Source organism: Vibrio variabilis (genome assembly GCF_003263785.1).
GTDB classification, from domain to species: Bacteria; Pseudomonadota; Gammaproteobacteria; order Enterobacterales; family Vibrionaceae; genus Vibrio; species Vibrio variabilis.
The window spans coordinates 57672-173014 of the sequence record NZ_JYJK01000130.1 but is presented as its reverse complement, the minus strand read 5'-3'; the positions used below and the strand labels follow the sequence as shown (position 1 = coordinate 173014).

Below are 115343 nucleotides of genomic sequence, written 5' to 3'. Positions count from 1 at the left end.
TTGTTCGAATCTTATCCAGTGAGCGACAAAGAAGTGGTAATTGTTCAAATTTACACATCCATAAGTTTGCTCAAGTTGGGGATATGTGGAAAAATCAAGGTAATGAAAATTTAATTGAGGTTGGCCAGTGATAGATGGCGATGGTTACCGACTTAATGTTGGTATTGTAATCTGTAACAACCATGGTCAGGTCTTCTGGGCTAAACGATACGGACAACACTCATGCAATTTCCTCAGGGCGGTATTGACGAAGGTGAATCCGCCGAAGAAGCCATGTATCGAGAACTGTACGAAGAGGTGGGATTGACTAAAAACGATGTTAAAGTCGTTGCGGTCAGTCGCCACTGGCTAAGATATAAGTTACCTAAGCGTTTGGTGCGCTGGGATTCGAAACCAGTCTGTATCGGGCAAAAACAGAAATGGTTTTTACTGCGCTTGGACTGCGATGAGTCCAAGATCAATATGCAGCGCGGTAATACCCCTGAGTTTGATGGTTGGCGTTGGGTAAGTTACTGGTACCCAGTTAGACAAGTGGTTTCGTTCAAGCGTGATGTCTACCGCCGTGCGATGAAAGAGTTTGCGTCGCTAGCAATGCCGTTTAAAGAACGAAAATTTAAAGGCAAAAGAAAGCATCGAAGAGGGTAAGTATGCTATCGCAACTAAGGGATATAGTTGAGCACGTCTCAAAAGTAGAAGACGTGCATGCAGCCCTCGAGATGTTAGTGCAGCAAACGTGTTCAGCGATGAACACCGAGTGCTGCACCATTTATCTTGCCAACGACGATAAGCAGCGCCTTGAGCTCATGGCGACCCAAGGGCTTACCTTTCAAGGTGATACGATTCATATAGGCTTCAATGAAGGTTTGGTCGGCTTAGTTAAGCGTACCGCCGAGCCTATCAACCTGGCTGAGGCCGCCAAGCACTCCGCATTTAAGTTTTTCCCTGAACTGGGGGAAGACGTCTACCACTCCTTTCTAGGCACGCCTATTATCCATCGTAAGCAAGTGCTCGGTGTGTTGGTCGTGCAGCAAAAAAGCTCCCGTCAGTTTAGTGAAATGGAAGAGTCTTTTTTGGTCACACTGTCTGCGCAGATTGCGGTATTGATTGCTCACGCGATTGCCCAGGGGCATGGTTTTTTTGAAGACAATGCCGCACCTGTTATCAAGGGCATTGGCGCCTCTTCTGGTGTTGCGATCGGCCCAATTTGGTGGGACAACACTCAGCCAGATCTCAGTGACGTATTTCCTGCGTCTACGCTCGATGTGGCGCGTGAGCAAGAAATGCTTTCAGTTGCGATTGAACATGCATTGACGGACTTTAAGCGCATGCGTAAAAAGCTCGATTTGGAGCTCAATAAAGACGCGCTGGCGATATTTGATCTGTTTACTCACCTGCTCAACGATCCGATGCTGAGAAACGACCTCAAAGCGCAGATCCAAAAAGGAGACAAGGCGGATTGGGCGCTACGCCAAGTCGTTGAGAGCTACGCTAACCGCTTTGCAAAAATGTCCGATGTGTATTTACGTGAGCGGGCGCAAGACATTAAAGAACTGGGTCAGCGACTGCTGTTCTTCCTTCATGACACCGAGTACCCCATTCACGAGTTTAACGAGCCCGTGATTTTAGTAGTTCGAGAGCTGACGGCTTCCATTTTAGCCTCTATTCCAAAAGAGCAATTGCTTGCGGTTGTGTCGCTGGAAGGCGCCGCTAACTCGCACGCGGCCATTTTGTCCAGAGCCATGGGTATTCCAGCGGTTATGGGGGTGAATACCAATCCGGAGCTGCTTAGTGGCAAGCTCGGTATTGTGGACGGTTACAGCGGTGAAATATTTCCAAACCCTAGCCAAGAGTTGTTATTGGAATACCGTGAGCTGGTCAGTGAAGAGTCAGAACTGTCACAAATGGTGGAGTCGACGGCCGATCTTGAAGCCGCCACTAAAGATGGTCAGCGTATTCAAGTTATGCTCAATGCGGGTCTTAGCGCTGATACCAGTATTTCTATCAACAAAAACGTTGATGGTGTTGGCTTATACCGAACGGAAATTTCATTCTTATTGCAGCAGCAGTTTCCATCGGAAGAAGAGCAGCTTCATCAATATCGCTCAGTGCTAAGCGCTTACTCGAATAAGCGAGTTGTCATGCGTACACTGGATATTGGTGGTGATAAAGCATTGCCGTATCTGCCCATCGATGAGGACAATCCATTTTTGGGTTGGCGTGGGATCCGTTTTACCCTCGATCATCCTGATATCTTTTTGATTCAGTTACGTGCGATGCTACGTGCCAGTATTGGCATCGACAATCTGAGCATCTTGCTGCCGATGGTCTCTTCGGTTCAGGAATTTGATGACGCGGCCACCCTGATAGAACAAGCTTATCAGGAAGTGCATGATGCGTATCCAGAAGTGAAAAAGCCACAAATCGGTGTGATGATTGAAGTCCCATCGATGCTGTATATTTTGCCGTTTATGGCTGAGCGAGTTGATTTTGTTTCCGTGGGCACCAATGACTTAACTCAATATTTGTTGGCGGTTGACCGCAATAATGCGCAAGTGGCCGACATCTATGAAACGTTGCATCCCTCGGTGCTTGCGGCAATGAAGCATATTTTTGCGACTTGCCGAGCTTATGACTTGCCGGTGTGTATCTGTGGCGAGTTGGCAGGTGACCCTATTGGCGCGCTTTTACTCGTTGGCTTAGGTTACGATACCTTGAGTATGAACACCTCTAACGTGGCAAAAGTGAAGTACTTGCTTGCGCAGAGTTCGCTCGATGAGCTTAAGCAACTTGCTGACAAAGCGCTGATGCAACCCTACGGAAAAACTATCTACAATCAAATGCGCGATTTCTTTGAGGCCAAAGGTCTTGCAGGCTTTATCCGTGCAGGTAAATTTTAACTCTTATATTTTGGTCTTGTTGTGAATTACGAATTGATATTGCTGTTGCTACTGCTTGGTGCCGTGGTAGGAACTATGTCGGGCTTGCTGGGGATTGGTGGCGGTCTGATTGTTGTACCTGCGCTGGCGTTTTTGCTGCCTAAATTTGGCATTGGTAGTGAGCTTGTTATGCACATCGCGCTGGCGACCTCGTTGGCTTCGATCATTATTGCCTCTGGCTCATCGGCGATAAATCACCTAAAGCTAGGCAATGTTGATTTGTTTGTGATTAAGTGGCTTATGCCGGGCGTGGTCATCGGCGGATTCGCTGGCTCTTACATCGCAGAGTGGATCCCTTCGCATTACCTCCCAAAAGTATTTGCTTTTATCGTGTTGATGTTAGCGATTCAAATGTTCTTATCGATCAAATCTCAAGCGGTACGGAATCTGCCATCTCCTTTGATCACCACGTGTTGCGGTGCGGGAATTGGCATGGTGTCGAGTCTTGCGGGCATCGGTGGAGGCTCGATGTCGGTGCCTTTTTTGAGTAAACATGGCGTTGAAATGCGTCGTGCGGTGGGTTCTTCTTCGGTTTGCGGTTGTGTGATTGCACTGGCAGGCATGTTAGGCTTCGTGTTTCATGGTGCAAAGGTTGAAGGGTTGCCCGAGTTCAGTATCGGTTATGTTTACCTACCTGCTTTGTTTGCGATTGCTGCCACTTCAATGGTGACGACGCGATTTGGTGCCAAGTTGGCGACGACGATGCCAACACCGAAACTTAAAAAGATTTTTGCAGTCTTTCTATTGTTTGTGGCATTTTCTATGATGTTTTAGCCCCATTATTTAATAACTTTAAGTGAGCGTTTTATGTCTCAGGGATATATCCAGTTTCCAAATATTGACCCTGTTCTGTTTGAGTTAGGTCCACTATCTGTCCGTTGGTACGGTTTGATGTACTTGATCGGTTTTGCTTTCGCTTTGTGGCTTGCAAACCGCCGCGCAGATAAGGCGGGGTCAGGTTGGACTCGAGAGCAAGTGTCGGATCTTCTGTTTGCCGGCTTTCTTGGGGTGGTTATCGGTGGTCGTGTCGGCTACGTATTGTTTTACGGCTTTGAAGAATTGCTACAAGACCCGCTTTATCTATTCAAAGTGTGGACGGGTGGCATGTCATTCCATGGTGGGTTGCTGGGTGTGATCACCGCGATGTTCTGGTATGCACGTAAAAACGGTCGTACCTTCTTCAATGTTGCTGATTTTATTGCGCCATTAGTGCCGTTTGGCTTAGGTATGGGACGTCTTGGCAACTTCATGAATAGTGAACTGTGGGGACGAGTAACGGATGTGCCATGGGCGATCATCTTCCCAAATGGCGGTCCATTACCACGCCATCCATCTCAGTTGTATGAGTTTGCACTAGAAGGTGTGGTTTTATTCCTTATCTTGAACTGGTTTATTCGCAAACCTCGCCCAGAAGGCTCAGTCTCTGGCCTGTTCTTGCTTGGTTATGGAACCTTTAGATTTATGGTAGAGTACGTGCGCGAGCCTGATGCTCACCTAGGTTTGTTTGGTGGATTTATCTCAATGGGTCAAATCCTTTCATTGCCAATGGTGATCATTGGCGGTTTGATGGTCGCGTGGGCTTATAAAGTCAACGGTGCAACCGCTCCAAAAGTATCGAAGTAATAGGAATTGTCGTGAAGCAGTATTTAGACTTATGTCAGCGAATCGTTGACGAGGGTGTTTGGGTTGAGAACGAGCGCACAGGTAAACGTTGTTTAACCGTGATTAATGCCGATCTGACTTACGATGTTGCTGGTAATGCCTTTCCATTGGTCACAACTCGCAAGAGCTTTTGGAAAGCAGCCGTCGCTGAGCTACTTGGCTACATCCGCGGCTATGACAATGCGGAAGATTTTCGTAAGTTGGGCACCAAAACATGGGATGCCAATGCAAATCTCAATGAAGCATGGCTAAATAATCCTTATCGTAAAGGTGAAGATGATATGGGACGTGTGTACGGTGTTCAGGGGCGAGCGTGGGCTAAACCGGACGGTGGCCATATCGACCAGCTTCGCAAGATTGTTGATGACCTTTCAAAGGGGGTTGATGATCGTGGTGAAATTCTTAATTTCTACAACCCAGGTGAATTTCACATGGGGTGCCTACGTCCATGTATGTACAGCCACCACTTCTCTCTACTGGGCGATACCCTATATCTAAACAGCACTCAGCGCTCCTGTGATGTGCCGCTTGGACTTAATTTTAATATGGTTCAGGTGTATGTGTTCTTAGCCATTATGGCGCAAATTACGGGCAAGAAGCCGGGTCAGGCTTACCACAAGATCGTCAATGCACACATTTATGAAGACCAGCTTGAGCTAATGCGTGATGTGCAGCTTAAACGTGAGCCTTTGGCCGCGCCAGAGTTCCGCATTAACCCTAAAATTAAGTCACTAGAAGACTTAGAAACTTGGGTAACGCTGGATGATTTTGAAGTGATAGGTTACGAGAGTCACGAGCCGATTCGTTATCCGTTCTCAGTGTAGCGTTTCGCGTAAGGAATCGAACAAAAACGCCGAGCAGGTCAGTCTGCTCGGCGTTTTTTGTGACCAGATAGTCGCTTTGCTACGGAGTAATAGCTTCGTTACCAGCTAATGGCTTCACGTTCGGTAAAGAAGCCTGCAGTTGGACCATCATCTTCTAGTGTCGCTAACCAGATCGCTGTGTCGGCACCTTCACGTGGCGTTTTCAGCTTCACGTTGTCCCCATATTCGGGAAGCTCGTCTAGGTTCATGCCAGAATCGACCCAGCCAGGGCAGTAGGAATTCACCTTAATCCCAAATGACTCAAGCTCTTTGGCAAACAGGACAGTATTGGCATTGACGCCAATTTTTGAAGACTGGTAGGCTGCGCAGACATCGTCTCTCCATGGAGAGTGCATATTGGCGAGCTGAGAAAGTTGCGCTGCTTGACTCGAGACATTGACCACGCGTGCCCCAGTGGATTTTTTCAGCAGCGGGGTCAAGGCTCGTGTAAGTAAGAATGGCCCAATCTGATTGACTTCAATCACTCGTCGATAGGTATCTTCATCGATCAGCGATGGATGCTTGCCAAAATCCGCTAAGATCGAAGCGTTGTTGACCAACACATCCAAACGACCAAATTCATCGTCTATCTTATTGGCGATAGCTGGAAACATAGAAGACATCGCAAGATCGATTTTGACGTGCGACGCGAGATAGCCTTTGTGGCGGAATTCATTGGCGAGGGCGCTGCAAGATTGGATGTCCGCCATGATCACGTGAAAACCTTGTTCCATGAGCATTTCAGATGTGGCGAGACCGATCCCTTGAAACGCACCGGTAACGAGTGCGATTTTGTGCATACTGGACCTTTTCGTCGAGTTTATTGACTGCAGTCTATCGCTGGGAAGAAAAGGATGGCAGTAACACAGGGGGATGTTACCTCTAAGTAACTGCCAAAATGTGAAGGTAAAACGTTAGTCGTAGTAGTACTCTTCAGCAATTTCTTCGTCGATGATCTCTTCTTCGACAATTTCTTCCTCTACCACTTCCTCAGCCACGATTTCGTCTTCTACTGCCACGTCAGTAACCACTTCACATGCTTCTTCATCGTAAGCACCATCTACGGTACCCACAACCGCACCTGTACCGCCACCGATCGCAGCTCCGGCCGCTGCGCCGCGACCACCATCAACAATGCCACCGACAACCGCGCCTGTAATTGCACCATCTACGGCGCCATCGATAGCACCTTCTGCGGTTTGGTCACAGTAGTAAGCAAAGCTAGGTGAGGCGATCAGTGCGCTGAGAAGTAGAATTTTTGTTTTCATGACAGAGTCCTATACATAGTGATTGCGTAATAGAGTAAACAAGGAGCTAAACTTCGGTAAGTTGGTCAGCGTCAATCTTGGGTCAGTTTCTAGTTGGGGTATTGTTGAGCTGTATTGACGGCTAGCCTTAGTGGGTAATGTGTCAATAATAGGATGCAAAGACTCACAGTAGGTTGTCACTTGCGAAGCGTTAAGCGGTTGACTCATAATAAAATGACGAAGACAAAGGAGAGCAAAAATGCGAGCGTATGTATGGATATTGGCAGCATTGCTAGTGGGCTGCAGTAGCGGACCTGATGAGATCAAAGTTGCCGATGAAAAGCTATTAGTGAGCTATCAGGATGCGAGCCCTGATGCTACGCCTTTTAAAGGCCAACCTGCTCGTTGGGGGGAGTCGTGGCAAAGCTTACCAATCCATCTGCAAGTAGTAGTGAGCTACAAATCAGTTATTTTGAACTGGATGCGAAGGGGCGACCTGATGAGACCCGTCAGGGAAGTAGCCGTTTTGTTGTCAAAGTAGAGCGATTTTTAGATCCGAAGATCTTTGTACTCGGTAAGCCGATGACGTTTGTCGGCACGATTGAAGGCCAAACGGATATTAAAGTGGGTGAGCAGACCCTTTCTGTCCCAGTGCTAAAGGCATCAAACTACTACCTTTGGACGGAAGATAAACGCATTAAAACCTACTATGTCGGCGACCCGTACTATAACTACTACTATGATCGCTATTATTACTGGGACTACGTCGACGAAGCCGATCTTATCGAGCATTACGATGCGTACGATGCTTATGACGCCTACGATTATGGTGACTTCTAAACAACAAAAACGCTCAGCAGGTGCTGAGCGTTTTTTTATTGTTGCCATAAAGTGGCGCTAGTGAGCTTATCGTTAAGCGGTCAGCGCTAGAATAGAGCCCGGGATAACCACAAAGATAGACACTAGGTAACCCGCAACAACGGCCTTGTTCTTGATAGCCATATCAGAGATAAAGTCGGCGCCTTTTACTGGCAGTTCACGCAGGAACGGAATACCGAAGATAAATACCGTTGCCATAATGTTGAACACTAAGTGTACCAAAGCAATCTGCAGAGCAAACACAGCGTACTCACCAGATACCGCAGTTGCAGCGAGTAGACCCGTAATACAAGTACCAATGTTCGCACCTAGCGTAAATGGGTACACGTCACGAACTTTAAGAGCACCAGTACCTACTAGTGGAACCATTAAGCTGGTGGTGGTAGATGAAGACTGAACCAGTACAGTCACGATAGAGCCAGATACGATACCGTGAATTGGACCACGACCAATTGCGTTCTTCAGAATCTCACGAGCACGGCCAACCATTAGGCTCTTCATGAGCTTACCCATCACAGTGATGGCAACGAAGATAGTTGCGATACCAAGCACGATAAGTAGTACACCACCAGTCACACCACCAAATGCACTTAGCGGCTCTTGAATCGCGCTCACTACTGGTTTGGTGATTGGTTTGATGAAGTTAAGCCCCTTCATGCTCATGTCGCCTGTTGCCATCATAGGCGATACCAGCCAGCTAGAGATCTTGTCTAGCACGCCGAACATCATTTCCAGTGGCAGGAAGATAGCCACAGCAAGCAAGTTGAAGAAGTCGTGAATCGTTGCACTTGCAAAAGCGCGCTTAAATTCGGTGTTACAACGAACGTGACCCAAGCTTACTAGGGTATTGGTTACCGTAGTACCAATGTTAGCACCCATGATCATTGGGATTGCTGTTGTAACAGGTAGGCCACCGGCTACCAGACCAACAATAATAGACGTAACGGTACTAGAAGATTGGATAAGTGCCGTAGCAACAAGACCAATCATCAAGCCTGCAACTGGGTGAGAAGCAAACTCGAACAGCACTTTTGCGTGCTCGCCAGTCGCCATTTTGAAGCCACTACCTACCATAGAAACAGCAAGTAGCAATAAGTAAAGCATGAATGCCAAGTTAGCCCAGCGCAGCCAACGCGTCGTAGTCGACATAGGAGTCGTCGCTGTAGTTGCTTGGTTCATCATAGTTTTCTCCGTTTGGCCTTGGTTAATCTATCTGCGGCCTGTTGTTGAATCTGACGCGATAGTAGAACTCGAATATTACAGAAATATGACGAAACTATTTCTATGTGATTTAAGTGCGATCATCGGTTGATTTTTGTGCTGTAAATTTGCATTTACGCATTTAACTTATTGATATCAAAGGGAGTGATTCTTTTTGAGAAAAAGAGATTAATCTGACACTATTGATGAATTAAATCGATTTATATTGACCACTTTGTCATTTATATGACAGTAGTGTGGCGAATGTGACAGTGCTTGTTTCGTAAAAAAGATGGGTAATTTGTTTTTGACATCGGTTATATCGAATATTGTTGATGTGGCGAGATTTTGCTATAAAAGAGAGTCACTCAATTTAGGCGATTTAGCATGTCTCATCTCAACTACAACCATTTGTACTACTTCTGGATGGTGTGCAAACAAGGTTCCGTTACCAAAGCGGCCGATGCGCTGTTTTTGACTCCACAAACGGTCACCGGTCAAATCAAAGCGCTGGAAGAGCGTATGGATGGCAAACTGACGAAGCGAAATGGTCGAAGTGTTGAACCCACTGAGCTTGGACAACTGGTCTATAAATACGCCGATCGAATGTTTGGACTGAGTTATGAGATGCTGGACATCGTTAACTACAGCCAGCGCTCCAATCTATTGTTTGATGTTGGTGTCGCGGATGCACTGTCTAAACGTCTCGTCAGTAAGATTTTGATGACGACCATCCCTGAAGATAACAACATCCATCTTCGCTGCTTTGAATCAACACACGAAATGCTGCTAGAGCAACTGGCTCAGCATAAGCTGGATATGATTCTGTCTGATTGTCCAGTGGACTCCAGCCAGAGTCCGGGGTTGTTCAGTAAAAAACTGGGCGAAAGTCGTATGAGCTTCTTTACTTCAGGGCATTTGGAGAATGTGCGTTTTCCTGAAGTGCTGGAACAGACCCGGCTTCTTATCCCAGGTAGCCGTACATCCATGGGTCGTAAAGTGATCCAATGGTTTGACCAACAGGGGATCCAGCCGAATATTTTGGGTGAGTTTGACGATGTTGCGTTGATGAAGGCCTTCTCTATGTACAAAGACGATGTCATCTTCCTCGCACCGAGTATCTACATGTCGGAAATAAAAGATAAGCGTAACTTGCAGTTGATTGGAGATATTGAAGACATTAAAGAAGAGTATTACGTAATCTTCGCAGAGCGAATGATCCAACATCCAGCGGTAAAAAGTGTCTGTGAAGCCGATTTTACTGATCTGCTTGCGTTTTAAGTTTAGAGTTAGTTATCAATTTACTTATTTCAACAACAGTTAATTAAACAAAGCGTTAGCATGCGCGGGCTAACCATGTAAAATGTGTCGGAAATGGCCAGTGTTGTGATTTTCTGTGACAAAGACTGGCACATTGGCAATGATATCACCAAATGAATAGAGGTAGATTATGAACTTGCAGGATATGGAGAAAAACGCATCACAAGCGGTAGTACTCTTAAAAGCGATGGCTAATGAGAGACGCCTGCAAATTCTGTGCATGCTACACAATACAGAGTTGTCGGTCGGTGAGTTGTGCGCGCGTTTGGAATTGAGCCAATCAGCATTGTCGCAACATTTAGCTTGGTTGCGCCGCGATGGGTTGGTTTCCACGCGTAAAGAGGCACAAACGGTGTTTTACACCTTGAGCAGCAGCGAAGTTCGCCAGTTGATTGAAACGTTGCATGGCATGTACTGCAGCGACAAGTAAGTGATGACGTTCGCTATTTTGTGGTAGCGAGTGTTTTCTTGTTAATAGAGAAAACGGTCAATACAGAAAATACGGATACAAAAAAACCGGCCTTAGCCGGTTTTTTTAACACAATACAAAGTCTAAATTATAGAGCTTTGATTGCAGCAGAGAAGCGTGACTTGTGACGAGCAGCTTTATTCTTATGAATAAGGCCTTTAGTCGCCATGCGGTCAAGGATTGGAGTAACTTCTGCAAATGCTGAAGTTGCTGCTTCTTTGTCGCCAGCTTCGATAGCTGCGATTGTTTTCTTCATGTAAGTGCGCATCATAGAACGACGGCTAGCGTTGTGCTGGCGACGTTTCTCAGCTTGGATAGCGCGCTTCTTAGCAGATTTACTGTTTGCCAAGGGTCTAACTCCCAAAAACTTAGTTCGGTGACAATTTAAGGGCGAGGAATATCCCTCATTTGCGCTCAATTGTCAAATGATTTGTGCAAAAACCCGACGATATAAAACAATTTTTGATATCTGTGGGCTATCGCGGTTAAGATGGCGGGGATTCTAACAGTATTTTTCGACCAATGCTAATACTAATCCTCTCTTCAATAACAAAGGCTATTGAAACCGATAAATAGCAAAAGCATTGGCTAGGTCATTCAGAGGTTATCGTGAGTAAACGCCTTCTTAAGTCAGGCATGATAGTGAGTGCCATGACGCTGGTGTCTCGAGTATTGGGACTGGTTCGTGATGTGGTGGTGGCGAATCTAATGGGGCAGGGGCGAGCGCTGATGTCTTCTTCTTTGCCAATAAAATCCCCAACTTTCTTAGACGCCTTTTTGCAGAGGGCGCATTCTCTCAGGCATTTGTTCCTGTACTGACCGAATATCATGCCTCTGGTGATAAAGACAAAACTCGGGATTTAATCGCTAAAGCGTCCGGTACGTTGGGGGTGATTGTCACTATTGTGACGTTACTCGGCATCCTAGGCTCGAGTGTTGTTACCGCTTTATTTGGTTTTGGTTGGTTTCTCGATTGGCTCAATGATGGCCCTGCAGCACCGAAATTTGAACTCGCCAGTGTGATGCTTAAAATCACCTTCCCGTATCTTTGGTTCATCACCTTTGTCGCCTTGTCCGGGGCTATTCTTAATACGCTAGGCAAGTTTGCGGTTTCTTCTTTTACCCCTGTTTTTCTTAATGTGATGATCATTGCCTGTGCGTGGTTCCTTTCACCAAACCTGGCACAGCCGGAAATTGGCTTAGCAATCGGTGTGTTTTTAGGTGGCTTTGTCCAGTTTGCGTTCCAAATTCCCTTCCTTATTAAAGAGGGGTATTGGTTAAACCTAAATGGGGCTGGCGCGATCCTGGGGTGACTAAGATCCGCACCCTGATGATCCCTGCGCTGTTTGGTGTATCGGTAAGCCAAATAAACCTGCTGTTCGACACCTTTATTGCCAGTTTCCTAGCCACAGGTTCAATCAGTTGGCTTTATTATTCAGACCGCCTTCTCGAGTTCCCGCTTGGTTTGTTTGGTATTGCCATTGCTACCGTGATTTTACCGGCGCTGTCACGTAAGCATGTAGACGCCCATAGTGAAGGTTTTGCTCACACCATGGATTGGGGCGTACGCATGGTCATTCTGCTCGGCTTGCCTGCTATGTTGGGACTCATGGTACTCGCAAAACCTATGCTGATGGTGCTATTTATGCGTGGTGAGTTTACGCCTCATGATGTTGAGCAGGCGTCTTTATCCTTATTAGCTTATGCATCCGGCCTACTTAACTTTATGTTGATCAAGGTACTCGCACCAGGCTATTACTCGCGTCAAGATACGAAGACACCAGTGAAATATGGCATTATTGCTATGGCGTCCAACATGGTCTTCAATGCGATCTTTGCTTACTTTTACGGGTATGTTGGTCTGGCAATGGCAACAGCGTTGTCTGCCTTTATTAATATGGCGCTGCTTTATCGTGGACTTCATCGTCAAAATGTCTATCGCATTACCAAGAAAACCATTGGCTTTGTCGTTCGTCTAGTGATGGCGGTAGCGCCATGGTGGCAGTATTGATGTGGCAGCTACAAGACATGCAGCAGTGGCTGAGCTGGGGCTTATCTGAGCGTATTGTTAGCTTGACGGTACTGATTGGTCTTGGAGGGCTGACATACTTGGCGGCACTGCTGATTTTGGGAATTCGCCCGAAAGACGTAAAAGCAGCGACAGATTAACAATGATTGGTTATAATCCGTCAGTTTCACACTCGTAACATTTACTTAAGCAGGTGGTTTAGTCGTTTCATGGAACTCATTCGAGGCATACATAACCTTAAAAATCAGCACCATGGCTGCGTTTTAACCATCGGCAACTTTGACGGTGTCCACCTTGGACATCAACGTGTACTGAGCCAGGTAAAACAGAGGGCGTCACAGCTTGGTTTACCTGCGGTTGTGATGACTTTTGAACCACAACCGATGGAGCTGTTTGCGAAAGATAAAGCGCCAGCGCGTTTGACTCGATTACGTGATAAGTACGAACTGCTTGAGAAAATGGAACTGGATCGCCTGTTATGCGTGAACTTTAATCAGCGATTTGCCAGCTTAACTGCGGAGTCTTTTATTCGAGACTTGTTGGTAGGTAAATTGGGTGTTAAGTTCCTTGTCATCGGCGATGACTTCCGCTTTGGTAAAGGGCGTGAAGGTAACTTCGAGATGCTTCAAAAAGCGGGCCAGGAGTTCGGTTTTGAGGTGGTGAATACGGCAAGTTTTTGTGTTGAAGAGACTCGAGTCAGTTCAACGGCCATTCGTCAGGCTCTTGCTAATGACGAACTCGACGCAAGCGCAGAAATGTTGGGACGTCACTATACTTTGTCGGGGCGTGTTGCCCATGGTCAAAAGTTAGCGCGTGGCTTTGGGTTTCCAACCGCCAATATTTCACTCAAGCGTTATGTCGTGCCTGTTCGCGGCGTTTATGCGGTGCAGGTGTTTGGTGTTGATGATAAGCCGCTACCAGGCATTGCCAATATAGGTAAAAAGCCAACGGTTGCGGGGACAACGCCCGATCTTGAAGTGCATATCTTTGACTACGAGGGCAACCTCTATGGTCAACAAATTGAAGTGGCACTGCTTCATAAAATCCGTGATGAGAAAAAGTTCGAGTCACTGGAGCTGCTTAAGCAGCAAATAGAATTGGATGCTGATGTAGCAAGGGTGTGGCTACGTCAGTTTAAGGGTTAGCGGAAGATTCCACCGCTAACATAATGTCTAACTTTCGCCCAATACAACGGAATTAAGAATCGATGAGTGAGTATAAAGATACCCTGAACCTACCTGAAACAGGGTTTCCAATGCGCGGCAACCTGGCCAATCGTGAGCCAGAAATGCTTAAGCGTTGGTACAAAGAAGATCTTTACGGTGAGATCCGTAAAGCTAAAAAAGGCAAAAAATCCTTCGTGCTACACGATGGCCCTCCATATGCGAATGGTGACATTCACATTGGTCACGCTCTAAACAAGATTCTTAAAGACATTATTATTAAATCCAAAACACTTTCAGGTTTTGACGCACCATACATTCCAGGTTGGGATTGCCACGGTCTACCTATCGAACTGATGGTAGAGAAGAAAGTGGGTAAGCCAGGCCAAAAAGTGACTGCGGCTGAGTTCCGTGAGAAATGTCGCCAATACGCGGCAGGTCAGGTTGAAGGTCAAAAAGAGAGCTTCAAGCGTCTAGGTATTCTTGGTGAGTGGGACAAGCCTTACCGAACGATGGACTTTGCAACTGAAGCAAACATCATTCGTGCACTAGGTAAGATCGCTGATAACGGCCACCTGCTAAAAGGCTTTAAGCCAGTTCACTGGTGTACAGACTGTGGTTCTGCACTTGCTGAAGCAGAAGTTGAGTACAAAGATAAAGTGTCTCCTTCTATCGACGTACGCTTTAAAGCGGCCGACGAAGCTGCGCTAGTATCTAAGTTCGCGCTAAGCGAAGGTCATGAAGGTCAAGGTGACATCTCAATCGTTATCTGGACCACAACGCCATGGACACTGCCTGCTAACCGCGCAGTATGTCTACGCGACGACCTTGAGTACGTGCTAATCCAAACAGAAGGCGACAACCCAGAGCGTATCATCGTGGCTTCTGAGCTAGCGAAAGACGTGATGGATCGTGCTGGTATCGAGCACTTCCACAACCTTGGTTTTGCGAAAGGTGCCGATCTAGAGCTTTCTCAGTTTAACCACCCATTCTACGATTTCACTGTTCCGGCGATCCTAGGCGATCACGTAACGACTGAATCAGGTACTGGTGTGGTTCACACAGCACCTGGCCACGGTCAAGAAGACTTCGCGGTTGGTCAAAAATACGATCTAGAAGTGGCTAACCCGGTAGGTTCTAACGGTGTTTACTTGCCAGATACTGAGCTATTTGCAGGTCAGCACGTGTTTAAAGCCAACGATGCGGTTGTAGAAGTACTGAAAGAAAAAGGTGCGCTACTTCATCATCACGCTTACGAGCACAGCTACCCACACTGCTGGCGACATAAGACTCCAATCATCTTCCGTGCAACACCTCAGTGGTTCGTATCTATGGATCAAGCGGGTCTACGTGCGAAAGCACTAGAGTCAATCAAGGGTGTTGAGTGGATGCCTGAGTGGGGTCAAAGCCGTATCGAAGGTATGATTGAAGGTCGCCCTGAGTGGTGTATCTCTCGTCAGCGTACTTGGGGTGTGCCAATCGCTCTGTTCGTTCACAAAGAGACAGCAGAACTTCATCCAAACTCGCTAGAGCTGATTGAAAAAGTGGCTCAGCTAGTGGAAGAGAAGGGCATTCAAGCTTGGTGGGATGTAGAAATTGCAGACCTACTTGGCGACGACGCTGATCAGTACGAGAAAGTTCTGGATACACTCGACGTTTGGTTTGATTCGGGTGTGACGCACTACTCGGTTGTTGATTCTCGTGAAGAATTCAATGGCAACAGTGCAGACCTATACCTAGAAGGTTCTGACCAACACCGTGGTTGGTTCCAGTCTTCGCTGATTTCATCTATCGCGATGAAAGACGAAGCGCCATACAAGCAAGTGCTAACGCACGGCTTCGTGGTAGATGGTCACGGCCGTAAGATGTCTAAGTCAATCGGTAACGTAGTTGCGCCAAAAGATGTGACTAACAAGCTAGGTGCAGACATTCTGCGTCTATGGGTTGCATCGACTGACTACACGGGTGAAGTTGCGGTTTCTGATGAAATCCTAAAACGCTCTGCAGATGCTTACCGTCGTATCCGTAACACGGCTCGCTTCTTCCTAGCAAACCTAAACGGTTTCAACCCAGAAACAGACCTAGTACCAGCAGAAGAGATGGTGGCACTGGATCGCTGGGCGGTAGGTCGCGCGCTAGCAGCTCAAGAAGAGATCGTAAAAGCATACGAAGAGTACAACACGCACGGCGTGACTCAGCGTCTAATGCAGTTCTGCTCTATCGAAATGGGCTCGTTCTACCTAGACGTGATTAAAGACCGTCAGTACACAGCGAAACTGGGCGGTCACGCACAGCGCAGCTGTCAGACTGCACTTTACTACATCGTTGAAGCACTTGTTCGTTGGATGGCACCTATCATGTCGTTCACTGCTGACGAAATCTGGAACGAAATGCCAGGTCAACGTGAGAAGTTTGTGTTCGCGGGTGAGTGGTTCGAAGGTCTGTTCGGTCTTGCTGAAGGCGAAGAGCTAAATAACGAATTCTGGGCTGAAATCCAAACGGTTCGTGATGCAGTAAACAAACAGCTAGAAGCGGCGCGTAGCGAGAAAACCATCGGTGGTGCACTACAGGCTGAAATCACTCTGTTTGCCGATGATGCGCTAACGGCGAAACTTAGCAAACTAGAAGACGAGCTACGTTTTGTATTGCTAACGTCTGCAGCAGCGGTCAAACCAATGTCTGAGAAGACAGATGCAGCGAAATCGACAGACTAGAAGGTCTATTCGTTGAAGTAGCAGCTACTGAAAACGAGAAGTGTGACCGTTGTTGGCACCACACTCCGGACGTAGGTACTATCGCGGGTCACGAGAAGATTTGTGGTCGCTGCGTATCGAACGTAGATGGTGAAGGCGAAGTTCGTAAGTTCGCTTAATGGTAAGCTAACCGGAACTTTTGAAAGATTTAACAGCCCCAGTTTTTACTGGGGTTGTTTTTATCAGCTAACTGATTGAACATATAATTCATTAAGTGTTTGCTACCCAAGGTAGCGAGAAAGGAAACAGATGAGCGAAACGGCAATCACATTTCGACAATCAGGTGTACGCTGGCTTTGGCTAGCGGTGGTGATTTTTATTGCTGATATCAGCATCAAGCTCGTGGTCATGGATAACATGGGTTACGGTTGGGCAAATCGAATTGAAATCTTGCCATTCTTCAATTTGCTCTACGTCCATAACTATGGTGCGGCATTTAGCTTCTTAAGTGACCAAGCAGGTTGGCAGCGCTGGCTGTTCACCGGTATCGCGTTTGTCGTCACTGGCATGCTAACGTACTGGATGAGCAAGCTTCCGGCAAAAGAGAAGTGGAACAACATTGCTTATGCGATGATCATCGGCGGCGCAGTAGGTAACGTTTTTGACCGTGTGGTTCATGGCTTTGTTGTCGACTACTTAGACTTCTACTGGGGCAATTATCATTGGCCCGCTTTCAACCTCGCAGACATGGCGATCTGTATTGGTGCGGCGATGATTATTATCGATAGCTTTCGCAGTAAAGAGCAAAAGTAGCGCAGATAACGAATAACCTTAAGCGCTGTGCGTTGATATGCACGGCGCTTTTTTATATAACAAGCTAAATGATAAAGAGCTGCTGTGCGTATCAATCAACACAGACTCAATAACACAAGGAAGCCGTAACGTGAGCATCATTTCCCAAGATAGCGCTGTCACCCTACATTTTACTATTAAGCTGAGCGATGGCTCGGTTGCAGACAGCACCCATAATATGGGTAAGCCTGCCAAATTTATTATTGGTGACGGTAGCTTAAGTGATAATTTTGAAAAATGCTTGGTGGGTTTGACGTCGGGTGACAACAAAGCCATTGAGTTAAAAGCCGTAGATGCGTTTGGTATGCCCAATCCAGACAATGTTCACCACATGGATCGCGCAAAGTTTGTGGGTGACTCTGAGGTTGAAGTCGGTACAATAATGGCCTTCTCTGGTCCTGATGGTATGGAGATCCCTGGTATCATTACGGATATTGCGGGCGATTCGGTAACGGTTGATTTTAATCACCCGTTAGCAGGGCAAGATGTCACCTTTGAAGTTGAAATTCTCGAAGTAGAATAAACCACTCAGATAAATACGATAAGTAATAGCGGCTTTTCAATGAGTAATGAAATGAAAATTAAACTAGCTAACCCGCGTGGCTTTTGTGCGGGTGTAGACCGAGCGATCAGCATTGTTGAGCGCGCGCTTGAGATGTATCAGCCGCCAATCTATGTTCGTCATGAGGTGGTACACAACCGCTTTGTGGTTGAAGGCCTTAAGCAACGTGGTGCGATATTTGTTGAGGAACTGAGTGAAGTGCCTGATGACAATATTGTGATCTTTTCAGCTCACGGTGTGTCTCAAGCGGTTCGCAAAGAAGCGAAAGCGCGTGAACTGACGGTATTTGATGCCACTTGTCCGCTGGTAACCAAAGTCCATATGGAAGTGGCTCGCGCGAGTCGCCGCAATATGGAAGTCGTGCTTATCGGTCACGCGGGTCACCCTGAAGTAGAAGGGACAATGGGTCAGTACTCAAGTGAGACTGGCGGCATGTACCTTGTTGAGCGTCCAGAAGACGTTCTAACGCTTGAAGTTAAAGATCCAACGAATCTTCATTACGTGAGTCAAACCACGCTTTCTGTGGATGAAACCGCTGATGTGATTGATAAGCTTCGTGAAGTGTTCCCTGATATCCAAGGCCCTCGTAAAGACGATATCTGCTACGCCACGCAGAACCGCCAAGATGCGGTTCGTGAGCTGGCAGGTGACGTTGATGTCATGGTTGTCGTAGGCTCGACAAACTCTTCGAATTCAACGCGTCTTAAAGAGCTGGCTGAAAAACTGGGCACACCAGCATACCTGACGGACACGCCTGATCTGATTGAAGCTGAGTGGTTTGAAGGAAAAGGTTTGGTTGGTGTCACTGCCGGCGCGTCAGCACCAGAAGAGCTAGTTAATCAAATCATCGATAGAATCAAAGCGCTGGGCGCTGATGATGTTGAGGAAGTGTTAGGCCGAGAAGAGAACATGTTCTTTGAAGTGCCAAGAGAGCTTCAAGTTAAAGTGGTTGATTAACCCTCACTCACTGTAACTCCGATTGTTTAAATAAAAATGCCGCGTTTGAAACGCGGCGTTTTTGATCGTCACTTAGTATTGAGTTTTAAAGTTACTTGGTTTGCTGGGACAGCAGGGCTTCTGTGGTAGCTAATCGCCAGGTGTTTCCCTTATCGGAGCTGACCAGCAATACAGGGTGGTGCTGAAATTGCTGACTGTAACGACTTGGACTGCCGGCCAGCATTTCGTTGGGCCAGCGGCGATAATGCTCGCTAACCACATGAATGCAATCCTTGGCATTAGACAGCAGCGCGCACTCTTGTTGGCTCGATTTGGAAACACGCAGCGCTTGGTTAAACCAAGTATCATCGTTGAAGTTTTGGATCTCATAGGTATATAACAGGTATAGGTTCCCACGTTTATCCTGATGCAGTTTTTGAGTGTAGTTTGAATACTGCTGCCAGTTTGGCATCACAATGACCCCTTTGTCTTGCCAATGGTATTGACCATTTGCTTGTGACGTACCAGTTATCCACTCAAGTCGATAGCCACTCGGAGCATCGGTCGCTGGCGCAGTGTTGCGCATCGCCAACACAATGCTGTCATCGCTTTGGATAGCGGCGTGGACGTAGGTATAGCGTCCCAAAGGCTGACCAACATAATTGACCTTGTCATCCACTGAAGTATCTTCTGGGTAGCGACCAACGGGCGTCTCTCGTCCGTAAGAAAATTTATCGTTTGCTGCTACGTTGCCCCATAAATTATCGCCATTGTTCCATTCACTGTTGGTGACGGGCGCTAATGAGTAGCGATGCCAGATCTGGTGGTTGTGAGCGCCAGAAATAAAGTGCAATCGTTTTTGGCTGTCGAGCAAAAGGATAGGTTGATTGTGCCCATCTGGTGTTGCCTCAGAGGTCGAACCGCTCCAACCCATGAACAGAACGTCAGCTTGCTCAGTACCAAGCTGATAGCGAACATAGTATTGCCCCGTGTTGTAATCAAGACGATTCAGCGCACTCTCATCGTAGCTAATGGCTGCGATATGTAAGGTGTTGCCTTCCCAGATGACGGGCTTGCTACCTCGGTACAGACCTAGGCGAATTGGTAGTGATAGTGTCTCTTCTTGCCAGTCGAGTTCACCATTGCCAATGTCGATTAAGCGAGAGATGGCGTATTCGCTATTGCTATTCGATGTGCGGATAAATAGCGGTGGCTGGCTGCCATTCCCCACCATTTCCGTTTGTGCCAACCAGTTCTTTTTATAGCCCACCCAAGTTTGGGTTTGTGCCTGATAGCGGATAGCACCGTGATCGAGTTTAAAGAACACATCGCCATTATCTTGAAAATACACTTGTTCAATATAACGATAGCGATAACCATCTAGCCCATCGGCATTTTGCCTAAACCCAAATTCTTGCTCCATCGCTCTCAGTGATGTGCTGATCCATTCGCCGTTTGGCGTCAGTCTTACTAAGTATGAGTCACAGTCGGTACATGGATTGGCGTCGCTATATAAAGATGAATAGACACGGTCGTCGTACGTCAGTGCGTGTAACGGCTTATTAGTTTTCTCTAGAGTCACTGGGTCTTGATGGTAGCCAGGTTGACCGTCGCCGACATTGAACTGGTTCATGTTGTTGACGATCATCCATGGTAGGTTGTTGGCATCAAAATAGGGACGACCAGGGATGAATCTTGGGTTGTAACCGTAGCGTTCTCGCTCACCATCGAAAATATTCGCGTACTGAACCGAAGATGAGGCATCAGAATTTGTTGTGAACTGAGATTCAGGCTCCGTCGTTTCAGCACAATTGTGATCGTATTGAGAGCGAGTCCAGTCTCGGTTGAGATCGGTGAAGCTTTGTTGCCAATCTACAGTACAACGATTGGCACTTGGCGGCTGAGAAGGCGTGCTTCCCCCGCTATTTGAAGAATCACAGCCAAAGAACAAAACACTGGCGCATAGCATCAAAGAGGATGTAAAAAGAGTGGAACGAGACATGTGATATGACACTTATATGAACAAACGTAAAAAATGATTTCCATAGAGAAAATGGACTTTACTCGTGGGCGTATTTTGGTATCCTACGCCGCGCTACCAGTAGGGTAGTTTTTTCGGAGATAACTATGAACAATACCGACCATCCTCCTAGTATGAAAGGAGAAAAGTAGCCTCGCGTCGGTAATTGCGATCTTCGTTCCTACCGCTGAGGTAGGTGTGTTTCCCTTCTATAACATCCTGATATTTTTCTCCTTTCTTCTATTTAGTTACTCTATAAGTGTGCTTGTTTCATGGCAGTTTTGCTGTGTTTAACTGTGCGCATGGAGAGCTGACGTTTTGATGGTCGTTACCAATGCTAATCGGGAGATTCGCCATGACGGTAATGAGCAATACATATATTGAAAATGCAGCACCTCGCTTCTCTGAAGAGGAGATCAGTGCTGCAACGAAAGCATTTCTGCAATACGATACAGATCAGCAGCTAAACCTACTAACGGTCATGCCGATCGATGAAGCGGTAGGTGTGCTGCAACACTGTGCCTTGGGGCAAGTTCAGTACTTAATTGAAGAGCTTGATTTACAGGGGCACGATAAGCGAGCAAGACTCTATGCACACCATTTGGGGTTGATCCACTCAGAAGCGGAGACCACAGGTGGCTATTTGACGACGGGTGTACTCGAGCACGTCAAGCAGCGCATAGGGTGGATTGTTACCTTAGCACTGCTAGGCATCGTTTCTGGTCTTATCATTGCACAGTATGAAGATACTTTAAGCCAACTCGTGCTACTGGCCGTTTACATGCCGGTGATTGCTGCCGCTGGTGGTAATACGGGTACGCAGGCCGCAACTCTGGTGATACGTGCACTAGCAACCGGTGAGCTTCGCAAGAGGCAGTGGTTAGAGGTACTCTGGAAGGAGAGCCGTGTGGCGGTATGCTTGGCTGCCGCAGTAGCACTGGTGATGGTTGGACGTATTCTAGTCTTTGGCGATGCGAATTCTGCAGGCGGTTTTGATATTAACCTTATCGCGATGGCGATAGCAGTCGCACTGTTTATTCAGGTCACGGTATCAACGACCTTGGGTGGCGTGCTGCCTATCATCGCTCGTGTGTTTAAACTCGACCCTGCAGTACTGGTGAGCCCAGTACTGGCATCAATTGTAGATATCTCAGGTATGTGGATTTACTTTACAGTGGTGAATCACTTCCTAGGATTATCTTAACTAACCACAATCTACTAAGTCGATATTCAGATGTTAAAGCGCAGCTATGGCTGCGCTTTATTGTTTGAGCGCTCCAATGAATAGCTGTAATCGACGACTTGGCGATAGTAGGCTTTTTCAAACTGTGTTAACGGTGACTCAACAGGTTTGTTGGTGGTTGCTTTCTTTGGATGATAGTCAGTCACAAATTGGATAAACAAACTTTCACGCTCACCTCTGCTACCAAGACCAAATCCCATCATGTTATAGGTGCCAAACAGAGATCCACTTTTTGCTACTAGCGCGCCTTTAATCGGTGCCTTTCGCATACTTGAACGATATTTTAATGTGCCGTTGTTGCCAGAGACTGGCATGAGCCGAGCAAGCTTGAGCGTGCTGTCGTTGTTGTGGATGTAGCTAAGTACTTCACGCATTTGACTGGCGGTGACACGGTTGTTACGCGACAGCCCCGAGCCATCTTCCAGTACTGCCAGATCAAGGTTAATACCAGCCTTTTGTTTAACAATGGCTTTTATCGCTTCGGTGCCATTATTAAAGGATCCAGATTCGTTAAAATAGTGGGCTCCAAGGGTCTTGGTGATGTTATCAGCATACAGGTTATTAGAGTCTTGCAGCATCACTGCGAGCAGGTCGTTTAGCGGCCGAGAACGCTGAACAAATAGCGGCTTTTGTCCTTTTATGTTGGGGGTTCCTACTTTGACGTCACCAGATAGAGTCACGCCGATACGCTGAAGCTCTGATTTGATGACATCGACGGTAAATTGCTCAGGCGACGAAATGGCAAACTTGAGCGGTATTGGCGACTTTCGCTCGACCGCGCAGCCACTTAGCGAGTATTGATTGTTAGGGTTCACTTCTAGTTGCAGATCACAATGGCTTTGCTCTTGGTAGTCCTTTGAGACGCTCTTTGCTGAAGTCGACGCACTGATAGGTTGATGTGAAGGCACATTGATACGCGTCGTACCATTTTTATTGGTGTATAACGCGCCTTGAACACAGTTGCCATCAAGCGTAATCGCAGAGGCCGGTGCACTATAGCAAACCCCAAGAATATCCCAAGGCCAGCCGACTCCGCGCTGATAACCCGTAAAAACGCTGTCATCCAACCAAATATTGTTAAATCGCGCTCCTACCTCTGATTTGGCTTGTTTTAGCATAGTCGTGAGAGAGGCTCGGCTGAATGTAGGGTCACCTGAGTACTTGATAATGAGGTCATTGCCCGAGGTATAGAGTGTCGTCTCAAAGCGAAAACTATCAGGCAGTGCCAGTTTGGCTGCCAAGGCTGTGACAACTTTTAGTGTGCTAGCTGGGGGAAAAAATTGCTCAGTATTGTACTCAACTAGTGCCTGTTGCGGAGCCGACAGTGGCGCAATGAGCTGCGCGCTACGGCTTCCATAAGGGAGATGTTTGGTTGCATCGGCACTACCTGCAAACGTCGAAGTGGAGAAAATAAGTAGGCAGGTGAGTGATAGTTTGGCTGTCATAGCGAATTCATCAGGATGGGCTTAATTTTTAATGTAGGCTAACAACCAATTAAGTCGAGATAAAGCGTTAAATTTTCGCAAAAAAGTGGAAATAAATCGACGCTGCTTTTTGTAGAGATAATGACACAAGGTTGCTCACATTTTCATACCATCACCGATGTTGTTTACCTTGCGAAATCAAAGCTAACTAGGCTATATTGTTGCGTTGCTCAAAAAGAACAACTCTGATTGTTATCAGAAAGAGCACCACAGCCAGTGCCAGCAATAAGTGCTCGCTTGTTGCCTCAGAATCCGAATAACGGTGATTTGTATCCACGGATTGATTACACTAGGCTTAATCCAGTTTATTTTTCAAATTGTACTCAGGCATGCTTGAGTAGGATTTTATTGTCCAAAGGATGCTTTGGAAAAGAGGTTGTTATAATGGAAAAGGTTCCAATGACTGTACGTGGCGAACAACAGCTACGTGAAGAGCTAGATCGTCTACTTAAACTTCGTCCACAGATTTCTGAAGCAATTGCAGAAGCGCGTGAACTTGGCGACCTAAAAGAGAACGCAGAATATCACGCGGCTCGTGAAGAGCAGGGCATCTGTGAAGCGCAAATTCGTGATATCGAGTACAAGCTATCTGTCGCGCAAGTGATTGACGTGACTAAGCTAGATAACACGGGCAAGATCATCTTTGGCTCTACGGTAACTCTGATTGATATCGATACGGATGCTGAGCAGACTTACCAAATCGTGGGTGATGACGAAGCGGATATTAAATCTGGTCGTATCTCAGTAAGCTCACCAATCGCTCGTGGCCTTATCGGTAAAATGGAAGGTGACGAAGTGACTATCGTGACCCCTGGCGGTCAAAAAGACTTCGAAATTGACAAGGTTGCTTACGTTTAAGCACTGTTGTTGACCGAAAAGTTGAAAGAAAGTCGTCAAATTGGCGGCTTTTTTTACATTTGCATGTTGGTGTCATTACAAGGAATTGGCGAATACTTGTTGTCAGAAAAATGAAAAGGCCGCCTAAGCGACCTTTCCCACTTTGAAACAAATTGTTTCTATAAAAATCAACAGCTGAGCAAATTACTTGCGCGGCAGTTCGATCTTCTTTTGCTCTGACTGACGGTAAAGAACAAGAGTCTTACCGATAACCTGAACTTTCTCTGCTTTTGTTTCGCGCACAATAGCGTCGATAATCAGCAGTTTAGTTTCACGGTCTTCTGACGCCACTTTCACTTTAATCAGTTCGTGGTGGTCAAGAGCGATTTCGATTTCCGCTAGTACAGCCTCTGTTAGTCCATTTGCGCCCATAAGCACAACGGGTTTCAGTGCGTGTGCTAGGCCTTTTAGGTGCTGTTTTTGTTTGGTGCTTAGGTTCATAACGCGGCCAAATTTATTTACTATTAGGGTTGAAAAGTCGTATTTTAACGCCATCTAATGACGAAGACTATACTTTATTCTAAGGGCATGCCCTTATTGAGTTGGAAATTGAATGAGTAAGCAAAAACATTCGGCCAGTTCGGGTCGTTGGCTAAAAGAGCATTTTGATGATAAATATGCCAATGAGGCCAGAAGAAAAGGCTATCGTTCACGTGCTATCTTTAAGATTGAAGAGATTCAAAACAAGGATAAGCTACTGAAACCTGGGATGACTGTGGTTGACCTTGGTGCTGCTCCTGGTGGGTGGTCTCAGTACGCTGCTAAAGTCGTTGGCGACGAGGGACAAGTGATTGCTTGTGACTTGCTGCCGATGGATCCTATCTCTGGTGTAAGCTTCCTTCAGGGCGATTTTCGTGAAGAAGCGGTGCTTGATGCACTACTAGAAAGAATCCAACCGGATATGGTCGACGTAGTAATGTCAGATATGGCTCCTAACATGGCAGGAAACTTATCTGTCGATCAACCTAGAGCTATGTATCTTGTTGAACTAGCATTAGATATGTGTCATCAAACTTTAGCCCCTGGCGGCAGTTTCGTAGTGAAAGTGTTCCAAGGTGAAGGGTTTGACGAATACGTAAAACAGGTGCGTGAAGCCTTCAAAGTGGTGAAGATTCGCAAGCCGGACTCATCTAGAGCTCGCTCTCGTGAGGTGTTTATTGTAGCTAATGGCTTCAAAGGCTGAACATTAGTTTACAAAGACAAAATTAACAATGTAGCTACAGCCTAAAAACTGTAGTACCCTACCTTTAATTACAATTAGTTATCGAGAGGCTGACACCTTGAGTGACATGGCAAAGAATTTAATTTTGTGGTTAGTCATCGCCGTTGTGTTGATGTCGGTATTCCAAAGCTTCGGACCGGGGGAAAGTAACGGTCGAGCGGTAGATTACACCACGTTCGTACAGGAAGTTGGCAATGGCCAGATTCAGGAAGCTCAATTCAAAGACAGCGAGATAACCTTTACTCGCCGTGGTGGTGGCAGTCGCTTTGTGACTTACATGCCAGTTTATGATCAAAAACTTCTTGATGACCTAATTAACCAAAACGTGAAAGTTTCGGGTACGCCACCGGAAGAGCAGAGCCTGCTTGGCACTATCTTCATCTCGTGGTTCCCAATGATTCTTCTTATCGGTGTCTGGATCTTCTTTATGCGCCAGATGCAGGGCGGCGGTGGCAAAGGCGCCATGTCGTTTGGTAAGAGTAAAGCTCGCATGATGAGCGAAGAACAGATTAAGACCACGTTTGCTGACGTTGCAGGTTGTGACGAGGCAAAAGAGGATGTTAAAGAACTCGTAGACTACCTACGTGATCCAAGCCGATTCCAGAAACTGGGCGGTAAGATCCCAACGGGTGTTCTCATGGTGGGGCCTCCTGGTACAGGTAAAACGTTACTTGCTAAAGCCATTGCTGGTGAAGCGAAAGTACCGTTCTTTACTATCTCAGGTTCTGACTTTGTAGAAATGTTCGTGGGTGTTGGTGCATCTCGTGTACGCGACATGTTCGAACAAGCGAAGAAAGCGGCACCTTGTATTATCTTCATCGATGAAATCGATGCGGTAGGTCGTCAGCGTGGCGCTGGTGTAGGTGGTGGTCACGATGAGCGTGAGCAAACCCTTAACCAAATGCTCGTAGAGATGGATGGTTTTGAAGGTAACGAAGGTATTATCGTTATTGCAGCAACTAACCGTCCTGACGTACTTGACCCTGCACTACTTCGTCCTGGTCGTTTTGACCGTCAAGTTGTGGTTGGTCTACCTGATGTACGTGGCCGTGAGCAAATCTTGAAAGTACATATGCGTAAAGTGCCTCTAGCATCTGATGTTGAGCCATCTTTGATCGCACGTGGTACACCAGGCTTCTCTGGTGCAGACCTTGCTAACCTAGTGAACGAAGCAGCGCTATTTGCCGCTCGTGGTAACAAGCGCAACGTGTCTATGGTTGAGTTTGAACTAGCGAAAGACAAGATCATGATGGGTGCAGAGCGCCGCTCAATGGTGCTTTCTGAAGAGACAAAAGAGTCAACGGCATACCACGAAGCGGGTCACGCCATTGTTGGCCGCTTGGTGCCTGAACATGATCCTGTGTACAAGGTATCTATCATTCCACGTGGTCGTGCACTGGGTGTGACTATGTACCTACCTGAGCAAGACCGTGTGAGCATGTCGCGTCAGCACCTTGAGTCGATGATCTCAAGTCTGTACGGCGGTCGTCTAGCCGAAGAACTTATCTACGGCAAAGACAAGGTATCGACGGGTGCATCAAACGATATCGAACGTGCGACTGATATCGCTCGTAAGATGGTGACGCAATGGGGTTTCTCTGAAAAACTGGGTCCTCTACTGTACGCAGAAGATGAAGGTGAAGTATTCCTAGGTCGTAGCGTGACTCAGACTAAACACGTGTCTGGAGAAACAGCGAAATTGATTGATGAAGAAGTTCGTCATATCATTGATCGCAACTATGACCGTGCGAAGCAAATCCTAGAAGAGAACATGGATATCATGCACGCTATGAAAGATGCGCTTGTGAAATACGAGACCATCGATGCAGGTCAAATTGATGACCTGATGGAGCGTAAAACGGATATTCGTGAGCCAGCGGGTTGGGCAGACCAAGCTGCAGCTCAGCAAGAAAAGGCAGAGGCGAAGCCTGCGCCTAAAGCTGAAGAACCGAAAGCAGAAGAGCCAGCAGCGCCAGCCGCTGACTCGGAAACCAAGGCTGAAAATGTGTCTTCTGAGCCAACTAAGAAAGATTCAGAATAATCACTTCTGATTAAGCCCCGAGCCTTGCTCGGGGCTTTTGTCGTTTAAAGTAGTTATGATTTTACAAGCAAACCAGAAAACTCTCTCTCTCGATACGCCACAAGTGATGGGTATCGTCAATGTCACCCCTGATTCTTTTTCTGATGGTGGCAAATTCAATTCAGTAGATGCTGCGCTTGAGCAGGTTGAAGCGATGGTTGCCGCGGGTGTGACGATTGTTGATATCGGTGGTGAGTCAACACGCCCAGGAGCACCTGATGTTGAGCTCCAAGAAGAACTAGCACGCGTCATTCCCGTAATTAAAGCGATACGAGATAAGTATGATGTGTGGATTTCTATCGACACCAGTAAAGCCGAAATCATGCGCCAAGCCTTAGAAGCAGGCGCTGATATTATCAATGACGTTCGTGCACTACAGGAGCCCGGTGCTTTGGAAGTGGCTGCTGAGGCAGGTGTGCCCATTTGCTTGATGCATATGCAGGGGCAACCTCGAACCATGCAGATGAATCCAACCTATGAAGATCTCTTAGAGGATGTGGCACAATTCCTACAGGAACGAATCGCAGCATGTGAAGCGGTCGGTATTTCACGTGATAAACTCATCCTCGATCCTGGCTTCGGATTTGGCAAAACGCTGGAACACAATTATCATCTGCTGGCGCATTTGGATAAGTTCCATCAATTTGGACTACCCGTGCTTGCGGGTATGTCTCGTAAGTCAATGATTTTTAAATTACTTGATAAAGCACCTGCCGATTGTCTCGCTGGGAGCTTGGCTTGCGCTACCCTTGCTGCAGCGAAAGGGGCACAAATCATCCGTGTTCATGATGCGGCTGAGACAGTCGAGGCGATGAAGATCGTCCAAATGATGCAATCAAATTTATAAAAACGAATAAGGAAATAAAATGTCACAACGACGTTATTTTGGTACCGATGGTGTTCGAGGCAAAGTGGGTCAGTACCCAATCACACCAGATTTTGTACTTAAACTAGGCTGGGCTGCGGGTCGAGTGCTTGCAAAGCAAGGCACTAAGAAAGTGATCATTGGTAAAGATACGCGTATCTCTGGCTACATGCTGGAATCGGCGCTTGAAGCAGGTCTTTCTGCAGCGGGTCTTAAAGCGATCTTTACCGGTCCGCTGCCAACACCGGCTGTGGCATACCTTACCCAGACGTTCCGCGCGGAAGCAGGTATCGTGATTTCTGCATCGCATAACCCTTACTATGACAACGGCATTAAGTTCTTCTCATCGGAGGGCACAAAGCTGCCGGACGCGATTGAGCTTGCTATTGAAGAAGAGTTGGATAAAGACATCGAGTGTGTCGAGTCTTCTGAGCTTGGTAAAGCGAGCCGTCTGAACGATGCTGCTGGTCGCTATATCGAGTTTTGTAAGAGTACTTTCCCGCATGATTTAAGCCTTGCAGGCCTAAAGATTGTTATCGACTGTGCGCATGGTGCAACCTACAAAATTGCGCCTTCGGTATTTAAAGAGCTGGGTGCAGACGTTGTTGCAATGGGTGTTGACCCTGACGGTACTAACATCAACGCAGAAGTGGGTGCGACAGATGTGCGTGCTCTACAAGCAAAAGTGGTTGAAGAGAATGCCGCGCTTGGTCTTGCTTTTGATGGCGACGGCGACCGCATCATCATGGTTGACCACTTAGGTAATAAAGTGGATGGCGACCAAATCGCTTACATTATTGCACGTGATGCGCTTCGCCGTGGTGAGCTAAAAGGTGGTGTTGTTGGCACCTTAATGACCAACCTTGGTATGGAAAATGGCCTTAAACAGCTCGGTATTCCATTTGTTCGTGCCGCCGTTGGTGACCGCTACGTAATGGAGCAGTTACTTGAGCGTGACTGGCGTATTGGCGCTGAAAACTCAGGTCACGTTATTCTACTCGACAAAGTAACGACAGGTGATGCGATCGTCGCTGCACTGCAAGTGCTTGCGTCCGTGGTTGGTGCGAAGATGTCACTCAATGAGCTAGCCAGTGGTATGACGCTATATCCACAAGTGCTGATCAATGTTCGCTTCAGTGGCGATGCAAATCCGCTAGAAGCAGAAGCCGTCAAGCAGGCGGTTGCGAAAGCGGAAGCCGATCTTGGCGATAAAGGTCGTGTACTGCTTCGCAAATCGGGCACTGAGCCACTGCTGCGTGTTATGGTTGAAGGCGAAGATGACGCGCTAGTCAATCAGTCAGCGCAGTACATTGCTGATATCGTAAAAGAAAACTGCTAAGTCTCGACGCATTAGCATGAGCAAGAATCAAATTTATGTTCTTTTGGTTCTTGCTTATTTTTTATATGATTACTCGCTTATTCTTATCGGTAATTGTTCTTTTGCCCTTTTTTTGAGCGTTCAGTTGCTCGGCGAAAGATTTTTGTCATTTTTCTCTTGTCAGTCAGTGCGGCATTCGCTAGTATTGCCACCGCCTTCACTTAGGAGGCCATAGCCAGGTTTTCAATGCGTACAGCAAGGAAAGCAGCGCTGGCTCAACAATTAGGAACATAGGTGGACACATGATTCAAGTTCTACTTGTGATTTACCTGTTGGCTGCGCTTGGTGTTATTGGCCTAGTGTTGATTCAACAAGGTAAAGGCGCAGATATGGGAGCCTCATTCGGTGCTGGCGCTTCAAACACAGTGTTTGGTGCTAGTGGCTCAGGAAACTTCCTAACCCGAATGACTGCAATTTTTGCAATCGTATTTTTTGTTATCAGCTTAGTACTTGGCAACATGTACACTCACAAAGGTGAGTCTCAATGGGTTGACCCTACTCAAGGTCAAGTGATTGAGCAAGCAGCTGATACAGCGAGTGATGTCCCAGCTGAAAACAGCGACGAGATCCCTCAATAAGTCGATTGATTCTAACGAATTAAGAAGCTTAGATGCCGAGATGGTGAAATTGGTAGACACGCTAGCATGAGGTGCTAGTGCCTTTGGTGTGAGGGTTCGAGTCCCTCTCTCGGCACCATTATTTATAAACTTGTAATACAGGTGGTTGAGCGTATAATGCTCAGCACGTCGGACGCGGGGTGGAGCAGCTTGGTAGCTCGTCGGGCTCATAACCCGAAGGTCGTCGGTTCAAATCCGGCCCCCGCAACCAATACTTTCTAAGTGTTGATGGATTGCAAGTTTAGCAGTGTGAAAAAATCACTGCACATCGAGAGAACACCAACTATCTTTTTAGGGTGTTACTTTTTCTCGATGATCAGGGTCCAGCAACAAAAAACCCCGACTTTCGGGGTTTTTTGTTATTTGCGCTTTTTAAAAGGCAGCAAATACAAGTGCTTGGAATTTAAATTGGGCTATATGCCCTTTTTTTGTTTCTGGAGTGGTTAAATGACTGGTTTAGAAAGACAACTTACAGAATTGCTCGAAGCGCCTGTAGAGGCAATTGGCTACGAGCTTGTTGGTTTAGAGTTCATCCGTGCTGGTGAGCATTCTACCCTTCGAATCTATATCGACCATGAAAATGGTATTACTGTTGATGCTTGCGCAGAAGTAAGTCATCAGGTAAGTGCAGTAATGGATGTCGAAGACCCAATTACGGTGGCTTATAACCTAGAGGTGTCTTCACCAGGCCTAGAAAGACCACTTTTCAAAGCAGCACATTACCAACAGTTTATTGGTCACGAGGTCAGCATCGTGTTGAAAATGGCTGTCGGCAACCGTCGTAAGTGGAAAGGTGTCATCCAATCTATTGATGGCGAGACAGTGACCATCCTTGCCGATGGTAACGAAGAAGAAATGGCGCTAAGCAACATTTCCAAAGCTAACCTTATCCCTAAATTTTAGGTCCCTAATAATAAAAGCTTAGAGGCTAGATAAATGAGTAAAGAAATTTTAGCGGTAGTAGAAGCAGTTTCTAACGAGAAAGCTGTTCCTCGTGAGCGTATTTTTGAAGCGCTAGAGATTGCACTAGCAACCTCTTCTAAGAAAAAACACGAAATCGAAATCGATGTACGTGTTGCCATTGACCGCAAAACAGGTGAATTCGAAACCTTCCGCCGCTGGATGGCAGTAGAAGAAGTTGAATTCCCAACGAAAGAAATTTCTATCGAAGCGGCACAATACGACGACGAGTCTATCCAATTGGGTGACTTTGTTGAAGAGCAGATCGAGTCAGTAACGTTTGACCGCATCACCACGCAAACAGCTAAGCAAGTTATCGTACAGAAAGTACGTGAAGCTGAGCGCGCGCAAATCGTTGAGCAGTTCATCGACAACGAAGGCGACCTAGTGACAGGTGTGGTTAAGAAAGTTAACCGTGACACCATCATCCTAGACCTTGGTAACAACGCTGAAGCCGTTATCCTACGCGATGACCAGCTTCCTCGTGAAAACTTCCGTCCAGGTGACCGTGTACGTGGTCTTCTATACAAAGTGGCTCCAGAAGCTCGCGGCTTCCAGCTATTCATTACTCGTTCTAAGCCAGAAATGCTAGCTGAGCTATTCCGTGTGGAAGTGCCAGAGATTGCTGAAGAGCTTATCGAGCTGAAAGGCGCAGCACGTGATCCAGGTTCTCGCGCGAAGATCGCAGTGAAAACAAACGACAAGCGTATCGACCCTGTTGGTGCGTGTGTGGGTATGCGTGGTGCACGTGTACAAGCGGTTTCTGGTGAGCTTGGCGGCGAGCGTATCGATATCGTTCTTTGGGACGATAACCCAGCTCAGTTCGTTATCAACGCAATGGCGCCAGCAGACGTGGCTTCTATCATCGTTGATGAAGATGCACATTCTATGGACATCGCAGTTGAAGCTGACAACCTAGCGCAAGCTATCGGTCGTAGCGGTCAAAACGTACGTCTAGCTTCTCAACTAACGGGTTGGGAACTGAACGTTATGACGGTTGCAGACCTTCAGAAGAAACACCAAGAAGAAGCATCGGCTTCTATCGAAAACTTTATGAAGCACCTAGACATCGAGCAAGACTTCGCGGAAATGCTTGTTGAGGAAGGCTTCTCAACTCTAGAAGAAGTGGCATATGTGCCAGTTAACGAGCTTCTAGAAATCGACGGCCTAAACGAAGAGCTTGTAGAAGAGCTTCGTAGCCGTGCAAAAGATGCCCTAACGACACTTGCTCTTGCTCAGGAAGAGTCATTCGAAGGTGTTGAGCCAGCTGAAGACCTACTAGCACTAGAAGGTCTAGAGCGTGAGATGGCATTTAAACTGGCTGCAAAAGGTGTAGCTACTCTTGAAGACCTTGCAGACCAAGGTGTCGATGAGCTAGAGGGCATTGAAGGGCTAACAGAAGAGCGCGCAGGTGAGCTAATCATGGCTGCACGTAACATCTGTTGGTTCGGCGACGAAGAATAATAATCAGCAAGGAGGTAGTTGCATGACAAAACTTACGGTTAAAGCACTTAGCGAAGAGATTGGTACGCCAGTTGAACGCCTAATTGAACAACTTGCTGATGCTGGTCTGAAAAAATCAGAAAGCGATCAGGTGAATGACGAAGAGAAGCAAACGCTTCTTACTCACCTTAAGAAAGAACATGGTGATACATCTGGTGAGTCAGAGCCTACTCGTCTTACGCTGCAGCGTAAAACTCGTAGCACTCTGTCTGTTTCTGCCGGTGGCGGTAAGAGCAAAGATGTACAAGTAGAAGTGCGCAAGAAGCGCACTTATGTAAAACGCAGTGCGATCGACGAGCAAGCAAAACGTGAAGCTGAGGAAGCAGCAAATCGTGAGGCGGAAGAGCGTGCCCAACGTGAAGCCGAAGAGCTAGCCAAACGTGAAGCTGCAGAGAAAGCACAGCGTGAAGCAGAAGAAAAAGCTCAGCGCGAAGCCGAAGAAAAACGTCTAGCAGAGGAAAAAGCTAAACGTGAGGCGGAGCAATCTGAAGCAAACACTGCTAAGCGCGCAGAAGCGGAAAAGGCTAAGAAAGAAATGAACGCAAAGAATGCTGAAGCGAAGAAAGAAGCGGACGAGCTAAAACGTCGTCAAGAAGAAGAGGCGCAACGTAAGGCGGAAGCTGAAGCGGCTCGTCTAGCTGAAGAAGCTCGCAAACTAGCGGAAGAAAACGAAGCTCGTTGGACTGCTGAAGAGAAGAAACCAAAAGAAGAGGGTGACTACCACACCACCACTTCTAAATACGCTCGTGAAGCAGAAGATGCTCAAGACCGTAAAGAAGAAAAAAGCACCTCGCCGTCGTAAGAAGAAGGCGAGCCCACAAGAAGACAACCGCGGCGGTCGTGGCGGTCGTAACCAACGTGGTAAGAAAGGCAAACTAGCTAAGCCTACGTCTATGCAGCACGGCTTCGATAAGACCGCTCAAGTTGCTAAGCAAGACGTTGTGATCGGCGAAACTATCGTTGTTTCTGAGCTAGCGAGCAAAATGTCTGTTAAAGCAACAGAAGTTATCAAGGTGATGATGAAGATGGGCGCAATGGCGACTATCAACCAAGTTATCGACCAAGAAACTGCACAGCTTGTTGCTGAAGAAATGGGCCACAAAGTTGTTCTACGTAAAGAGAACGAACTGGAAGAAGCAGTACTGTCTGACCGTGATGAAACATCAGAAGCAGTTTCTCGTGCTCCTGTTGTAACTATCATGGGTCACGTTGACCACGGTAAGACATCGACACTTGACTACATCCGTCGCACTCACGTTGCTTCAGGCGAAGCGGGTGGTATTACCCAGCACATTGGTGCATACCACGTAGAAACTGACAACGGCATGATCACTTTCCTTGATACTCCTGGACACGCGGCGTTTACCGCAATGCGTGCTCGTGGTGCTCAAGCGACAGATATCGTTGTTCTAGTTGTAGCTGCAGACGATGGTGTAATGCCACAAACAATCGAAGCGATCCAACACGCGAAAGCGGCTGGCGTACCTCTGATTGTTGCCGTGAACAAGATCGATAAAGAAGACGCGAACCCAGACAACGTTAAGAACGAGCTGGCGCAGTACGATGTTATCCCTGAAGAGTGGGGCGGTGAGAACATGTTCGTTCACATCTCTGCGAAACAAGGTACTAACATCGATGGTCTTCTAGAAGCTATCCTACTTCAATCAGAAGTACTTGAGCTAACAGCGGTTGCTGACGGCATGGCATCTGGTGTGGTTGTTGAATCATTCCTAGATAAAGGCCGTGGTCCAGTGGCAACAGTTCTAGTTCAATCTGGTACGCTACGTAAAGGCGACATCGTACTTTGTGGTCAAGAATACGGCCGTGTACGTGCGATGCGTGACGAACTAGGTAAAGAAGTGACTGAAGCTGGCCCATCTATCCCAGTTGAGATCCTAGGTCTATCTGGTGTTCCATCATCAGGTGACGAAGCAACCGTTGTACGTGATGAGCGTAAAGCACGTGAAGTAGCGAACTACCGTCAAGGTAAATTCCGTGAAGTTAAGCTAGCACGTCAGCAAAAAGCGAAACTAGAGAACATGTTCTCTAACATGGCTGCTGGTGATGTTGCTGAACTAAACGTAGTACTAAAAGCGGACGTACAGGGTTCTGTAGAAGCAATCTCTGACTCTCTACTGAAACTGTCTACTGATGAAGTTAAAGTGAACATTGTTGGTTCTGGTGTTGGTGGTATTACAGAAACTGATGCAGTACTTGCAGCTGCGTCTAACGCTATCATCCTAGGCTTTAACGTACGTGCTGATGCATCTGCTCGCCGTGCTGTTGAAACTGAAAACCTAGACCTACGCTACTACTCGATCATCTACCAGTTGATTGACGAAGTGAAACAAGCAATGGGCGGTATGCTTGCTCCTGAGTTCAAGCAAGAAATCATCGGCCTTGCAGAAGTACGTGACGTATTTAAGTCTCCAAAACTTGGCGCAATCGCGGGTTGTATGGTGACAGAAGGTACTATCAAGCGTAACAACCCTATCCGCGTACTGCGTGATAACGTTGTAATCTACGAAGGTGAGCTAGAATCTCTACGCCGCTTCAAAGATGACGTTCAAGAAGTTAAGAACGGTTACGAGTGTGGTATCGGCGTTAAGAACTACAACGATGTTCGCGTTGGCGACCAAATCGAAGTATTCGAAATCGTTGAAATCAAACGTACTCTAGACTAATTGACAAAATCGCTACTCAGTTTCTAAATTGAGTATTGATGGTTGTTGAATACGCCATGGGGGCTGGTTGATACCATCCCCCATTCTTTCTATAGTGAGAAAAGAAATGTCAAAAGAATTTAGCCGCACACAACGTGTTGCGCAGCAACTACAAAAAGAGCTTGCTCTTATCCTTCAACGCGAAGTTCGTGATTCTCGCCTAGGTATGGTGACGATTTCAGACGTAGAAGTGTCTCGTGACCTCGCATACGCGAAAGTATTCGTGACTTTCCTATGTGTGGGTGAGCAGACTCCAGAATCGAGCTTAGCAGCACTTCGTGAACATGAAGCGCACATTCGTATGATGCTAGGTAAACGCATTCGCCTACGCCTAACACCAGAAGTACGTTTCCACTACGACAACACGCTTGTTGAAGGTATGCGTATGTCTAATCTAGTGAGCGAAGTGGTGAACGAAGACAAGCGCAAGCAAGATGAAGCTGGTCGCAGCGAAGAAAACGGCGCTGAGGGAGAAGAGCAGTAATGGCTAGACGTCGCAAGGGACGTCCAGTCAACGGCGTTATCCTTCTAGATAAACCTACCGGTATCTCATCGAATGACGCGCTGCAAAAAGTAAAGCGTATCTACTTCGCTGAGAAAGCCGGCCACACGGGTGCTCTTGACCCGCTAGCAACGGGCATGCTGCCAATCTGCTTGGGCGAAGCCACTAAGTTCTCGCAATTCCTATTAGATTCAGACAAGCGCTACCGCGTGATCGCAAAACTTGGTGAGCGCACCAATACCTCTGACTCTGATGGCGAAGTGGTTGAAACTCGTGATATCAACGTAACTCCAGAGTTTCTTGACGAGTGCATCGACAAGTTCCGTGGTGAGTCAGATCAAGTGCCGTCAATGTTCTCAGCACTGAAGTATCAAGGTAAGCCACTTTATGAGTACGCTCGCCAAGGTATCGAAGTGCCGCGTGAAGCACGTAAGATCACTGTGTATGAAATCGTCCTACACCGCTTTGAAGGTGATGAAGTGGAGATGGAAGTACACTGCTCGAAGGGCACGTACATCCGAACTATCGTTGATGATCTCGGTGAAATGCTAGGCTGTGGTGCTCACGTGACTATGCTACGTCGTACGGCGGTTGCTAAGTACCTTATGAGAACATGGTGACTCTTGAGCAGCTTAACGAGCTATTTGAGCAGGCAAAGCGCGAAGAGCGTCAGCCGCGTGAGTTGCTTGACCCACTGCTGATGCCAATGGACAGTGCAGTACAAGATCTTCAAGAAGTGAATGTATCACCTGAGCTGGGTGACTTGCTTCAGCATGGTCAGCCTGTGCAGGTTTCAGGCTTGCCAGTCGATGCGCCAGTACGCATGACCATGGGTGAAGAGCGTTTGTTTATTGGCGTTGGTGCTATGAATGACGATGGTAAGCTGGCGCCTAAGCGACTCGTTGTTTTCCGTGAGGAAGAAAGTGCTCAATAGAGCGACGAATACTCCTTGCTCTAGCTAGAATTATTCCCTATAATTCGCGCTTCGCGTAGCGGCTGAATCAGAGATTGGCTGCTACAACTTTTAAACTTACTCTTATTAGGAGAGAATTATGTCTCTGAATGCAGAAACTAAAGCAGCAATCGTTGCAGAATACGCACAAGGCGAAGGCGACACTGGTTCACCAGAAGTTCAAGTAGCTCTACTTACAGCTTCTATCAACCACCTACAAGGTCACTTCAAAGCACACAAAGGCGATCACCACAGCCGTCGTGGTCTTCTACGTATGGTTTCTCGTCGTCGTAAGCTTCTAGATTACCTAAAAGGTAAAAACCTAGCTCGCTACCAAGACCTAATCAAACGTCTAGGCCTACGTCGCTAATCAGCGTCTGCATAGAAAGTTTGTTAAAAGGGGCTATATGCCCCTTTTTTGTTAGCTAAATTCTTTAGTTAATGGCAAAACTTCCACTAAGTAGTTTATACTACGTCCCGTCTAAACAGAGTTGTTTAAAGCAACTCCGTTTAGCCACAATCTGCTCAGTACATTACAGTCCATTTTGTCGACCGCAGGGTCGCGACTATTCCAAGCACATTTGCTCGCTTTTAGCGGCATAGAACTCGCTGCTTAGAGATAAGTTTGTTTGAACTAGTCGCGATTTGTAATGCATTGAGCGCACAATCAAATGATCTGGACTCGCTCCAGAAAAAAGGAAATACAATGTTCGAAAAACCAGTTGTTAAGTCGTTCCAATACGGCAACCACACTGTGACGCTAGAAACAGGCGTTATCGCACGTCAAGCTACTGCAGCTGTAATGGTAACAATGGACGATACAGCAGTATTCGTTTCTGTTGTTGGTAAAAAAGAAGCGGTAGAAGGTCAAGACTTCTTCCCACTAACAGTAAACTACCAAGAGCGCACTTACGCGGCAGGTAAAATCCCAGGTGGTTTCTTCAAGCGTGAAGGTCGTCCTTCTGAAGGCGAAACACTGACTGCACGTCTAATCGACCGTCCAATTCGTCCACTATTCCCAGACGCATTCAAAAACGAAGTTCAGGTTATCGCAACGGTTGTTTCTGTTAACCCGAATGTACAGCCAGACATTCCAACAATGATTGGTACGTCTGCAGCACTTGCTATCTCTGGTATCCCGTTCAACGGTCCTATCGGTGCAGCACGCGTTGGTCACATCGACGGTCAGCTTGTTCTTAACCCAAGCAACACTGAGCTAGAAACATCTAAGCTTGATCTTGTTGTTGCGGGTACTGAATCTGCAGTACTAATGGTTGAATCAGAAGCTGATAACCTAACTGAAGAAGAAATGCTATCTGCAGTTGTGTTCGGTCACGACCAACAGCAAACTGTCATCACTGCAATCAACGAGTTTGCAGCTGAAGTTGCTACTCCTGCTTGGGATTGGGTTGCTCCAGAAGAGAACACGGCTCTTAACGAGCGTATCGCAGAGCTAGCTGAAGCTAAGCTAGTTGAAGCGTACCAAATCACTGAAAAGATGGCTCGTTACGATCGCATTCACGCGATTGCAGCAGAAGTGAACGATGTTCTTCTTGCTGAAGATCCAGAAGCGAACACGAAAGAAATCCACACTATCTTCCACGATCTAGAGAAGACAGTTGTACGTCGTAGCATCATCGCGGGTAACCCACGTATCGATGGTCGTGAAAAAGACATGGTTCGTGCACTGGATGTACGCACTGGCGTTCTTCCACGTACTCACGGTTCTTCACTGTTCACTCGTGGTGAGACTCAGGCGCTAGTAACTGCGACGCTTGGTACGCAGCGTGATGCTCAAATCATTGATGAGCTAACTGGTGAGCGTAAAGATCACTTCCTACTACACTACAACTTCCCTCCATACTGTGTTGGCGAAACGGGTTTTGTAGGTTCTCCTAAGCGTCGTGAAATCGGTCACGGTAAACTGGCTAAGCGCGGTATCGCAGCAGTAATGCCTTCTGTTGAAGAATTCCCATACACAGTGCGTGTTGTATCGGAAATCACTGAATCTAACGGTTCATCTTCAATGGCTTCTGTATGTGGTACGTCTCTAGCACTTATGGATGCTGGTGTACCAATCAAGTCTTCTGTTGCGGGTATCGCAATGGGTCTTGTTAAAGAAGGCGACGACTTCGTTGTTCTTTCTGACATCCTTGGTGACGAAGACCACCTAGGTGACATGGACTTTAAAGTAGCAGGTACTAACACTGGTATCACTGCACTTCAAATGGACATCAAGATCGAAGGTATCACTAAAGAGATCATGCAAATTGCTCTTAACCAAGCGCAAGGTGCACGTAAGCACATCCTTTCTGTCATGGATGAAGCGATCTCTGGTGCTCGTGAAGAGATCTCTGAGTTGCTCCGCGTATCCACACAATGAAGATCAGTGCAGACAAGATCAAAGACGTTATCGGTAAAGGTGGCGCGGTTATCCGTCAGCTAACTGAAGAGACTGGTACGACTATCGAGATCGAAGACGACGGTACTATCAAGATCGCGGCGACTGACGGTGACCAAGCGAAAGATGCGATTGCTCGTATCGAAGCTATCACTGCAGAAGTTGAAGTGGGTAAGATCTACACGGGTAAAGTTGCTCGTCTAGCTGACTTCGGTGCATTCGTCACGGTTCTTCCAGGTAAAGATGGTCTAGTACACATCTCTCAAATCGCTCAAGAGCGTGTTGAGAAAGTGACTGACTACCTGAAAGAAGGCCAAGAGGTTCAAGTTAAAGTACTTGAAATCGACCGCCAAGGCCGTGTACGTCTGAGCATGAAAGAAGCGGTAGAACAGCCAGCTGAAGCTGCGAATGAAAAAGCGGCACCTGACGCAGAATAATTCGCATTTCTAGACCATTGCGTCTAAAAGCATGCTATAAAGAGGGGGCAATCGCCCCTTTTTTAGTGCGCGAAGGAAATTACCTGCTATACCCATTAAGCAGCATGGCAAAAAAATTAAATAAAAGCCGTCGGTTACGCTTAGCGATAGCAGGCATTAAGGAGAAGAATATAGTGAAGTGGTTTCGAATCTTAGGATTGAGTTTAGTGGCCGTCGTGACGGGTTGTGCATCCAACTCATCAACGCAAGATCAGCAGTGGCTAAATCCACCAATGGCAGTGCCTTTGCAAGCCAATGTTCAATATGAAGTACAGGTTGCAAGGCTGACTCAGTTACTTCAGCGCAGCGATCTCGAAAACGATGTGCGCGCTAAAATGCACTTTGAGCGTGGCTCTTATTTCAATAGCCTAGGTATGCGCGATTTGGCGCAGCTTGATTTCAACCAATCACTGCAATTAAACCCAGCTCAGCCTGTGGTATTCAACCAAGTTGGTCAATACTTCACTCAGATCGGTGATTTTGACTCAGCCTATGAAGCGTTTGATTCAAGCTTAGAGCTCGATCCAGCCAACTCTTACGCACTTCGTAACCGTTCGATCGCACTGTATTACGGCGACCGCATTCCTCTAGCAATTGAAGGAATGACGCGCTACTACCAAGAGAACCCATCGGATCCGTACCGAGCGCTGTGGCTTTACATCATTTCTCGCGAGGCGAGCCCATCGGAAGCGGCAATTACTTTAAACAAGCAGTACCTTGCTCGTAATAACGACTGGGGCTGGATTTTGGTTGCCTTGATGCTTGACCAAGTGTCAGAGGAGCAAGCATTCCAAGCGATCCTAGCGAGCAGCCGAGACAACAATGTGCTGGCAGAGCGTCTGACTGAGGTGTACTTCTACCTTGCTAAGCGTCATCAAATCGACGGTGACTACCCAACAGCAGTTTCGCTCTACAAGCTGGCTATCGCACAAAATGTGTATGATTTCGCCGAGCATAAGTACGCATTCCTAGAGCTGACCAAAATCTTTGAAATTGTTCGAGCTCAGCAAGCAGAAGAAGCGAAGAAACAACAAGAAGAACAATCGAGCGCAGAACCAAGCGACGCCTAGTTTCTCTCAATAAATCTAAGACATTAAAACACCAGCGATATGCTGGTGTTTTTTTATGCGTTGCAGTTTATCTCCAATAGCCCTAATATAGTTAGCTAGGCTAATTAATAGGTGGTATGAATGTCTATAGAGGTCAATTTAGAGAGAGTGGAACGCCTAACGGCTAAGGTTTGGCGCAGTTACTGTAAAGAAGATCCACTGTCTCACCTTAGCTTTAATGAATATGACTATCTCAAAACCGTTCAAGCCTCTGAGGAACCGATTAGGCTCACTGACTTGGCTCGAGAGTTAGAGGTGTCCAAGCCGTCAGCCACCAATATGATCAAACGGTTGGAGAAGAAGGGACTGGTGGAGCGTTTAGCGTGTCCAGAAGACGCTCGTGCTAAACGGGTGGTTTTGACAGAGAAGGCACGTATCCCTCTAGCGTCAGAGTTGGAAATTTATAGCGTGGTTGCTGATAAATTAAAGGCGAACCTTACAGACAGCGAGTTTACCTCCCTCAACCAGCTTCTGACTAAAGCGCTAATTGCTGCTCGTTCTTAATCAACAGTAAGACTCTGAAGAGTCGCTTGAAAACAAATAATCGTAGTAACGTCGTGATGAATCAAAAATCAATTTACCAACAGTTTTGGCGTTATGCCGTACCTACCGTAGCCGCTATGCTGGTCAACGGTTTATACCAAGTGGTAGACGGCATCTTTATTGGGCAGTATATGGGAGGCGATGGCCTTGCGGGCATCAATGTCGCCTGGCCAGTGATTAGTGTCATTCTTGGCCTTGGCATGATGATTGGTGTCGGTACTGGAGCGCTGGCGTCGATTAAGCAAGGTGAGAGCGATCTTGTGGGTGCGAAGCAAGCTTTGGCAACCGGTTTAATGGCATTGCTAGCGTTGAGTCCTGTTGTTGCTGTCGTACTTTGGCAATACGCCGACAAGATGATCCTGATTCAAGGTGCTCAGGGGCGCATGTACGATCTCGCGATGCAGTACCTCGACATCTTGATCGTAGGCGGTGTGTTCACTCTCGGCTCAATTGCCGTGCCCTTCTTATTAAGAAATGACGATAGCCCAAATATGGCGACTGTCTTGATGGTAGTTGGCGCGGTGATTAATATCGTCCTCGATTACTGGTTTATTGCAGTTCTCGATTGGGAACTCACCGGTGCAGCGCTTGCAACAGCGATAGCTCAAGCTGTGGTGACCGTGTTGGGGGTAGGATACTTCTTTACTTCGAAGGCGAAAATGCGCCTATCACTGCGTGATTTTAGGTTCCAGTGGCCACTGCTACCTAAGATATTCTCCATTGGTATCGCAAGCTTCTTCATGTACGCCTACGGCTCTTTTATGGTAGCACTGCATAATGCTCTGTTTGCGGAGTATGGCTCGATGACCTTGGTCGGCGCATACGCTATTCTGGGTTATATCGTTGCTTTCTATTATCTAATTGCCGAAGGTATCGCAAATGCGATGCAGCCACTATTGAGCTACAACTATGGCGCTCGTCGTGAAGACAACATGCGTAAGCTGTTCAATGTCGCTATGTTCAGTTCCGTGCTCGGTGGTGCGGTTTTTGTGGGACTCCTTAACTTGTTTCCTTACCAAGCCGTTTCAGTGTTTAACTCCAGTGAACCACAACTTATCGAATATACGGTGGTCGGTATCCGCTTGCATTTGTTCTCCATGTTTCTTGATGGGTTCATCGTTGTGGCTGCGGCATATTATCAAGCGATCAGTCACAACCGAAAAGCGCTGTTCGTGACATTAGGAAACATGCTGATCCAACTGCCATTCCTCTACGCTATGCCAAAGCTTTGGGGAGTGAACGGTGTGTGGATAGCGTATCCTCTATCGAACATCGCATTGAGTTTGGTAGTTGGAGCCATGATGTGGAAAGACATTCGCAAGCTGCGTGCGAACGGCTATGAGACGGCAACGGTTTAACATCACTGAATCAGAACATTGCCATTAAAAAAGAGCCTCGCGGATTAGCGAGGCTCGTTTGTTTAGATTTGCTTGATATCGAGACCAGCAATCTGATGCCAGTAGCCGTTGCACTGACGATCGAGCGACGCTTGCGGATTGCTGCCGTCTTCATTGGCTCTGAAACGATCCACTTCGGCAAAGGTATCCAGTCCAAGTGGGCTCAGACGTGCAACATCGACCAAGCCTTCCATCGATTTAAGATCGTTGATTAGGTTGTACTGATAACCTGACTGGGTTTGGATCCCATTTAGATTAAATACTGCCTGACCTTCTTGGCTCTCTACTTGAAGGCCTGTTGGGTATTTAATACAGCAGGTTTCGCAGTCATCTTTTGCTCGGTTTTCCGCGCGAGCAGTGAAGCAGCGTGCAGAGTAAGCCAATGGCAGGTAGCCGTGGCTAAACACTTCTACTTCGAATTGACCGCGGATACCTAAGTCTTCGGCTTGGTTCATTGCGTTCTCAAGCCACTCTCGTGATAGCTCAACCGGCATACACCAACGAATCATGCCTTGCTTAGCAAATAGCTGCAGCGTACGAGCGTTGTAGGTGTTGACCGCAGGTCCTACGACAAATGGTACCTTGCTTTCGCTAGCCAGTTGGATAGCAGACACGTCATTAGCTTCAATCGCAAAGTCACCGTTGTCAATGTACTTCTTCATGATATTCACTTCACTAGGTGCTTCGAGCAGTGCCATAGTGGACAGCACCACTTGCTTACCCGATGCGCTGAGTTCTTTTGCAATATCGAACCAATGTCCTGGTTTCATCTCACGGCGCTTAGAACAAACACTCTCACCCAGATAGATGATATCGGCAGAGCTCGATTTTGCTTGCTCGTAGAAGCTCTCTACATCTTGCTTTGGCCAAAAGTACAGCAGTGGCCCTAATGCATATTTCATGTGATTTGCTCCTTATTGCCACTTACGGTGGTAAGCACCGAGTGTGGTTTGTGTACCTTCAGAAACGTTGGCTAGAGCACTGTCCCAGCTTGCTTTTACTTGGTATTGCTCTGGATTACGTTGGTACATATCAATCGCTTCGCGCCACGTTCGCGTCACTTGCTCGACGTAGGCCGGGCTGCGTTGGCGGCCTTCAATTTTCACAGAGGCAACATTGGCAGCAAACAGTTCAGGCAGCATAGATAAGGTATTCAGGCTGGTTGGCTCTTCAAGAGCATGGTAACGCTTACGCTCACCATCCACTTCCGCTTCAAAGCGGCCTTTACACAAAGTCGGGTAGCCGGCATTTTCACCTTGTGCATAGCGGTCAATCAGAATGTCATTTAGACGTGATTCTAGGCCGGTTTCAGTTTCTTGCCAGCGAACGTATTTTGCTGGAGAACATGCACCTACTGTGTTTGGTGATTCGCCTGTAAGGTAAGAAGAAAGATAGCAGCGACCTTCAGACATAATGCAAAGACTGCCAAAGGCAAACACTTCTAACTCGACGTCAGATGTCATGTTTCGAGAGAGCTGTTTTACTTGGTGGATCGACAGCACGCGTGGCAGTACCACACGTTTGACGTTGAAGTTCTTGTGATAGAAGTCGATGGCCGCCACGTTGGTCGCTGACGCTTGAACTGAAAGGTGCAGTTCAAGATCCGGATATTTGTTCGCGGCATAATCCAGCACGGCGATATCGGCAACGATCAACGCATCCACACCGAGATCGGCGGCTTGGTCGACCGCGTTAGTCCAGCGTTCAAATCCATTCGGGTGGGCGAACGTGTTCAGTGCAATGTGCAGTTTCTTGTTGTGGTCGTGAACATATTGAGCCGCGCGCTCAAGCTTCTTACCTGTAAAGTTAAGACCCGCAAAGTGACGGGCATTGGTGTCGTCTTTAAAGCCGATATAGACGGCGTCGGCACCGCAATCAATTGCCGTTTTTAATGCAGGTAAGTTACCCGCTGGGCATAAGAGTTCCATATGCTCAATACCATAATTCTGTCAGTAAAGCGCATTTTATGAAAAGTTACTGTAGGCGAGTTTGATATAAGGCAGGTTTCGCTTAATAAGCAATGAATTAACACCAAAGAGGTAAGTTTGCTGAAAGGTCAACATCTGGCCTCTTTGGATAACAATGATAACTAGTTTCGGTGGCGACGATTTTGGGCAAATAGCGCTTCCACTTCGTGCTTAGGTTGCGGGCGGTGGAAGTGGAAACCCTGAATCGAGTTACAGTTAAGATTTGACAGCAGTGTCGCCTGATGACGCGTTTCCACCCCTTCGGCCACAACCGACAAGTTAAGTGATTTACCTAAATTAATGATGTTTTCAATCACCGTTAGCTGCTTAGGCAGGGTATCAATATCCATGATGAATGCGCGGTCGATCTTAAGTTCATCAATAGGGAAATGAGCGAGATACGAGAGCGAAGAGTAGCCCGTACCGAAGTCATCAATTGACAGTGCAAAACCAAGCTTTTTAATGGAGTTCAGCATTTGCAGTGTATGTTCGCTGTTGCTCATGACGGCACTTTCGGTCAGCTCGAAGGTAATGCAGCTGGGATCGAGTCCAGTGCTTCGCAGCAAGCGCTCCATATAATCAATCAGCTTAGGGTTGCCAAATTGCTCAGGGGACAAGTTGATCGCCACACGTCCCGGCAAAATGCCCTGTAGTTTCCAGCGTTTTACTGTAGTGAACACATCGCGCATGACTACACGGCCAAGGCTTTCGATCAAGCCCGCTTGCTCAGCAACTGGGATGAAAGAGGCTGGGCTGATATAGCCTTCCACAGGGTGCTTCCAACGTACCAGAGCTTCTGCGCCATTGATGCTGAAATCGCGCGCATTAACTTTAGGCTGATACCAAACCTCGAGGCCATTTTGTTGCAGCGCTTTTTGCAGTTCAATTTCCAACCATAGACGCATTCGCGCCTCTTTGTTCATCTGGTCATTGAACTTCACTAACCGGTTGCGCCCGCGCGCTTTGGCTTCGTACATCGCAGTGTCGGCATTTTGCAGCAGGATACGTGCATCATTGCCGTCGTTTGGTGATTGTACGCTACCGATGGAGCAGGCGAGTCGTTTGCTAAAGTGGTGTAGATCAAAGGGCTGATTAATCAAGCCGATGATTTTCTCTGCCAGTTCGTCGGCAGCGATATTGCTATCGGGCTCAGGCAAAATGATGCCAAATTCATCGCCGCCCAAGTGAGCTAATACCGCTTCTTGTGGTAAGTAGCGCTTAAGGCGTGCCGACACTTCTTGGATCACTCGGTCGCCAATGTGGTGGCCAAGTGAATCGTTGATATTCTTAAAGTTGTCTATGTCCAGGTAGAGCATGACAAACGGCGTACCTGCTTCAATAAAATGATCGAGACAGCGGGTAAAACCAAGTCGGTTATAGAGTTTCGTTAGCGCATCAATGTTGGCATCTTCGTGACTGGTTTGTGTCACTGGGTTTGGCTTTTCATCGAGGTCTTGCACTAAGATCAAATGCGCATTGGCGCCAAATAAATTCGCAGTGTCGACATGCAGCACCAAGCGTCGCTGGATGCCACAATACTCACTGGTCATAAAGTGCAGGGGTTCTTTGGCGTTGACCTGATGCAGATCGAGCTGCACTCGTTGGTTATCAGTTTCGTTGCGAAGCAAACGCGTGAGAGACTCGCCAAGTAAATCACTTTGACTTGAATAACCAAATAGTCGCGCTGAAGCTGGGTTGGCTGAGATAATACAACCGTCTTCGACCAATAATAGTCCGTCAGGAATCAGCTCCGTCAGCTTTAAAAACTTAGTTTCAGACTCTTCGAGTGAACGGGTAATGATCTGCTTTTCAGAAGTATCAATGGCATGAAAAACCACATACTCGACCACACCATTGAGCTCAATGGGAGAGACACTAAAATGCAGGCTGGATTCGATGTCGGATTCGTCGAGAGTCACTTCCGCTTCAATCGACTCACCAAGAAAAGCGCGTTCGTAATAAGGTTTGAGCTGGTGGTAGAAACGGGTGCCAAGTACCTCATGATCATTCATACCAATGAGGTCGCTGTGGGTAAGACCGGCCACATCGCAGTAGCGATCATTGACCATCCAATAACGGTGCTCGTCGTCTAAAATAGCAAAAAAGAAGGGGCTATTAGACGTTAACTTAGCAAAGTATTCCTTTAACAATTTGGATGACATCAATGTACTACCAGTTCTCTGAAGCGCTTATATATCAGTAACCCACACACTATAACTGTGATTTATCGGTTAGGAAAGGGTTAAGACAAAAGCAAAAAATTTTTGACGCACAACAGGATTTTTTTTGTACGAATACCGTATTATGGCGTTTCTTAAGTACAAACTAACGGAAAAACCGCGTGTTAGACAAGATTCGTAGTCAACTAGTTAAAAACGCAGCACAAATTTTGCGATCTCCAGTCCATTTTCTGCCGAACAAAATTCAGAACCGTGCCCTGCTTGAAGGACTAAAAACCGTTTTTAAAGAAGCACTTGAGGACGGTGACTTCGAGTTTCTTGAAGATAAGTGGTTGAAAGTCCATATTCGTGATCTAAACCTCAGTTGGTACATTTCCTACAGTGATGAATCGCTGATTGTTGCTGATTTTGAGCCACAAGAAGATGTCAGCTTCAGTGGAAATCTCAATGACTTAGTTTTGATTGCTGGTCGTAAAGAAGACCCTGATACGTTATTCTTCCAGCGCCGTTTAAGTATCGAAGGCGACACTGAGTTAGGTTTAGAAGTGAAAAACTTGATGGACAGTGTCGATCTTGATGCGCTGCCAAAGCCGATGCTATCTGCACTCATGCACTTAGCTGAGTTTGTACATAAAGGTTGCAACCCGTACCTGACGTAAAAGAGGTGTCTAATGCTTATTCGAACTGAGGCACCTGCCGATATACTGGCGATTGACCGCCTACTGAAGTCGGTATTTGACACCGACGCCGAAGCCAATCTGGTCATGGCGCTGCGTGAAAACAGCCGTTTAACGCTCTCTTTGGTTGCTTGTAGTGACGAAGGCGAGGTGATTGGTCATGTCCTGTTTTCACCAGTATCGATAGATGGCGAAGAGCTGTCTTGGCAAGGGCTTGCACCACTTGCTGTGGCGACGTCACACCAAGGTCAGGGTATCGCGAAAGCGTTGGTTAAAGAGGCATTCGAAACGTTACTCGATTTTGGTTATCCCGCATGTGCAGTGCTTGGTGACCCGAATTACTACTCGAAATTTGGTTTTACCTCTGCCAGTGAGTTTGGCCTAAAGTGCCAGTGGGAAGTACCAGAAGGCGCATTCCAAGTGAAATCATTAACCGAGCAAGCGATTACAGACTTATTGGAAGGCAAAACGGGCACCATTGAGTACAGTCCTGAATTTTTAGAGCTGTAATTGTTCTCAGTTCAAGCTTGTCGTCTATCGTAGGCCATACCCTTATGGCTACATATTATTTTAACTTACGTCCGTTTTTGGAATGGCTTGCCGTTTGGCTAACCTTACCTGCTCTGTTACACTTCGCTCAATTGCCTCAAACGGCGCAACATCTTTGCTCAAACCTGAGATAGAGGCCAATCTATGCACAACCGCACGACGTTACAGTTGATGGGGATCCAGACCTGGGAGTTGACGCACCCTGAGCGACTACCGCACAGTGCTCAAGCTCGCTTTTCTCTGCCCGAATCTTGTCAGTTGTTACTTGTTTCGTCTATGAAACCACAGGGCGACAAGGTTGCCTTTTTCGAAAAGATCCTCAAAGCGATGAAGCTTGAACTGTCCCAGGCGCTACATATTACGCCGGACATGCTGAGTCAATTGGACGCAGAGCCGATGCCGGATTGGATTTGGCTTTGTGGCGTTGAATCGGCGCAGCAGCGACTGGAGCAATGGACAGAGCAACATGCCAATCAGCTAAACCAGTCGCCACGTACTTTGATCTCGCCACCGCTGGCAGAGATAGAAGGTCAAGATGCCCACAAGCGTCAACTTTGGAATCAAATCCGTGCCAAACAATAATATTAGCTTCACTCAGATGAGCGAAACACACCTTGATGATGTGATCGCTATTGAGCAGCAAGCACACAGCCACCCTTGGAAAACGTCTATGCTCACCGAGCTAAATGGACGTGGTGCCCACAATGTGGTGATGCTTGAAGATGATAAAGTGGTGGGCTACTTCTACGCCCAGAATGTGGTAGGGGAAGTGTCATTACTTAATGTTGCCGTGTCGCCGAGTCATCAAGGACAAGGTTACGGTCGTCAACTAATTCAGCACCTATTGGCCTACTGTGAGTCTTGCCAAGCTGACAGTGCGTGGCTTGAAGTGCGTGAAAGTAATAATGCGGCAGTGTCGCTTTATCTATCAGAAGGCTTCAACGAAGTAGACAGACGCCGAGATTATTACCCAACTGAGCAAGGGCGCGAAGACGCCGTCATCATGTGTTATCACTTCATGTTTTCAGTTTAGTGACGGTCGGACGCCGAGGTAGTGCTCTTGCCCATCTTGTATAAAATGTAGCGATAGAAGGGGTGTTTAGCCTTTTGATTTGCATATAGGTTACATTACCCAGAGTTACTTCGATTACCCTACCAGTGCTTCATACTTCCCAGCAATTATTGATAATCATGGGATTAAAAACATGAAGCACTTTTCAACTCTTTCTGCAGCCGTTCTTGCCGCGCTAGCGTTCAATGCGCAAGCAACTGAAGAGCAAACGAATGATCCAGCTGACGTGACTCGCCCACAAACCTACCTAAAAGTCGACTCTGGCGCGAAAGGCAAAGATGGCCTAACTCGCTTGCAATTGAACATGGCAGGCTCGTATAACGAGAACATCGGTTACCTAGGTCAATTTGAAACTGATTTTCAAACCAACCTAGACGGACAAGAGGGCAAGTCGAAGGACTTTGGTCTATCTCGTATCCGTGCTCGTTACTTCCAAGTACACGCGACTGGCTCAGAAGTGCTTCCTGAAATTGGCTTCTCGCTTGATTACATCAGTTACGGTTCTAACTGGGTAGCGAAACAAAGCGGCACTGAGCAAACAGCTGCAATCGGTGCGGTTGCGAAAGTGATCACCCCATTTGAAAACTGGGTTTCTTACCCAAATGTGGCTGTGATGCGTAACGAGTACGACAACGGTCGTTCAGAAAACGGTTGGCAAGCAAACTGGTTCAACTCGTTCTACCTATCACAGCAAGGTCACTACGTAACAGTGAACCCACAGTACGCAAACTACAACAACGCATTCGGTAAGAACGAGCAGTCGCTTGAGCTTAACTTTGAAGGTGGTGTGCCGCTAACATCTGACGGTAGTATTTGGGGTAACGTGACCTACTCAGAGCACTTCTTTAAAGCGGGCGGTGAGTCACGCATGAAACACCTTGATGGCAACCGTGAAGTTCGCATTGGTGCGACTTGGTTCTTCTAACCCGGTAGCCAAAACAGTTCCTCTCAACTCTAAGGCAAGGATGCCTTAGTCTCTCGCTCCACAAGCTTGCATTATCCGTAACTCTTTTATTTTTCTGCTTATTCATTTGCATGTTACTGGATCGTTTCCAGTTACTAACTGCTGCACGTAACAGACAATCGATACACTGGTTCACAGTGAAATTTTAACCATGTTGAATATATGAGGACACAGAACCATGTCTATGCCCTTCCAGCTTACAGACAAAGTCGTGGTACTAATTGGCGGTACGTCAGGTATCGGCGAATCGATCGCAAAACGCTTGATCAATGCTGGTGCAAAACTGGTGATTGCAGGCATTAATGCCAATGAACCGGCGCTACAAACCTTAGAGGCGCATTATGTCTATGCCGATGTCACTGATGAGTTTTCACTGAGTGAGCTTATGGCGATCGCGTTTGAGCGCTATGGGCAAATCGATGTGTTGGTTAACTGTGCAGGCTCGACCAACGGTTACAGTACCATCATGGAATCGAAGAAGTCCGAATATAACGCCAACTTTGAAGTCAATGCTCTTGGTACGGCTCTCACCATCAAACACGCGGTGCCTTATATGCCAAAGGGCAGCAGCATTATCAATATTGCCTCAGTGGCCGGGACTCAAGGGGTACCTTATCTTGGCGCACTTGCGAGCTCTAAATGGGCGGTACTAGGTATTACGCAAACCGCGGCGCTCGAGCTTGGCACCAAACAGATCCGTGTTAACGCAGTATGTCCAACCTCTGTGGATACGCCCCGCGCTCATGCCTCAGGCGGCGAGCCTCAACTTCGAATGGAGAAGCGTGCGGTACCACTCGGGCGCATTGCGAAGCCAGAGGAAGTGGCGGCAGTGGTGCACTTTTTGGCGTCAGAAGACAGCAGTTTTTGTGAATGGTCAGTCGATTGGTGTCGACGGCGGATTTAGCGCGGGCATGAGCATCGACGCTTACAACCAGCTTGCGCAGTAGGAGAGTAAAATGAACAAATTAAGTCTAATTATTGGTGCCTGTTTGATGATGCTAAGCTCAATGAGCTTTGGTTACTACTGCGATCAAGAAGCGGAAGGTGCTGTCGTCGGTGCCGTCGATGGTGCGGTTACAGGTGCGATTGTTGGCGGTATTGTTGATGGCAGTGATGGTGCGAAAACCGGAGCTTGATTGGCGGCGGCGCTGGTGCCGTTGGCGGTGCAATTGATGGCGCTTACTATGAAGCTGAGTGCGAAGTGGCGACCGATGTGATCATTGAAGATGAGTACATTGCAGAAGAATACTTAGCCGAAGAGTATATCGAAGAAGAGTACATTGCTGAGGAAGTGGTGGCGGAAGAGATCATCGAAGAAGAGTACATCGCGGAAGAGATAGTCGAGGAGCAAATCGAAGAGGACTATCTTGAAGAGGCGTACGACGATGATATCTACGACTACTAGTTCTCACTGAATCGGACACCTATGAAACCTAAACTAAAAAGAGAGCCGTTTGGCTCTCTTTTGCTATCTACTACTTTCTTTTTATGGCTTACAAACGAGCAAGCCCTTCAAGTAACTTGTTCTTAATCGCAGGGCTGGAGATAAACGCGCTAGGTAGCGCTCTTCATTGCCTTCAAAATCAGGACGGATTTGCAGCATCTCTTTGTAGCTGGCTTGCGCTTGTTTGAATTCGCCTTTGTAGACTTGAATGACCGCTTTTAGCATAGGCACCCAGAATAGGCGGCGTAGTGACAGTTTGCTAATAGACTTTTCCGCGCCGTCAAAGTCGTCTTGCATGATTTTGTGCACCACAGAAACCAGTGAGAACCACGGTGGACGGAATGGGTTAAGCGCTTTGGAGTTTTCTAGAAGCTCAAGGCCGCGTTCAAACTCTCCCGCCATGCACAATGCCCAGCCACATAGGCCAATTTGATAGGCGGCATTCGGGTTGATCGCGAGCACTTTATCAACGGTTTCGATAATGCCGCTGACATCGTCTTTTAGCTGATACGCCATCAGCATCGCCATTTGGGCTTCTTGGTTGCTTGGCTCAAGCTCCACGGCACGACGGGCGTGATTCAGACCGGTTTCTACCGCATTGTCGACCTGACCCATGCCGAGCATTTCGGCATCGAAATAGAGCACAGCGAGCATCGCATGCAGCAGGGCAATATCCGGTTCGTTTTGTACCGCACTTAGTAGTGCCTGCATGGCTTGCAGGTGGGTATCTTCGGTTAGCGTCATGAGATAGTGTCGATAGCGTAAGGTTGCTTCGTACGTCGACAGATGCTCAATCTTTTTCTGATTGCAGCTGGCGTAGATCTCACGGTGGATAATGCCAAAGCTTGAAGCAAGCTCAGCGACGATTTCAGCAATGATGTCATCTTGAACAGAGAACAGATCGTCGGTGGCTAAATCGCAGGTGTACTTCTCAGCCCAGACTTGCTCCCCGCTGTCAGTGCGATATAGCTTAGCGTAAATGCGTACCTTGTTGCCAAGGGCTTGCATCGTACCTGAGGTGATGAATGAGACATTCAGTTTTTCACCCAGACCTTTCACGTCGGCAGAGGTGCGAGGATCGATATTGGTGTCGCCCAGCGCGTGCATTGACACCACTTTAAGCATGTCAAAACGAGCGAGCTCAGTGGCAAGCTCCTCACCAAAACCTTCGGCGAAGAAGCGCTTCTCCGCATCATCGGAGAGTGATAAAAACGGCAGTACAGTCAGAGTTGGGTTGAGCGCCTTATTGGTATCACCCACCATTTGGGCTAGCGTGGTTGATTGACGTGCCGCTTGAGGGATCTGCGGGGTGAAAATCGGGCTATAACGGCCTTTAGGGATCGATAGAACTAACGGGTCGTTCACCCCTTCCGTCAGGTAATAGGTTTCAAGTGTGCGGCGAACACGCCCAGCTTGAATACGTACAATAGGGTCAGCTTGGTGATCAAAGTCAGCATCACGATCAAACACTTCAGTCGCGATGGTGAACTGCTTGAGTCGATCTCCATTGCCCGCCAAAGTCTGTTCGACGACGAAAGAGAGTAACTGCTTCATCTTCGGGCTTTGGTCGAACGCCTTACTGGAAAGAATACGATTAAGTTGATCTTTCACACGGGTTTGATTTTCTTCGATTCGAATATCTAATGGAGCTTGTTCTGACACCGTTTCTGACTCTCTTTTTGTAGGATCTGAGTATTTTGCCACTTTAGGACATTGAAAAATAGTAACGAGTTCACTTCTTAGCTAAAAACTCATCTTCGTTGCTGACTGGCGCAGAAAATAGTGACGCATGCTATGAAAATGCTACTCAAAACCAGTCACTTATCATCGATAACTATAGTAGAGCTTTGCTTGATTAGCCCACTTATCACTTTACTAGCATTAAGCGTTCATTCGACAGCTGGCTGTGTTTGTAGTGCTTTAGTGCCAAGCGTAAATCCTGGCTCATGGTCTGTACTAAGTCGTCATCGAGCAAGTATTGGCTTAGTAGCTGTTCAATATTGGCAGCTAAGTTTTTGTCGATGGATTCGAGTTTTTGCATTTCAATCAGAGCAAAACGGCGCTTATTCAGCTTAGTACAGCTGATTGCTCGCATCATAGACCCTAAGTAGAGGTTTTGGCTGTCGATGGTTTTAGCTATCTGATAGGCGTTGCGGTAGTTGCTGTTTCGATAGCTATCGATAAAGTAAGCCATATTTAGCCAAGAAGGGTAGTGGGGATTGAGTGTCGCCCCATAGTCAAGGAGTCTTAACCCTTCATTTTCTGCACCACTTAGATAGAGCCAAAATCCGCTTACCATGTTGGCAAATGCAGAGTGAGGTTTGCTCTCAAGGAGCTGCCTAGCGTTGCTTTGTAAGTCTTCAATGTCTCGGTTAACGAGAGACAAGTAGCACATCGCCATTTGTGCGTAAATGCATTGCGGGTCAGCATCGATGGCTTGCTGCGCTAGGTTGTAGGCTAAAATATAGTAGCTGTCTGCAAGTGGTGTATTTAAGGTAAACGCATCCAGCGCTACGATGCTTTGCCTTGCTTTTGACATCGAGCAATTGGTAGGTGCGGGAATGTAGTGGTTTAAACGCTGGGTAAATTGCTCAATGGTTCTTGGGTTGTCCATAAGAGGACTCAGTGACATACCAAGTGTAAACGCTTCGCTATTGAGGTGTGAGTGGCGATGGGTAAGCGTCGCAATAACCCCCATTTCATCCGCGATTTGGTTGGCAATCTTGTTGATTTTAAGTTCAACATTATCGAACACGTTGCTCATTTGGAGCTGAAAACTCTGCGACCACAACTGACGCTGATTTAGATTGTCATTCAAGCTTGCCAGCAAGATGCCGCGCTCGTGGCTGGTTTTATTCAGCGTAAGATCAATGGTATAGCGAGTGTTTTGTCGCTGACCAAAAGGTGCCACATTTAGGGTAGTGAAGGGGTGCAGCGCTGTACAAAGCAGCTTCGCCAAAAAATCGTAGCTTTCATTGTTAACGATAACCGAAACGGAAGGGATGCTGGACTCTTTATTAGCAGCTTTGTTTTCAATACTCTCTCTAGAGGTACTGTCAGACTCGTCTGATGTTGAAGTCTCAATATGCAGATTGTATTGACCTGTAGGTACCGTCAATCGAAGAGGATCGCTTTGCCCCTCATTTTGATAGTACACCTCTAATGTGCGGCGCAATCTTCCCATGTGAATGCGAACCAATGGATCATGGGAAGGATCGAAGTCGGCAGTTTTACCAAACACATCAAACGCGAGATCGTACTGCTGTATCTTTTGGGTCGGATCGTTGAAGTAACTATTTATCAGGTAGTTAAGGATCTTATTTGGCCATTTAGTGGAGCGAAAACCGCGGCATCCCTGCATTTTGTCAAGGATTGCTAAGATATCTTCAGGGACGCGTGAGGCGTTAAGCGAAGGTGTAGCAAGACGGATCGTTGCGGTCATCTGAAGTTCCTCCTCCTGAGAAAAATTCGCTAACAATACTTACATTGGGTTACACCCTAGCAGTTTTTTTGTTACCTAAAAATACTTATTGTGTAACTATTCATATGTATATTGGATTTTTGATAAGTTGTTCTATGGGGGTTGTCATGGAAAAGACAAGATGTAAGAAGTTACTGACGGCGTTGTCACTTTTGAGTGTGTCTTATAGCGCAACTGCGATGCAGCAATTCATCGATCCTAAAGACGGTATGTTCGATGCCAGTCAATGGGTGTTGGACAATGCCATTGGCTTTATGCCGGTACCTATCATTATCACCGATCCTGCGGTCGGTGTCGGTGGTGGCGCTGCATTGATGTTTTTCCATGAGTCTGAAAAGCGCAAGCAGCTTCGTGAAGAAAACCCCGATGAAGTGGTCGGATTGCCACCTAGCGTAACAGCGGTAGCAGCCGCGGGAACCGAAAATGGCTCTTGGCTCACAGGTGCATTTCATTTTGGCTCTTGGCAGGAAGATACGTGGCGCTACCAAGGCGGCCTGTTTTACGGGTCTTTTAATCTGAAGTATTACGAGGGCGACGTGCCGTTCGATTTCAATATCGATGGACTCTATTTTATGCAGGACATCGATTATCGGATTGCCGGCAGTAATTGGTTTGTTGGTGCCAAATACTCACTTCTTTCTTCAAAAAGTACCTTTGATATTGGCAATGCTATTCCAGGTATTCGACCGATTGATTTTGATCTCGAAGACGCGGGTGTCGAGTTAAAAGTGACTTACGACAGTCGCGACACCATCTTCACACCCAATGATGGCCTAAAAGCGAAGTTCAGTACGGATTTTCACAATAAAGCCTTTGGCGGCGATGTGGATTACCAAAAAGCGCGAGCTCAGGTGAATTACTTTGCGCCTGTGCGAGATGACCTCATCATCGGTGTGCGTGGCGACTATCAAACGGTGAGTGACGATGCGCCATACTATGCGCGGCCATTTATTAACATGCGTGGTATCGCCGCGATGCGCTACCAAGGCCAAGATATGGCATTGGCTGAGCTTGAAGCTCGTTATGATGTGACGCCGCGTTGGTCGATTGTTGGGTTTACCGGAACGGGCAAAGCGGTTGAGGATGGTCAGAGTTTTTCTGATGCGGAGTATCAAAGCGTTGTTGGTGGCGGTTTTCGCTATTTAGTGGCGCGCCAACTGAATATGAGAGTGGGTGTCGATGCAGCGAAAGGTCCAGAAGAGTGGGCGTACTATATTACCGTCGGTCATGCTTGGCAGTTGTAGCGTAAAATAGAAAAGAGCTGGAGTACTAGTCCAGCTCTTTAGTTTTGACTTGGTGCTATTTACGTTTAAACAGTAACGTTGCAAAGGCAAATACTAGCGTCACGATAATGCTTGCAGCGCAGTAATCGACAACCGAGACAAAGCCACCCACGTCAATCAGTTGTCCAGCAATAAAAGTACCGACCCCAAAACCAAATGCCATAGCAAACATCAAAATGCCCTGTGTCAGTGCGGGAGTGCTCGGGCTCAGTTCATCGGCAATCGCGGGATCACCATGTCGAACCATGAGATAGCTTGCATTAGCAGTACGATGAGTAAGATAGGCAATACGTTAGGAACATTGGTGCCAATAGCCAGCCAGAGGCCAATAGCCGTCACAGCGTAGCAACCTAGTGCGACCATCCAAATTAAGTATGGGCTGTTTTTTTCTGCTAATCGACCCGCAGGTTCGAGCAATAACATGGTCAGTACCGCAGAGCCAGCAAGCCCAAACGCCGAGTGTCCAAGATCCACACTAAAGACCTCTTTAATAACAAGGGGACCTGTTTCCATTAAGTTGCTCGATGTGAACATTGAAACGAACACGGTCGCAAGAAAAAGCACAAACGCTGTGGTGTTTTGCTTGTTCGAGCTCTCTGCCGGTGAATCACTTTGAGGCACTTCGTCGAGCGCAGATACCTGTACTTTAGGTGGCGGTGAGACAAACACAGTGAGGATTGAGACACACACTAACGCGATTAGCATGAGAAGTTTTTGCTCGTTACTCCAACCTAGTAGGCTCACTGTGCCCAGTAGGGTTCCGGCAATAACAATACCCAAAAATTGAAATTGGAACAGTCGGCTAAGGCTGCGTGCCTGCTCTTTTTCTGGTGTTGAATTGAGAACAAACGTTGGGTTGAGAACCAACAATGAAACAGTACCTACCCCAATACTAAGACCGACAAGTAGATAGGTATAAGTTTCAGTTTGCGCGAAATAAAGCAGTACCAAGGATAGCAGGTGTGAAAAGAGGGCAACTTTCTGCATCTGACGGTGAATGCCATATTTGTCAGCAAGCCAACCAATGAGAGGGGCACTGATGCCAAATAGACCAATCAATGACATGACACTACCCATGAGCGCGCCACTGCCAGTACGTTCGATAATGAGTGGTGTGAGCAATAAAGCAATGCCTACCCATTGCACAATACCAATTGACATCTGAGCGATGTACCAAGGTTTAAAGGTTTTCATGATATTTTCCAAAATTGAGGGCACTGAGGCCAAAGTGAAATTACGATAGCTAAACCCATGAACCATGCATTTAGCTATCGAAACTCAAGTAGCGGAAAGTAGTATAGGTAAGTCGCTTGACGTTAAGCAGTGTGTAACTCGTTGTTACCTAAAGAGAGGCAGTAAGTTACTAAGTGATATAGCTGACTAAGGCAGTTTGAGGGAAACTAGTGATTGAGAATCAAAGCTAGATCGGTGAAAATAGCGCCCATTATTTTTTCGACGCCTTCGAGTAGTGGTTGGGTCAATGCCTTCAAACGCTATTCTACAAATCAAGAAGATCGAGATTCATGTCAAATCCTCAATTTTTGCAACAAGTTTCTAAGCGTAGAACGTTTGCGATCATCTCTCACCCGGATGCGGGTAAAACCACCATTACTGAAAAAGTACTGTTATTCGGAAACGCGATTCAGAAAGCAGGTACAGTAAAAGGCCGTGGCAGTGCACAGCACGCGAAATCGGACTGGATGGAAATGGAAAAAGAGCGTGGTATCTCGGTAACAACTTCCGTGATGCAGTTTCCATACAACGACTGCTTGGTTAACCTTCTCGATACCCCGGGACACGAAGACTTCTCGGAAGATACCTATCGTACACTGACGGCGGTTGACTCTTGCTTGATGGTTATCGATGCTGCGAAAGGTGTCGAGGATCGTACTCGTAAGCTAATGGAAGTTACCCGTCTTCGCGATACGCCTATCGTTACCTTCATGAACAAACTCGACCGTGACGTTCGTGACCCAATGGAAGTATTGGACGAAGTAGAAAGCGAACTGGGCATGATGTGTGCGCCAATCTCTTGGCCAATTGGTTGTGGTAAAGAGTTTAAGGGTGTCTATCACATCCACCGTGACGAAACGATTCTTTATGAATCTGGCCACGGTCACGAAATCCAAGAAGTACGCATCATCAAAGGTCTTGATAACCCAGATCTTGATGAAGCTGTAGGCGCTGATCTTGCTGAAAGTGTACGTGAAGAGCTTGAGCTAGTAATGGGCGCATGCCCTGAGTTTGATCTTGAGTCATTCCTAAAAGGTGAATTAACACCAGTTTACTTCGGTACCGCACTTGGTAACTTCGGTGTTGACCACATGCTAGATGGTCTGACTAAGTGGCGCCAGCGCCACAAACACGTCAAGCGAATGAGCGTGACGTTGAAGCAACAGAAGACAAGTTCTCTGGTTTCGTGTTCAAGATCCAAGCAAACATGGATCCTAAACACCGTGACCGTATCGCCTTCATGCGCATCGTATCGGGTACCTACAAGCAAGGTATGAAGATGAACCACGTTCGTACTGGTAAAAACGTCAGCATCTCTGACGCAGTCACCTTTATGGCGGGTGACCGTGCGCGCGCAGAAAATGCGTACGCGGGTGACATTATCGGTTTGCACAACCACGGCACTATCCAGATTGGTGATACCTTCACTCAAGGTGAATCCCTGAAGTTCTCTGGTATTCCAAACTTCGCTCCGGAGCTATTCCGTCGTATCCGCCTAAAAGATCCATTGAAGCAGAAGCAGCTACTAAAAGGTCTGGTTCAGCTATCAGAAGAAGGCGCTGTACAGGTATTCCGTCCACTACAAAACAACGATCTGATCGTTGGTGCGGTTGGTGTGCTTCAGTTTGACGTGGTTGTGGCGCGTCTGAAGTCTGAGTACAACGTTGAAGCAATCTACGAGAGCGTTAACGTAGCGACAGCACGCTGGATTGAGTGTGACGATGATAAGAAGCTAGAAGAGTTTAAGCGTAAGAACCAAACCAACCTAGCGTTGGATGGTGGCGACAACCTAAGCTATGTTGCACCGACTATGGTGAACCTGAACCTAGCGCAAGAGCGTTTCCCGGATATTAAGTTCCGTGCGACGCGTGAGCATTAATGCTGGTTGATTGAATGGGAAAGCCGCTCGGGAGAGCGGCTTTTTTGTTTGGTGTGTACGGAAGTTAAGAGCCTACCCCTCCTAGCCTCCCCTTATTAAGGGGAGGAACTACTGGCTCGCTAACGCGTCGCCTGACTGTAGTTGTTAAGCGATGCGACGATAGGAGCGAGCCCGAGGTTCTCCCCCTTAATAAGGGGGAGTTAGAGGGGATAAACGCGAAGCGTTAGCAGCGCTCTACTCCCGCTCCTTAGTATAAGGCACCCCAATCGCCTTAGGTGCCACCGCCTTACCAATAAACCCAGCCAACAAGAACACCGTCAACACATACGGAATCGCTTCAATTGCCTGTACAGGAATTGGGAAGTCGCCAATCGATACACCTTGCATACGAATCGCCAATGCATCCAGGAAGCCAAACAGTAAACAGGCACCCATAGCGGTAAACGGACGCCACTTACCAAAGATAAGCGCCGCTAGAGCCATATAGCCCTTACCCGCACTCATGTTAGGAATGAACTGCGCCGTTTGTGCCACTGACAAGTAAACGCCACCGATACCCACTAAGACGCCACAAATAGCGACCGCAGCGTAGCGCATACGAACCACCGAGATACCCGCGGTATCAACGGCTGATGGCGACTCGCCTACTGCACGCAGACGAAGTCCAAAGCGCGTTTTGAACAGCAGGTACCAACAAGCTGGGACAATGAAGACCACCATGTAGACTAGAATCGAGTGACCACTGATAAGCTCTGAATAGAGCAGACCAAGCACAGGCACATCCGCTACTGCATCAGCACCAGGGAAGGTGATAGGCGCAAAGCGCGCGTCACCCGATAGAGCTGGTGTCTGACCACCTTGTTGGAACCAGTGACGGCCAAGGGTGATGGTTAGGCCTGCAGCGAGGATGTTGATAGCCATACCACTGACCACCTGATCGCCGTTGTGGGTAATCGAAGCAAAGCCGTGGAGCAGCGCAAGTAACACCGATACGCCAACACCTGCAAACAGACCGAGCCAAGCTGAGCCAGTGACATGCGCTGTCGCAGCACCCGCAAACGCAGCCGCCAGAAGCTTACCTTCTAGGGCAATATTAACGATACCCGAGCGTTCGCAAAACATACCGGCAAGCGAGGCAAGGATAAGTGGGGTGGCCACACGCAGCGTGGCATCAAGCATGAGAATAATCGTTTCAAACATAATCAAGCGACTCCTTTCTCTGCTTGTTGTTCAGATTGCTTTTTCCCGAACAGTTTGAGGTAGGTTCTCTCTAGAGAAGGACGGAACATGTGCTCAAGAGCACCAGAGAATAGGATCACCAAGCCTTGTAGTACCACAACGATGTTTCGGTCTACGCCGTACTCAAAGCTCAGCTCTGCGCCACCTTGATAGAGGAAGCCGAACAATAAGCTTGCGAGTAATACACCCACTGGGTGGTTACGACCCATGAGTGCAACAGCGATACCGGTAAAGCCAAAGCCTTCAACGAAGTTCAGCTTGATTTGGTGTAGCTCACCTTGAAGTACGTTGAGGCCAAAGAAGCCCGCCAGCATACCTGAGATAAGCATGGTCAAGATGATGATTTTCACATACTTGATGCCTGCGTAATCGGCAGCCGATGGGTTAGAGCCCACAGAGCGGATCTCGTAACCCCAGCGTGAGTGCCACATCAGTAGCCAGACAAACACACAACACAACAAAGCAAAGATAAAGCTCAGGTTCATTGGGCTTGGTGCCATCTCAATCCCAACAACCGCGAGGATCTCATGCATTTTTGGAAGCCAGCTTGAAGCGGCAAAGACGCGGCTTTCCGTCGCCATGGTGTTTTCTGGTTTAAGGATATCGACCAACAGGTACGCCATCAAAGAAGAGGCGATAAAGTTAAACATAATGGTGGTGATAACGATGTGTGAGCCGCGTTTGGCTTGCAGATAAGCGGGGATAAATGCCCACGCAGCGCCAAATAAGCCGCCGACAACAATCGCTACCGGAAACACAATATACCAAGGCGCATATTCGCCTAAAGTAAGACAGATAAGACCGACCCCGAGGCCGCCAATGTAGCCTGACCTTCACCACCGATGTTAAACAGACCGGCGTGAAACGCGACGGCAACAGCAAGACCAGTAAAGATAAAGCCGGTGGCGTAATACATGGTGTAGCCAAAGCCTTCAGCATAACCAAAGGCGCCCGTCCACATCACTTTTGCGGCATCAATGGGATTGATGTCGATATACATAAACAGCAGGGCAGACACTAGGAATGCCACCAACACGTTAATCGCTGGTAGCAAAGCCACGGTTACCCAAGCTGGAACTTTTGCCTGGCTCATGCGCTTTCTCCTTGTGACTGATTGGCAGCGGCAGATTTTAGATGGTCAGGCATGATGTTAGCCATCATAAGACCTAAGGTTTTCTCGTCGGCATCTTTAATTGAGACTTCACCGACAATCGCGCCATCAAACACGACAAGAATGCGATCGGAAAGGCTTAAGATTTCATCAAGCTCCACCGAGACCAAAAGCACCGCTTTATCAGCATCGCGCGCCGCGATGATCTGCTGGTGGATGTACTCAATGGCGCCGATATCAACCCCACGAGTCGGCTGTCCGACCAGTAGCACATCTGGGTTTTGTTCCATTTCACGGGCAATTACCAGCTTTTGCTGGTTACCACCGGAGAAGTTGGCAGTTTTCAGAGTGGTGTCGTTAGGGCGCACATCCCACTTATCCATGCTCGCCTGACAGCTCTCCTTGATGGCCTGTTTGTCTTGCAGAAGACCTTTGTTGTATTGCGGCAGGTGATGGTAGCCGAGGATATAGGCTTCCTGTGCTTCGAACTTGTTGATGAGTCCTTGTTTGTGGCGATCTTCGGGAATATGACCGACACCAATCGCGCGAACCTGCTGCGGATCAAGGACGTTGTGCTTATCAATGTGGCTGCCGTTGATTTCAATGCTGCCAGAATGTGGCTGGATGATGCCGGATAGCAGGGCGAGGATTTCCGATTGACCATTGCCTGATACGCCAGCAATACCCACCACTTCACCTTGACGCACGCCAAAGCTCACGCTTTTCACTCGCTCCACGCATGCGTCATCGAAATACTGCAAGTTGTCGACTTTAATCAGCTCTCTCTTTGGATTAGCTTCTGACTTGTCGACTTTAAGGCGAACTTTACGTCCCACCATCAGCTCAGCCAGTTGCTCTTTATTGGTGTCGGCGGTGACCACATGCTCGACCATTGCGCCTTGACGCATGACGGAGATGTTGTCGGTGATCGCGAGGACTTCACGCAGCTTGTGCGTGATGATCATAATAGTCGTGCCTTGCTCACGAAGTTTGTCGAGGATCTTAAACAGGTGATCCGCTTCTTGAGGAGTGAGAACGCCGGTTGGTTCATCGAGGATTAAGATCTTCGCGCCGCGATAAAGCGCTTTTAGGATCTCTACTCGCTGCTGAAGCCCCACTGGAAGCTCGCCAACGATGGCGTCTAGCGGGACTTCCAAGCCATAATCCTCTGCAAGTGCGGTGAGCTTCTTCTTCGCTTTGCCGAGACTTTCTTGTAGCTTCCATCCATCTTCAGCGCCGAGAACAATGTTCTCGAGTACGGTAAAGGTCTCTACCAACATAAAGTGTTGGTGCACCATGCCGATGCCTGCTTTAATCGCTTCTTGGGAGTTCGCCGGCTTATAACGTTCGCCATTGACGGTCATCTCGCCTGCATCTGCGTGGTAAAAACCGTAAATAATACTCATAAGAGTGGACTTGCCTGCACCATTTTCACCAATGATGCCGTGAATCGTGCCTTGTGGAACTTTCAGGTCGATATACTTGTTGGCGTGCACTGCGCCAAATCGTTTATCGATCTGCTTGAGTTCGATGGCAATAGATTGTCCATGTGTCACTAGATACTGCCTTATAATTATACGCCGCTGCTTGAGGGCAACGGCGTTGTTATATTTGCCTAGGTTATTGATATAAATACCAATCCTAGGCCTTCATTCTGAGTGAGAAGTCGTTAGATGTTACACGTGTTGTCTGACATGTAGTCGTGAACGGCGATCTTGCCCGATACGATGTCAGCTTTAAGACCGTCTAGATACGTCTTCATTTCTGGTGTGATCAGATCTTTGTTGTAGTCATCGTATGCCCACTCAACCGCACCTTCTTTAAGACCCAGTACCTTGATGCCTGCTTCCCAGTTACCTTGCTCAGCTTCTTCCCATGTGTTGTAAGCGGCAACGCCTACTTTCTTAACCATTGACGTCAGCATAGTACCTGGTTGTAGGTGGTTTTGGTTTGAGTCAACACCGATAGCGAAGTTGCCAGCATCTTTCGCTGCTTGGTAAACACCCATACCTGTGCCGCCAGCTGCTGCGTAGATTACGTCTGCGCCTTTAGAGAACTGAGATTTCGCGAGCTCAGAGCCTTTTGCTGGGTCAGCAAATGCTGCAGGTGTAGAGCCTGTCATATTTTGGAAGGTTTCGATTTGTGGGTTAGCGTACTTCGCACCCTGACGGTAGCCACACTCGAACTTACGAATCAGTGGGATATCCATACCACCAACGAAGCCCACTTTGTCTGTTTTAGATGCTTTAGCAGCAAGTGCACCCACAAGGAATGAACCTTCGTGCTCTTTAAAGACAATAGATTGAACGTTTGGCTTGTCTACTACCATATCGATGATAGTAAATTGAATGTCTGGGAATTCGGTCGCGACTTTTTCAACAGCCGATGCCATGTTAAAGCCAACCGCCACGATTGGAGTGAAGCCACGGCTTGCTAGACGGCGTAGACCTTGCTCACGCTGAGCTTCATTCTGTGGTTCAAACTCACGTACTTTGATGCCTTTGTCAGCATTGAAAACCTTAACACCGTTTTGGAATACAGCTTCGTTGAACGATTTGTCGAATTTACCGGCTGTATCGTAAACCACTGCTGGTTTTGCTGCGAATGCACCAAAAGAAGTCACTGCCACTGCGAGTGCAGACATTTTTAGAATAGTTTTTTTCACGATCAATTCCCTTATAGTGTCGAATGATGGGGCATCATTGACGTTTCGATAGGCTAGGCGATATCCAATTATTTGTGCCTAGAAAGTAGTCGCTTGTAAATGTTCGAATAGACATGCTGAGGGTAAACCGCTCAGTTTACAAACAATGAGCGATATTTTATCGTTTGCGTGTGCAAAAAAAACGCATTGCATGGCAGCATTGAGGTGTAAGTCACAACTTAGTGATAAAACACTAACTATTACAGCTATTCTTTGTATATCGAGGTGCAACATCTTGTTATTGCAATCGATTACAATGTTTTTTGACGAAGGAGCGGAGCATCATGTTGAAGTTGCTCAAGAGATGGCTTGCTAAATATGATGAGTGGTGCGAGTCGCTTGGGTTAACACCTGAAAATAAGCGCAGTTGTGTGCCATACAAGAAAGAGCCACAAGACGATGATAGATAGTCACTGTCACTTGGATTTGCTCGCCCAGCAAAAAGATTTGCAACAAGTGCTCAGCGATGCAAGGCAGCAAGGTGTCGAGAAAATCATTGTTCCTGCTATTAATGATAGCAATTGGGCAACGGTTCAAACGCTCAGTGAGCAAAATGATGGCATCTATTACGCGCTCGGCTTTCACCCTCAGTTTCTCGATGGGCTGAGTGAATCCAGTCTGGATAATTTGGCTTCAAGAGTGGCCTCTACAGTGCCCGATAAGTGTGTCGCCATCGGCGAATGCGGTCTGGATTTCTATCATGGTAGAGAAAATGAAGCACTACAAAAACACTATCTCAACGCTCAAATTGATATTGCGAACCAGAGCCAACTGCCGCTTTTACTCCATTGCCGAAAGGCACATCAGGATCTCGTGGTGTTATTAAAACGCAACCCTCCCAAATATGGTGGCGTGGTTCATGGATTTAGTGGCAGCGTTCAACAGGCGATGGACTTCATTAAATTGGGGTTAAAAATCGGTGTTGGCGGTGTGATCACGTACCCAAGAGCAAAGAAAACACGCGCCACTATCGCCGCTCTTCCTTTGGAAAGTTTGTTAATAGAAACGGATGCTCCTGATATGCCATTAAGTGGTTATCAGGGGCTTCCTAACGAACCAAAAATGGTAAACATGGTGCTAACGTCTCTAATTGAGTTGCGAAATGAATTTGGGCAAACGGTTGCCTCACAATTATCAATTAATGGCAAATCCACGTTTAAATTTTGTGATTAAAAATGCTTTAATTTGTGAATTCGAAAACGTTTGCAGATGCTTTTTGTGAATCTGATCACAAATTTTAGTGTATCCCCCATGTGTTCAGGACGAAAGTGTGAGGGGGTACTACTTTCTTTTCTGTGGGTTTGTATAATCGCCCCCGCTTTTGAGCTTCAATTTTTGTTACACGCCAAATTATTAATTATAAGGAAGTCATAAACTATGAGCCTGTTTATGAGCCTGGTTGGTATGGTCGCACTTATTGCAATCGCAGTACTGCTTTCAGACAACCGCAAAGCTATTAATATCAGAACTGTGGGTGGCGCATTTGCTATCCAATTTGCACTAGGTGCATTCGTTCTTTACGTTCCTTGGGGACAAGAAGTACTACGCAGCTTCTCTGACGCTGTATCTAACGTGATCAACTACGGTAATGACGGTACGTCATTCCTATTTGGTGGCCTAGTATCAGGTAAAATGTTTGAAGTATTCGGCGGCGGCGGTTTCATCTTCGCTTTCCGTGTACTACCTACACTAATCTTCTTCTCTGCGCTTATTTCTGTACTTTACTACCTAGGTGTAATGCAGTGGGTTATCAAGATTCTTGGTGGTGGCCTGCAAAAAGCACTCGGTACTTCACGTGCGGAATCTATGTCAGCAGCAGCTAACATTTTCGTAGGTCAAACAGAAGCACCTCTAGTAGTACGTCCTTTCGTACCTAAGATGACTCAATCTGAACTATTCGCAGTAATGTGTGGTGGTCTAGCTTCTATCGCTGGTGGTGTACTAGCAGGTTACGCTTCAATGGGCGTGCCAATTGAGTACCTAGTTGCAGCATCATTCATGGCAGCACCGGGTGGTCTTCTATTCGCTAAAATCATCAAGCCAGAAACTGATGAGCCAGTTGAACAGCTACACGACATGAGCGCTGAAGGCGACGACAAGCCAGCTAACGTTATCGACGCAGCAGCGGGCGGTGCATCAGCAGGTCTTCAACTAGCACTCAACGTAGGTGCAATGCTAATCGCATTCATCGGTCTTATCGCACTGGTTAACGGTATGCTTGGTGGCATCGGTGGCTGGATTGGTATGCCTGAACTACGTCTAGAAATGATTCTAGGTTGGATCTTCTCTCCACTAGCATTCCTACTAGGTGTGCCATGGTCTGAAGCGACTATCGCGGGTGAGTTCATCGGTATGAAGACCGTTGCGAACGAATTCGTAGCATACTCTCAGTTTGCCCCTTACCTAGCGAAGCAGCACCTGTTGTTCTTTCTGAGAAAACTAAGGCAATCATCTCATTCGCTCTATGTGGTTTTGCGAACCTATCTTCTATCGCAATCCTACTAGGTGGTCTGGGTAGCCTTGCGCCTAAGCGTCGCGGTGATATCGCTCGCATGGGTGTGAAAGCAGTAATCGCTGGTACGCTATCTAACTTGATGGCTGCAACGATTGCAGGCTTCTGTCTAACTCTAGCTGGCATGTAATTGCTCGCGTTAGGTTAAACAGACTATAGACGCCATTATAAATCGCCCCGTAGCAAGAGATTGCTGCGGGGCTTTTTTGTTATTTGGAGGTGTGAACCTTCCAGCCACCCAGATAGGACTCTGGGGTTTGAATAGACAACGGAACTTTTTTGAGATACAAACCGTTTGCGTTTTAATCAGTACTACCGTTTTAGATATCGCTCCTATACTGTATAGGCTACTCAGTAACTCAGCGAGTGGGGTTCAAGGAAACGCACCCAACTTCAACACCGATGAGTTGAACAGCCAGAGCCAGTTCTCACCACAGTTTGGAATAAGGTGATGTAAACGAGCAGGTACTGTGCGGTGACAAGGATAGCAATTGGTCAGGCAGCATAGTTTGCCAAGCCGAGTCTTCAAGGAACCAAGTCCGTTCATTTATTGCTGACGTGTTTGTCAGATAATTAATTGAATATATTGACCGGAGATAGAAATGAGCGATTTAAAATCAGCAGCTCTACGTGCACTTAAACTTATGGATCTAACCACGCTAAATGACGACGACACGAACGAGAAAGTGATCGCACTATGTCAAGACGCGAAAACCGCTGTGGGCAACACAGCAGCGATCTGTATTTACCCTCGCTTTATTCCTATTGCTAAGAAAACCCTTCGTGAGCAAGGTACGCCAGAAGTACGTATCGCGACGGTAACTAACTTCCCACACGGCAACGACGACATCGAAATTGCTGTAGCAGAAACCAAAGCTGCAGTGGCATACGGCGCAGACGAAGTCGACGTAGTGTTCCCATACCGCGCACTTATCGCTGGCAATGAAGAAGTCGGCTTTGAGCTTGTGAAACAGTGTAAACAAGCGTGTGGCGATATTCTTCTGAAAGTGATCATTGAAACCGGTGAGCTAAAAGAAGAAGCACTGATCAAGAAAGCATCAGAAATCTGTATCAAAGCAGGCGCTGACTTCATTAAAACCTCTACAGGTAAAGTGCCAGTTAACGCGACGCCAGAATACGCTCGCATGATGCTAGAAGTGATTCGTGATATGGACGTTGCTAAAACCGTTGGTTTCAAACCAGCTGGTGGCGTGCGTACTGCGGAAGATGCTGCTGCTTACCTTGCAATGGCAGACGAAATCCTAGGCGCAGACTGGGCAGACAACATGCACTACCGCTTTGGTGCATCAACCTACTGACCAACCTACTGAATACATTAGAAGTCACTGACGAGACGGCGGATCCAAGCGCTTACTAAGTTACTTTGCGGGATTTAGGTTTCGTGGATTGATCTTCCTAGCCTTCCTCTTTGTAGAGGAAGGCTTATGGGAGGAAGCCGCGCCCAGCCCAGCTCCCCCGCAACTTCTACCCTACACTTATTCTGTACTTCAGCACTTCGCTGTGGAGGCACTAATGTATTTACCTCAAGAAATTATTCGTAAAAAACGCGACGGTCATGAACTAAGCGCGGAAGAGATCAACTTCTTCATTCAAGGTGTTGCGAAAGACACGGTATCGGAAGGTCAAATTGCAGCCTTTGCGATGACCATCTTCTTCAATGAAATGACCATGCCAGAGCGTATTGCACTGACGTGTGCCATGCGTGACTCTGGCATGGTTATCGACTGGAGCCATATGAATTTTGGCGGTCCGATTGTCGATAAGCACTCAACTGGTGGTGTGGGTGATGTGACCTCGCTAATGCTTGGCCCTATGATTGCCGCTTGCGGTGGTTTTGTACCTATGATTTCTGGTCGTGGTCTTGGCCACACCGGTGGTACGTTGGATAAACTGGAATCTATTCCGGGTTATAACATTACGCCAACTAACGATGTGTTTGGTGAAGTGACCAAAGAAGCGGGCGTGGCCATCATTGGCCAAACTGGCGATCTTGCACCAGCAGATAAGCGCGTTTACGCGACTCGCGATATTACTGCGACAGTGGATAACATTTCACTTATCACGGCGTCTATCTTGTCGAAGAAGCTTGCCGCAGGCCTAGAATCTCTGGTTATGGATGTCAAAGTGGGTTCAGGCGCGTTTATGCCAACCTATGAAGCATCGGAAGAGTTAGCGAACTCTATTGTTGCTGTGGCTAACGGTGCAGGCACTAAAACGACGGCTATCTTGACCGATATGAACCAGGTACTGGCATCGTCTGCAGGTAATGCGGTAGAAGTACGTGAAGCGGTGCAGTTCTTAACCGGTGAATATCGTAACCCACGTTTGTACGCAGTGACGATGGCGCTGTGTAGTGAGATGTTGGTATTGGCTAAGCTTGCACAAGATACAGATCAAGCAGAAGCTATGCTTAACGAAGTGCTTGATAACGGCAAAGCGGCTGAGTGTTTTGGCAAAATGGTCAAAGGTCTTGGCGGCCCAGCGGATTTTGTTGAAAACTACGACAACTACTTAGAAAAAGCAGAAATCATCAAACCGGTGTTTGCGGACGCTGAAGGCATCGTTTCTGCTATGGATACACGCGCAATCGGTATGGCTGTAGTCGGTATGGGCGGCGGTCGCCGTGTCGCTACCGATTCTATCGATTACGCAGTTGGTTTCGACCAGTTCATTAGACTTGGCGAAACAGCAAACCAAGACAAGCCACTTGCGATGATCCATGCTCGCAATGAAGCTCAGTGGCAAGAGGCGGCAAATGCGCTGAAAGCGGCGATTACGGTCTCAGATGAACCTTATACAGAAACTCCTTGTGTGTACCGCCATATTCGTGCGGAAGACTTGGCATAAGGACGGAGAGAAGTTATGAAACGTGCATTTATTTTAGTGTTGGATTCTTTTGGCATTGGCGCGACCGCGGATGCGGACAAATTTGGTGATGTCGGCTCAGACACTCTGGGTCACATTGCAGAGCAGTGCGCGAAAGGTCTGGCGGACAATGAGCAGCGCAGCGGCGAATTGAAGCTACCAAACCTATCTAAGTTAGGTCTAGCGATGGCTCATAAAGAGTCAACAGGTAAGCTAGCTTTGGGTCTTCGTGACGACGTTGAGATCATTGGCGCTTACGGTCACGCGGCTGAGCTATCTTCTGGTAAAGATACTCCGTCAGGTCACTGGGAAATTGCCGGTGTTCCGGTTCTGTTTGATTGGGGCTACTTCACTGACAAAGAGAACAGCTTCCCGAAAGAGCTGACTGACCGCATTCTAGAGCGTGCAGGCCTTGATGGCTTCCTCGGTAACTGCCACGCATCAGGTACGCAAGTATTGGATGACCTAGGTGAAGAGCACATGAAGACAGGTCAACCTATCTTCTATACCTCTGCAGATTCGGTATTCCAAATCGCGTGTCATGAAGAGACGTTCGGTCTTGAGCGCCTACTAGAGCTTTGCCAAATTGCACGTGAAGAGCTAGAGGATTACAACATTGGCCGTGTTATTGCGCGTCCATTTATCGGTGCAGGTAAAGGTCAATTTGAGCGTACGGGTAACCGTCGTGACCTGTCTGTTGAGCCGCCAGCGCCGACTGTGCTGTCTAAGCTTGTTGAAGAGAAGCAAGGTCAAGTGGTCTCCATCGGTAAGATTGCGGATATCTACGCTAACTGCGGTATCACTCAGAAAGTGAAAGCAACCGGCATCCCTGCGCTTTTCGAAGCGACGAAAGAGCAAATCCAAAAAGCGGGTGATAACACCATCGTATTCACCAACTTTGTAGACTTTGACTCTGCATACGGTCACCGCCGTGATGTAGCGGGTTATGCTGCGGCGCTAGAGTACTTCGATTCTCGTATTCATGAAGTGATTGAACTGATGCAAGAAGATGACGTATTGATCCTGACAGCTGACCACGGCTGCGATCCAACATGGCAGGGTACTGACCATACTCGTGAGCATATTCCTGTTATCGTCTACGGTCAGAAAGTTCCAGCAGGTTCTTTGGGGCTTCGTGACAGCTTTGCTGATATTGGTCAAAGCCTTGCAAGCTACTTTGGTACATCCTCAATGGATTACGGGAAGAACTTCCTATAATTAATAGCGGCTGAGCAGCTCAGCCGTCTCTTGCTCCAATCCTAAAATTTACACGAACAACATAAAGGAAAAAATAATGGCAACTCCTCACATTAACGCGGAAATGGGTGATTTTGCTGACGTAGTATTGATGCCGGGTGACCCACTACGTGCAAAATACATCGCGGATACCTTCTTAGATGACGCTGTACAAGTGTGTGATGTTCGTAATATGTACGGTTACACAGGCACTTACAAAGGTCGTCGTATCTCAGTAATGGGTCACGGCATGGGTATTCCTTCGTGCTCAATCTATGTGACTGAACTTATCAAAGACTTTGGTGTGAAGAAGATCATCCGTGTGGGCAGCTGTGGCGCGGTAAACGAAGACATTAAAGTACGCGACGTTGTGATCGGTATGGGTGCATGTACCGATTCAAAAGTGAACCGTATTCGCTTCAAGAACCATGACTTTGCAGCAATCGCTGACTATAAAATGGTTAAAAACGCGGAAGAAGCAGCAAAGGCACGTGGTATCGACGTAAAAGTGGGTAACCTGTTCTCAGCAGAACTGTTCTACACGCCAGATCCAGAAATGTTCGACGTAATGGACAAATACGGCATTGTTGGTGTGGAAATGGAAGCAGCGGGTATCTACGGTGTTGCAGCAGAATACGGTGCGAAAGCTCTGGCTATCTGTACGGTTTCAGATCACATTAAAACCGGTGAGCAAACCACATCTGATGAGCGTGCAACTACGTTCAACGAAATGATGGAAATTGCTCTAGACTCTGTTCTTCTGGGTGACGCTGAGTAATTTAGCGCTCTACCTGAATAGACAAAGCCTCGCGATTGCGAGGCTTTTTTAGTTGTGGTTAAGGTTTTGGCTAAAGTATTCTCTACGGCTGCTTAAGCAACAGGTTTTCGCCTTTGTCCTTTGGCTGTCTACGAAGTAGTACGACCAACAGTAAGCCACATAAGAAACTCATTAAGATCATCATGTACATAAAGCGATCACTCTTGCGGTAGTGGTGATCAGAGATAGCGGTCACTTTGCCAGTCTCAAAGGTTATGCGCACGAAGCCAATGATGGTGTGGTCATTAATGATTGGCTCGACGAGTTGTTGGCGGCCAATACTAGCCGTGGACAGTGGCGTGTCGAGTCCCAATACATCACGAACGGTTTTTGCGGTATCACTGGCAGCGACTTTGACTCCTTCTGAATCATAGACAGTCGCATCAAGTACTAAACGCTCGCTAGCAAGCTGGTTGGTCAGAGCACCAAGTCGCTCTTGATCTTGGTCTATCAGCATTTGTCTGGCCGATTGTGAGGCCTGAGAAATCAGCACTTTGGAGAGAACTTCGAGCTGATTGGCTTGAATACGCTCGTTGCCTTTACTAATCAGCACACTGTTGGTGGTGATAAAAAACACCATGGCACCAATTAGACAAAGCGCGACTAAGCGTAAAAAGTTTCTAAATGAAAACAGTGAACCATCCATAAAAGTGCAAAAGTACTAAGAAATGACGAATTGGTTCATATTGATGCTTGCACAACTAAATTGCAATAGGTAACGTTTTGGGAGCACATTTAAAGGAAGGATTAGCCATGGATGCTATTAAGCCGCTTTCAATCAGTAAGCGTATTCCACTTAAACAACGATTCCCAGAGACGCTTCTCGCTCATTCTTTAGAGCGACGCACTGCAAGATGGATTGTGTACGCACCGTACCTGTCGACAGACGTGTTCAACGATTTGGACTTTTACGTTGGAGAAACCACGCGTATTTTAGATATTTGGCAAGTCGGTCGTTATGAGGTTGCGCTGATGGAAGGCAACTTAACCACCGAGCATAGCCAAATATTGGATGAGTTGAATGTCGATTACGCGCGCTTGTGTGATGTCCCCGATCTCAATAAACCAGGCGTTATCGTGCTAGATATGGACTCGACTGCGATTCAAATCGAGTGTATTGACGAGATTGCGATACTCGCTGGCGTGGGTAAACAGGTGTCTGAGGTAACAGAGCGCGCCATGCAGGGTGAGCTGGACTTTGAGCAAAGCTTACGTCAACGTGTTGCCGCGCTAAAAGGCGCCGATGAGTCGATTTTGGCTGAGGTTCGTGAATCGCTACCATTGATGCCTGAGCTGCAAGAGATGATCAAAACGCTGCAAAGCTATGGCTGGAAGACGGCGATTGCCTCTGGTGGCTTCACGTATTTCTCGGATCACCTAAAAGAGATGTTGAACTTGGATTTTGCCCAGTCTAATACACTGGCAATCAAAGATGGCAAGCTATTAGGCGAAGTCGTAGGTGATGTGGTCTCCGCACAAACTAAAGCGGATATTTTGCTAGAGCTGGCGGAAGAGTATGATGTTGAAGCACATAACACTATCGCGGTTGGAGATGGTGCCAATGACTTAGTGATGATGGGCGCTGCTGGACTTGGTATCGCTTATCACGCGAAACCAAAAGTAGAAGCACAGGCGCAGGTTGCGATTAAGCATGCCGGTTTGGGTGGGATTGTTTGTATTCTGTCGGGGCTATTAGCAAGGCAGAAAAAAATCGGCTGGTAGGCTTGCGCTTTTCTAGTTGTGAGTATGAAAACGGCCCTCGTAAGGGCCGTTCTTCGTGAGTGATTAAAGGCTTTACGGTTAGCTATTCATTTCTAAACGAATCAACACTTCTTCTGTGATATCCACTAATTCGCAATAGCCAATAATGGCGGTCATTTCATTTTCGAGATTTCGTGCATGACTGAGACTCAATGACAATAGCTCATTGATGTCTTTTTTCATCAGAGTGGTCAACGCATCATATACGGGGCCTGAAGTAACCCGCAGAATATAGAGTTCACCCATATTTAGCGCATCTTTTATAAAGGTAATCCGTTGTTGAGTGGATTCAAATTCATCGCGAAGTTTGGTGTGAATCGATTGGATCCTATCTCCAAGCTTGAGGACACCAATGTATAGCTCGAATGCGACAGGCTTAGCTCCTGGCTTGCGTTTGAATGGCTCAGCGAGTAGCGAATTACTGCGACCTTTGAAGATTGGCTCGAGCGCCAGCTTTTGCTCGTGGCCAATGCGTTCGAAAAATTGTAAGTAACCGGGAAGAGGGAAGTTGACCCCGACCGAACGACATTTTACTGAGGTGCCTCGTTTATCAACGTAAACGGGTGTCGAGACCATCTTTCCAAGTAACACATTATGCAGCGCCTCAAGCAACGATGAGCTTGGCAATATTTCTTGTTGAGCGACCAGTTTGTCCTGATTGCTTTCAATAATGCCGCGAAAAAATGCGATGGTTTTGACGGTCTTACCGGACTCGACGATCTTTAGATGCGCCGTCTTGCGATCGGTCGACAAGCGAACGACTTCATACGGCACTTGGTTGAGTGGAATACGTTGGTTGTATCGCTTTAGCTCTAGGTAGTCGACAGAGATGATCGAACCGGAAGGAACGCTGAGTGGCTCGCTGAGCTGGATGCTGGCGCCATGCTTCGACAAGTCTACAGTGGCACCAGATATAGTGTTACCTTCCGGCGTCGTCATCACTAATGGCGAACGAAACTGGTACCTAGGCTCTTTGCGGCGCGATTTGGCATCAAAATAAAGACCGCGTGGCTGAGATTTAACGTTTCGTGGGTGTCTAAATCGGTTCAGGGAGCTCGTTGCTAAACGCGGCTTTTCGGTAAATAGGTAGTCACTGGCAGAGTTATCGTCACTGATTTCTTGCAGTATGCCAAAGTGGGTGAGTTTTTCATCGTGCCCAACCAGTTCGCCGTAATGTTTCGAAATCGTCAGCATATCGTCGGTGGAAAGTTCAAACACCGAAAGGCGGAATGCGCGCCAGCTAGCGCGTCGTCCACCCACATGCCAGAACAGTTGTCGCTCTTGACGCTCGGCTTCTGGCATCATCATTGAGTAAAACAGCTTCATGCCGTTGTGCTCATGGGTAAAGGTGTAAAGAACGTTGCTACAACCTTTAATTCCGGCTTTTACCAACATTTCCATACGTTCGGTAGAGAATAAAGAGGCCAGTGATTGCTGGTTACGCTCGTCATTCCAATACCGCCAAATGTCTTGGTTGTTTTCGGTAAGCAGGGCGACCTTAAGATCATTGCCACTGAAAAACAGCGGTAGATTGCAAGCGTGCTTAAGATAGGTGTGTTCAAAACCGCGAGTGCGGGCACGAGTAATACGATCTTGATTGTCGTGGCGAACTTTTTTGGACTCAGTATTGAGCATCTTGTTAACGACAAGCTCAACCGCGTTAGTTCGAGTCAGTCTCAAAGTACGTAGGTATTTCACTGGCGAGACGCCATGCAGTCCATCGACGCGAGAACGCGATACTCGATCGGCTTGGTGATTTCTTTAAGTTGACTGGTTTCGGCAAGCTCATCGAAACTGACACTGATGATCTGGCCCAAATCATAGTCAAAGGTGCCGGGGACTTTAAACTTGGCTCCGGAACTCGATAGATCGACACTGAGACCAATGATGGTTTCACCATTTTCTAGGCTTATGGAAACTTGCGATTCCACTTTTAATCGGCATTCTTTACGTTTTAAGTCATACCCTAAGTTAATAGGGCTTGCAGCATAGGGGCTCTGTGGATCGGTGAGGTCGCCTCGATGGGCATTGCGCTGTTCATCACCAAGGTTACTGAGGGTCTTTTTATCGACTAAAAGCTCCCATACACCTTCGGTATAACCCCCATATTTTCGGGTTAGATGATGATAGGAATTAAATGCACGATCGTCGAGCCAGTGAGACAGTCCGTCTAATTTGTATTCGTGGCAGTTAGTCGATACGCGGCCACGTAAGTCTATACGCTTGTGGCAAGGTGCCATAAGACGGTTGAGCTCCATTTTTACCAATAACTTGGTAGAAGGAGATTCACCTTCGGTGACTTGATTCAGCACCAGCTCGAAGTCTTCTGCGTGATAGGCTGAGATCAAGCGCTCTGCAATGGAAAGTATTTCAGTTTGCTGCATGAGTTTTGTTAAAGTGTCCCTGTGATGATGGATGTCATCAAAATAAGTACAGCGTAGTGCCCTATATCGCTACCATGCCGAAAACCTTAACGGTATGTACAAGAAAGATAAGGTATTCTTTCACCTTATTCTTTGTGTATTGTCATATCTTGACAATACTTTGAGCGTTTGGAAGCTCAAAACTAATAGATTAATCAATAATTAATGCAAACCAGTGCATTTAGAGCACCAGAGTAAGTAGGTTAGTTCAAATTATGGCAAAAGCGAAAAGAGCTTATGTGTGTAACGATTGTGGCGCAGATTTCCCACGCTGGCAGGGGCAATGCAATGCTTGTGGCAGTTGGAATACGATCAGTGAGGTGCGTTTAGCAGCATCGCCTCAAGTCGCGCGCAACGAGCGACTAACGGGCTATGCTGGTGGTGCAAACGAATCGACGATTCAAACTCTGTCTGAGATTGACCTGCAAGAGGTGCCACGCTTTACCAGTGGCTTCAAAGAGCTAGATAGGGTATTAGGTGGTGGCGTTGTGCCAGGCGCTGCGATTCTGATTGGTGGTAACCTGGTGCGGGTAAGTCGACGCTGCTCTTGCAAGCGATGTGTTGGTTGTCTTCGCAAATGCCGACGCTGTATGTCACGGGTGAGGAGTCGCTTCAGCAGGTTGCGATGCGAGCTTCTCGCTTAGGACTGCCCAAAGAGCATCTAAAAATGCTCTCTGAAACCAATGTAGATCGTATTTGCCAAATCGCTGAAAAAGAGCAGCCAAAGCTGATGGTTATCGACTCGATTCAGGTAATGCATGTTGCTGATGTTCAGTCTTCTCCTGGTAGCGTGGCTCAAGTTCGCGAATCGGCGACGGCATTAACGCGCTATGCGAAACAAAACAATGTGGCGATTTTCATTGTTGGCCACGTAACTAAAGATGGAACCTTGGCGGGGCCTAAAGTGCTCGAGCACATTATTGACTGTTCGGTACTTCTTGATGGTGGCACCGATAGCCGCTTTAGAACGCTTCGCAGTCACAAGAACCGATTCGGCGCAGTGAACGAACTGGGTGTCTTTGCAATGACAGGTCAGGGCTTAAAAGAAGTCAGCAACCCATCGGCCATCTTCCTATCTCGTGGTGAAGAAGAAACGTCGGGTAGTTCGGTGATGGTGGTTTGGGAGGGGACTCGTCCGCTGCTGGTTGAGATCCAAGCGCTGGTGGATTATAGCCAATTAGCGAACCCACGCCGAGTCGCTGTAGGGCTTGAGCAAAACCGTTTGTCGTTATTACTCGCGGTTCTGCACAAGCACGGCGGACTGCAAATGGCGGATCAAGATGTGTTCGTCAATGTGGTGGGCGGCGTGAAAGTAACTGAAACCAGCGCCGATCTTGCTTTGGTTATGGCATTGCTTTCAAGCTTTAGAGATCGTCCTCTACCGAAAGATGTGGTTGTGTTTGGTGAGGTGGGACTTGCCGGCGAAATTCGTCCAGTACCAAGTGGTCAAGAACGATTAATGGAAGCATTTAAGCACGGCTTCAAAAAAGCGATTGTTCCCGCGGCCAATATGCCAAAAGGCGGCATTGAAGGTATGCAGATCCATGGCGTGAAGAAGCTTTCAGAAGCAATTTCAGCATTTGATGAACTTTAATGGTGGCTTTTGCTCAATTTCAGGTAGAATACCGCCAACAAAAGTACGATTTTGCGAAATGACATCGAAAAATCACCAAGAGCAGCTAAAATTAACTGCGATCTGGTAACAACACCCAAATCCGTTGAAGCTTGATGACATAAGCCTTGAGAGAGCATTTCTCCCAAGGTAGCGTGCTATCGAGTCGGGTTCGGATAACTTTTTTTTAATACACATGCACGCAGAGGTATCGGTCTTTACAGATTGTGATATACTCTGCGCGCAATTTATACCTTATAAACAGAGTAAGACAATGGCAGATTTATCAAAGTACAGAAACATTGGTATTTTCGCGCACGTTGATGCGGGTAAAACTACCACCACTGAGCGTATCCTTAAGCTTACTGGTAAAATCCACAAAACTGGTGAAGTACACGACGGTGAGTCTACAACTGACTTCATGGAGCAGGAAGCTGAGCGTGGTATCACAATCCAGTCTGCTGCGGTAACTTGTGAGTGGAATGGCCACCGCCTAAACGTTATCGATACTCCGGGACACGTTGACTTCACAGTTGAAGTATATCGTTCACTTAAAGTACTAGACGGCGGTATCGGTGTATTCTGTGGTTCTGGTGGTGTTGAGCCTCAGTCAGAAACAAACTGGCGTTACGCGAACGAATCAGAAGTATCTCGTCTGATCTTCGTTAACAAACTAGACCGTATGGGTGCAGACTTCTTCAACGTTGTTGACCAAGTTAAGAACGTTCTTGGCGCTAACCCACTAGTAATGACTCTGCCTATCGGTCGTGAAGACGATTTCGTTGGTGTTGTAGACGTACTAAACCGTAAAGCTTACGTTTGGGATGATTCTGGTCTTCCAGAAAACTACGAAATCCAAGACGTTCCAGCTGACATGGTTGACGATCTAGAAGCTTACCGTGAAGAGCTAGTTGAGACTGCTGTAGAGCAAGACGACGACCTAATGGAAGCGTACATGGAAGGTGAAGAGCCTTCTATCGAAGACCTTAAGCGTTGTATCCGTAAAGGTACTCGTGACCTAGCGTTCTTCCCAACATTCTGTGGTTCTGCATTTAAGAACAAGGGTGTTCAACTAGTTCTTGACGCTGTTGTAGATTACCTACCAGCTCCAACTGAAGTTGATCCTCAGCCTCTAACAGATCCAGAAACTGGTGAGCCAACTGGTGAAGTTGCTACAGTTGACGCTGATGCGCCACTAAAAGCACTTGCGTTCAAAATCATGGACGACCGTTTCGGTGCACTAACGTTCATCCGTATCTACTCAGGCCGCATGAAGAAGGGTGACACTATCCTTAACTCTGCAACTGGTAAGACTGAGCGTATCGGTCGTATGTGTGAGATGCAGGCTGACGAGCGTAACGAACTTACTGAAGCACAAGCTGGTGACATCATCGCTGTAGTAGGTATGAAGAACGTTCAAACTGGTCACACTCTATGTGATCCTAAGCACGAATGTACTCTAGAAGCTATGATCTTCCCAGAACCAGTAATCTCTATCGCTGTTTCTCCGAAGGACAAAGGTTCTACTGAGAAGATGGGTATCGCTATCGGTAAGATGGTTGCAGAAGATCCATCTTTCCAAGTTGAGACTGATGAAGATTCAGGTGAAACTATCCTGAAAGGTATGGGTGAACTTCACCTAGACATCAAGGTAGACATCCTTAAGCGTACTTACGGCGTTGAGCTAGAAGTAGGTGCTCCACAGGTAGCTTACCGTGAAACTATCACTCAAGCAGTTGAAGATAGCTACACGCACAAGAAGCAGTCTGGTGGTTCTGGTCAGTTCGCGAAAATCGACTACCGTATCAAACCAGGTGAGCCAAACTCTGGCTTCACGTTCTCTTCTTCAGTTGTTGGTGGTAACGTTCCTAAGGAATTCTGGCCAGCAGTTGAGAAAGGCTTCGAAGCTATGATGGACAACGGTGTTCTAGCTGGCTTCCCAACGCTAGACGTTGAAGTTGAGCTATTCGACGGTTCATTCCACGCAGTTGACTCTTCGGCAATCGCTTACGAAATCGCAGCGAAAGGTGCATTCCGTCAGTCTATGCCAAAAGCTGGTGCACAGCTTCTTGAGCCAATCATGCACGTTGACGTGTTCACTCCAGAAGATCACGTTGGTGATGTAATCGGTGACCTTAACCGTCGTCGTGGTATGATCAAAGACCAGCAAGCTGGTACTACTGGTGTTCGTATTAAAGCTAACGTTCCTCTATCAGAAATGTTTGGCTACATCGGTCACCTACGTACTATCACATCTGGTCGTGGTCAGTTCTCTATGGAGTTCGAACACTACGCACCATGTCCAGCAAACGTTGCTGAAGAAGTTATCGCTAAAGCGAAAGAAGACAACAAGTAATTGGTCTTTGACTTCAGATAGTAAAAACCCGCCTTTTGGCGGGTTTTTTTATCGCCTAATTTTAAGGTTCTACAGTGAGTTTGGCCTTAGAACGTAGTCGGTTTCGATAACAGAGAGGTGCGACATATCACAGCGCTTAAACTCATCCACTTCTTGGTTAAGCCAAGATAAAAAGGTTTGGATTTTAGGGCGGTTGAAGTGATTTGCCGGCGCACATAGGTAGTAGGCGAATCTAGGCTTTAACGCGAAGTCACCGATACGAACTAATGTCCCCTCTTTGATGTACCTGTAGGCGAGGCTGTGTTTAATCAACCCAACACCCTGCACAGCCAATGCCCCTCTACCACAAAGTGTGCTCCATTATATTGAAGCGTTCGCGTGCCAATCGGCGCGCCGACATGATTGAGCCATAAACTCCAATCCATATCCGGCCAGGTATCTTCAATCAAGTCGGCTTTATGCAGATCATGAATCGTATGGATACCATACTGCTGTTGATATAGAGGATGGCAAACAGGATAGATAATGTCCTCCATCAAAAGCCGGCTCTCGACATCTGGGTATTGCCCCTCACCGTAGCGAATACAGATATCCACCGAGTCATCTTGAAAAGTCACCAGCTTATTATTGGGCTCAAGCAGCAGGCTAAGCTCTGGATGCTGTTCACGAAAGCTCTGAATTCTAGGCACTAACCAATGCTGAGCAAAAGAGGGAAGGGTGGAGATAGAGAGTCGGTTGGGCTCTGCGTCGTTATGAATGCTCTGAACGCCGCGAAGAATATGTTCAAAGCCCTGACTTAGCTCCTTAAAAAGCGAATGTCCCTCGGCAGTATGCATGACTTTTCTATGCTGTCGATAAAACAGCTCACAACCAAGCTGCTCTTCTAGTTGGCGTATCTGTTGGCTGATTGCCGCTGCTGAGACATACAGCGTTGCTGCTGCATCTTTGAAGCTACCAAGCTTTGCGGCCTGATAGAAATAATACAGCCCTTGGAGTGGAGGGAGTTTATCTTTCACTTAAGTTTTCCTTAACTCAATGACAGGATAGATCGTTTGTCAGTTTTCTCTGTGTGCACAAAAATTATACGAAAAGACGGAGGGAAAACAAATGGACAGAACTATTACGAAGCTCGAATGTGTAGAGCAGGAAAATGATGGACTTCAGCTAAGAAAGAATATCTTAACTGTAGTTAGAACTTGGCATCAAAACTACAGAACTCGAAAAGCGCTTGCAGAGATGTCAGATCGGCTGCTTGATGATATCGGAATCACTCCTTATGAAGCGAAACAAGAGAGTCGTAGACCTTTCTGGAAATAAAATAGGCGACCCTGAGGTCGCCTATTTTGGATTAAAGAGTGATTACTCTTCCCATACCACCAGTTGACCTTTTGGCCAGTTCTGACCAACTTCGTGGTACTTCTGCTCTAGAAGGTGGCGTTTAATCTTGAGCGTTGGCGTTAGCAAGCCGTTTTCAATGCTCCACGGCTCTTTAACCATCAATACACCCTTGATTTGCGCATGTGACTCAAGCTCTTGGTTCATGCGCTTAATAACACGCTCTGCGGTACGTGCATAACGCTCACGGTCAAAGTTAGGGAAATCATGAGGCACAACCAGCAAGATAGGAGCGGGTAGACCAAGGCCAATAAGACACATCATCTCGACGCGACTGTATTCAGCGAGTTTGTTCTCAATAGGTACTGGAGCAACAAACTTACCTTTTGCCGTTTTAAAGGTATCTTTTTTACGACCGCGAATGGTTAAGTAGCCATCGCTATCGATAACACCAATATCACCCGTGTGCAGCCAACCATCATTGTCGAAAGACTCTTGTGTCGCGATGTCATTTTTATAGTAGCCGGAGAACATGCCCTGACTGCGCACCATGATCTCATCATCGTCAGCAATCTTCAGTTCAATGCCCGGTCCTGCATTACCTACGGTACCAATTTTGTCTGCTCTAAATGGATGGTTAATCGTGCTGTAGGCAAACGACTCTGTCATCCCCCAAGCTTCAGTAATGTTAAGGCCGACGCTGTGATACCACTCAAGTAGAGCCGGTGAAACCGGTGCTGAGCCACAGCCAAGTACGCGGGCTTGGTCCAAACCTAGGCCATCAGCGAGTTTTTTCTTGATGAGTGAGTTTACAAACGGGATCTTCAACAAGATGTTGAGCTTCTTCTGTGGCAACTTGTCTTGGATTCGTTGTTGGAATAAGTTCCATAATCTCGGCACTGAGATGAATAGCGTTGGACGCTGCATCTTCACATCTTCAATAAAGGTATCCAGTGATTCTGGGAAGGCAGTTGGAACCCCGCCCATAACGGATGAGCCGAAGATGTATACTCGCTCGGTAATATGGGCGAGCGGTAGGTATGAGAACAGACGGTCGTTGGCTTCTATGCCTATGTGATCAATCAATCTTTGCACTGACCAGTTGAACGCGCCATAGGTGAGCATCGCGCCTTTTGGCAAACCAGATGTACCAGAGGTATAAACTAAAGACATCAGTTTATCGTCATAGTGTACAGGGCGCTCTTCACTTGGCTGATGGTCAGCCACGAGCTGTGTGAAGCTATGCTGGCAGCTTGGTGCGGTGTCGTAAGGGAGCGAGATCGTAATCAGTGAGTCCATACCTCCAATGACTTCACTAGTCGCTGCTGGATCGTCAAGTTTACCGGCGATGAGCACTTTACTCTCACTGTGTGTCAAACAGTACTCAATGGTGTCAGCACCTGCAGTTGGGAAAATGGGCACGCTGACATAATCGCCAAGCATCATGGCGAGATCACAGATAAACCATTCGGCGCAGTTTTTCGATATCAGTGCTACTTTGTCACCCGGTTGCACACCCAATGAACGTAGTGCGCTGACGAGTCTTAGCGCTTTATCGGCAACCTCAGCATAAGTAAATTCGACGAACTCACGGTTTATGATCTGTTTAAGGTAAACCTCATTTGGCTTTTCATGCGCCCACTTTAGGATCATTTCGTTGGGCGGCGGTAGGGTACAGCTTGAAGTAGTCGTTTCGTTATTAGGCTGTATCATTCTTGAACTCCGTTTACGTGTAGAACGATAGATTTTATAGTTGTAGTTATGTTAATTGATTGTTAACAGTACAATACTAGTCACTGTGATTAGGGACTGCAAGAAGGGAGTGACTGATAAATGAGGCCTTTAGCACATAATTTGAGTAAAAACTCAGATCTGTTAATGAGGCGTCGCTTCAAAATCGAGCGCAAGCTAAAGGATCACTTGCGCTCAAATGAGTGTCAAACTCTTGGTACGTGAACAGACTGCATCACAAGCCTGACAGCGTCTTGCTGGGCTCGTAGTGCTTGTACACAATTACCATCAAGCTTGCCCATGGCCACCATTTTTTCAAGCTCAAGTAGGGCGTGAGTCAATGACCAAGATTCACTGTAATAGCGGTGACTAGTTAGAGCATCAAAAATGTTAGCAACCGTAACAATGCGAGCTGACACTGGTATATCAGCGTGGCGCAAACCTTTTGGAGCACCGCTGCCATCTAAATATTCATGATGATACTGTATGATCTCTCGGAGCAATTGCACGCAGGTGTGTTGCTGCTCATGGATTTGTCGTGCCAAATCATTAACTAGGTTTAAACCGTGCTGGATTTGAGCGGTCAACTGTAAGTGATTTCCCCAATCTTCAAGCCATAGGCTTTGCGAGGAGGTGCTAAGTGCTGAGTATTTTCCAATATCATGCAACTGGGCAAACTGCACGATATGATCCAAAGTTTCATCGTCCAGTTGATACAACTGTGCAAGCTCGGTGCCGATAATATGGGCATACTGACCAACCCGGTAGGCATGATCTAAGCTCTCATCTTGGTGCTCAAAGTTGGTGCGTCTCACTACATGTCCCAAATCTGTCATCGCGTTGACGCAGCGACGTTGATGGGTAATCACTTCGATCAGTGGTGCAGAGTGGGTGATGATTTCTTCTCGGGTCGCTGAGTCAAAGTAGTGTGGTTGAGTGGCGTCGTAGAACAGCATGCCAAGAAATTGACCATCATCGAAAACAGGCTGCGTTAACGACGATTGGTAACCTTGTTCGAGCAACCAATGTGAATGGCTACTAGCACTGGTTACGGTTGACGGGATGTCATTGAGCACTCGCGCTTGTTGGCGAGTAATGCTTTTACCGAGAGAGGACTGACTGTTGATCGGCGCACTGTAATGAAGTAGTGGGTCGCCAAGCTCTGTGCTGTGCGCAAAAGTTTTCAGTGCGCCTTGCACATCGTCGTAACTGGCAAAAGCCACTCTTACAATTTCAGGAGCTTGATGAGAGATGTCGCGATGGGTGTGTTTAATCGCTTCTCCAATAGTGCCGGCATTTGAGCTCGTATGCAGAGATTGACCCAGTTTTGTGCTATCCATAACTCACCTCCTGAATATCACCCTTTGTCATGGAGGCATATCGAGTGGTGTGTACTCTGATGGAGCGTGCATGTCTTAGGTGAATCGAGTCATTAATTGTCTTTTGTTACCATTAACCCTTTTATTGCAAGTATTACAGGGGCACTTGCCCCAATAATTAGTGTAGAAACGCTTTAAATAGGTTGCGAGCTATCACAGCAGTAATCCACTATAACTTTGATTTAGATTAAGTTTGCAATGCTCGGCGCCATAAATCCGGCGGCAGCAAAGTAGATGACCATCCAAACGATCGGTAACTTAAACTGTTTCATCAATAGTGCACCTAATAGCACCCAGCAGAGATCGAGCGGTGTGATGACCGCGCTAGTAAACACGGGTTGATACAGAGCACACAGAAGCAGTCCCACCACAGCAGCATTAACGCCAACCAATGCACCAGAGACAGAAGGAATGGCAGCCAGTTGTTGCCAGTTTTTCAGCACGCCAACAAGCAGTAAAAAGCCTGGTACAAAAACGCCAAGAGTAGCAATGATGGCTCCGAGCAGAGGCGCTGACGGCAAAAGCTCATAACCGATATAGGTAGCAAAGGTAAACATTGGACCTGGAACGGCTTGAGCGGCAGCATACCCAGTTAAAAATGCATCTTGCGTCAATTGGTTGCCTACAATGTTTTGCAACAGTGGCAGAACCACATGTCCGCCGCCAAACACTAGGCTACCGGCTTGATAAAAATCGGAAAACAGTTGTACCGATGGTGAGTATGCGCCAACGAGGGGGAGAGCAAGCAATAACACAAAAAAGCTTGCCAGTGGCAGCCATGAGAATGAACGCGTGGTAGAGACTGGTTTGTCGTTAGTAACATTGCCATTTGCGAGATAGCGCACGCCAATAGCTGCAGCAATCACGAGTACCAACACTTGGCTTGCCACGCTTTGAAATAGCATTAGAGTAATGGCGGTACCAATACATAAAGTGACCGTGAGCGGAGATTTACAGAAATTCTTGTACATACCCCATGCCGCATCGGCTACCACAAGTACTGCCAGTAACTTCAAGCCGTGCACGACATTTTGAAAATAACTGGATTCAGTGAATTGGCTACTTAGTATGGCTAAAAGCAACATAAGTATCACTGAAGGTAAAGTGAAGCCCAAAAAGGCCATGATGCCACCACCTAGACCAGCGCGTTGATACCCCACGGCAAAACCAACCTGACTCGAGCCAGGCCCTGGGAGGAACTGACTCAAGCAACTATCTGAGCGTACTCTTCATCACTAAGCCAACCGAGCTTTTCAACAAAGGTATTGCGAAAATAGCCAATGTGCGCCGCAGGTCCACCAAAGCTTACCCAGCCAAGGCCGAAAAAGATTTTGAAGATAGCAAACAGTGATGATTGCTCGTTGTCATGCGCGTCGTTGTGCGCAGCAGAAGGTTGAGTAGACACAATATACCCAGTTGATAATCAAATTTTCAGTTGGTACCGATAGTAGAACCCGAACTATAATGATTCAAATCGATAATTTTGATACCTACTATGAATAAAATGGGACAAGAAAGGCTGGACTGGAAACGGATAGATCTCAACTTGCTGATTGTGTTTTATCGGCTGTATCAGACACGAAGTGTGTCTCTCGCTGCGCAAAAATGCTTCGTCAGTCAGTCTGCGATGAGTCATAGCTTGGCAAAACTGCGTGAATTGTGTGGCGATAGGTTGTTTGAGCGCAAAGGGCATCAAATGGTGCCAACAGAGCGGGCGAGTGAGTTGTTTCCGGCTGTAGAGCAAATCCTCAATCTGGTTGAATATAAGGTGCTACCGAGCATCGAGTTCGATCCCAATGAGTATCGAGGGGTGTGTAAAATTGGTTTGACCGATTATGCCGAGTTTATTTTCGGACCCGTGATTTACGATGCTATCTTGTCCGATGCGCCTCATTCAAGGGTCAGCTTTGTCAATGTGAATCGAAACAGCTACAAGCATCTCAGTGAACAGGAAAGCCTAGACATGATCATTGGTAGCATCCCTGAACTTGATGAGCAGTTTGCGAGCCAAAAGTTGTATACCGAGAAACATGTCTGCATATATGACCCGTCTATGGTGAATATTGAACGGGTTGATATTGAAACCTTCGTCTCCTTACCTCACTGCTTGGTGAGCCCAGAAGGCGCGTTCTCAAGTAATGTGGACAAGCACTTGGATGCTGTCGGGCTGAGTCGCTCAGTCACTGCGGTATCGCGCAACTTTCTTACGATTGGTCGGCTTGTTAGTGGACGAGCGATGTTTGCCATCGTTCCAGAAAAAATGGCTCAAATCAGTTTGATGCAATCGCAACTCAGTGCTGTGCCTCCCCCAGTTCCAGTGCCGGATTTTGATATTTCCCTTATTTGGCCAAAGCAGTCTCAGCTTAACGATAAGGCCAAGTGGCTTAAAGAGGCCTTGTATGAGTCCATACTTCGCTCGATACGAGAAAGTAATTTGTAGCTCGAGCTATGACAGCTCGAGCGTCGTCTTGGAGGGGGCTAAGAGGTGCAGTAGGTCTAGGTTAGCGCAAATCGTGTCCAAACTTTAGAGCGCCAGCGACGGATCATCACTATTCCACGCAGCCACTCATCCATACCAATCGCTATCCAAGCGCCAAGTATGCCGTAGCCCCAGTGAATACCAAGCAGGTAGGCGAACACAACGGCAACGCCCCACATGCTTAAAATACCCATTTGAACCGGAAACTTAATATCGCCTGCGCCTTTGAGGGCCGCGATAAAAATTAGGTTAGAGACGCGGCCTGATTCAACAAAAATAGAGCCACCGATCAATAGTGCAACCAAGGCAGCAATCTCGGGATCTTGGGTGAAGAGATCAATCAATGGATAACGGAAGATAAACAAACTCACCACGATGCCAGTCGATGCAGCAAGGCCGACAAGATAGTACTTCTGTACTCGATGGAGAATATCATCAACCCAGCCTTTACCTATGAAGTAGCTGGTTTGGATTTGCCCTGCCTGACCAAGTGCCAAGGAAAAAGCGAACGAGACACGAGTGATGTTCTGTGCGTATGTAAATGCAGCAAGTGATGCCGTGCCCATTTGCACCACAAAGTAAACAATGGTCATTTGTGCCAGATTATAAGAAAGCACTTCGCCAGCGTTCATGACGCCAATCTTCATGATCTTTTTATATAGCTGAGTTGGGATAGCACGCCATGCGTCGAAAGGTAGCTCGATTTTCTTCGCTCGAACCATAGCAATCATCAGCAAAGTGCCAATCAGTTGACTCACTACTGTAGCAATCGCGACACCTTTCACGCCAAATACAGGTAGTCCAAACGGTTGATACAAGGCGACATAGTTACCCGCGATATTAATCACACCAGCGACCAGGTTGATCATCATAGGTGACCGAGAATACCCATGGCTTCTAAGAATGGTCGTCAGTACGATACCAAGCGTCACGTTAAAGGTCATCGAACCACTGATGATCAGATAGTCGTAACCAAAGGCGGCAACTTGTGCTTCTAGACCAAATAGGGCGATGAAATGCTCAGCACCAAAAAACAGCGCTAAACTCAGTCCAGAGCCAACAACCAGTGCGAGAAGAATACTCGCGACACCCGTTTGCGCAGCCTCTGCGAATTTAGAGGCGCCATTGTACTGAGCAATCAAGATCCCGGTGCCGCTGCTAACCATCATAGAGATCACTATGAGGAAAAAGCTGATCTGAGTGATCACACCCACCGCAGACACCGCTTGATCGGAGTAGCCACTTAGCATGAAGACGTCGGTAGTATTAAGGGCTGTGCGGAGTAATACCTCGATAAAAATAGGCCACGTCAGCGCAACGATGTTCATTCTATTACTGAGCGCTGAAGCACGGTTCGACATTGTATTCACCTAGTCTTGTTGTGGTTTTGGTTAAATGGGCGGCAAGTTTACTCTCAATGGCTATAAACACAACACAATAATCACAGCAAAAACTGAGTTTGAAATTATTGTCTGTGAAAGAGCGAATTTTGTTCCACCAAAAGCGTACGCCGTGAGATTCCAATAGTGTCGGCGGATTTAGCTAAGTCATATTAAACTCATGTAAGTCAAAATGACGTTATTTTAGTGCAAGTCAATTGGACTCTTTTTTGGGCTCAATATCGTTTACTTGGTTGATAATTATAGTTTTTTAAATTGGTACATTTTGTGCTTTGGTCAACAAGATTAGATTTATTGAGTAATTGGTATGATTAACATCGTTGATAAAAAGGCAGAAGAAGCCATTCCTGCGTGGCTTCGTTTAGGGTTTCGTCCTTTTTTCTTATTTGGAAGCATCTACGCGGTATTTGCAGTTGTAGCTTGGGTCGTAATGTTCCAGCATGGCCAGCCGACCGCATTGGCGGTGCCTGCCTTGTGGTGGCATGCTCATGAAATGATTTTTGGTTTTTCGATGGCGATTGTGGTTGGTTTTGTACTCACTGCCGTGCAGACTTGGACAGGCGTGTACGGCACCAAACATTACCGACTGCTGTTGTTGGTGGCGCTTTGGACGATCACCAGGGTGCTGTTTTGGACGCCAACGCCTCTGTGGCTCATCTCATCAATTGAATCACTATTCATCGCATTGGTGGCCTATGAAGTCGGCTTTAGAGTCTATCGAGCAAAAGGTTGGCGTAACCTGTTTTTTGTCCCGCTGTTTATGTTGGCGATTTTTGCTAACTTTGCCAGTTACGCGACGATCAAAGGCATGCCTCCATTTAGCTCAAGTGCAGTATGGCAAGCGATGTTGTGGTGGTTTACCTTATTGCTGTCGATAATGGGCGGCCGAGTGATCCCCTTCTTTGCTGCTCGCCGTTTTCAGTATGATAAGCCTCAGCCTATTGCATGGTTGGAGTGGGCGGCAACCTTGCCTTTGCTGGCTCTGTTTGTATTGAGCTTTTTCCCGCTTTCTTTTGCGACCTTGGGTCAACCCTTGATGCTTTTCGCCGGTGTCGCCCAGTCGGCTCGTTGGGCTCGATGGAAACCTTGGTTGACGCTTTCTGAGCCGCTAGTGTGGTCATTGATGCTGACGTATCTCTGTTTGCCGTTAAGCTTGTTAAGTCGCGGGTTGCTCTCCAACGCATTTGCGTCGCATGCAATGTTGCATCTCTTTGCGGTTGGTGCTCTGGGTGGTGTAGTGCTTGCGATGATAAGCCGAGTAACGATGGGACACACAGGCCGAGCCATATATAAAGGCCCGAATATGTCGATTGCTTTTGTTGCCGTGATTGTAGCGGCAGTGATACGCAGTGTTGGCGTAGCCTTATGGCCAGAGCATATGTTTATTCTTGTCGATGTAAGTGCGGGTCTCTGGACATTGGCGTTTGCCATGTATGTCTTCTATTTTGGGAAAATGCTCGTAATGCCAAGGGTGGATGGGCATCCGGGGTAAGCTGCAGACACAAAAAAACCAGCCGAAGCTGGTTTTTTTGTGTCTAGCGATTAGTAAGCGTCGTTATGAACCGTTTGTACCGCGCGGCCTGATGGGTCGACACAGTTTTGGAATGACTCATCCCATTCAATCGCTTTCGCTGAAGAACAAGCAACTGATGGACCACCCGGTACACACTTCGCCGCTGACTCTAGTGGGAACAACTCTTCAAAGATTTCACGGTATGCGTAACCTTCTTTTGTTGTCGGCGTGTTGTATGGGAAGCGGAATGCTGCTGTTTCCATTTGCTGGTCAGTGATTTTAGCTTCTGCCACTTCTTTTAGTGTATCAATCCAGCTGTATCCTACGCCGTCTGAGAACTGCTCTTTCTGACGCCATGCGATAGACTCTGGTAGGTAGTGCTCAAAACACTCACGCAGAATGTGTTTTTCCATCTTACCGTTGCCACACATCTTGTCTTCAGGGTTTAGACGCATCGCTACATCGATAAACTCTTTGTCTAGGAATGGCACGCGACCTTCAACGCCCCAAGCTGCCAAAGATTTGTTAGCACGAGCACAGTCGAACATGTTCAGTGCAAGCAGTTTACGAACCGTCTCTTCGTGGAATTCTTTCGCGTTTGGCGCTTTGTGGAAGTAGAGGTAACCACCGAAGATTTCATCAGCACCTTCGCCAGACAGTACCATCTTGATGCCCATTGCTTTGATCTTACGACCCATTAGGAACATCGGAGTGGATGCGCGGATCGTCGTCACGTCGTACGTTTCGATGTGGTAGATAACATCGCGGATGGCATCCAAACCTTCTTGAATGGTGTACGTCATTTCGTGGTGAACGGTACCGATTTGGTCTGCCACTTCACGAGCCGCTTTCAAGTCAGGTGCACCTTCAAGACCTACCGCAAATGAGTGAAGTTGTGGCCACCATGCTGCAGACTGCTCATCGTCTTCAATACGCATAGCTGCAAAACGTTTAGCAACCGCTGAAGTGATAGAAGAATCTAGACCACCAGAGAGTAGAACGCCGTATGGTACGTCGGTCATAAGCTGACGTTTGACTGCTGCTTCAAGGGCTTCAGTTAGCTCTTCTTTGCTGGTGGTGTTGCCTTGTACTGCAGCATATTCGTTCCAGTCACGGATGTAGTAGCGCTGAGGCTCTGCATCTTTTGAGCCGTAGAAACAACCAGGAGGGAACTCGCTGATGGTCTTACAAACAGGCACTAGGCTTTCATTTCTGACGCCACGTAGTAGTTACCGTGCTCATCATAACCTTGATAAAGCGGGATGATACCAATGTGGTCACGACCTACTAGGTACTCATCTTTCTCTTCATCGTAAAGTACGAAGGCAAAGATACCGTTTAATTCTTCAAGAAGGTCCGCACCCATGTCTTGGTATAGCGCCAGAATGACTTCACAGTCAGAGTCAGTTTGGAACTCGTACTTACCTTCATAGCGTGCACGAATTTCTTTGTGGTTATAGATTTCACCATTAACAGCAAGGATGTGTTTTTTATCTTGGCTATACAGAGGTTGAGCACCACTGTTAAGACCAACAATCGCTAGACGCTCGTGCGCTAGAATTGCTTTATCTGAGGCATAGATACCGGACCAATCTGGGCCGCGATGACGAAGTTTCTTAGACATTTCAAGAGCCACTGGACGTAGAGCGGCGGCATCGCTTTTAATGTCTAAAATACCAAATACTGAACACATACAACTTCCTTTTAGATGAAATTTAACGCTGTTGAGTTCAATTTGCCATCTGCTCAAAAAAAAGCAACCGTGAGGAAGGAAAAATAAAATAAAAGTGGAGTCTTTTTAAATTTTATTCACCAGAGCGCCGGTTAAGATGGATGTTTTCTAACTTGGGCTATTTTTTGGTCAGAAAAGGAAAAGTCAGCCACTAAAAAGTGGCTGACTGAGGGCGATTATTTAAGGTTAGGTTGCAGCTGTTCACATACGTGGCGAGCAAAACCGCTGCCAGCTTCGCTGTATATGTTAAATGCTGCGCTTACCCCATCTCTTCGAGTTCAGCAAGTTGGTCTGGATAAGCGGCAATCGCAGCAACCTGACCTTTAAACTGTTTGGTTTGCAGCAGTTCAAGCGCCGTTTGGTTCCCTTGGTGGTGGGGCATGGCGAGTAAGACCAGCTTTACGTGGGCTGTATCTAGGATTCGTTCCCAAAAGTCAGGGTCGGTAGCATCACCAGCTATGACGTTACGACCTTCTTGCTGATGCTGCTTAGCCGCCTCTTCACGTACCTCTACGCCAAGACACACTTTGCCATAACGCTCGAATAGTTCATCGTAGGCACCACTACCAATACGACCCATTCCTAAAATCAACACTTGAGCTTCACCAGGGTTGATGAACTGATCGCGAGTGTTGATATTCTCAGCCGCTTGTTCTTTGAGCCACTTGGCGCTGCGCAGATAAATGGCGTGACCCACACGGTTTAGTGGTGCGGAGATGATAAACGACAGTGATACCGCGATGGCAAGTGCCACCAAGATATCTCCTGAGATCCAGCCTAGCTTGAAAGCCAGACCACCAACAATCAGACCAAACTCACTAAAGTTGAATAGCGTGAGCGTGGTAAGAAGACAGGTGCGAACGCGGAATTTGAAGGCGTTAATGACAACAAAATAGAGTATGCCTTTGAGTGGCAGTAGTAATACCAGTAACGCACCGAGGATAAAGCCTTGCATGGTGGGTTCGTCGGCTAAGCCAATGTTTAGGAAGAAGCAAACTAGGAACAGCTCTTTTAGATTAAACAGTGACTTTTGACAGTTCTGAGGCTTTGCGATGCGAGGCGAGCAACATACCAAGGATTAGCGCTCCTAAATCCGGCTTCATTCCGACAAGCTCGAACAGACCCGCTCCCATCACTAGCGCAAAGAAGATACCGCTTAGTACCAGCATTTCACCATGGCCGGCTTTATCAAGGAACTTAAACATCAGTGGGCGCAGTAGCGGCAGACCAAACAGTGCGATGGCATACCACTCAGGGAATTTACCGGTGGATGCGGTCAAGAAGATCACCGCGAAGATATCTTGCATAACCAAGATACCGATAGCGAGTGTGCCGTAGGTGGCGTTCATTTCGCCTTTTTCCTGCAAGGTTTTGACGGCAAATACGGTACTTGAGAAGGATAGGGCAAAGCCAAGCAGAATGAGTTGGTTGATGTCGAGACTGGCAAGGCTTGTCACACCAAGGAACTTAAGCCCTAGCAATAACAGCGCGAACAGTAACGTGGATAGCAAGTTATGCACGGTGGCACCTGCCCAGATTTCTTTGGACAGTAAGGTCTTAATATCGAGCTTCAGACCGATGGTAAACAGCAGCAGCGTTACACCAAGATCGGCAAGAGTGGTAATTGTGGTGGTCGACTCAAAGCCAAAGTCATGCAAAAGGAAACCAGCGAGCAGAAAGCCCACTAAAGGGGGAAGTTGGCATTTGAGTGCGAGAAAGCCTGCGACGAAGGCGACAGTGATGAGAATTAATTCCATATATTTTTTATTAACTATCCACGATAAAAAAGACCGCACGATTGTGCGGCCTATATTCTACTCGAAATTATCTTCAGCGTGCTGAGTTATTTCGCAACATTTGTTCAATCTTCAAGGAGTTTTTGTAACAAAACGCCGTTGAGCATGGCGCGCTTGATCATCGCAAATGCGCCCATCGTTGGCTGTTTATCAATTTCAGACGCCACAATCGGAAGGTCTGTGTGGAAGGTCGTCAGAGATTGGTTTTCAACGTTACGACGAATCGCTGGGAATACGATGTCCTTCGCCATAGTGATGTCACCAGCGATGATCACTTTTTGTGGGTTGAACAAGTTAATCGTGATGGCAATGGCTTTACCTAGTTGGTTGCCTACGCGAACGAGGCTTTGTTTCGCCAGTTCGTCACCATTGAGTGCGTGTGAGCAGACATCTTCAATCGTGATGTGCTCTTTGAGTGCCAGCGTTGACTCGTAGCCTTGGTCAATCAGTGTGCGCACGCGCTTAACGATAGAAGGGTTTGATGCGACCGTTTCAAGACAGCCAAAGTTGCCACATTGACATTGCTCACCAAGCGGATCAATTTGGATATGACCAATTTCACCGACGTTGCGGTTGTGGCCTAGAAAGACTTGACCGTTAACGATAATACCTGCGCCGGTACCACGGTGAACACTGACAAGAATCGAGTCTTGGCAATCGCGGCTCGCACCAAAGTAATGTTCGGCGAGCGCGAGTCCACGTACATCGTTACCAACAAAACACTCGACTTTGAAATGCTGTTTGACTAGGTCTGCGAGCTCAAGTTTATCGATGTCGGTATTCGGTACATACTCGACGACACCTGTCGTCGGGTTAACCAAACCTGGCAGAGTGACGCCAATGGCAATCAACTGTTCGATTTTAGGGCTGTGCTCTTTAAGGAACTCACGAAGCTCGACAATTAAGCCTTCGCTTAGCTCGTTTTGATTGGTGTAGTAAAGCTCTTTGTGAGAAAACGCGAGCTCTTTGCCACCTAGGTCATATAAAGAGAAAGAGATGTAGTCTCGACCTAATCGAACCGCTACTGAATGGAATGGTTCCACAGCGGTTGTGAGGGAGATAGCGCGACGGCCACCGGTTGAAGCTTGCTGAGCGACCTCTTTAATGAGGCCGCGCTCGAGCAGTTGGCGGGTAATTTTGGTAACGCTTGCAGGCGCCAGCTGGCTGACATCTGCAACTTGAATGCGCGAAATAGGCCCTTGCTGGTCTATCAAACGGTAAACCGCTGCGCTATTGAGTTGTTTTACTAAATCTACGTTACCTATTTGTCCGCCATTCATGCTTAATTTTGCTCGTATTGTCCGTTAACAACCGTGCCTTGAACATTGAAGTCTCTATCAAAAATCGTCAGGTTAGCCACCATGCCGTTTCTGATGCGACCAAGTTTACTATCTAAGCCCATAGCTTTTGCTGGGTAGAGCGTTGCCATGCGAAGAGCTTCGTCCAAAGCGATACCAGCGTGCTCAACTGTATTTTGAACCGCTTCTATCATGGTAAGTGCGCTGCCACCTAGGGTGCCGTTTTCATCTACGCACTTGCCATCTTTGTAATATACTTTCTTACCGACAAAAATAAAGTATTCCATGTCAGCACCCGCCGGAGCTGTGGCATCCGTCACTAATACGAGCTTTTCTCCCTTCACTTTATGCGCGATGCGAATATTTGCGTAGTCAACGTGGAAACCGTCGGCAATGATGCCAGCGTACACATCAGGTGTATCGTAAATCGCACCAACAACACCAGGCTCACGACCTGTCATTGGCGTCATTGCATTGAATAGGTGAGTGGCGAATGTGATACCTGCGTCAAAACCTTTGCGCGCTTCTTCATAAGTGGCGTTGGTGTGACCGATAGAGACAACAATACCGGCGTCACGAAGCTTCTGGATATGCTCTGGAGCATTTTGCTCAGGCGCTAGCGTTACTTTGGCAACCAAATCACGGTGCTCGCAGATCAAATCAATCATCGCTTCATCAGATTGGCGGATGAAATCTGGGCTGTGAATGCCTTTTTTCGCTACATTTAGGTAAGGACCTTCAAGGTGCAGACCTAGAGAGTGATTTTGGTACTGGTTGTGGTAGTCGCGTGCAGCAGATAGAGCTTGACGCATGTTCTCATCAGAAGATGTGATAAGCGTTGGTAGGAAGCTAGTACAACCAGACTTTAGGTTGGCTCTATGCATGATATGAATGGTTTCTGCTGTGATTTCGTCATTAAACATCACACCACCACATCCGTTGAGCTGTAGGTCAATGAAGCCTGGGCTTAGGTTCGCACCGTTAAGGTCGATACGCTCAATAGAGGCAGACAGCTCTGATTCGTGGACGATAGATTGGATGGTGTCGCCATCAATGATCACCGCATGATTGGTCAGAACATCAGTACCTGTGAAGACCTTACCGTTCGTTAATGCATACATAGTTAGTGAATCCTTGTGTTGTATTCTCTCTAGCCCGTTACGACGCAGTGCTTGAATCATATTGATTTTACTTGATTTCTAGCTCTTAGTAACGAAACAAATTTGTTAGTCAGCAAGTTATAAATAGTTAAAGTAATCAAAGTAACTTAATGATTACATGAGAGTTATTATCGTTTTTTAGCGTTTCAATACGGTATAAAACTTGATTTATATCGCAACTTAACTGCTTGTGTTTGCAACTCTCCTGACCAGAATCCTACTTAGATTTGGCTATTTTTTCGTATGATAAAATAAGTTTTATGATCTCGCTAGCAAAAAGCCTGTATTTTGGCAAAAACTGGTGATTAGGATCACAATTGATAAGGTTTTAATTTGCGGGGCGAATTTAATTCCATACACTGAATAGGACTAAATTGAACGGCTAAAATAAGTCGTCCAAAAAATTCAAATCCTATAGGGGGAACTTAAGGTGAATATTCTAGGATATGCGCAGAAGCTAGGTAAGGCATTGATGCTACCTATCGCAACGCTACCAATTGCGGCGCTTCTACTACGTTTGGGTCAAGGCGACCTTTTAGACATTCCATTTATGGCACAAGCTGGTGGTGCGATCTTCGGCCAATTGCCACTTCTTTTCGGTCTAGGTATTGCGATTGGCCTTTCTAAAGATGGTAACGGTGCAGCAGGTCTTGCTGGTGCGGTTGCTTACTTCGTACTGACAGCAACAGCAACAACTATTAACGCAGACGTGAATATGTCGTTCTTCGGCGGTATCTTCGCAGGTATCATCGCAGGTCACTCTTACAATGCGTTCCACGCAACTCGTCTACCTGAGTGGCTAGCATTCTTCTCTGGTAAGCGTCTTGTACCTATCATGCAGGTCTGTTTGCTCTAGTAGCAGGTGCAGTTTCTGGTGTGGTTTGGCCTTCAATCCAAGGCGGCCTAGACGCACTAGCACACGCAGTATCTACATCTGGCGCAGTTGGCCAATTCGTATACGGTACACTTAACCGTGCACTTATCCCTGTAGGTCTACACCACGTACTAAACTCGTACTTCTGGTTCGGTATGGGTACGTGTCAAGAAGTTCTAGTTACTGGCGCTCAAGCAGCTGGTCAAGCACTTCCTGCACTACAACAGCTTTGTGTTGACCCAGCTCTTGCTAAGACTCTAGTTGCTGGTCAGTCTCACACGTTCGAATTTGCTAACTCAGTAACGCCTGAAATCACAGCAACTGTTAAAGAAGTCACTGAAACAGTTAAGTCTGGTGACCTACACCGTTACTTCGGCGGCGACAAAGGCGCTGGCGTATTCATGAACGGCTTCTTCCCTGTAATGATGTTTGGTCTACCAGGTGCTGCACTAGCAATGTACCTAGCAGCTCCAGCTGAAAAACGCGGTCAAGTAGGTGGCGCACTATTCTCAGTAGCATTCTGTTCTTTCCTAACAGGTATCACTGAGCCACTAGAATTCATGTTCGTATTCCTAGCTCCAGCTCTATACGCAATGCACGCAGTATTTACTGGTCTTGCTCTAGTGGTTGCTAACATGTTCGGTACGCTACACGGCTTCGGCTTCTCTGCAGGTCTAATCGACTTTATCTTGAACTGGGGTCTAGCAACTAAGCCATTCGTACTACTACTAATCGGTCTTGGCTTCGGTGCTCTATACTTCTTCACATTCAGCTTCGCAATCCGCGCATTCAACCTGAAGTCGCCTGGTCGTGAAGACGATGACGAAGCAGTAGAAGTAGCTGCTGGTGAAGGCAAAAACGGTGACCTAGCTCGCCAATACCTAAAAGCTCTAGGTGGTCACGATAACCTAACGTCTATCGATGCTTGTATCACTCGCCTACGTCTTACGCTTAAAGACCGCTCTGTTGCAGACGAAGCCGTTCTTAAGAAGCTAGGTGCTAAAGGTGTGGTTAAACTAGGTGAAAACAACCTACAAGTTATCCTTGGCCCTCTAGCAGAAATCATCGCTGGCGAAATGAAGTCTATCGGCGCTGGTGAAGACCTATCAGAAGTGAAACTGCCATAATCACTCTGACTCATTGATTTCCATACCAAAGCCTCTCCCCCGAGAGGCTTTTTTTGTGCCTTCAGAACCTTGCCAATCCCCTGTCTATAAATCAGTACTAAAATAATCTAATGAAAATGCGAGTTCTTGTTGAGGTTTCTCAAAGAATTGTGGATCATTAGCGTTTATATATCTGACAATACTTAAAACATAGAGGTGTTATAGATGAGTGAAGCTGAGGCTCGTCCATCGAACTTTATTCGCCAAATCATTGATAAAGATTTAGCGGATGGCAAGCATACTAGCGTGCATACTCGTTTCCCGCCGGAGCCAAATGGCTACCTGCACATCGGTCACGCGAAATCTATTTGTTTGAACTTCGGTATTGCTCAGGACTACCAGGGTCAGTGCAACTTGCGCTTTGATGACACCAACCCTGAAAAAGAAGACGTTGAATACGTTGAGTCAATTAAGAATGATGTAAGCTGGTTGGGCTTTGAGTGGTCTGGTGAAGTATGTTATTCATCAAACTACTTCGATAAGCTCTACGAGTATGCGGTTGAATTAATTAACAAAGGCTTAGCGTACGTTGAAGAGCTAAGTCCAGAGCAGATCCGCGAGTACCGTGGTACGCTGACCGCACCAGGTAAGCCAAGCCCTTACCGCGACCGTCCAGTTGAAGAAAACCTAGCGTTGTTTGAGAAAATGCGTGATGGTGGCTTCGAAGAAGGCACAGCATGTCTACGCGCTAAAATCGACATGGGCTCATCGTTCATGGTGATGCGCGACCCTGTTCTATACCGTGTTCGCTTTGCTGAGCACCATCAAACAGGTGACAAGTGGTGCATCTACCCAATGTATGACTTCACGCACTGTATCTCAGATGCGCTAGAAGGTATTACCCACTCACTATGTACGCTTGAGTTCCAAGACAACCGTCGTCTGTACGATTGGGTACTTGAGAACATTACTATCGATTGTCAGCCTCGTCAGTACGAGTTCAGCCGACTCAATCTTGAATACACAGTGATGTCGAAGCGTAAACTAAACCAACTTGTGACTGAGAAATTGGTTCACGGTTGGGATGACCCACGCATGCCGACGATCTCTGGTCTACGTCGCCGTGGCTTCACGCCGGCATCAATTCGCGAGTTCTGTAAGCGTATTGGTGTGACTAAGCAAGAGAACATGATCGAGTTTGGTTCACTAGAATCTTGCATTCGTGATGACCTAAACGAGAACGCACCTCGTGCGATGGCAGTCCTTGATCCTGTTAAGATTGTTATCGAGAACTACGAAGGTGAAGGTGAGACGCTAACCCTTGCTAACCATCCAAACAAAGAAGAAATGGGCACTCGTGAAGTACCATTTACTCGTGAAGTTTGGATTGAACGCGAAGACTTCCGCGAAGAAGCGAACAAGAAGTACAAGCGTTTGGTGCTAGGTAAAGAAGTACGTCTACGTGGCGCGTATGTGATCAAAGCTGAGCGTATCGAGAAAGACGATGCAGGCAATATCACGACTATCTTCTGTAGCTACGATCCAGAAACGCTAGGCAAAAACCCAGCGGACGGTCGTAAAGTGAAGGGCGTGATCCACTGGGTATCTGCGGACAAAGGTCTTCCAGCAGAGATTCGTCAATACGATCGCCTATTTACAGTAGCAAACCCAGCAGCGGCAGATAACTTTGCTGAAACTATTAACCCTGATTCACTGGTTGTGATCAACGGTTTCGTTGAGCCAAGCCTAGCGGCAGCGAAAGCTGAGCAAGGTTACCAGTTTGAGCGTATGGGTTACTTCTGTGCGGACTCTAAAGATTCTACTGCTGAGTCTTTGGTGTTCAACCGCACGGTTGGTCTTCGTGATACTTGGGCGAAGATTGAAGGGAAGTAGGTTTATTGGGGCAGAAAGCGCCCCCTTCTACTACCAACCCACAAAAAAACCAGCCTGATGGCTGGTTTTTTCATATCCAAATAAAGACTTACTTAGGCTTATGCGCTTTAGGGTCAGTCTTACACGCGCCGCCAATACACTTACCGTATAGGTACAAGCTGTGATTAGTCAGCTCGATATTGTATTTGGATGCGATTTCTTTCTGACGAGTCTCGATAAGGTCATCAGAGAATTCAATCACTTCACCACAGTCTAGACATACTAGATGGTCGTGGTGGTGTTGAGTTGATAGTTCGAATACGGATTTACCGCCTTCAAAGTGGTGGCGAGTAACAATACCAGCATCATCAAATTGGTTAAGTACGCGATAAACTGTCGCTAGACCGATCTCTTCGCCAAGGTCGATAAGCTTTTTATACAAGTCTTCTGCGCTGATGTGTTGGTACTCTGGCTTCTGCAGTACTTCTAAAATTTTTAGTCGAGGCAACGTGACCTTCAGTCCCGCGTCCTTAAGTGCCTTGTTATTGTCTGACATAAACTTTCCTGTGATGATCTGCAGCAATAAACAGATTTCATGTATCCGTCCATTATAGGGTACTAGCGCGTAACAATAAACCGTGAAGTTCAAAGGGTTACTAACTATTAACATAGAAGTGGAACTGTGTCACTTTACAAGCACGTCTGACCAGTTACAATTTGTTTACATTTAATGGACTTGTAGTAATGGATGGATCCGATGGACAAACGACTCGCCAAAATATACAAACCTAAGTACGTTAAGTTTGCGCTGAACATCTGGCCGCCTTTTTGGGGGCGGGTATTCGTATTGAGGAAATCAGTGAGGACTTTCGCAGTGTTAAAGTGCGTTTGAAGCTGCGTTGGTGGAACAAAAACGCCAATCGATCTCAGTTTGGTGGCAGCATATTTGCGATGACGGATCCTATCTACTCATTGATGTTAATGGGAATTTTGCGTGAGCAGTATTACGTTTGGGATAAGGAAGCCAGCATTGACTTCATTAAGCCGGGGTTTTCTGATTTGCGAGCGGAGTTTGTCATCAGTCAAGATATGCTAGACGACATTTTGCAAAGCACACAAACAGGTGAAAAGTGCTTCCCAGAATTTGTTACCCACATTCAAAACGACAAAGGTGAGGTCGTTTCAACCATTCAGCGTAAGCTTTACATTCGTAAAAAAGCCCAGTTTCGTGATGTTGAGGCACTCAATGCCTGACCTCATGCTAGGTATTGCTTAGTACAGATGTAAAAAAACCTCCATGCGGAGGTTTTTAAAAGCGTTGAGATTAATCTTCTAGCTCAGCTAGGCACATCTCTTCGTAAATCTGCTTAGTCCAGTTTGATACGCGCTCGTCAGTCAGCTCTGGTTGGCGATCTTCATCGATACATAGACCAACGAATTGAGACTCATCACCCTCAACGAGTGCTTTAGACGCTTCAAACTCGTAGCCTTCAGTTGGCGTGTAACCAATGATAGTGCCGCCTTTCGCTTCAACGATGTCACGCACTGTGCCCATCGCATCGCAGAAGTACTCAGCGTAATCTTCTTGGTCGCCACAGCCAAAAATAGCCACTAGCTTAGTTGAGAAGTCGATGCCTTCAAGTTCTGGGAAGAAGTCATCCCAATCAGCTTGTGCTTCGCCGTAGTACCAAGTTGGGATGCCAAGTAGAAGCAGATCGAAGTTGTCGATGTCTTCTTTGCTGCTTTTAGCAATGTCTTGAACGTGAACGAGCTGTTTACCCAATTGTTTTTGGATCATCTTTGCAATAGCTTCTGTGTTGCCAGTATCGCTACCAAAGAATAGACCTACACTTGCCATAAATTCAGTACCTTTTTATCTGTCTTCGTTGGACTCAGGAATGGAGGTAATTAGCCTAGTCCTGTACCTTCCCAGCTTAGCTGAATAATGCCTTTCGCGACAAAACCTGCACAGCCTAAGAACAGCACAAGCCACACAATACGTCGACCAAACACCGGGACATTGCCTTGTTTTAGTACATCTTTGATTGCCATGCCGATCAGAAAAAAGATCGACGCAAACAACAGATCCAAACCAATGGACTCGAGTTTATCTATATAGTCGTAAAGCATGGTATTCCTTTGTGCCAATATGCTTGCGCGGAACTATACCATTGTTACTCGCTAAAGTTAATCCATGGAAATCAACCCGCTTACGATACAGGTCAAATTAAATGAATTTGCGTATCGCGCGCAGCACTTCGTTGGGCTTTTCTGCGTGTAACCAGTGCCCGGTGTTGGCAACAATATGTACCTTCACTTGCGCAAACTGCTGTTGGATTTGTGCTTGGTGATCGGCTTGCAGGTAATCGGAATCTGCACCCTTGAGAAACAAAACGGGTGTGTTGGTTTTGTTGATTGGTTGCCAGTCTAGAATATTCCAGTAGTTTTTCTCCAATGCCTTTAGGTTAAAACGCCACCCCATGTGCTCACCTGCATTAAAAAGCGATTTGCCCAAGAACTGACGCACGCCGTCTATTTCAATGTGCTCGCTCATGACGGTCATGGCCTCGGCGCGAGTCTTCGGAGTTTGCTGACAGACGGCATTGAGGCCAGCGAGCACATTGTCGTGACGACGGGTCGTGTATCTAACAGGAGACATGTCCATCACCACGAGCTTCTCAATAGGGGAGTCAAAATCACACAGTTTCATGGCGACTTTACCGCCCATTGAGTGGCCGATAACAATAGGCCTTTCGACCTTGAGCTCTTTTAGTAACGTGATGATATCACTCGCCATTAGTGCATAATCATGATCGTCACTATGAAATGAACGACCGTGGTTTCTGAGATCAACACTAATGACATCATGATCCTGTTTCAGTTCTCTGGCGAGTACGCAAGATTATTTAGGTCACCAAACAGCCCATGGATTAGAACGACTGGCTTACCTTGACCTTCTCTTTTGTAGTTTAATAAAGCTGACATTTTCTGTTATTCGTGATGTGTTTAACGTGGAGGTTCATCGCGGAACTCGTTATAATCATCCAGAGTTTAAACATAGAGATTGTGAAAAGCGAATGAAAACAATTGAGGTTGATGAGGATCTATACCGTTACATTGCAAGCCAGACCCACCACATTGGCGAAAGTGCTTCAGATATCTTACGACGTTTATTAAAGGTAGATGCAGCCGAGACGGAACAGAGACCCGCTGCCGCTAAGACGATTGTCGTGAGTAAACAGGCACCAAAGGCAGAAGCCGTAGATTCAGTAAAAGAGATGCGCTCTCTACTGATTTCTGACGAGTTTGCTGGACTGAAAAAAGCCATTGATCGCTTTATGCTGGTGCTATCTACGCTGCATCGCTTAAACCCAGAAAGTTTTTCTGAGGCGACACAAGTAAAAGGCCGCAAGCGTGTCTACTTCGCAAACAATGAAGCGACGCTACTAGAGAGCGGTAATACCACCAAGCCAAAAGCTATTCCGAATACGCCGTTTTGGGTGATTACCAACACCAATACTAGCCGCAAAAGGCAGATGGTCGAACAGGTAATGACCATGATGGAGTTCCCCGCAGAGCTCATCGAGAAAATCACGGCTTCTATCTAAGATTTCGATTTAAACCTCATAATGTTCAAACTTAAACGAGTATTATGAGGTTTTTTGTATTTTTAAGCTTGAATTTGAAAGGACGTCAGTTATGGCTATACACCCACGCGCGGGCCAAAAGGCTTTGCAACAAGATCTACATAATATCCCTGCGTTAGTATCCAATTATTTCCTAATTCAACCGGAAGCGGGCAATACGGCACAAAGTGTTCAGTTCGGCACCTCTGGTCACCGCGGCAGTGCGGATAAAGCAACGTTTAACGAAAACCACATTCTTGCTATTGCACAAGCGGTAGCAGAAGTGCGCGCTGAGAAAGGCACGACAGGTCCACTGTTTGTAGGTAAAGATACCCACGCCTTATCGGAGCCAGCATTCGCGACTGTGGTTGAAGTATTGGTTGCAAATGGTGTTCATGTTATTGCTCAGGCAGACAACGGCTACACGCCAACACCGGGTATCTCTCATGCAATTTTAACACATAACCTAGTGAGCGATAAAAAAGCCGACGGTATTGTGATCACGCCTTCGCACAACCCACCGCAAGATGGCGGTATCAAATACAACCCAACTCACGGCGGCCCTGCTGAAGCAGAGCTCACTCAAGCGATTGAAGATCGTGCAAACGAAATCATCAGTAACGAGATGAAAGATGTGAAGCGTCTACCTATCGCCGTTGCTAAAGCGAATGATCTGTTTGAAGAGCGTGACTTGGTGAAGCCGTATATCGATGACCTAGTTAACGTTATCGATATGGAAGCGATTCAAAAAGCAGGTCTTAAGATTGGCGTTGATCCATTAGGTGGTTCAGGCATCGACTACTGGCGCCAAATTGGTGCTGCGTACAACCTAGACCTGACCTTGGTCAGCGAAGCTGTTGACCCATCGTTCCAGTTCATGTCTCTTGATAAAGACGGCGTAGTTCGTATGGACTGCTCTTCGCCATATGCAATGGCAGGTCTGCTAGCGCTGAAAGATGACTATGACTTGGCGTTTGGTAATGACCCAGATTACGACCGTCACGGTATCGTTACACCAAAAGGTCTGATGAATCCGAACCACTACCTAGCGGTATGCATCGACTACCTATACCGTCATCGCAGCGAATGGCGTGCTGATGTGGCAGTGGGCAAAACGCTGGTATCGAGTGCGCTTATTGACCGTGTTGTGGCAGACCTTGGTCGCACACTGTGTGAAGTGCCAGTTGGCTTCAAGTGGTTTGTTGATGGTCTTTACAACGGTGAGTTCGGTTTTGGCGGTGAAGAGAGTGCGGGTGCTTCTTTCCTTCGTAAAGACGGCACGCCTTGGTCAACAGACAAAGACGGCATCATCCTTTGCCTGCTAGCCGCAGAAATTACCGCAGTAACGGGTAAGAACCCACAGCAGTACTATGAAGAGCTGGCAGCTAAGCACGGTGAGTCTAAGTACAACCGTATCCAAGCAGTAGCGAATACAGAGCAGAAGAACGTGCTTAAGAAGCTGTCACCAGAAATGGTATCGGCGGAAACACTGGCAGGTGATGCCATTACTGCTCGTCTAACGCACGCTCCGGGTAACGGTGCGGCTATCGGTGGTCTTAAAGTCACAACCGAAAATGGTTGGTTTGCTGCACGTCCATCGGGCACAGAAGATATCTACAAAATCTACTGCGAAAGCTTCAAGGGTGATGAGCACCTAAAACAGATTGAAGCAGAAGCACAAGAGATTGTGAATCAAGTATTTGCTGATGCTGGCCTGTAAGTCTAATCTGACATAAACGATTAGCTCAGCTATTAACAAAACTGTAGAAAGCGGTCACCTTGGGTGGCCGTTTTTTTATGGGTGTATTTGGTGAAATACTTATCTAAAACCTATTCATAAATAGTAGATAAAAAAACACCGCCATATAGGCGGTGTAAGAAAATTTGACAGACAGGTCAAAAATACAGGAAGTACACACATCAACTAGGGGATAACTAGCCAAGGTGTGGTGGTAGAATTCTACCTAACTCGAAAATCGAGATTGCAAACACAACATCGCAAGCGCAGAGTCAATCGGTTCTAGAGAGAACCGAGCCGTTCAGACTCGCGTTTGCGGGATGAAATATAGAATTTCTCTGGCTGTTCGGCAATGGACAAATTATAATGTTTCAGATTAAAAAAACTAATGCATCAGAGAGTCGTTATGTCGAGACGTTTGCTCCCCTCAATTCGCTCAAAGTTTTTGAGGCCGCCGCGCGCCATTTGAGCTTTACCCGAGCGGCGGAAGAGCTGTTTGTCACTCAAGCGGCAGTCAGTCATCAGATCAAAGCGCTTGAAGAATTTTTAGGTCTAAAGCTGTTTCGCCGTCGAAATCGCTCTTTGTTACTTACCGAAGAAGGCCAAAGCTACTTTCTTGATATCAAAGATATTTTTACATCATTGGCTGAAGCAACCGATAAGGTGCTTGAGCGCAGTGAGAAGGGCGCTCTTACCATCAGTTTGCCACCTAGCTTTGCGATTCAGTGGCTGGTGCCTCGCCTTGCCGACTTTAACGAGCAAGAGCCGGATATCGATGTACGCATTAAAGCGGTAGATATGGATGAAGGGTCGTTAACCGATGATGTTGACGTTGCGATTTACTACGGTCGTGGCAACTGGCCGGGACTGCGTGCTGACAAGTTGTATCAAGAGTTTTTGGTTCCCTTGTGTTCACCCGCGCTTCTTCTTGGCTCTAAACCACTCAACACCCTTGACGATCTATCGAAGCACACGTTGCTTCATGACACCTCTCGTAAAGATTGGAAACAGTTCGCTAAGCAAAACAACCTTGATGGTGTGAACGTTAATCATGGGCCTATCTTTAGCCACTCAACCATGGTTCTACAGGCGGCGGCACACGGTCAAGGCATTGCTCTTGGGAACAATGTACTTGCTCAGCCAGAGCTCGATGCTGGTCGATTGATTGCACCATTTGATGAAGTACTTGTCAGTAAGAACGCCTTCTATGTGGTATGCCACGATAAGCAAGCTGATATGGGGCGTATCGCAACATTTAGAGATTGGATGCTGGCCAAAGCACAAAGTGAGCAAGAGGTATTATTGGATGACTAATCTTATTATTGATGGGCCAGAGCACGGTCCATTGTTTCTATTCGCTCATGGCGCTGGCGCGGGTATGGAGCATGACTTTATGCAGGATATGGCCACTCGTTTGGCAGCAAAAGGCATCCGAGTAGTCAGGTTTAATTTCCCTTATATGGTCAAACGCGCCGAAGATGGTAAGAAACGTCCGCCAGATCGCGCGCCAAAACTGCTAGAAGCGATGACGCAAGTGATTGAGAATGTCGCAAATGGCCAGCCTATTGTCATCGGTGGTAAATCGATGGGGGGGCGAATGGCGTCGCTACTTTCTGAGCACGAACTCGTCAAATCGATTGCCTGTTTAGGTTTTCCTTTTCATCCGCCGGGCAAGCCTGAAAACTTCAAAGGTGATCACTTGGCGACAATGGCCAAACCGTGCCTTATCTTACAAGGTGAACGCGATACCTTTGGTAAGCAAGAAGAGTTCGCCGATTTTACGCTCTCAGATAAGGTCGAAGTGAGCTTTGTGCCCGATGGGGATCATAGCTTTAAACCAAGAAAATCCTCGGGTTTCACCGAAGCGCAAAACCGCCAAATGGCCGCTGACCGTTTAGCGCTGTTTATTAAAGGCATCAATGACATGGAGGAGGTCAGTGCGTAGTCGTACACTCATTATCATTGCTGCGCTATCGGGACTTCTCAGTGTCGGGCTAGGGGCGTTTGCTGCTCATGGCCTTAAAAGCATGTTGTCGCCGTATCTTTTGGGCGTTTTTGAAACGGGTGTGACCTATCAGTTTATCCATACCTTAGCGCTGCTGTTATGTGCGCTTTTTGCATTACATAGCCATGCAGAGAAAGCCCAAAAGGCATTTCATCGCGCCGCGATTTGCTTTATCATCGGCATCCTTTTCTTTAGCGGTAGTCTATACGCCCTTGCGCTAACAGGAGTGAAGTGGTTTGGTCCTATCACTCCAATGGGCGGGGTGATGTTTATGGTAGGTTGGGGATTCCTCGCTTATGCTGGATATCAGATGACTGACGAAACAAACAAAGATGGAGTCAATCAGTGAAACAGGTAATGCTTTATTGCCGCTCTGGATTCGAGAAAGAGTGTGCAGGCGAAATTCAAGACAAAGCGACAGCCCTAGAGGTATTCGGCTTCCCGCGAGTCAAAAATAACTCAGGCTACGTGATTTTCGAGTGTTACCAAGACGGTGATGCAGACAGACTTATCCGCGATATCGATTTCCAATCGCTTATCTTCGCTCGTCAAATGTTTGCGATTGCGAGTGAGCTTGAAGCACTGCCATCTGATGATCGCATTTCTCCACTGCTGGCTGCGCTCGATGAAGTGGAAGACTTCCCTCGTTGTGGCGATATCCGTATTGAGACTCCAGACACCAACGAAGCGAAAGAGCTGCTGAAGTTCTGTCGTAAGTTTACCGTGCCAGTGCGTCAAGCAATGCGCGGCAAGGGTTACTTGTTTAATAAAGAGCATGCTAAAAAGCCAGTATTGCATATTTGCTTTATCGCACCGGGTCATTGCTATGTGGGTTACTCGTACCCGAACAACAACTCTGCGTTCTTTATGGGCATTCCACGTCTTAAGTTCCCGGCCGATGCGCCAAGCCGCTCAACGCTAAAACTGGAAGAGGCGTTTCACGTATTCATTCCTAAAGAAGAGTGGGATGAGCGTTTGGCATCAGGCATGTGGGGTGTAGACCTTGGTGCGTGTCCAGGTGGTTGGACGTATCAACTGGTTCGCCGCTCTATGTTCGTGCATGCGATTGATAACGGCATGATGGCGGATAGCCTAATGGAAACTGGTCAGGTTAAGCACCACCAAGAAGATGGCTTTAAGTTTGAGCCACCACGTAAAAATGTCACTTGGTTGGTGTGCGACATGATTGAGAAACCGTCTCGCGTTGCACAGCTAATGGGTGAGTGGTTGATTCGTGGCTGGGCGAAAGAGACGATTTTTAACCTTAAACTGCCAATGAAAGGCCGTTATGACGAGGTTCTGCAAGATATTGAGAACCTAAAGATCTTCCTGATTGAGAACAAGGTGAAGTTCAAGCTGCAAGCGAAGCACTTATATCATGACCGTGAAGAGATCACGGTGCACATTCAAGTGCTATCCAATATCTCGCCGCATTAATCTCGTTTAAAGCGTCTCTAAAAGGTCTAGGTGTTAGCGCCTAGACCTTCAAATCGAATATCCTGCAAATTAAAACCAAGCTCAATATCTGTCTTTAGCGCCGATACTTGCTTTGATTTTCTCGCCATCTCGATGTGTTCATCGAGCTTCTTACGATATTTAGCTGCAAGGTCATTAGAGGCGTATGCCGTTTCAATATCGTTGTACTCAGTTAAGATCTCTTTTGCTGCTTTCGGGCCAATTCCTGCCACGCCTGGTACCTGTGAAGAGCTTACGCCTGTTAATCCCCAGTAATCGGCAAGCTGCTCTGGTTTTACCCCAAATTCTTGCTCAATGAAGGGCGCATCCAGCCAGCGATGTTGGAAGTAATCTCGGATTTGCAGAGTCGGGGAGAGCAGTTGGCAATAGCCTTGTCGGTCGAGATAATCGTGACTTTCTCTCCATGACTTGCGACTTTCACCGCAAGCGTTGCCACCAAATCATCCGCTTCATCGCCTTCGGAGAGCAATGAATCAATACCGAGCTGCCACCAAGCGTCTTGGATTTTGTCGAGTCCATTATAGAGCGGCTCTGGCATCGGTTTTCGGTTCTGTTTGTATTCAGGCAGGATGTCACCGCGCCAGCCACGGTCTTGTTCGTGATGATCGAACACTGCAATGATATGAGTGGGCTGCGCTTCATCGACAATGCGACGAAGTGTACGGGAGGTGGTTTGTATGGTTCTTTCTATGTCACTGGGATCCGGCTGCACCGCATGGACTCGGCGGATCAGGTTTAGAGCATCGATGATAACAAGATGAATTGACATAAAATTAAGGCCACGGAGAATCGTGGCCTTATTGTAAATAAAACGCTACCGAGTTTCAGGTTTTATTCGCCGTTTGCGATGCGATAACACGGAATGTACTCAGAGCCCGGCAATTTCATGCGCTGCTGAGTCACAAAGTCACTGAGCAGCTTGTCCATTTTCTTCATCAAAGCCTTGTCCCCATCAATCATGAATGGCCCATGACGCTCAATTTCTCGGATGCCCTCTGCTTTCACGTTACCCGCAACGATACCTGAGAAGGCTTGTCTTAGCGCAGCCGCTAAGTTTTCTGGTCGTTGGTTTAGGTGCAGATCGAGTCCAGCCATGTTTTCATGGGTTGGGTCGAATGGCAGCTGGAATTCCGGCTCAATATGCAGTGACCAGTTATAGCTGTAGGCGTCACCGTTTTTCTTACGGTGTTCTTTTACCGCTGGCATGGCCTGCTTCATGATTTTGGCGGCTTTCTCTGGGTCAGCAATGACGATCTCGTAATATTTAGTCGCTTCCTCACCGAGTGTCGAACGTACAAACTCGTCGATAGAGCGGAAGTAAGCTTCACTCTCTTTTGGGCCGGTTAGCACGATTGGCATCGGCTGCTCAGCATTGTTCGGGTGCATCATAATGCCCAGTATGTAGAGCAGCTCTTCCGCTGTACCCGGGCCGCCCGGGAAAATGACAATACCGTGAGCGATACGAACGAATGCCTCAAGTCGCTTTTCAATGTCTGGCATGATGACCAGCTCATTGACGATAGGGTTTGGCGGCTCAGCAGCAATGATTGATGGTTCGGTCAAGCCAGATAACGCTGGTGGGCATAGCGCTGTTTGGCGTGTCCAATCGCAGCGCCTTTCATCGGGCCTTCCATTGCGCCAGGACCACAACCGGTACAGATGTTCAGTTCACGAAGGCCAAGTTCGTTACCTACTTCACGAGTGTACTGGTACTCAGTGGCATTAATGGAGTGACCGCCCCAGCAGACAATCAAGTTAGGGTCGATACCTGGGATTAAGGTGCCTGCGTTACGAAGAATGCCGAAGACCAGGTTGGTAATGTGGGTCGAGTTGGTCAGATTCAGGCGCTGGTTGTCTGCAAGGTGCATATTGACATAGACAATATCACGCAGCACCGCAAACAAGTGTTCTTGAATACTCTTGATGATTTGACCATCCACGAACGCATGCTCTGGTGGGTTAGTAAGCTCGAGCTTGATACCGCGCTCACGGCGAAGAACATTAACATCAAAATTTTGGTGTTTATCTAGTAGTTCTTTTGAGTTGTCTGTGTGGCTACCAGAGTTCAGTACCGCTAGGGTGCAGTTGCGATACAGTTGATATAGGTCACTAGACGCGGTCTTTTTGAGGCGCTCAACTTCGAGTTGAGACAAAAGATCCATGCTACCCGCGGGACTAATGTGAGTGATCATAAGCAAATTCCTTATCTAGAACCGAAGCTGCGATCTTTTGTGTGGGGTAAGAGAGAATAGGGTGTTCGGTGCCCACTGAATCGAGAACGCAGGTGATTTGGGTTCATTGTTATAGTTATCTATCGCAATGTTTATACGGGCGTCGTCGGCCAGAAATTACATGCGATTAACTATTAGAGTAGCAAATGTCAGGAAGGTTTCTATAACTATCTGAAAAATATAGCGAGATTATGGGTTCCACGCGAGCTGGTTCGGGCCAAGCTTTTGTGTGTGGGATAAGGTTTTGTGTAAGCGCTCTAACACGTCTTCAGGAATGTCATTTTGGCTAAACAAGGCACTGGTTGCGGTTAAGGTAATTGTGAGCAGCTGGTCGCGGAACTTAAACGGCAAATTACTGACTTTTTTCTGGATCTCACGTACTTTTGCCAAACTTGTCGCTTCGTTTTGCTCCGGCATAATCAAAATAAATTCTTCACCAGAGAAGCGAGCGACAGTATCGGTTTTGTCGACCGAGTTGGCGATGGTTTTGGCGATGATCTTTAGTGCTTTATCTCCGGCACTGTAACCAAAATTGTGGTTGATGCTCTTAAACTTATCAATGTCAAATACTACGACCCAGAGTGGGTGTTGGTTCTTCAGCCAGCGGCGGTATTCAATTTCAAGTTTATCCAAAAGGGCGGTGCGATTATAAACCTTAGTCAGTGGGTCAAGTAACATACGCTGAGACTGATCTTCCAAACGGCGGCGATAGTCTTGTGTGTTATCGTAAAGCGCTTCTAGCTGATTCTTGTTGTGTGTCATCTGCTCAATCAGCGCCGCTTCTCTTACTTCGGCATGTTGTAGACGCTCTGTTAATGACGCAAGCTGAGCAAACAATGGCGTCATGGCGCGCTTGGCTTCCTCTAAGTCTTGCACTGAAGCAATACCACGTTTACCACTAGAGACAAGGTTGTGCAGCTCCTTGCTCATATTTTGGCGCTGCTCAAAGTAGATTTGGCTTTGGTCGAGATTTTGCGAGTTATTCTTCAGTGACGAAGAAAGCGAGCCGTTGACTTGCTCCAGGAACTGCTGCGAGGTGCGGCGTTCATATTTAGTGGCGTCAATGACCAGTCTTAGCACCTGCAAGGTATGCTCGAGTAATTGATTCGACGAAGCGTCCGTGAGTAGCTTATAGCGGATTTCAAATAGCTGTTCACCAGGTTCACCATCGAAATCGAGCTCAGTGATGAGGTTTTGCAGCTCTTCATTGAGGCTGTGTAGTAAGCCACTATTCTCCGTTGGCTCCGCTTCTTTTGGTAATAGCGCAGAGTTGGAAGTGATGATCTTAGTCGCGCGTTCATAAATGGCCAGCAGCTTGACGGCATTGTCAGTGAGCTTCAACGAGCTTTTATCGTTGAAAGCCAATACGTTTCTCAGGTCGCGCTTGATTTGAGCAGGCAAGCCACCAATGCGCTGCAGCGTTTCGCCACTGCGCCTTGTTTGCTCTTCCAATGATAGCTGTTGTTTTTCCATCGAAGCGGACCTTTGACCGATGAGACGCTCCAAGATGGCAAACTTGGCACCAGAGTACTTATGTCCTTGTTATGCTCTAATTCTTGGCGGAGTTCAATCAGTTTATCGTCAATGCGCGAGTGGGCGCCAATATGAGTGTTACTGAGTGTCGAAATGAAACGTTTCAGGATGGCTTGTTCACGACGCGATTTAAGCGAAGCATCGCGATGAGCTACACGTAATTGCTCCACCTGCACTTTTAGCTGGTGGAGGTGCTCTAATGTCTCGCTATCCTGTGAGCTCATAAATCCTTTAAAACAAACCAGGTGGGAATCTTATTGATGTATTGATCGATAATATCAAAAAACATCACAACGTCACGTTATTCAGTGTTCAACTGCGGACTTTTTACTCACTCATCAACGATTTTTTGAACCCGTCCTCATTCTGGGAAGAAGAATGAACTTTTATTAACCCCTGTTTTATCGCTGTGCGACAGGCTTGTCTGATATTGTCGGTGGCAAGACTCGCTGCTGGCGCATTATCAATCGCCTTGAGGTAAACCCAATGACTTTGGCTTTCGTGCATGCTGACTTCGCGCGCCATATGTGTGGCGACTAATAAGATGTCGAGTAGCTCTTTGTCGTTGATGGCGGTATAGGCGCGAGGTAAGAATGGGTAGTTGGCCATGCCAACGCGCACGATACGGTTGATCTTACGATCCTGCTCAAAATCATTGAGCCAGCCTTGGATCTCTTCAAACAAACTTTCTGCAGTACGTGGCTTAATGCTTGGCTCGATGTACAGCAAGTTGGCGTCGGAGAAGTGATAGATACGAGCCGGCGATTCAATTTTGCTACGAATAAATTCACCAAAGGCGCGTTCTAACTCTAAGCCTGCTTCGTAACCGTTTTGCAGGTACATATTGCGAAGAAAGGGTACGTCAATCATGACAAAGCGCAGGCGATCACTGAGCGGCTCATTGATAAGCTCACCGACTTGCCACTGTTCAAAGTAGCGTTGGGTGCGTTGCAGTGAAGTTGGCAGGTTAGCATTAAGAAGGCGCAGATTTGGCAGACCTGAACGCGCGTGGGTAAACAGGTTCTCATTCAGCTGTTCTACCTCATTCTTATTGCGTCTATTGCTGTAGCTTAGGCGCAGTACCATCAGTGCCAAAAGTGAGGCCAAACAGAAGAGGCCAAGTGCCACTTTTTGAAACTTGTTTTGTTTTTCTAGCGCCTCTGCAAGCTCTTGCTCTTGAATTTCGTAATGCAGACCTTGTTCTACAAACTGCCTTTGCTTACGGAAGGCTTCTTCACTGATTTGATTGAGCTGTGCCTGCTGATAAATACGCAGTGAGTTGGCTTTCTTAATGTTGCTAAGGGCTTGTTTAAAATCGCCGTTTTGCTCATAACCGAGCGCTAGCAACTGATAAGCCTGCTGCTCAAGTGACGCTTGTTCAAGAGACTCACTCATGGCGAGTGATTGACTTAGTGTCAACGCTCGTTTCGCTTGCTCAATCACTTGTTTGTTATCTTGCTGAAAGTAACCAAGCCCGGCATCCAGCAGCGCAGCTTTAGTTTCTAGTTCTGGCAGATCTGAGTAGCTAAGCAGCTTTTCGGCACGTGCCAAATACTGCTCCGCCAATGGGTAGTTGTAGAGCTGCAAATAGGTGGAGGCAAGACTAAGGCGAATATCGATAACCTTTTCGATGTTTTTGTCGGTCTTCTTTTGGTCTATCACATTAAAGTAGTGCACCAAGGCTAGGTTGTATTTACCTTGCAGGTAGTACACATCTCCCATCTGCTTGAGCACGTCCGCGAGAATAGGTGACTCTGGATAGGTACCGTAAAAATCTGCCGCTTGCGACAAGTGCTCCAGTGCCTTGTCGAGTACTTGGCGCTGCATAAATAGCTTCGCTAGCTGTTGGTTGATGCTCGCGAGTTGGTCACTGCTGTTGAGTTCAATGGCTGACCAGTATGCAAGCAGCAGTTCAGACAGGGCTTCGTTGTATCGGCGGTGGTGTAAATAGTGTTTGCCAAATTTGGTATGAAAGTCGATTTGCCACTTTGATAGCTTGTCCTGCGGAATATAAGACAGTGCCGCTTGGAACAAGCTATTAGCTTGCTCAAAATCATTTTCGGCAGAGGCTATTTGAGCTTGCAGAATCTTGATGCGATAGCTAGTGCGGTTAGCTATGTTTTGCCCTTTTCGGATCGATTCAAGGTCACGCTCAACTCGCTCAAGTGTCGCTAAGGCTTTTGTTGCTTCATTCGTGGTAAGCCACTGCAGTCTGGCTTTTAAGATGCGCACATCCAACGCTAAAAATAATAGTTGGTATTTTTCGGTCATCGACTCAGCAAGCAGCAAACTTTGCATGGCCGCTTGGCTATCACCTAGATTGAACTGAGCCTTGGCAATGATCTGCAGCGCATTGACACTGCTTAGTGGTGTACGAATTCGCTGGTCAGTGTCATCACGCTTGAGTTTTGGTAGTCGGTCGTCATTGGGCTCAGCAAAAGTGCGACTGGTGAGATACTTGTTGGCAATTTCCAGTGCTTTTGCTGGTTC

Annotated in this window: 78 protein-coding genes, 2 tRNA genes and 23 pseudogenes (1 of these 103 only partly in view); 65 read left to right on the top strand and 38 right to left on the bottom strand. The window is 47.1% G+C overall.

Annotation, left to right across the window (positions count from 1 at the left end):
- The first annotated feature begins 127 nt into the window (after positions 1 to 127).
- The 5 genes and pseudogenes from rppH (at position 128) to TZ48_RS22115 (ending at position 5422) form a co-directional block, all read left to right on the top strand.
- A pseudogene (gene rppH, locus TZ48_RS22135) lies at positions 128 to 645 on the top strand (RNA pyrophosphohydrolase).
- A gap of 2 nt (positions 646 to 647) precedes the next feature.
- On the top strand, positions 648 to 2897 hold the full coding sequence (gene ptsP, locus TZ48_RS22130) for a phosphoenolpyruvate--protein phosphotransferase (protein WP_112480773.1): 2250 nt from the start codon (positions 648 to 650) through the stop codon (positions 2895 to 2897).
- Between the two features lie 21 nt (positions 2898 to 2918).
- Positions 2919 to 3710 (top strand): sulfite exporter TauE/SafE family protein, encoded by a 792-nt coding sequence (locus TZ48_RS22125; protein ID WP_112480771.1) that lies wholly within the window; start codon positions 2919 to 2921, stop codon positions 3708 to 3710.
- Positions 3711 to 3743: 33 nt separating this feature from the next.
- Positions 3744 to 4559 carry a prolipoprotein diacylglyceryl transferase gene (gene lgt / locus TZ48_RS22120; protein WP_112459577.1) on the top strand — a complete coding sequence of 272 codons (816 nt, stop codon included), beginning with the start codon at positions 3744 to 3746 and terminating at the stop codon, positions 4557 to 4559.
- 11 nt (positions 4560 to 4570) lie between these two features.
- Positions 4571 to 5422, top strand: coding sequence for a thymidylate synthase (locus TZ48_RS22115; RefSeq protein ID WP_112480769.1), 852 nt, complete (start codon positions 4571 to 4573; stop codon positions 5420 to 5422).
- 98 nt (positions 5423 to 5520) lie between these two features.
- Here the strand turns inward: TZ48_RS22115 and TZ48_RS22110 are convergent, their stop codons facing one another.
- Entirely contained in the window at positions 5521 to 6261 is a 741-nt protein-coding gene (locus tag TZ48_RS22110; protein ID WP_112480767.1) for an SDR family NAD(P)-dependent oxidoreductase, read from the bottom strand.
- A gap of 114 nt (positions 6262 to 6375) precedes the next feature.
- Positions 6376 to 6729 (bottom strand): glycine zipper domain-containing protein, encoded by a 354-nt coding sequence (locus TZ48_RS22105; RefSeq protein ID WP_112480765.1) that lies wholly within the window; start codon positions 6727 to 6729, stop codon positions 6376 to 6378.
- Positions 6730 to 7113: 384 nt separating this feature from the next.
- Here TZ48_RS22105 and TZ48_RS22100 point away from each other — a divergent pair, with 384 nt between their 5' ends.
- On the top strand, positions 7114 to 7548 hold the full coding sequence (locus TZ48_RS22100) for a Slp family lipoprotein (RefSeq protein WP_112480764.1): 435 nt from the start codon (positions 7114 to 7116) through the stop codon (positions 7546 to 7548).
- Positions 7549 to 7620: 72 nt separating this feature from the next.
- On the opposite strand, the gene TZ48_RS22095 is transcribed toward TZ48_RS22100, so the two are convergent.
- Positions 7621 to 8766: a Na/Pi symporter gene (locus TZ48_RS22095; protein WP_162631235.1), complete on the bottom strand. Its 1146-nt coding sequence runs from the start codon at positions 8764 to 8766 to the stop codon at positions 7621 to 7623.
- A gap of 408 nt (positions 8767 to 9174) precedes the next feature.
- On the opposite strand from TZ48_RS22095, the gene nhaR reads away from it, so the two are divergent.
- Both nhaR and TZ48_RS22085 read left to right on the top strand, forming a co-directional pair.
- Positions 9175 to 10068, top strand: coding sequence for a transcriptional activator NhaR (gene nhaR / locus TZ48_RS22090; RefSeq protein WP_112459583.1), 894 nt, complete (start codon positions 9175 to 9177; stop codon positions 10066 to 10068).
- 169 nt (positions 10069 to 10237) lie between these two features.
- Entirely contained in the window at positions 10238 to 10537 is a 300-nt protein-coding gene (locus tag TZ48_RS22085; RefSeq protein WP_112480762.1) for an ArsR/SmtB family transcription factor, read from the top strand.
- A 127-nt stretch (positions 10538 to 10664) separates the two neighbouring features.
- Here TZ48_RS22085 and rpsT read toward each other — a convergent pair whose 3' ends face one another.
- The gene (rpsT, locus tag TZ48_RS22080) at positions 10665 to 10925 is read right to left on the bottom strand and encodes a 30S ribosomal protein S20 (protein ID WP_112480760.1); all 261 of its coding nucleotides are present in this window, start codon (positions 10923 to 10925) and stop codon (positions 10665 to 10667) included.
- A gap of 260 nt (positions 10926 to 11185) precedes the next feature.
- Here rpsT and murJ point away from each other — a divergent pair.
- The 6 genes and pseudogenes from murJ (at position 11186) to ispH (ending at position 18832) form a co-directional block, all read left to right on the top strand.
- A pseudogene (murJ, locus tag TZ48_RS22075) lies at positions 11186 to 12745 on the top strand (murein biosynthesis integral membrane protein MurJ).
- Between the two features lie 69 nt (positions 12746 to 12814).
- Positions 12815 to 13750 carry a bifunctional riboflavin kinase/FAD synthetase gene (gene ribF / locus TZ48_RS22070; protein ID WP_112480758.1) on the top strand — a complete coding sequence of 312 codons (936 nt, stop codon included), beginning with the start codon at positions 12815 to 12817 and terminating at the stop codon, positions 13748 to 13750.
- Between the two features lie 62 nt (positions 13751 to 13812).
- Positions 13813 to 16640, top strand: a pseudogene (gene ileS / locus TZ48_RS22065) (isoleucine--tRNA ligase).
- A 130-nt stretch (positions 16641 to 16770) separates the two neighbouring features.
- A complete protein-coding gene (gene lspA / locus TZ48_RS22060; RefSeq protein WP_112480756.1) occupies positions 16771 to 17274 on the top strand; it encodes a signal peptidase II in 504 nt (167 codons plus the stop codon).
- Between the two features lie 130 nt (positions 17275 to 17404).
- On the top strand, positions 17405 to 17836 hold the full coding sequence (gene fkpB / locus TZ48_RS22055; protein ID WP_042473872.1) for an FKBP-type peptidyl-prolyl cis-trans isomerase: 432 nt from the start codon (positions 17405 to 17407) through the stop codon (positions 17834 to 17836).
- A 39-nt stretch (positions 17837 to 17875) separates the two neighbouring features.
- Positions 17876 to 18832, top strand: coding sequence for a 4-hydroxy-3-methylbut-2-enyl diphosphate reductase (gene ispH, locus TZ48_RS22050; RefSeq protein WP_112480754.1), 957 nt, complete (start codon positions 17876 to 17878; stop codon positions 18830 to 18832).
- A gap of 91 nt (positions 18833 to 18923) precedes the next feature.
- Here the strand turns inward: ispH and TZ48_RS22045 are convergent, their stop codons facing one another.
- Complete coding sequence (locus tag TZ48_RS22045; protein ID WP_162674688.1) at positions 18924 to 20813, bottom strand: BNR-4 repeat-containing protein; 1890 nt, start codon at positions 20811 to 20813, stop codon at positions 18924 to 18926.
- 373 nt (positions 20814 to 21186) lie between these two features.
- On the opposite strand from TZ48_RS22045, the gene TZ48_RS22040 reads away from it, so the two are divergent.
- Entirely contained in the window at positions 21187 to 22035 is an 849-nt protein-coding gene (locus TZ48_RS22040; RefSeq protein ID WP_112480833.1) for a magnesium transporter, read from the top strand.
- Positions 22036 to 22079: 44 nt separating this feature from the next.
- Here TZ48_RS22040 and dacB read toward each other — a convergent pair whose 3' ends face one another.
- Positions 22080 to 23519: a serine-type D-Ala-D-Ala carboxypeptidase gene (gene dacB / locus TZ48_RS22035; protein ID WP_112480750.1), complete on the bottom strand. Its 1440-nt coding sequence runs from the start codon at positions 23517 to 23519 to the stop codon at positions 22080 to 22082.
- A 423-nt stretch (positions 23520 to 23942) separates the two neighbouring features.
- On the opposite strand from dacB, the gene greA reads away from it, so the two are divergent.
- Positions 23943 to 24416, top strand: a complete 474-nt coding sequence (greA, locus tag TZ48_RS22030) for a transcription elongation factor GreA (protein WP_042473574.1) — start codon at positions 23943 to 23945, stop codon at positions 24414 to 24416.
- A gap of 183 nt (positions 24417 to 24599) precedes the next feature.
- Here the strand turns inward: greA and yhbY are convergent, their stop codons facing one another.
- A complete protein-coding gene (gene yhbY / locus TZ48_RS22025) occupies positions 24600 to 24896 on the bottom strand; it encodes a ribosome assembly RNA-binding protein YhbY (RefSeq protein WP_042473875.1) in 297 nt (98 codons plus the stop codon).
- 112 nt (positions 24897 to 25008) lie between these two features.
- On the opposite strand from yhbY, the gene rlmE reads away from it, so the two are divergent.
- The 17 genes and pseudogenes from rlmE to TZ48_RS21940 all read left to right on the top strand — a co-directional run bounded on the left by rlmE (position 25009) and on the right by TZ48_RS21940 (position 43144).
- Positions 25009 to 25638 carry a 23S rRNA (uridine(2552)-2'-O)-methyltransferase RlmE gene (gene rlmE, locus TZ48_RS22020; protein ID WP_042496566.1) on the top strand — a complete coding sequence of 210 codons (630 nt, stop codon included), beginning with the start codon at positions 25009 to 25011 and terminating at the stop codon, positions 25636 to 25638.
- Between the two features lie 106 nt (positions 25639 to 25744).
- Positions 25745 to 27718, top strand: coding sequence for an ATP-dependent zinc metalloprotease FtsH (gene ftsH, locus TZ48_RS22015; protein ID WP_239671033.1), 1974 nt, complete (start codon positions 25745 to 25747; stop codon positions 27716 to 27718).
- A 55-nt stretch (positions 27719 to 27773) separates the two neighbouring features.
- On the top strand, positions 27774 to 28604 hold the full coding sequence (gene folP / locus TZ48_RS22010) for a dihydropteroate synthase (protein WP_112480747.1): 831 nt from the start codon (positions 27774 to 27776) through the stop codon (positions 28602 to 28604).
- Positions 28605 to 28623: 19 nt separating this feature from the next.
- Complete coding sequence (glmM, locus tag TZ48_RS22005; RefSeq protein WP_112480745.1) at positions 28624 to 29961, top strand: phosphoglucosamine mutase; 1338 nt, start codon at positions 28624 to 28626, stop codon at positions 29959 to 29961.
- 281 nt (positions 29962 to 30242) lie between these two features.
- Positions 30243 to 30578, top strand: a complete 336-nt coding sequence (gene secG / locus TZ48_RS22000; RefSeq protein WP_042496574.1) for a preprotein translocase subunit SecG — start codon at positions 30243 to 30245, stop codon at positions 30576 to 30578.
- A 34-nt stretch (positions 30579 to 30612) separates the two neighbouring features.
- A tRNA-Leu gene (locus TZ48_RS21995) sits at positions 30613 to 30696 on the top strand.
- Between the two features lie 55 nt (positions 30697 to 30751).
- Positions 30752 to 30828 (top strand) — tRNA-Met (locus tag TZ48_RS21990).
- A gap of 236 nt (positions 30829 to 31064) precedes the next feature.
- A complete protein-coding gene (gene rimP / locus TZ48_RS21985) occupies positions 31065 to 31520 on the top strand; it encodes a ribosome maturation factor RimP (protein ID WP_042496578.1) in 456 nt (151 codons plus the stop codon).
- Between the two features lie 33 nt (positions 31521 to 31553).
- On the top strand, positions 31554 to 33041 hold the full coding sequence (gene nusA / locus TZ48_RS21980; protein WP_042496580.1) for a transcription termination factor NusA: 1488 nt from the start codon (positions 31554 to 31556) through the stop codon (positions 33039 to 33041).
- 22 nt (positions 33042 to 33063) lie between these two features.
- A pseudogene (infB, locus tag TZ48_RS21975) lies at positions 33064 to 35764 on the top strand (translation initiation factor IF-2).
- Between the two features lie 106 nt (positions 35765 to 35870).
- A complete protein-coding gene (rbfA, locus tag TZ48_RS21970) occupies positions 35871 to 36287 on the top strand; it encodes a 30S ribosome-binding factor RbfA (protein WP_006072035.1) in 417 nt (138 codons plus the stop codon).
- Positions 36287 to 37239 (top strand): annotated as a pseudogene (gene truB, locus TZ48_RS21965) (tRNA pseudouridine(55) synthase TruB). The gene rbfA and the pseudogene truB overlap by 1 nt, the downstream one beginning before the upstream one ends.
- 118 nt (positions 37240 to 37357) lie before the next feature.
- Positions 37358 to 37627 (top strand): 30S ribosomal protein S15, encoded by a 270-nt coding sequence (gene rpsO, locus TZ48_RS21960; protein WP_005380094.1) that lies wholly within the window; start codon positions 37358 to 37360, stop codon positions 37625 to 37627.
- A gap of 336 nt (positions 37628 to 37963) precedes the next feature.
- Positions 37964 to 40095, top strand: a pseudogene (gene pnp / locus TZ48_RS21955) (polyribonucleotide nucleotidyltransferase).
- 173 nt (positions 40096 to 40268) lie between these two features.
- The gene (gene nlpI / locus TZ48_RS21950; RefSeq protein ID WP_112480743.1) at positions 40269 to 41204 is read left to right on the top strand and encodes a lipoprotein NlpI; all 936 of its coding nucleotides are present in this window, start codon (positions 40269 to 40271) and stop codon (positions 41202 to 41204) included.
- Positions 41205 to 41324: 120 nt separating this feature from the next.
- Positions 41325 to 41747 carry a MarR family winged helix-turn-helix transcriptional regulator gene (locus TZ48_RS21945; protein WP_112480741.1) on the top strand — a complete coding sequence of 141 codons (423 nt, stop codon included), beginning with the start codon at positions 41325 to 41327 and terminating at the stop codon, positions 41745 to 41747.
- 56 nt (positions 41748 to 41803) lie between these two features.
- Positions 41804 to 43144, top strand: a complete 1341-nt coding sequence (locus tag TZ48_RS21940) for an MATE family efflux transporter (protein WP_112480739.1) — start codon at positions 41804 to 41806, stop codon at positions 43142 to 43144.
- 62 nt (positions 43145 to 43206) lie between these two features.
- Here the strand turns inward: TZ48_RS21940 and TZ48_RS21935 are convergent, their stop codons facing one another.
- From TZ48_RS21935 to TZ48_RS21925, 3 genes are all read right to left on the bottom strand, one after another.
- Positions 43207 to 44085, bottom strand: a complete 879-nt coding sequence (locus TZ48_RS21935; RefSeq protein ID WP_112480737.1) for a U32 family peptidase — start codon at positions 44083 to 44085, stop codon at positions 43207 to 43209.
- A gap of 12 nt (positions 44086 to 44097) precedes the next feature.
- Positions 44098 to 45111 carry a ubiquinone anaerobic biosynthesis protein UbiU gene (gene ubiU, locus TZ48_RS21930; RefSeq protein ID WP_112480735.1) on the bottom strand — a complete coding sequence of 338 codons (1014 nt, stop codon included), beginning with the start codon at positions 45109 to 45111 and terminating at the stop codon, positions 44098 to 44100.
- Positions 45112 to 45272: 161 nt separating this feature from the next.
- Complete coding sequence (locus tag TZ48_RS21925) at positions 45273 to 47312, bottom strand: putative bifunctional diguanylate cyclase/phosphodiesterase (RefSeq protein ID WP_112480733.1); 2040 nt, start codon at positions 47310 to 47312, stop codon at positions 45273 to 45275.
- Positions 47313 to 47491: 179 nt separating this feature from the next.
- Here TZ48_RS21925 and ubiT point away from each other — a divergent pair.
- From ubiT to TZ48_RS25585, 8 genes and pseudogenes are all read left to right on the top strand, one after another.
- Positions 47492 to 48018 (top strand): annotated as a pseudogene (gene ubiT / locus TZ48_RS21920) (ubiquinone anaerobic biosynthesis accessory factor UbiT).
- Entirely contained in the window at positions 48002 to 48517 is a 516-nt protein-coding gene (locus TZ48_RS21915) for a GNAT family N-acetyltransferase (protein ID WP_112480732.1), read from the top strand. Before ubiT ends, TZ48_RS21915 begins: the two are co-directional and overlap by 17 nt.
- A gap of 183 nt (positions 48518 to 48700) precedes the next feature.
- A complete protein-coding gene (locus TZ48_RS21910; RefSeq protein ID WP_112480730.1) occupies positions 48701 to 49138 on the top strand; it encodes a DNA polymerase III subunit psi in 438 nt (145 codons plus the stop codon).
- A gap of 16 nt (positions 49139 to 49154) precedes the next feature.
- Positions 49155 to 49589 (top strand): ribosomal protein S18-alanine N-acetyltransferase, encoded by a 435-nt coding sequence (gene rimI, locus TZ48_RS21905; protein ID WP_112480831.1) that lies wholly within the window; start codon positions 49155 to 49157, stop codon positions 49587 to 49589.
- A gap of 172 nt (positions 49590 to 49761) precedes the next feature.
- Complete coding sequence (locus TZ48_RS21900; RefSeq protein ID WP_112480728.1) at positions 49762 to 50553, top strand: hypothetical protein; 792 nt, start codon at positions 49762 to 49764, stop codon at positions 50551 to 50553.
- A 217-nt stretch (positions 50554 to 50770) separates the two neighbouring features.
- Positions 50771 to 51496: an SDR family NAD(P)-dependent oxidoreductase gene (locus TZ48_RS21895; protein ID WP_239671032.1), complete on the top strand. Its 726-nt coding sequence runs from the start codon at positions 50771 to 50773 to the stop codon at positions 51494 to 51496.
- Positions 51497 to 51548: 52 nt separating this feature from the next.
- Positions 51549 to 51728: a hypothetical protein gene (locus tag TZ48_RS25590; RefSeq protein WP_112480726.1), complete on the top strand. Its 180-nt coding sequence runs from the start codon at positions 51549 to 51551 to the stop codon at positions 51726 to 51728.
- Positions 51725 to 51997 (top strand): hypothetical protein, encoded by a 273-nt coding sequence (locus TZ48_RS25585; RefSeq protein ID WP_112480724.1) that lies wholly within the window; start codon positions 51725 to 51727, stop codon positions 51995 to 51997. Before TZ48_RS25590 ends, TZ48_RS25585 begins: the two co-directional genes overlap by 4 nt.
- Before the next feature lie 81 nt (positions 51998 to 52078).
- On the opposite strand, the gene TZ48_RS21880 is transcribed toward TZ48_RS25585, so the two are convergent.
- Complete coding sequence (locus TZ48_RS21880; protein WP_239671031.1) at positions 52079 to 53698, bottom strand: transmembrane adenylate cyclase; 1620 nt, start codon at positions 53696 to 53698, stop codon at positions 52079 to 52081.
- Positions 53699 to 53903: 205 nt separating this feature from the next.
- Positions 53904 to 55478 (bottom strand): tetratricopeptide repeat protein, encoded by a 1575-nt coding sequence (locus TZ48_RS21875; RefSeq protein ID WP_112480722.1) that lies wholly within the window; start codon positions 55476 to 55478, stop codon positions 53904 to 53906.
- A 146-nt stretch (positions 55479 to 55624) separates the two neighbouring features.
- On the opposite strand from TZ48_RS21875, the gene TZ48_RS21870 reads away from it, so the two are divergent.
- Positions 55625 to 56761 (top strand): BamA/TamA family outer membrane protein, encoded by a 1137-nt coding sequence (locus TZ48_RS21870; RefSeq protein ID WP_112480720.1) that lies wholly within the window; start codon positions 55625 to 55627, stop codon positions 56759 to 56761.
- A gap of 55 nt (positions 56762 to 56816) precedes the next feature.
- On the opposite strand, the gene TZ48_RS25580 is transcribed toward TZ48_RS21870, so the two are convergent.
- Together TZ48_RS25580 and TZ48_RS21865 are read right to left on the bottom strand one after the other, a co-directional pair.
- A complete protein-coding gene (locus TZ48_RS25580; protein WP_239671030.1) occupies positions 56817 to 57047 on the bottom strand; it encodes a hypothetical protein in 231 nt (76 codons plus the stop codon).
- The gene (locus tag TZ48_RS21865; protein WP_239671029.1) at positions 57008 to 57994 is read right to left on the bottom strand and encodes an MFS transporter; all 987 of its coding nucleotides are present in this window, start codon (positions 57992 to 57994) and stop codon (positions 57008 to 57010) included. Before TZ48_RS21865 ends, TZ48_RS25580 begins: the two co-directional genes overlap by 40 nt.
- Positions 57995 to 58323: 329 nt before the next feature.
- Between TZ48_RS21865 and prfC the strand changes: the two are divergent.
- A pseudogene (gene prfC, locus TZ48_RS21860) lies at positions 58324 to 59912 on the top strand (peptide chain release factor 3).
- Positions 59913 to 60146: 234 nt separating this feature from the next.
- On the opposite strand, the gene TZ48_RS21855 reads toward prfC, so the two are convergent.
- From TZ48_RS21855 to TZ48_RS21840, 5 genes are all read right to left on the bottom strand, one after another.
- On the bottom strand, positions 60147 to 61112 hold the full coding sequence (locus TZ48_RS21855) for an ABC transporter permease (protein ID WP_112480718.1): 966 nt from the start codon (positions 61110 to 61112) through the stop codon (positions 60147 to 60149).
- Between the two features lie 2 nt (positions 61113 to 61114).
- Positions 61115 to 61909, bottom strand: coding sequence for an ABC transporter permease (locus TZ48_RS21850; protein WP_239671028.1), 795 nt, complete (start codon positions 61907 to 61909; stop codon positions 61115 to 61117).
- Positions 61910 to 61932: 23 nt separating this feature from the next.
- Positions 61933 to 62244: a hypothetical protein gene (locus TZ48_RS25575; protein WP_239671027.1), complete on the bottom strand. Its 312-nt coding sequence runs from the start codon at positions 62242 to 62244 to the stop codon at positions 61933 to 61935.
- Positions 62241 to 63818: an ABC transporter ATP-binding protein gene (locus TZ48_RS21845; protein WP_112480716.1), complete on the bottom strand. Its 1578-nt coding sequence runs from the start codon at positions 63816 to 63818 to the stop codon at positions 62241 to 62243. Before TZ48_RS21845 ends, TZ48_RS25575 begins: the two co-directional genes overlap by 4 nt.
- Before the next feature lie 113 nt (positions 63819 to 63931).
- Entirely contained in the window at positions 63932 to 64927 is a 996-nt protein-coding gene (locus TZ48_RS21840) for a BMP family lipoprotein (protein ID WP_197059044.1), read from the bottom strand.
- 323 nt (positions 64928 to 65250) lie between these two features.
- Between TZ48_RS21840 and TZ48_RS21835 the strand changes: the two genes are divergently transcribed.
- From TZ48_RS21835 to deoD, 7 genes and pseudogenes are all read left to right on the top strand, one after another.
- Positions 65251 to 65376, top strand: coding sequence for a DUF5363 family protein (locus TZ48_RS21835; protein WP_112480714.1), 126 nt, complete (start codon positions 65251 to 65253; stop codon positions 65374 to 65376).
- The gene (locus TZ48_RS21830; RefSeq protein ID WP_112480712.1) at positions 65366 to 66139 is read left to right on the top strand and encodes a TatD family hydrolase; all 774 of its coding nucleotides are present in this window, start codon (positions 65366 to 65368) and stop codon (positions 66137 to 66139) included. The genes TZ48_RS21835 and TZ48_RS21830 overlap by 11 nt, the downstream gene beginning before the upstream one ends.
- 204 nt (positions 66140 to 66343) lie before the next feature.
- Positions 66344 to 67608 (top strand): annotated as a pseudogene (locus TZ48_RS21825) (NupC/NupG family nucleoside CNT transporter).
- A 472-nt stretch (positions 67609 to 68080) separates the two neighbouring features.
- Positions 68081 to 68856, top strand: a pseudogene (gene deoC / locus TZ48_RS21820) (deoxyribose-phosphate aldolase).
- A gap of 155 nt (positions 68857 to 69011) precedes the next feature.
- Complete coding sequence (gene deoA, locus TZ48_RS21815; RefSeq protein ID WP_112480710.1) at positions 69012 to 70346, top strand: thymidine phosphorylase; 1335 nt, start codon at positions 69012 to 69014, stop codon at positions 70344 to 70346.
- 15 nt (positions 70347 to 70361) lie between these two features.
- Complete coding sequence (locus tag TZ48_RS21810; protein WP_112480708.1) at positions 70362 to 71582, top strand: phosphopentomutase; 1221 nt, start codon at positions 70362 to 70364, stop codon at positions 71580 to 71582.
- Positions 71583 to 71658: 76 nt separating this feature from the next.
- Positions 71659 to 72378: a purine-nucleoside phosphorylase gene (gene deoD, locus TZ48_RS21805; protein WP_042496627.1), complete on the top strand. Its 720-nt coding sequence runs from the start codon at positions 71659 to 71661 to the stop codon at positions 72376 to 72378.
- 82 nt (positions 72379 to 72460) lie between these two features.
- Here deoD and TZ48_RS21800 read toward each other — a convergent pair whose 3' ends face one another.
- The gene (locus tag TZ48_RS21800) at positions 72461 to 73063 is read right to left on the bottom strand and encodes a YtjB family periplasmic protein (protein WP_112480706.1); all 603 of its coding nucleotides are present in this window, start codon (positions 73061 to 73063) and stop codon (positions 72461 to 72463) included.
- Between the two features lie 107 nt (positions 73064 to 73170).
- Here TZ48_RS21800 and serB point away from each other — a divergent pair, with 107 nt between their 5' ends.
- Positions 73171 to 74139 carry a phosphoserine phosphatase gene (serB, locus tag TZ48_RS21795; protein WP_112480704.1) on the top strand — a complete coding sequence of 323 codons (969 nt, stop codon included), beginning with the start codon at positions 73171 to 73173 and terminating at the stop codon, positions 74137 to 74139.
- Positions 74140 to 74217: 78 nt separating this feature from the next.
- Here the strand turns inward: serB and TZ48_RS21790 are convergent.
- Positions 74218 to 76562, bottom strand: a pseudogene (locus TZ48_RS21790) (PilZ domain-containing protein).
- A gap of 254 nt (positions 76563 to 76816) precedes the next feature.
- Here TZ48_RS21790 and radA point away from each other — a divergent pair.
- Positions 76817 to 78195: pseudogene (radA, locus tag TZ48_RS21785) on the top strand (DNA repair protein RadA).
- 292 nt (positions 78196 to 78487) lie between these two features.
- Positions 78488 to 80569 (top strand): elongation factor G, encoded by a 2082-nt coding sequence (gene fusA / locus TZ48_RS21780; protein WP_112480702.1) that lies wholly within the window; start codon positions 78488 to 78490, stop codon positions 80567 to 80569.
- A 69-nt stretch (positions 80570 to 80638) separates the two neighbouring features.
- On the opposite strand, the pseudogene TZ48_RS21775 reads toward fusA, so the two are convergent.
- Positions 80639 to 81585, bottom strand: a pseudogene (locus tag TZ48_RS21775) (LysR substrate-binding domain-containing protein).
- 91 nt (positions 81586 to 81676) lie between these two features.
- Between TZ48_RS21775 and TZ48_RS21770 the strand changes: the two are divergent.
- A complete protein-coding gene (locus TZ48_RS21770) occupies positions 81677 to 81886 on the top strand; it encodes a DUF1127 domain-containing protein (protein ID WP_112480700.1) in 210 nt (69 codons plus the stop codon).
- A gap of 42 nt (positions 81887 to 81928) precedes the next feature.
- Here the strand turns inward: TZ48_RS21770 and TZ48_RS21765 are convergent, their stop codons facing one another.
- The 3 genes and pseudogenes from TZ48_RS21765 to chrA all read right to left on the bottom strand — a co-directional run bounded on the left by TZ48_RS21765 (position 81929) and on the right by chrA (position 86362).
- Positions 81929 to 83617 (bottom strand): AMP-binding protein, encoded by a 1689-nt coding sequence (locus TZ48_RS21765; RefSeq protein WP_112480698.1) that lies wholly within the window; start codon positions 83615 to 83617, stop codon positions 81929 to 81931.
- 224 nt (positions 83618 to 83841) lie between these two features.
- Positions 83842 to 84975, bottom strand: coding sequence for an HD domain-containing phosphohydrolase (locus tag TZ48_RS21760; RefSeq protein WP_112480696.1), 1134 nt, complete (start codon positions 84973 to 84975; stop codon positions 83842 to 83844).
- 221 nt (positions 84976 to 85196) lie between these two features.
- Positions 85197 to 86362: pseudogene (chrA, locus tag TZ48_RS21755) on the bottom strand (chromate efflux transporter).
- Positions 86363 to 86509: 147 nt separating this feature from the next.
- On the opposite strand from chrA, the gene TZ48_RS21750 reads away from it, so the two are divergent.
- On the top strand, positions 86510 to 87454 hold the full coding sequence (locus tag TZ48_RS21750) for a LysR family transcriptional regulator (RefSeq protein WP_112480694.1): 945 nt from the start codon (positions 86510 to 86512) through the stop codon (positions 87452 to 87454).
- Between the two features lie 56 nt (positions 87455 to 87510).
- Here TZ48_RS21750 and TZ48_RS21745 read toward each other — a convergent pair whose 3' ends face one another.
- Entirely contained in the window at positions 87511 to 88854 is a 1344-nt protein-coding gene (locus tag TZ48_RS21745) for an MATE family efflux transporter (RefSeq protein WP_112480692.1), read from the bottom strand.
- A 346-nt stretch (positions 88855 to 89200) separates the two neighbouring features.
- Here TZ48_RS21745 and TZ48_RS21740 point away from each other — a divergent pair, with 346 nt between their 5' ends.
- Positions 89201 to 90385, top strand: coding sequence for an NnrS family protein (locus TZ48_RS21740; RefSeq protein ID WP_112480690.1), 1185 nt, complete (start codon positions 89201 to 89203; stop codon positions 90383 to 90385).
- A 50-nt stretch (positions 90386 to 90435) separates the two neighbouring features.
- On the opposite strand, the pseudogene asnB reads toward TZ48_RS21740, so the two are convergent.
- The 4 genes and pseudogenes from asnB to nagA form a co-directional block, all read right to left on the bottom strand.
- Positions 90436 to 92099 (bottom strand): annotated as a pseudogene (gene asnB / locus TZ48_RS21735) (asparagine synthase B).
- A gap of 215 nt (positions 92100 to 92314) precedes the next feature.
- Positions 92315 to 93895, bottom strand: a pseudogene (locus TZ48_RS21730) (cation:proton antiporter domain-containing protein).
- Positions 93896 to 93999: 104 nt separating this feature from the next.
- Entirely contained in the window at positions 94000 to 95214 is a 1215-nt protein-coding gene (nagC, locus tag TZ48_RS21725; RefSeq protein WP_112480688.1) for a DNA-binding transcriptional regulator NagC, read from the bottom strand.
- 2 nt (positions 95215 to 95216) lie between these two features.
- Complete coding sequence (gene nagA, locus TZ48_RS21720; protein WP_112480686.1) at positions 95217 to 96353, bottom strand: N-acetylglucosamine-6-phosphate deacetylase; 1137 nt, start codon at positions 96351 to 96353, stop codon at positions 95217 to 95219.
- Positions 96354 to 96864: 511 nt separating this feature from the next.
- On the opposite strand from nagA, the pseudogene nagE reads away from it, so the two are divergent.
- Both nagE and glnS read left to right on the top strand, forming a co-directional pair.
- Positions 96865 to 98393: pseudogene (gene nagE, locus TZ48_RS21715) on the top strand (N-acetylglucosamine-specific PTS transporter subunit IIBC).
- 204 nt (positions 98394 to 98597) lie between these two features.
- Positions 98598 to 100265: a glutamine--tRNA ligase gene (gene glnS, locus TZ48_RS21710; protein WP_112480684.1), complete on the top strand. Its 1668-nt coding sequence runs from the start codon at positions 98598 to 98600 to the stop codon at positions 100263 to 100265.
- A gap of 88 nt (positions 100266 to 100353) precedes the next feature.
- Here glnS and fcrX read toward each other — a convergent pair whose 3' ends face one another.
- Positions 100354 to 100800: a ferric iron uptake transcriptional regulator FcrX gene (gene fcrX, locus TZ48_RS21705; RefSeq protein WP_112459624.1), complete on the bottom strand. Its 447-nt coding sequence runs from the start codon at positions 100798 to 100800 to the stop codon at positions 100354 to 100356.
- A 201-nt stretch (positions 100801 to 101001) separates the two neighbouring features.
- Here fcrX and TZ48_RS21700 point away from each other — a divergent pair.
- Positions 101002 to 101498 (top strand): annotated as a pseudogene (locus TZ48_RS21700) (DUF4442 domain-containing protein).
- A gap of 70 nt (positions 101499 to 101568) precedes the next feature.
- On the opposite strand, the gene fldA reads toward TZ48_RS21700, so the two are convergent.
- The 3 genes and pseudogenes from fldA to TZ48_RS21685 form a co-directional block, all read right to left on the bottom strand.
- The gene (gene fldA / locus TZ48_RS21695; protein ID WP_112459625.1) at positions 101569 to 102102 is read right to left on the bottom strand and encodes a flavodoxin FldA; all 534 of its coding nucleotides are present in this window, start codon (positions 102100 to 102102) and stop codon (positions 101569 to 101571) included.
- Positions 102103 to 102152: 50 nt separating this feature from the next.
- Positions 102153 to 102374, bottom strand: a complete 222-nt coding sequence (locus TZ48_RS21690) for a DUF2788 domain-containing protein (RefSeq protein WP_042496654.1) — start codon at positions 102372 to 102374, stop codon at positions 102153 to 102155.
- A 97-nt stretch (positions 102375 to 102471) separates the two neighbouring features.
- Positions 102472 to 103229, bottom strand: a pseudogene (locus TZ48_RS21685) (alpha/beta fold hydrolase).
- Positions 103230 to 103321: 92 nt separating this feature from the next.
- Between TZ48_RS21685 and seqA the strand changes: the two are divergent.
- From seqA to rlmM, 6 genes and pseudogenes are all read left to right on the top strand, one after another.
- Complete coding sequence (gene seqA, locus TZ48_RS21680) at positions 103322 to 103852, top strand: replication initiation negative regulator SeqA (protein WP_112480682.1); 531 nt, start codon at positions 103322 to 103324, stop codon at positions 103850 to 103852.
- A 91-nt stretch (positions 103853 to 103943) separates the two neighbouring features.
- Complete coding sequence (pgm, locus tag TZ48_RS21675; protein ID WP_112480680.1) at positions 103944 to 105590, top strand: phosphoglucomutase (alpha-D-glucose-1,6-bisphosphate-dependent); 1647 nt, start codon at positions 103944 to 103946, stop codon at positions 105588 to 105590.
- Positions 105591 to 106014: 424 nt separating this feature from the next.
- Positions 106015 to 106922: pseudogene (locus TZ48_RS21670) on the top strand (transcriptional regulator GcvA).
- Positions 106915 to 107553: an alpha/beta family hydrolase gene (locus TZ48_RS21665; RefSeq protein WP_112480676.1), complete on the top strand. Its 639-nt coding sequence runs from the start codon at positions 106915 to 106917 to the stop codon at positions 107551 to 107553. The pseudogene TZ48_RS21670 and the gene TZ48_RS21665 overlap by 8 nt, the downstream one beginning before the upstream one ends.
- Positions 107546 to 107962: a DUF423 domain-containing protein gene (locus tag TZ48_RS21660; RefSeq protein ID WP_112480674.1), complete on the top strand. Its 417-nt coding sequence runs from the start codon at positions 107546 to 107548 to the stop codon at positions 107960 to 107962. Before TZ48_RS21665 ends, TZ48_RS21660 begins: the two co-directional genes overlap by 8 nt.
- Complete coding sequence (gene rlmM / locus TZ48_RS21655; RefSeq protein ID WP_042473674.1) at positions 107959 to 109050, top strand: 23S rRNA (cytidine(2498)-2'-O)-methyltransferase RlmM; 1092 nt, start codon at positions 107959 to 107961, stop codon at positions 109048 to 109050. The genes TZ48_RS21660 and rlmM overlap by 4 nt, the downstream gene beginning before the upstream one ends.
- A gap of 26 nt (positions 109051 to 109076) precedes the next feature.
- Here rlmM and xni read toward each other — a convergent pair.
- From xni to TZ48_RS21635, 4 genes and pseudogenes are all read right to left on the bottom strand, one after another.
- Positions 109077 to 109858 (bottom strand): annotated as a pseudogene (xni, locus tag TZ48_RS21650) (flap endonuclease Xni).
- A gap of 62 nt (positions 109859 to 109920) precedes the next feature.
- Positions 109921 to 111281, bottom strand: a pseudogene (gene ppnN / locus TZ48_RS21645) (nucleotide 5'-monophosphate nucleosidase PpnN).
- Between the two features lie 228 nt (positions 111282 to 111509).
- Positions 111510 to 113077: pseudogene (locus TZ48_RS21640) on the bottom strand (GGDEF domain-containing protein).
- A 103-nt stretch (positions 113078 to 113180) separates the two neighbouring features.
- Positions 113181 to 115343: the 3' portion of a tetratricopeptide repeat protein gene (locus TZ48_RS21635; RefSeq protein ID WP_112480672.1), read on the bottom strand. It continues 120 nt past the right edge of the window; 2163 of the gene's 2283 nt are visible here — the last part of the coding sequence; its start codon lies beyond the right edge, outside the window; its stop codon occupies positions 113181 to 113183.

Excerpts from the sequence above, each read along its gene's own strand:
- ptsP (WP_112480773.1), top strand. The coding sequence starts at position 648 with ATGCTATCGCAACTAAGGGATATAGTTGAGCACGTCTCAAAAGTAGAA.
- lgt (WP_112459577.1), top strand. The coding sequence starts at position 3,744 with ATGTCTCAGGGATATATCCAGTTTCCAAATATTGACCCTGTTCTGTTT.
- TZ48_RS22110 (WP_112480767.1), bottom strand. The coding sequence starts at position 6,261 with ATGCACAAAATCGCACTCGTTACCGGTGCGTTTCAAGGGATCGGTCTC.
- TZ48_RS22105 (WP_112480765.1), bottom strand. The coding sequence starts at position 6,729 with ATGAAAACAAAAATTCTACTTCTCAGCGCACTGATCGCCTCACCTAGC.
- TZ48_RS22095 (WP_162631235.1), bottom strand. The coding sequence starts at position 8,766 with ATGAACCAAGCAACTACAGCGACGACTCCTATGTCGACTACGACGCGT.
- nhaR (WP_112459583.1), top strand. The coding sequence starts at position 9,175 with ATGTCTCATCTCAACTACAACCATTTGTACTACTTCTGGATGGTGTGC.
- TZ48_RS22085 (WP_112480762.1), top strand. The coding sequence starts at position 10,238 with ATGAACTTGCAGGATATGGAGAAAAACGCATCACAAGCGGTAGTACTC.
- ribF (WP_112480758.1), top strand. The coding sequence starts at position 12,815 with ATGGAACTCATTCGAGGCATACATAACCTTAAAAATCAGCACCATGGC.
- lspA (WP_112480756.1), top strand. The coding sequence starts at position 16,771 with ATGAGCGAAACGGCAATCACATTTCGACAATCAGGTGTACGCTGGCTT.
- ispH (WP_112480754.1), top strand. The coding sequence starts at position 17,876 with ATGAGTAATGAAATGAAAATTAAACTAGCTAACCCGCGTGGCTTTTGT.
- TZ48_RS22045 (WP_162674688.1), bottom strand. The coding sequence starts at position 20,813 with ATGTCTCGTTCCACTCTTTTTACATCCTCTTTGATGCTATGCGCCAGT.
- TZ48_RS22040 (WP_112480833.1), top strand. The coding sequence starts at position 21,187 with ATGACGGTAATGAGCAATACATATATTGAAAATGCAGCACCTCGCTTC.
- dacB (WP_112480750.1), bottom strand. The coding sequence starts at position 23,519 with ATGACAGCCAAACTATCACTCACCTGCCTACTTATTTTCTCCACTTCG.
- greA (WP_042473574.1), top strand. The coding sequence starts at position 23,943 with ATGGAAAAGGTTCCAATGACTGTACGTGGCGAACAACAGCTACGTGAA.
- yhbY (WP_042473875.1), bottom strand. The coding sequence starts at position 24,896 with ATGAACCTAAGCACCAAACAAAAACAGCACCTAAAAGGCCTAGCACAC.
- rlmE (WP_042496566.1), top strand. The coding sequence starts at position 25,009 with ATGAGTAAGCAAAAACATTCGGCCAGTTCGGGTCGTTGGCTAAAAGAG.
- ftsH (WP_239671033.1), top strand. The coding sequence starts at position 25,745 with ATGGCAAAGAATTTAATTTTGTGGTTAGTCATCGCCGTTGTGTTGATG.
- folP (WP_112480747.1), top strand. The coding sequence starts at position 27,774 with ATGATTTTACAAGCAAACCAGAAAACTCTCTCTCTCGATACGCCACAA.
- glmM (WP_112480745.1), top strand. The coding sequence starts at position 28,624 with ATGTCACAACGACGTTATTTTGGTACCGATGGTGTTCGAGGCAAAGTG.
- secG (WP_042496574.1), top strand. The coding sequence starts at position 30,243 with ATGATTCAAGTTCTACTTGTGATTTACCTGTTGGCTGCGCTTGGTGTT.
- rimP (WP_042496578.1), top strand. The coding sequence starts at position 31,065 with ATGACTGGTTTAGAAAGACAACTTACAGAATTGCTCGAAGCGCCTGTA.
- nusA (WP_042496580.1), top strand. The coding sequence starts at position 31,554 with ATGAGTAAAGAAATTTTAGCGGTAGTAGAAGCAGTTTCTAACGAGAAA.
- rbfA (WP_006072035.1), top strand. The coding sequence starts at position 35,871 with ATGTCAAAAGAATTTAGCCGCACACAACGTGTTGCGCAGCAACTACAA.
- rpsO (WP_005380094.1), top strand. The coding sequence starts at position 37,358 with ATGTCTCTGAATGCAGAAACTAAAGCAGCAATCGTTGCAGAATACGCA.
- TZ48_RS21945 (WP_112480741.1), top strand. The coding sequence starts at position 41,325 with ATGTCTATAGAGGTCAATTTAGAGAGAGTGGAACGCCTAACGGCTAAG.
- TZ48_RS21940 (WP_112480739.1), top strand. The coding sequence starts at position 41,804 with ATGAATCAAAAATCAATTTACCAACAGTTTTGGCGTTATGCCGTACCT.
- TZ48_RS21935 (WP_112480737.1), bottom strand. The coding sequence starts at position 44,085 with ATGAAATATGCATTAGGGCCACTGCTGTACTTTTGGCCAAAGCAAGAT.
- ubiU (WP_112480735.1), bottom strand. The coding sequence starts at position 45,111 with ATGGAACTCTTATGCCCAGCGGGTAACTTACCTGCATTAAAAACGGCA.
- TZ48_RS21925 (WP_112480733.1), bottom strand. The coding sequence starts at position 47,312 with ATGTCATCCAAATTGTTAAAGGAATACTTTGCTAAGTTAACGTCTAAT.
- TZ48_RS21915 (WP_112480732.1), top strand. The coding sequence starts at position 48,002 with ATGCTTATTCGAACTGAGGCACCTGCCGATATACTGGCGATTGACCGC.
- TZ48_RS21910 (WP_112480730.1), top strand. The coding sequence starts at position 48,701 with ATGCACAACCGCACGACGTTACAGTTGATGGGGATCCAGACCTGGGAG.
- rimI (WP_112480831.1), top strand. The coding sequence starts at position 49,155 with ATGAGCGAAACACACCTTGATGATGTGATCGCTATTGAGCAGCAAGCA.
- TZ48_RS21900 (WP_112480728.1), top strand. The coding sequence starts at position 49,762 with ATGAAGCACTTTTCAACTCTTTCTGCAGCCGTTCTTGCCGCGCTAGCG.
- TZ48_RS21895 (WP_239671032.1), top strand. The coding sequence starts at position 50,771 with ATGTCTATGCCCTTCCAGCTTACAGACAAAGTCGTGGTACTAATTGGC.
- TZ48_RS25590 (WP_112480726.1), top strand. The coding sequence starts at position 51,549 with ATGAACAAATTAAGTCTAATTATTGGTGCCTGTTTGATGATGCTAAGC.
- TZ48_RS21875 (WP_112480722.1), bottom strand. The coding sequence starts at position 55,478 with ATGACCGCAACGATCCGTCTTGCTACACCTTCGCTTAACGCCTCACGC.
- TZ48_RS21870 (WP_112480720.1), top strand. The coding sequence starts at position 55,625 with ATGGAAAAGACAAGATGTAAGAAGTTACTGACGGCGTTGTCACTTTTG.
- TZ48_RS25580 (WP_239671030.1), bottom strand. The coding sequence starts at position 57,047 with ATGGTTCGACATGGTGATCCCGCGATTGCCGATGAACTGAGCCCGAGC.
- TZ48_RS21865 (WP_239671029.1), bottom strand. The coding sequence starts at position 57,994 with ATGAAAACCTTTAAACCTTGGTACATCGCTCAGATGTCAATTGGTATT.
- TZ48_RS21855 (WP_112480718.1), bottom strand. The coding sequence starts at position 61,112 with ATGTTTGAAACGATTATTCTCATGCTTGATGCCACGCTGCGTGTGGCC.
- TZ48_RS25575 (WP_239671027.1), bottom strand. The coding sequence starts at position 62,244 with ATGAGCCAGGCAAAAGTTCCAGCTTGGGTAACCGTGGCTTTGCTACCA.
- TZ48_RS21835 (WP_112480714.1), top strand. The coding sequence starts at position 65,251 with ATGTTGAAGTTGCTCAAGAGATGGCTTGCTAAATATGATGAGTGGTGC.
- TZ48_RS21830 (WP_112480712.1), top strand. The coding sequence starts at position 65,366 with ATGATAGATAGTCACTGTCACTTGGATTTGCTCGCCCAGCAAAAAGAT.
- deoA (WP_112480710.1), top strand. The coding sequence starts at position 69,012 with ATGTATTTACCTCAAGAAATTATTCGTAAAAAACGCGACGGTCATGAA.
- TZ48_RS21810 (WP_112480708.1), top strand. The coding sequence starts at position 70,362 with ATGAAACGTGCATTTATTTTAGTGTTGGATTCTTTTGGCATTGGCGCG.
- deoD (WP_042496627.1), top strand. The coding sequence starts at position 71,659 with ATGGCAACTCCTCACATTAACGCGGAAATGGGTGATTTTGCTGACGTA.
- TZ48_RS21800 (WP_112480706.1), bottom strand. The coding sequence starts at position 73,063 with ATGGATGGTTCACTGTTTTCATTTAGAAACTTTTTACGCTTAGTCGCG.
- serB (WP_112480704.1), top strand. The coding sequence starts at position 73,171 with ATGGATGCTATTAAGCCGCTTTCAATCAGTAAGCGTATTCCACTTAAA.
- fusA (WP_112480702.1), top strand. The coding sequence starts at position 78,488 with ATGGCAGATTTATCAAAGTACAGAAACATTGGTATTTTCGCGCACGTT.
- TZ48_RS21770 (WP_112480700.1), top strand. The coding sequence starts at position 81,677 with ATGGACAGAACTATTACGAAGCTCGAATGTGTAGAGCAGGAAAATGAT.
- TZ48_RS21765 (WP_112480698.1), bottom strand. The coding sequence starts at position 83,617 with ATGATACAGCCTAATAACGAAACGACTACTTCAAGCTGTACCCTACCG.
- TZ48_RS21760 (WP_112480696.1), bottom strand. The coding sequence starts at position 84,975 with ATGGATAGCACAAAACTGGGTCAATCTCTGCATACGAGCTCAAATGCC.
- TZ48_RS21750 (WP_112480694.1), top strand. The coding sequence starts at position 86,510 with ATGAATAAAATGGGACAAGAAAGGCTGGACTGGAAACGGATAGATCTC.
- TZ48_RS21745 (WP_112480692.1), bottom strand. The coding sequence starts at position 88,854 with ATGTCGAACCGTGCTTCAGCGCTCAGTAATAGAATGAACATCGTTGCG.
- TZ48_RS21740 (WP_112480690.1), top strand. The coding sequence starts at position 89,201 with ATGATTAACATCGTTGATAAAAAGGCAGAAGAAGCCATTCCTGCGTGG.
- nagC (WP_112480688.1), bottom strand. The coding sequence starts at position 95,214 with ATGAATGGCGGACAAATAGGTAACGTAGATTTAGTAAAACAACTCAAT.
- nagA (WP_112480686.1), bottom strand. The coding sequence starts at position 96,353 with ATGTATGCATTAACGAACGGTAAGGTCTTCACAGGTACTGATGTTCTG.
- glnS (WP_112480684.1), top strand. The coding sequence starts at position 98,598 with ATGAGTGAAGCTGAGGCTCGTCCATCGAACTTTATTCGCCAAATCATT.
- fcrX (WP_112459624.1), bottom strand. The coding sequence starts at position 100,800 with ATGTCAGACAATAACAAGGCACTTAAGGACGCGGGACTGAAGGTCACG.
- fldA (WP_112459625.1), bottom strand. The coding sequence starts at position 102,102 with ATGGCAAGTGTAGGTCTATTCTTTGGTAGCGATACTGGCAACACAGAA.
- TZ48_RS21690 (WP_042496654.1), bottom strand. The coding sequence starts at position 102,374 with ATGCTTTACGACTATATAGATAAACTCGAGTCCATTGGTTTGGATCTG.
- seqA (WP_112480682.1), top strand. The coding sequence starts at position 103,322 with ATGAAAACAATTGAGGTTGATGAGGATCTATACCGTTACATTGCAAGC.
- pgm (WP_112480680.1), top strand. The coding sequence starts at position 103,944 with ATGGCTATACACCCACGCGCGGGCCAAAAGGCTTTGCAACAAGATCTA.
- TZ48_RS21665 (WP_112480676.1), top strand. The coding sequence starts at position 106,915 with ATGACTAATCTTATTATTGATGGGCCAGAGCACGGTCCATTGTTTCTA.